Annotated in this window: 114 protein-coding genes, 1 tRNA gene and 1 pseudogene (2 of these 116 only partly in view); 54 read left to right on the top strand and 62 right to left on the bottom strand. The window is 59.8% G+C overall.

From position 1 onward, the window contains the following. On the top strand, positions 1–500 hold the 3' portion of the coding sequence (locus tag RS75_RS02690; RefSeq protein ID WP_045017326.1) for a DMT family transporter. It extends 439 nt beyond the left edge of the window; the window shows 500 of its 939 coding nt (coding positions 440–939); its start codon lies off the left edge, out of view; its stop codon occupies positions 498–500. Positions 501–686: 186 nt separating this feature from the next. Here the strand turns inward: RS75_RS02690 and RS75_RS02685 are convergent, their stop codons facing one another. From RS75_RS02685 to RS75_RS02675, 3 genes are all read right to left on the bottom strand, one after another. Continuing rightward, entirely contained in the window at positions 687–878 is a 192-nt protein-coding gene (locus RS75_RS02685) for a hypothetical protein (RefSeq protein WP_003497027.1), read from the bottom strand. A gap of 151 nt (positions 879–1029) precedes the next feature. Next, positions 1030–1932: a uracil-DNA glycosylase gene (locus tag RS75_RS02680; protein ID WP_045017082.1), complete on the bottom strand. Its 903-nt coding sequence runs from the start codon at positions 1930–1932 to the stop codon at positions 1030–1032. Between the two features lie 43 nt (positions 1933–1975). Continuing rightward, entirely contained in the window at positions 1976–3274 is a 1299-nt protein-coding gene (locus RS75_RS02675) for an Hsp70 family protein (RefSeq protein WP_045017323.1), read from the bottom strand. Between the two features lie 300 nt (positions 3275–3574). Here RS75_RS02675 and RS75_RS02670 point away from each other — a divergent pair, with 300 nt between their 5' ends. Then, positions 3575–4552, top strand: a complete 978-nt coding sequence (locus RS75_RS02670; RefSeq protein ID WP_045017081.1) for a sensor domain-containing diguanylate cyclase — start codon at positions 3575–3577, stop codon at positions 4550–4552. Between the two features lie 13 nt (positions 4553–4565). On the opposite strand, the gene RS75_RS02665 is transcribed toward RS75_RS02670, so the two are convergent. After that, positions 4566–5354, bottom strand: coding sequence for an SDR family oxidoreductase (locus RS75_RS02665; RefSeq protein ID WP_045017080.1), 789 nt, complete (start codon positions 5352–5354; stop codon positions 4566–4568). A 143-nt stretch (positions 5355–5497) separates the two neighbouring features. Between RS75_RS02665 and RS75_RS02660 the strand changes: the two are divergent. The 4 genes and pseudogenes from RS75_RS02660 to RS75_RS02645 all read left to right on the top strand — a co-directional run bounded on the left by RS75_RS02660 (position 5498) and on the right by RS75_RS02645 (position 10070). Then, positions 5498–6410 (top strand): annotated as a pseudogene (locus RS75_RS02660) (cation diffusion facilitator family transporter). 121 nt (positions 6411–6531) lie between these two features. Continuing rightward, positions 6532–6969: a GNAT family N-acetyltransferase gene (locus tag RS75_RS02655; RefSeq protein ID WP_045017079.1), complete on the top strand. Its 438-nt coding sequence runs from the start codon at positions 6532–6534 to the stop codon at positions 6967–6969. 371 nt (positions 6970–7340) lie between these two features. Beyond that, entirely contained in the window at positions 7341–9005 is a 1665-nt protein-coding gene (locus tag RS75_RS02650) for an electron transfer flavoprotein-ubiquinone oxidoreductase (protein WP_045017078.1), read from the top strand. A 324-nt stretch (positions 9006–9329) separates the two neighbouring features. After that, on the top strand, positions 9330–10070 hold the full coding sequence (locus tag RS75_RS02645; protein WP_045017076.1) for a pentapeptide repeat-containing protein: 741 nt from the start codon (positions 9330–9332) through the stop codon (positions 10068–10070). Positions 10071–10167: 97 nt separating this feature from the next. Here the strand turns inward: RS75_RS02645 and RS75_RS02640 are convergent, their stop codons facing one another. Further along, positions 10168–11184: a zinc-binding alcohol dehydrogenase family protein gene (locus RS75_RS02640; RefSeq protein ID WP_045017075.1), complete on the bottom strand. Its 1017-nt coding sequence runs from the start codon at positions 11182–11184 to the stop codon at positions 10168–10170. Between the two features lie 103 nt (positions 11185–11287). On the opposite strand from RS75_RS02640, the gene RS75_RS02635 reads away from it, so the two are divergent. Further along, a complete protein-coding gene (locus RS75_RS02635; protein WP_045017074.1) occupies positions 11288–11677 on the top strand; it encodes a winged helix-turn-helix transcriptional regulator in 390 nt (129 codons plus the stop codon). A gap of 120 nt (positions 11678–11797) precedes the next feature. Then, positions 11798–12634 carry an undecaprenyl-diphosphate phosphatase gene (locus RS75_RS02630; RefSeq protein WP_045017073.1) on the top strand — a complete coding sequence of 279 codons (837 nt, stop codon included), beginning with the start codon at positions 11798–11800 and terminating at the stop codon, positions 12632–12634. A gap of 68 nt (positions 12635–12702) precedes the next feature. On the opposite strand, the gene mgtE is transcribed toward RS75_RS02630, so the two are convergent. Both mgtE and RS75_RS02620 read right to left on the bottom strand, forming a co-directional pair. Beyond that, a complete protein-coding gene (mgtE, locus tag RS75_RS02625) occupies positions 12703–14076 on the bottom strand; it encodes a magnesium transporter (RefSeq protein ID WP_045017072.1) in 1374 nt (457 codons plus the stop codon). Between the two features lie 286 nt (positions 14077–14362). Further along, positions 14363–15607 (bottom strand): MFS transporter, encoded by a 1245-nt coding sequence (locus RS75_RS02620; protein ID WP_045017070.1) that lies wholly within the window; start codon positions 15605–15607, stop codon positions 14363–14365. A 234-nt stretch (positions 15608–15841) separates the two neighbouring features. On the opposite strand from RS75_RS02620, the gene RS75_RS02615 reads away from it, so the two are divergent. From RS75_RS02615 to RS75_RS02605, 3 genes are all read left to right on the top strand, one after another. Next, complete coding sequence (locus tag RS75_RS02615; protein ID WP_045017320.1) at positions 15842–16750, top strand: diacylglycerol/lipid kinase family protein; 909 nt, start codon at positions 15842–15844, stop codon at positions 16748–16750. 116 nt (positions 16751–16866) lie between these two features. After that, entirely contained in the window at positions 16867–18240 is a 1374-nt protein-coding gene (locus RS75_RS02610) for an aspartate aminotransferase family protein (RefSeq protein ID WP_045017069.1), read from the top strand. 59 nt (positions 18241–18299) lie between these two features. Further along, entirely contained in the window at positions 18300–18770 is a 471-nt protein-coding gene (locus tag RS75_RS02605) for an OsmC family protein (protein ID WP_045017068.1), read from the top strand. A gap of 394 nt (positions 18771–19164) precedes the next feature. Here RS75_RS02605 and RS75_RS02600 read toward each other — a convergent pair whose 3' ends face one another. From RS75_RS02600 to RS75_RS02580, 6 genes are all read right to left on the bottom strand, one after another. Further along, positions 19165–19329, bottom strand: coding sequence for a type II toxin-antitoxin system VapB family antitoxin (locus tag RS75_RS02600; RefSeq protein WP_407691499.1), 165 nt, complete (start codon positions 19327–19329; stop codon positions 19165–19167). A 103-nt stretch (positions 19330–19432) separates the two neighbouring features. Then, entirely contained in the window at positions 19433–20938 is a 1506-nt protein-coding gene (amn, locus tag RS75_RS02595; protein ID WP_045017059.1) for an AMP nucleosidase, read from the bottom strand. A gap of 91 nt (positions 20939–21029) precedes the next feature. Further along, on the bottom strand, positions 21030–21203 hold the full coding sequence (locus tag RS75_RS26830) for a hypothetical protein (RefSeq protein WP_167341579.1): 174 nt from the start codon (positions 21201–21203) through the stop codon (positions 21030–21032). A 10-nt stretch (positions 21204–21213) separates the two neighbouring features. Beyond that, entirely contained in the window at positions 21214–21396 is a 183-nt protein-coding gene (locus tag RS75_RS26730; RefSeq protein WP_045017057.1) for a hypothetical protein, read from the bottom strand. Between the two features lie 158 nt (positions 21397–21554). Continuing rightward, the gene (locus RS75_RS02585) at positions 21555–22151 is read right to left on the bottom strand and encodes a P-loop NTPase family protein (RefSeq protein WP_045017055.1); all 597 of its coding nucleotides are present in this window, start codon (positions 22149–22151) and stop codon (positions 21555–21557) included. 119 nt (positions 22152–22270) lie between these two features. Continuing rightward, complete coding sequence (locus tag RS75_RS02580) at positions 22271–22609, bottom strand: DUF2147 domain-containing protein (protein ID WP_045017054.1); 339 nt, start codon at positions 22607–22609, stop codon at positions 22271–22273. A gap of 482 nt (positions 22610–23091) precedes the next feature. Here RS75_RS02580 and RS75_RS02575 point away from each other — a divergent pair, with 482 nt between their 5' ends. Further along, a complete protein-coding gene (locus tag RS75_RS02575) occupies positions 23092–23358 on the top strand; it encodes a sel1 repeat family protein (protein ID WP_045017053.1) in 267 nt (88 codons plus the stop codon). Between the two features lie 125 nt (positions 23359–23483). Here the strand turns inward: RS75_RS02575 and RS75_RS26135 are convergent, their stop codons facing one another. Beyond that, positions 23484–23663 carry a hypothetical protein gene (locus RS75_RS26135; protein ID WP_152643101.1) on the bottom strand — a complete coding sequence of 60 codons (180 nt, stop codon included), beginning with the start codon at positions 23661–23663 and terminating at the stop codon, positions 23484–23486. Positions 23664–23788: 125 nt separating this feature from the next. Next, a complete protein-coding gene (locus RS75_RS02570) occupies positions 23789–24901 on the bottom strand; it encodes a pyridoxal phosphate-dependent aminotransferase (protein WP_045017051.1) in 1113 nt (370 codons plus the stop codon). A 356-nt stretch (positions 24902–25257) separates the two neighbouring features. Here RS75_RS02570 and RS75_RS02565 point away from each other — a divergent pair, with 356 nt between their 5' ends. Together RS75_RS02565 and RS75_RS02560 are read left to right on the top strand one after the other, a co-directional pair. Then, positions 25258–26400, top strand: a complete 1143-nt coding sequence (locus RS75_RS02565) for a multicopper oxidase domain-containing protein (protein ID WP_045017050.1) — start codon at positions 25258–25260, stop codon at positions 26398–26400. Next, positions 26397–27590 (top strand): ZIP family metal transporter, encoded by a 1194-nt coding sequence (locus RS75_RS02560; RefSeq protein WP_084686351.1) that lies wholly within the window; start codon positions 26397–26399, stop codon positions 27588–27590. Before RS75_RS02565 ends, RS75_RS02560 begins: the two co-directional genes overlap by 4 nt. A 150-nt stretch (positions 27591–27740) precedes the next feature. Here RS75_RS02560 and RS75_RS02555 read toward each other — a convergent pair whose 3' ends face one another. Further along, entirely contained in the window at positions 27741–28088 is a 348-nt protein-coding gene (locus tag RS75_RS02555) for a hypothetical protein (protein WP_045017048.1), read from the bottom strand. Between the two features lie 330 nt (positions 28089–28418). On the opposite strand from RS75_RS02555, the gene RS75_RS02550 reads away from it, so the two are divergent. Together RS75_RS02550 and RS75_RS02545 are read left to right on the top strand one after the other, a co-directional pair. Further along, on the top strand, positions 28419–29636 hold the full coding sequence (locus tag RS75_RS02550; RefSeq protein ID WP_045017047.1) for an NAD(P)/FAD-dependent oxidoreductase: 1218 nt from the start codon (positions 28419–28421) through the stop codon (positions 29634–29636). A gap of 7 nt (positions 29637–29643) precedes the next feature. Next, positions 29644–30444 carry an aldolase/citrate lyase family protein gene (locus RS75_RS02545; protein ID WP_045017045.1) on the top strand — a complete coding sequence of 267 codons (801 nt, stop codon included), beginning with the start codon at positions 29644–29646 and terminating at the stop codon, positions 30442–30444. 2 nt (positions 30445–30446) lie between these two features. Here RS75_RS02545 and RS75_RS26825 read toward each other — a convergent pair whose 3' ends face one another. Both RS75_RS26825 and RS75_RS02540 read right to left on the bottom strand, forming a co-directional pair. Next, positions 30447–30623: a hypothetical protein gene (locus RS75_RS26825; RefSeq protein ID WP_167341578.1), complete on the bottom strand. Its 177-nt coding sequence runs from the start codon at positions 30621–30623 to the stop codon at positions 30447–30449. A 93-nt stretch (positions 30624–30716) separates the two neighbouring features. Further along, entirely contained in the window at positions 30717–31058 is a 342-nt protein-coding gene (locus RS75_RS02540) for a hypothetical protein (protein WP_045017043.1), read from the bottom strand. 163 nt (positions 31059–31221) lie between these two features. On the opposite strand from RS75_RS02540, the gene RS75_RS02535 reads away from it, so the two are divergent. The 3 genes from RS75_RS02535 (at position 31222) to RS75_RS02525 (ending at position 34922) form a co-directional block, all read left to right on the top strand. Further along, a tRNA-Ser gene (locus tag RS75_RS02535) sits at positions 31222–31312 on the top strand. A gap of 873 nt (positions 31313–32185) precedes the next feature. Further along, positions 32186–33253, top strand: coding sequence for a porin (locus RS75_RS02530; protein WP_045017042.1), 1068 nt, complete (start codon positions 32186–32188; stop codon positions 33251–33253). Positions 33254–33857: 604 nt separating this feature from the next. Next, positions 33858–34922 carry a porin gene (locus tag RS75_RS02525; protein WP_045017041.1) on the top strand — a complete coding sequence of 355 codons (1065 nt, stop codon included), beginning with the start codon at positions 33858–33860 and terminating at the stop codon, positions 34920–34922. Positions 34923–35095: 173 nt separating this feature from the next. On the opposite strand, the gene RS75_RS02520 is transcribed toward RS75_RS02525, so the two are convergent. Further along, positions 35096–37168: a lytic transglycosylase domain-containing protein gene (locus tag RS75_RS02520; protein WP_045017039.1), complete on the bottom strand. Its 2073-nt coding sequence runs from the start codon at positions 37166–37168 to the stop codon at positions 35096–35098. Between the two features lie 377 nt (positions 37169–37545). On the opposite strand from RS75_RS02520, the gene dapA reads away from it, so the two are divergent. Both dapA and smpB read left to right on the top strand, forming a co-directional pair. Continuing rightward, complete coding sequence (gene dapA, locus RS75_RS02515) at positions 37546–38430, top strand: 4-hydroxy-tetrahydrodipicolinate synthase (RefSeq protein WP_045017315.1); 885 nt, start codon at positions 37546–37548, stop codon at positions 38428–38430. Positions 38431–38591: 161 nt separating this feature from the next. Next, positions 38592–39074, top strand: coding sequence for an SsrA-binding protein SmpB (gene smpB, locus RS75_RS02510; protein WP_045017037.1), 483 nt, complete (start codon positions 38592–38594; stop codon positions 39072–39074). 152 nt (positions 39075–39226) lie between these two features. Here smpB and RS75_RS02505 read toward each other — a convergent pair whose 3' ends face one another. Further along, positions 39227–40726 (bottom strand): globin-coupled sensor protein, encoded by a 1500-nt coding sequence (locus RS75_RS02505; protein ID WP_045017035.1) that lies wholly within the window; start codon positions 40724–40726, stop codon positions 39227–39229. Positions 40727–40953: 227 nt separating this feature from the next. Then, the gene (locus tag RS75_RS02500) at positions 40954–41523 is read right to left on the bottom strand and encodes a LabA-like NYN domain-containing protein (protein WP_045017313.1); all 570 of its coding nucleotides are present in this window, start codon (positions 41521–41523) and stop codon (positions 40954–40956) included. A 390-nt stretch (positions 41524–41913) separates the two neighbouring features. Here RS75_RS02500 and rpoZ point away from each other — a divergent pair, with 390 nt between their 5' ends. From rpoZ to recO, 11 genes are all read left to right on the top strand, one after another. Beyond that, complete coding sequence (rpoZ, locus tag RS75_RS02495; protein ID WP_045017311.1) at positions 41914–42306, top strand: DNA-directed RNA polymerase subunit omega; 393 nt, start codon at positions 41914–41916, stop codon at positions 42304–42306. A gap of 131 nt (positions 42307–42437) precedes the next feature. Then, complete coding sequence (locus RS75_RS02490; RefSeq protein ID WP_045017308.1) at positions 42438–44672, top strand: RelA/SpoT family protein; 2235 nt, start codon at positions 42438–42440, stop codon at positions 44670–44672. A 196-nt stretch (positions 44673–44868) separates the two neighbouring features. Next, the gene (locus RS75_RS02485) at positions 44869–45015 is read left to right on the top strand and encodes a hypothetical protein (RefSeq protein WP_052679647.1); all 147 of its coding nucleotides are present in this window, start codon (positions 44869–44871) and stop codon (positions 45013–45015) included. Between the two features lie 446 nt (positions 45016–45461). After that, positions 45462–46040: a DUF2062 domain-containing protein gene (locus RS75_RS02480; RefSeq protein WP_045017032.1), complete on the top strand. Its 579-nt coding sequence runs from the start codon at positions 45462–45464 to the stop codon at positions 46038–46040. Continuing rightward, positions 46037–46441 carry a holo-ACP synthase gene (gene acpS / locus RS75_RS02475; protein ID WP_045017029.1) on the top strand — a complete coding sequence of 135 codons (405 nt, stop codon included), beginning with the start codon at positions 46037–46039 and terminating at the stop codon, positions 46439–46441. The genes RS75_RS02480 and acpS overlap by 4 nt, the downstream gene beginning before the upstream one ends. Positions 46442–46651: 210 nt before the next feature. Next, on the top strand, positions 46652–47398 hold the full coding sequence (lepB, locus tag RS75_RS02470) for a signal peptidase I (RefSeq protein ID WP_045017028.1): 747 nt from the start codon (positions 46652–46654) through the stop codon (positions 47396–47398). Next, positions 47395–48114 (top strand): ribonuclease III, encoded by a 720-nt coding sequence (rnc, locus tag RS75_RS02465; protein WP_045017024.1) that lies wholly within the window; start codon positions 47395–47397, stop codon positions 48112–48114. The genes lepB and rnc overlap by 4 nt, the downstream gene beginning before the upstream one ends. Before the next feature lie 77 nt (positions 48115–48191). Then, positions 48192–49142 (top strand): GTPase Era, encoded by a 951-nt coding sequence (gene era / locus RS75_RS02460; RefSeq protein ID WP_045017023.1) that lies wholly within the window; start codon positions 48192–48194, stop codon positions 49140–49142. An 88-nt stretch (positions 49143–49230) separates the two neighbouring features. After that, positions 49231–49983, top strand: coding sequence for a Crp/Fnr family transcriptional regulator (locus tag RS75_RS02455; RefSeq protein WP_045017022.1), 753 nt, complete (start codon positions 49231–49233; stop codon positions 49981–49983). Between the two features lie 135 nt (positions 49984–50118). Beyond that, entirely contained in the window at positions 50119–50496 is a 378-nt protein-coding gene (locus RS75_RS02450; RefSeq protein ID WP_045017021.1) for a response regulator, read from the top strand. Between the two features lie 56 nt (positions 50497–50552). Beyond that, on the top strand, positions 50553–51317 hold the full coding sequence (gene recO / locus RS75_RS02445; protein WP_045017020.1) for a DNA repair protein RecO: 765 nt from the start codon (positions 50553–50555) through the stop codon (positions 51315–51317). 6 nt (positions 51318–51323) lie between these two features. Here the strand turns inward: recO and RS75_RS02440 are convergent, their stop codons facing one another. After that, positions 51324–52538 (bottom strand): MFS transporter, encoded by a 1215-nt coding sequence (locus RS75_RS02440; RefSeq protein WP_045017018.1) that lies wholly within the window; start codon positions 52536–52538, stop codon positions 51324–51326. Positions 52539–52710: 172 nt separating this feature from the next. Between RS75_RS02440 and RS75_RS02435 the strand changes: the two genes are divergently transcribed. Then, complete coding sequence (locus RS75_RS02435; protein WP_045017016.1) at positions 52711–53445, top strand: class I SAM-dependent methyltransferase; 735 nt, start codon at positions 52711–52713, stop codon at positions 53443–53445. Positions 53446–53675: 230 nt separating this feature from the next. On the opposite strand, the gene RS75_RS02430 is transcribed toward RS75_RS02435, so the two are convergent. The 4 genes from RS75_RS02430 to RS75_RS02415 form a co-directional block, all read right to left on the bottom strand. Next, on the bottom strand, positions 53676–54518 hold the full coding sequence (locus RS75_RS02430; protein ID WP_045017014.1) for an MOSC domain-containing protein: 843 nt from the start codon (positions 54516–54518) through the stop codon (positions 53676–53678). An 11-nt stretch (positions 54519–54529) separates the two neighbouring features. Further along, positions 54530–55174 (bottom strand): HD domain-containing protein, encoded by a 645-nt coding sequence (locus tag RS75_RS02425; protein ID WP_045017012.1) that lies wholly within the window; start codon positions 55172–55174, stop codon positions 54530–54532. Then, on the bottom strand, positions 55171–57945 hold the full coding sequence (locus RS75_RS02420; protein WP_045017010.1) for a DUF2339 domain-containing protein: 2775 nt from the start codon (positions 57943–57945) through the stop codon (positions 55171–55173). The genes RS75_RS02425 and RS75_RS02420 overlap by 4 nt, the downstream gene beginning before the upstream one ends. Before the next feature lie 146 nt (positions 57946–58091). Next, positions 58092–59651, bottom strand: coding sequence for a VOC family protein (locus tag RS75_RS02415; protein WP_045017008.1), 1560 nt, complete (start codon positions 59649–59651; stop codon positions 58092–58094). A gap of 292 nt (positions 59652–59943) precedes the next feature. Between RS75_RS02415 and RS75_RS02410 the strand changes: the two genes are divergently transcribed. The 3 genes from RS75_RS02410 to RS75_RS02400 all read left to right on the top strand — a co-directional run bounded on the left by RS75_RS02410 (position 59944) and on the right by RS75_RS02400 (position 62840). Beyond that, positions 59944–60987, top strand: a complete 1044-nt coding sequence (locus RS75_RS02410) for an ABC transporter substrate-binding protein (RefSeq protein ID WP_045017007.1) — start codon at positions 59944–59946, stop codon at positions 60985–60987. Between the two features lie 249 nt (positions 60988–61236). Further along, complete coding sequence (locus tag RS75_RS02405; protein ID WP_045017306.1) at positions 61237–62025, top strand: ABC transporter ATP-binding protein; 789 nt, start codon at positions 61237–61239, stop codon at positions 62023–62025. Continuing rightward, on the top strand, positions 62022–62840 hold the full coding sequence (locus RS75_RS02400) for an ABC transporter permease (protein WP_045017005.1): 819 nt from the start codon (positions 62022–62024) through the stop codon (positions 62838–62840). The genes RS75_RS02405 and RS75_RS02400 overlap by 4 nt, the downstream gene beginning before the upstream one ends. A gap of 196 nt (positions 62841–63036) precedes the next feature. Here RS75_RS02400 and RS75_RS02395 read toward each other — a convergent pair whose 3' ends face one another. The 9 genes from RS75_RS02395 to RS75_RS02350 form a co-directional block, all read right to left on the bottom strand. After that, positions 63037–63714, bottom strand: coding sequence for a ZinT family metal-binding protein (locus RS75_RS02395; protein ID WP_045017003.1), 678 nt, complete (start codon positions 63712–63714; stop codon positions 63037–63039). A gap of 201 nt (positions 63715–63915) precedes the next feature. Next, positions 63916–64737, bottom strand: coding sequence for a mechanosensitive ion channel family protein (locus RS75_RS02390; protein ID WP_045017001.1), 822 nt, complete (start codon positions 64735–64737; stop codon positions 63916–63918). A 77-nt stretch (positions 64738–64814) separates the two neighbouring features. Continuing rightward, positions 64815–65333, bottom strand: coding sequence for a tyrosine phosphatase family protein (locus RS75_RS02385; protein WP_045016999.1), 519 nt, complete (start codon positions 65331–65333; stop codon positions 64815–64817). Then, complete coding sequence (locus RS75_RS02380; RefSeq protein ID WP_045016997.1) at positions 65330–65953, bottom strand: YfbR-like 5'-deoxynucleotidase; 624 nt, start codon at positions 65951–65953, stop codon at positions 65330–65332. Before RS75_RS02380 ends, RS75_RS02385 begins: the two co-directional genes overlap by 4 nt. A gap of 2 nt (positions 65954–65955) precedes the next feature. Then, a complete protein-coding gene (ygfZ, locus tag RS75_RS02375) occupies positions 65956–66801 on the bottom strand; it encodes a CAF17-like 4Fe-4S cluster assembly/insertion protein YgfZ (RefSeq protein ID WP_045016994.1) in 846 nt (281 codons plus the stop codon). 435 nt (positions 66802–67236) lie between these two features. Beyond that, positions 67237–68004 carry a hypothetical protein gene (locus RS75_RS02365; RefSeq protein ID WP_045016990.1) on the bottom strand — a complete coding sequence of 256 codons (768 nt, stop codon included), beginning with the start codon at positions 68002–68004 and terminating at the stop codon, positions 67237–67239. Between the two features lie 14 nt (positions 68005–68018). Further along, complete coding sequence (locus RS75_RS02360; RefSeq protein ID WP_003496894.1) at positions 68019–68276, bottom strand: hypothetical protein; 258 nt, start codon at positions 68274–68276, stop codon at positions 68019–68021. Between the two features lie 105 nt (positions 68277–68381). Then, positions 68382–68822 carry a TIGR02301 family protein gene (locus RS75_RS02355; protein ID WP_045016988.1) on the bottom strand — a complete coding sequence of 147 codons (441 nt, stop codon included), beginning with the start codon at positions 68820–68822 and terminating at the stop codon, positions 68382–68384. Positions 68823–68905: 83 nt separating this feature from the next. Then, positions 68906–69322, bottom strand: coding sequence for an NUDIX hydrolase (locus RS75_RS02350; RefSeq protein WP_045016985.1), 417 nt, complete (start codon positions 69320–69322; stop codon positions 68906–68908). A 106-nt stretch (positions 69323–69428) separates the two neighbouring features. Between RS75_RS02350 and RS75_RS02345 the strand changes: the two genes are divergently transcribed. Beyond that, entirely contained in the window at positions 69429–69752 is a 324-nt protein-coding gene (locus RS75_RS02345) for a YnfA family protein (RefSeq protein WP_045016983.1), read from the top strand. A gap of 25 nt (positions 69753–69777) precedes the next feature. Then, on the top strand, positions 69778–70539 hold the full coding sequence (locus RS75_RS02340) for an SOS response-associated peptidase (RefSeq protein ID WP_045016981.1): 762 nt from the start codon (positions 69778–69780) through the stop codon (positions 70537–70539). A gap of 33 nt (positions 70540–70572) precedes the next feature. On the opposite strand, the gene RS75_RS02335 is transcribed toward RS75_RS02340, so the two are convergent. The 6 genes from RS75_RS02335 to RS75_RS02315 form a co-directional block, all read right to left on the bottom strand. Then, positions 70573–71865, bottom strand: a complete 1293-nt coding sequence (locus RS75_RS02335; protein ID WP_045016979.1) for a GGDEF domain-containing response regulator — start codon at positions 71863–71865, stop codon at positions 70573–70575. Positions 71866–72375: 510 nt separating this feature from the next. Then, positions 72376–72507: a hypothetical protein gene (locus tag RS75_RS27285; protein ID WP_003496883.1), complete on the bottom strand. Its 132-nt coding sequence runs from the start codon at positions 72505–72507 to the stop codon at positions 72376–72378. A gap of 172 nt (positions 72508–72679) precedes the next feature. Further along, on the bottom strand, positions 72680–73549 hold the full coding sequence (gene pssA / locus RS75_RS02330; RefSeq protein WP_045016977.1) for a CDP-diacylglycerol--serine O-phosphatidyltransferase: 870 nt from the start codon (positions 73547–73549) through the stop codon (positions 72680–72682). A 30-nt stretch (positions 73550–73579) separates the two neighbouring features. Beyond that, the gene (locus tag RS75_RS02325; protein ID WP_267884602.1) at positions 73580–74335 is read right to left on the bottom strand and encodes a phosphatidylserine decarboxylase; all 756 of its coding nucleotides are present in this window, start codon (positions 74333–74335) and stop codon (positions 73580–73582) included. Between the two features lie 108 nt (positions 74336–74443). Beyond that, on the bottom strand, positions 74444–76330 hold the full coding sequence (locus RS75_RS02320) for an ABCB family ABC transporter ATP-binding protein/permease (protein ID WP_045016973.1): 1887 nt from the start codon (positions 76328–76330) through the stop codon (positions 74444–74446). 111 nt (positions 76331–76441) lie between these two features. Continuing rightward, positions 76442–78445, bottom strand: coding sequence for a LysM peptidoglycan-binding domain-containing protein (locus tag RS75_RS02315; RefSeq protein ID WP_045016971.1), 2004 nt, complete (start codon positions 78443–78445; stop codon positions 76442–76444). A gap of 156 nt (positions 78446–78601) precedes the next feature. On the opposite strand from RS75_RS02315, the gene RS75_RS02310 reads away from it, so the two are divergent. Both RS75_RS02310 and RS75_RS02305 read left to right on the top strand, forming a co-directional pair. Continuing rightward, a complete protein-coding gene (locus RS75_RS02310; RefSeq protein WP_084686347.1) occupies positions 78602–79222 on the top strand; it encodes an LOG family protein in 621 nt (206 codons plus the stop codon). A 193-nt stretch (positions 79223–79415) separates the two neighbouring features. Further along, entirely contained in the window at positions 79416–81176 is a 1761-nt protein-coding gene (locus RS75_RS02305; protein WP_045016967.1) for a peptidoglycan D,D-transpeptidase FtsI family protein, read from the top strand. Between the two features lie 6 nt (positions 81177–81182). Here the strand turns inward: RS75_RS02305 and rarD are convergent, their stop codons facing one another. Then, positions 81183–82091, bottom strand: a complete 909-nt coding sequence (gene rarD / locus RS75_RS02300) for an EamA family transporter RarD (protein ID WP_045016965.1) — start codon at positions 82089–82091, stop codon at positions 81183–81185. 375 nt (positions 82092–82466) lie between these two features. Between rarD and RS75_RS02295 the strand changes: the two genes are divergently transcribed. Beyond that, positions 82467–82724, top strand: coding sequence for a hypothetical protein (locus RS75_RS02295; RefSeq protein ID WP_045016962.1), 258 nt, complete (start codon positions 82467–82469; stop codon positions 82722–82724). Here RS75_RS02295 and RS75_RS02290 read toward each other — a convergent pair. The 14 genes from RS75_RS02290 to alr all read right to left on the bottom strand — a co-directional run bounded on the left by RS75_RS02290 (position 82705) and on the right by alr (position 95040). Further along, a complete protein-coding gene (locus RS75_RS02290) occupies positions 82705–83793 on the bottom strand; it encodes a helix-turn-helix transcriptional regulator (protein ID WP_045016960.1) in 1089 nt (362 codons plus the stop codon). The genes RS75_RS02295 and RS75_RS02290 overlap by 20 nt on opposite strands. Positions 83794–83884: 91 nt before the next feature. Further along, positions 83885–84841 (bottom strand): prolyl aminopeptidase, encoded by a 957-nt coding sequence (pip, locus tag RS75_RS02285; RefSeq protein WP_045016959.1) that lies wholly within the window; start codon positions 84839–84841, stop codon positions 83885–83887. Continuing rightward, a complete protein-coding gene (locus RS75_RS02280; protein WP_045016957.1) occupies positions 84838–85323 on the bottom strand; it encodes a GFA family protein in 486 nt (161 codons plus the stop codon). The genes pip and RS75_RS02280 overlap by 4 nt, the downstream gene beginning before the upstream one ends. Further along, a complete protein-coding gene (locus RS75_RS02275; protein WP_045016954.1) occupies positions 85320–85784 on the bottom strand; it encodes a GFA family protein in 465 nt (154 codons plus the stop codon). The genes RS75_RS02280 and RS75_RS02275 overlap by 4 nt, the downstream gene beginning before the upstream one ends. Beyond that, positions 85784–86257: a GFA family protein gene (locus RS75_RS02270; protein WP_045016952.1), complete on the bottom strand. Its 474-nt coding sequence runs from the start codon at positions 86255–86257 to the stop codon at positions 85784–85786. The genes RS75_RS02275 and RS75_RS02270 overlap by 1 nt, the downstream gene beginning before the upstream one ends. Next, on the bottom strand, positions 86254–86622 hold the full coding sequence (locus tag RS75_RS02265; protein ID WP_045016950.1) for an endonuclease domain-containing protein: 369 nt from the start codon (positions 86620–86622) through the stop codon (positions 86254–86256). Before RS75_RS02265 ends, RS75_RS02270 begins: the two co-directional genes overlap by 4 nt. Positions 86623–86880: 258 nt before the next feature. Further along, the gene (gene cysS, locus RS75_RS02260) at positions 86881–88266 is read right to left on the bottom strand and encodes a cysteine--tRNA ligase (RefSeq protein ID WP_045016947.1); all 1386 of its coding nucleotides are present in this window, start codon (positions 88264–88266) and stop codon (positions 86881–86883) included. Positions 88267–88477: 211 nt separating this feature from the next. Then, positions 88478–89218: an SDR family NAD(P)-dependent oxidoreductase gene (locus RS75_RS02255; protein WP_045016945.1), complete on the bottom strand. Its 741-nt coding sequence runs from the start codon at positions 89216–89218 to the stop codon at positions 88478–88480. Between the two features lie 148 nt (positions 89219–89366). After that, complete coding sequence (gene purF / locus RS75_RS02250) at positions 89367–90875, bottom strand: amidophosphoribosyltransferase (RefSeq protein ID WP_045016943.1); 1509 nt, start codon at positions 90873–90875, stop codon at positions 89367–89369. Positions 90876–91014: 139 nt separating this feature from the next. Next, a complete protein-coding gene (locus tag RS75_RS02245; protein ID WP_045016928.1) occupies positions 91015–91602 on the bottom strand; it encodes a CvpA family protein in 588 nt (195 codons plus the stop codon). Between the two features lie 89 nt (positions 91603–91691). Then, positions 91692–93098, bottom strand: a complete 1407-nt coding sequence (gene radA / locus RS75_RS02240) for a DNA repair protein RadA (protein WP_045016926.1) — start codon at positions 93096–93098, stop codon at positions 91692–91694. Positions 93099–93104: 6 nt separating this feature from the next. After that, positions 93105–93398 (bottom strand): type II toxin-antitoxin system RelE/ParE family toxin, encoded by a 294-nt coding sequence (locus tag RS75_RS02235; protein WP_045016924.1) that lies wholly within the window; start codon positions 93396–93398, stop codon positions 93105–93107. 13 nt (positions 93399–93411) lie between these two features. Further along, entirely contained in the window at positions 93412–93681 is a 270-nt protein-coding gene (locus RS75_RS02230) for a type II toxin-antitoxin system ParD family antitoxin (RefSeq protein WP_045016922.1), read from the bottom strand. A gap of 165 nt (positions 93682–93846) precedes the next feature. Further along, positions 93847–95040 (bottom strand): alanine racemase, encoded by a 1194-nt coding sequence (alr, locus tag RS75_RS02225; RefSeq protein WP_045016920.1) that lies wholly within the window; start codon positions 95038–95040, stop codon positions 93847–93849. A gap of 102 nt (positions 95041–95142) precedes the next feature. Here alr and RS75_RS02220 point away from each other — a divergent pair, with 102 nt between their 5' ends. The 3 genes from RS75_RS02220 (at position 95143) to RS75_RS02210 (ending at position 97098) form a co-directional block, all read left to right on the top strand. Next, the gene (locus tag RS75_RS02220; RefSeq protein WP_045016919.1) at positions 95143–96000 is read left to right on the top strand and encodes an AraC family transcriptional regulator; all 858 of its coding nucleotides are present in this window, start codon (positions 95143–95145) and stop codon (positions 95998–96000) included. A 94-nt stretch (positions 96001–96094) separates the two neighbouring features. Continuing rightward, positions 96095–96799, top strand: coding sequence for an AzlC family ABC transporter permease (locus RS75_RS02215; RefSeq protein ID WP_045016917.1), 705 nt, complete (start codon positions 96095–96097; stop codon positions 96797–96799). Next, on the top strand, positions 96796–97098 hold the full coding sequence (locus RS75_RS02210) for an AzlD family protein (RefSeq protein ID WP_045016915.1): 303 nt from the start codon (positions 96796–96798) through the stop codon (positions 97096–97098). The genes RS75_RS02215 and RS75_RS02210 overlap by 4 nt, the downstream gene beginning before the upstream one ends. Before the next feature lie 110 nt (positions 97099–97208). On the opposite strand, the gene RS75_RS02205 is transcribed toward RS75_RS02210, so the two are convergent. Continuing rightward, on the bottom strand, positions 97209–98705 hold the full coding sequence (locus tag RS75_RS02205) for a replicative DNA helicase (protein ID WP_045016913.1): 1497 nt from the start codon (positions 98703–98705) through the stop codon (positions 97209–97211). Between the two features lie 324 nt (positions 98706–99029). Here RS75_RS02205 and RS75_RS02200 point away from each other — a divergent pair, with 324 nt between their 5' ends. Genes RS75_RS02200 through RS75_RS02190 form a run of 3 tightly spaced genes read left to right on the top strand, consistent with a single transcriptional unit; the run spans position 99030 to position 102257 of the window. After that, positions 99030–99485 carry a MarR family winged helix-turn-helix transcriptional regulator gene (locus RS75_RS02200; RefSeq protein WP_045016911.1) on the top strand — a complete coding sequence of 152 codons (456 nt, stop codon included), beginning with the start codon at positions 99030–99032 and terminating at the stop codon, positions 99483–99485. Next, entirely contained in the window at positions 99482–101170 is a 1689-nt protein-coding gene (locus tag RS75_RS02195) for an MFS transporter (RefSeq protein WP_045016909.1), read from the top strand. The genes RS75_RS02200 and RS75_RS02195 overlap by 4 nt, the downstream gene beginning before the upstream one ends. Positions 101171–101189: 19 nt before the next feature. Further along, entirely contained in the window at positions 101190–102257 is a 1068-nt protein-coding gene (locus RS75_RS02190) for an HlyD family secretion protein (RefSeq protein ID WP_045016907.1), read from the top strand. A gap of 279 nt (positions 102258–102536) precedes the next feature. Here RS75_RS02190 and rplI read toward each other — a convergent pair whose 3' ends face one another. From rplI to RS75_RS02165, 5 genes are all read right to left on the bottom strand, one after another. Continuing rightward, positions 102537–103112 (bottom strand): 50S ribosomal protein L9, encoded by a 576-nt coding sequence (rplI, locus tag RS75_RS02185; protein ID WP_045016905.1) that lies wholly within the window; start codon positions 103110–103112, stop codon positions 102537–102539. Positions 103113–103126: 14 nt separating this feature from the next. Then, the gene (locus RS75_RS02180) at positions 103127–104101 is read right to left on the bottom strand and encodes a YybS family protein (RefSeq protein ID WP_045016902.1); all 975 of its coding nucleotides are present in this window, start codon (positions 104099–104101) and stop codon (positions 103127–103129) included. A gap of 188 nt (positions 104102–104289) precedes the next feature. Further along, positions 104290–104538 carry a 30S ribosomal protein S18 gene (gene rpsR, locus RS75_RS02175; RefSeq protein WP_003496832.1) on the bottom strand — a complete coding sequence of 83 codons (249 nt, stop codon included), beginning with the start codon at positions 104536–104538 and terminating at the stop codon, positions 104290–104292. Positions 104539–104551: 13 nt separating this feature from the next. Continuing rightward, the gene (rpsF, locus tag RS75_RS02170) at positions 104552–105013 is read right to left on the bottom strand and encodes a 30S ribosomal protein S6 (protein ID WP_045016900.1); all 462 of its coding nucleotides are present in this window, start codon (positions 105011–105013) and stop codon (positions 104552–104554) included. A gap of 291 nt (positions 105014–105304) precedes the next feature. After that, a complete protein-coding gene (locus RS75_RS02165) occupies positions 105305–106348 on the bottom strand; it encodes an aldo/keto reductase (protein WP_045016898.1) in 1044 nt (347 codons plus the stop codon). 223 nt (positions 106349–106571) lie between these two features. Here RS75_RS02165 and fabD point away from each other — a divergent pair, with 223 nt between their 5' ends. The 7 genes from fabD to gmk form a co-directional block, all read left to right on the top strand. After that, positions 106572–107516, top strand: coding sequence for an ACP S-malonyltransferase (gene fabD, locus RS75_RS02160; RefSeq protein WP_045017304.1), 945 nt, complete (start codon positions 106572–106574; stop codon positions 107514–107516). Positions 107517–107678: 162 nt separating this feature from the next. After that, positions 107679–108416, top strand: a complete 738-nt coding sequence (gene fabG / locus RS75_RS02155; RefSeq protein ID WP_045016896.1) for a 3-oxoacyl-[acyl-carrier-protein] reductase — start codon at positions 107679–107681, stop codon at positions 108414–108416. 351 nt (positions 108417–108767) lie between these two features. Beyond that, positions 108768–109004 (top strand): acyl carrier protein, encoded by a 237-nt coding sequence (locus RS75_RS02150; protein ID WP_003502080.1) that lies wholly within the window; start codon positions 108768–108770, stop codon positions 109002–109004. Positions 109005–109169: 165 nt separating this feature from the next. Beyond that, a complete protein-coding gene (gene fabF / locus RS75_RS02145) occupies positions 109170–110432 on the top strand; it encodes a beta-ketoacyl-ACP synthase II (RefSeq protein ID WP_045017301.1) in 1263 nt (420 codons plus the stop codon). Positions 110433–110799: 367 nt separating this feature from the next. Next, entirely contained in the window at positions 110800–112020 is a 1221-nt protein-coding gene (gene mltG / locus RS75_RS02140) for an endolytic transglycosylase MltG (RefSeq protein WP_045016894.1), read from the top strand. A 67-nt stretch (positions 112021–112087) separates the two neighbouring features. Next, a complete protein-coding gene (locus tag RS75_RS02135) occupies positions 112088–112975 on the top strand; it encodes a YicC/YloC family endoribonuclease (protein WP_045016892.1) in 888 nt (295 codons plus the stop codon). Between the two features lie 4 nt (positions 112976–112979). Further along, positions 112980–113079, top strand: the 5' end (the start) of a protein-coding gene (gmk, locus tag RS75_RS02130) for a guanylate kinase (RefSeq protein WP_045016890.1). The gene runs 566 nt beyond the window's last position; only the first 100 of its 666 coding nucleotides appear in the window; it begins with the start codon at positions 112980–112982; its stop codon lies beyond the right edge, outside the window.

The following is a 113079-nucleotide window of genomic DNA, read 5'->3' as shown; positions in this document are numbered from 1 at the left end:
TGACGCTGCTGAGGGAGGGCGGTTTTGCCGCGGGTGAGGGCCTGGGCGCCATTGCTGTGCTTTGCGGCGCGGCACTCGGCGGTCTTGCGATGATCCAGGTGCGGCAACTGGTGGACACGGAAAAAACACCGACCATCGTGCTTTATTTCTCGCTTACCGCCACATTGCTGTCGCTGGTCAGCGTGCCTTTCGGCTGGAGCGACCTGGACGCGAGACAGTCCGTTCTGCTGATCACCAGCGGCATTTGCGGCGGCGTCGCGCAGATCTTCCTGACGGAGAGCTATCGTCATGCGGAGGTCTCCACCATCGCACCCTTCGAATACAGCTCCATCGTGTTTGGGATCGCGGTCGCCTACATCCTGTTCGGAGACATTCCCACTCTCACCATGCTGATCGGTACGGCGATCGTGGTATTCGCAGGCATCTTCATCATTTTCCGTGAACATCAGCTGGGGCTGGCGAGAAGGGCGGCCCGCAAGGCCTCAACGCCGCAGGGGTGATGCTGCGCATGAATGCGCCCAAACGCAACGCGGCATGCGCGGTGTTTGCGGCAAGCCGCGCGGTCTTCGGGCCAAAGCCGCCGTCAAGTCGGCGCATAGCCCTGCAAAAGCAAAAGGCGCCCTCCCGAAGAAAGACGCCAGCGCGCAATCATAGATGTGACCGGTTTTACGCCGGTCTGAGTGTTCTCAGCGCTCGCGGAAATCCGCGAAGACAGCTGCAGGACGTGTGACGCGAACCTGCTGCATGGCAGCGCGTGCGGTCATCTGTTCGTTAGCGGCAGCGCCGAAACGATGGTAACCCTGACTGGAGCGAGGGCCGAGGCCCGCCAGGCGGAGCGTTTCAAAGCCGGAATGTACCGGACGGAAGCGAGTGGTCATTGCCTTGGTTCCTTAAACCGAATTCCTCCCAAGACACGACGGCTTATCGCAGTGCAGCATGGATTCGGCAATGCGGTCAAATGCGGCGCTGTTATGCAAATTGCGCATGGCTTTTTTCATAATTCATTTACACTGAATAAGAATGAGGCAATCAGCCTTCGGACATTTTTGCCCGAAAGGCTAATAAATCCTGCCATGCCAATGACTTGCTGGCAGGTGCGTTCAGAAGTTCCTGCGGATGCAGGCTGGCCAGCGCCGGTAAAACCAGGTGTCCGGCTGCGACATCACGCCACTGTCCACGCAGCGTATGGATCGTTCCGGTGCCGCCGAAGAAGAAACGTGCGGTCAAGTTGCCAAGAAGCAACAGGTGTTTCGGCTCCGCAAGGGCAATCTGCCGCTCAATGAAGGGCCGGCAAATATCCATTTCGGCCTGAGTCGGCGGGCGATTGCCCGGCGGCCGCCAGGGCACGACATTGCCGAGCATGATGCCTGAGCGTTCAAGGCCGATCGCCGCCAGCATACGGTCGAGCAGCAGCCCGGATTTGCCGGCAAAGGGCATGCCCTCGCGGTCGTCATCCGCATCCGGCATGGGGCCGATGACCATGACGGCGGAGGCGGGATCGCCTTCGGTGAATACCGTGTTGCGGGCGCTGTTCTTGAGGTTGCAGCCGCTGAAACCCTCAAGCGCGGTCTTCAGTTCGGAAAGTGACCTCGCGCTCTCTGCCGCAAAACGCGCAGCCGCCACGGCCTGTTCGTCCGGCATGGCGACATTTTGCTGAATTGCGGGGGCAGGCGGCGCGCCTCTCGTCGGCGCAGTGCGGCTTGCCGTCTGCCGCTGGGGAGCATCGGAACGGCGCTCGGGCGCGCCGCCCTCCGTCTGGCGCGCGGGCGCAGAACTTTCCTGTCGCGCTGCGGGCCGGGCCGGGCGGGCGGCGGCAAATTCGGCGAAACGGTCGACCGGTTGCTCTTCCAGCAACCAGTCCACACCCGCATCCGCATGAAAATGCAGAAGCGCGGCGAGTTCGGCCGGGGAAAGGTCGTGAGCGGCGATCATGGGCGGAAATTATCCCATGTTCCCCGCTCGGGGAACCCGTAAATCACGCTGTCCAGCGCTGAATGTCGCCGCTTTCGCCGATCATGGCGAGACCATGGGCAATCGAGAGCAGCTCGCCGCCGGTTTCGATGCGGTCCGCGTCGAAACGGCGGGTGAAAAGCTCCCGCACAGCCGGCACGAAAGAGGTGCCGCCGGTGAGGAACACCTTGTCGATTGCATCAGGTGCGACCTGCGTCTTCTCCAGAACCTCGTCCAGCGCGCCTTCGATCTTGGCAAGGTCATCGGCGATCCAGCTGTTGAAATCGCTGCGCTTGACCATCTTGCGGCCGGCCTTGCCGAGCGGCGCGAAGTTGAATTCCGCCTCCTCAGCCGAAGACAGCGCCATCTTGGTGGCGGAAATCGACTGATAGAGCGGATAACCCTCGTCATGTTCCACCAGATCGATGAAGAGTTCGAGTTTGTCCGGCTCGATCGCCGAGCGCACCAGCGATTTCAGGTCGGTGAATTCCTTGGAGGTCTTGAAGATCGACAGCTGGTTCCAGCGGCCGAAATTCACGTAATAACCGGAAGGCACGTCCAGCACCTTGTCGAAGCTTTTGAACTTGCTGCCCTTGCCGATTTCCGGCGAGACCAGATTGTCGATCATGCGGAAGTCGAAATGATCGCCCGCCACGCCGACGCCGGAATGGCCGATGGGGGTGGCGGAAAGCTTGCCGGCATGGGTCTCGAAGCGGATCAGCGAATAATCGGTGGTGCCGCCGCCGAAATCCGCCACCAGCACGTTGGCGTCCTTTTTCAGGCTCTGGGCGAAATAATAGGCGGCCGCCACCGGCTCGTAGACATAGTGGATGTCCGGAAAACCGGCCCGGGTCAGCGCCTCGTTGTAACGGGCGAGCGCCAGGGTTTCGTTCGGATTGCTGCCGGCGAAACGCACCGGCCGGCCGGCGATGACGGTCGAGACGTCGCTCGGCCATTCCGCGCCCGCATAGGTCTTCAGCTTGCGCAGGAACACGTCCATCAGATCTTCGAAGCTCTGGCGCTTGGCGAAAATCAGCGTGCCCTGAAACAGCGACGAGGCCGCAAAGGTCTTGATCGATTGCAGAAAGCGGCAATCGCCCGCATTGTCGATGAATTGCCGGATGGCGGCGTGGCCCGCTTCCACATGCAGGGCGGCAGCACCGAGGCCGGAATCCTTCATGAAGGAGAGCGCCGTGCGCATGCTGTCATCCGTGCCCGCGCTGCTGGTGAAGCGCATGGAACGGCTGTCGCCGCTGCCGTCGGAAAGAGCCATGACCGTGTTGGTCGTGCCGAAATCGAGGCCCAGTGCCCGCTTTTGCGTCATCGCCATATCCTTGTCGCCGATAGAAATGCTCGCCCGGCCTGAAAAGCGGCCCGGCGTGAAATAAAGGACGCCCTTGGCGTCCCGATGTCAGAGGAGGGCGGTTGATTGCACAAGCCCGATGGAATGGCAAGCGCCGTCTTGAGGTTTATCGTGACATTTGCATGAAGTAATATTCGCAAGGGGATGCAGTCTCGCCGTCCGCATTAAATATTTTTTCGTACACGCTGAGTATAAAGTTGAAATATAGCGCTAAAGAATAGATTTCGTTTTATCGTTTTGCGTTTGTAAACGGAAGCCTCGATGTCCCACAAGCCGGCCCGTTCTGCCCTCGAAGATGCTCCGCCCGAACCAATGGTCCTTGTGCGCGGCGACGCGGATAGCTTCAATCGCCACCTGATGGATCTCATGGAAGCGTCGCAGCAGGGTTATGCCCTTTTCGACGGTGACGACGAGCTGCGTTTCGCCAATACGGCGTTCCGCAACGCGCTCGGCATGGGGCCGGATGACTTTTCAAGCTGGGTGGAACTGATGCGCAGCGGCTACCGCAGCTCCACCGGCACCGCCATCGAAACTTCCGATTTCGAACTATGGCTGCGCTCCGCCAAAACGAGGCGCGGCAAGTTGCCTTTCCGCACCATCGAAACCAGCCTCAATGACGGACGCTGGATATTGACGACGGAAACGACACTGCCGGGCGGCTGGATGTTGTGTGTCATGACCGATATTTCCGAGCTTGGCGTCGAATTGCGCGATCTGCGGCAGGAGCGCGACAGGGCGTTGAAATCGGCGCTGAGCGACGAGCTGACCGGCCTCGGCAACCGCCGTTACGCCATGGATATTCTCAACCAGATGCTTGGACCCAACAAGGCCCAGGCCCTTGCGGTGATCATCATGGATATCGATCACTTCAAGTTGGTGAACGACCGTTTCGGGCATGCGTGCGGCGATCTCGTGCTTAAGGATTTCGCCGCCCGGTTTTCTGCCGCCATCGGCCGCGACGATCTGGCCGGGCGGATCGGCGGCGAGGAGTTCCTGCTGGTGCTCAGTGGTTCGCGAATGCTGAGCGCTGAAAGCGTCGTGCAAAGCCTGCTGTCGTCGCTGACCGAGGCCTCGCCGCTGAAGGATGTGCCCGATTTCCGCTACAGCTGCTCGGCCGGCATCGCCTTCGCAAACCCCGGTGAAAGCGCCAGCGAGGTGCTGCGCCGTGCCGACACGGCGCTTTATGAAGCCAAGAATACCGGCCGAAACCGCTTCGTGATCTACGGAGCGGTCTCTTGATGTCTTTTCGGCGTCAGTTCGATTTTGCCGCGCCGCCATCTACCCTGAGCATCGTGCCGGTGATGTAGCTTGCCGGCACCGAGCAGAGGAAAGCGCCGGCGGCGGCGAATTCTTCAACCGTGCCGAGACGGCCAGCCGGAATGCTCTTGACGGAAGCCTCGCGGATTTCCTCGACGCTTTTACCCAGACGCTTGGCGTTGGCTCCATCCAGCTCGTCGATGCGGTCGGTGTGGATGCGGCCGGGCAGGAGAAGGTTGGAGGTGATGCCGAAACCGGCGACTTCGGAGGACAGCGTCTTGCTCCAGCCGACAAGCGCCCCGCGCAGCGTGTTGGACAGCGCCAGATTGGGGATCGGTTCGAACACGCCGGAGGAGGCGACGGTCAGGATGCGGCCAAAGCCCTGTTCCTTCATCTGCGGCAGCAGCGCGTTGGTAAGCGTGATGACCCGCAGCACCATCGACTGGAAGAAACCCTCCAGCTTCTCCACCGTCATCTCCTGCGCAAGACCCGGTGTCGGGCCGCCGGTATTGTTGACGAGAATATCGATGCCGCCGAGCTTGTCCTTTACGGCCTGAACCATGGCCTCGACGAAATTATCCTCTGCCAGATCACCCCACACCCAGTCGGCCTTGCCTTTGCCGAGTGCGTTGATCGCCTTGCAGTTCGCATCCAGCTTCTCGCCGCTTCTGCCAACGAGAAGGACATGCGCCCCTTCTTTCGCCAGCGCCGTTGCAATGCCCAGCCCAAGGCCGCGTGAAGAGGCGAGAACGAGGGCGCGTTTGCCGGAAATACCGAGATCCATGGGTTTTGTCCTGTCCTGTTTGCACTAGATCGAAGAATGAGAGCGGGATTCCTGGCGAAAATCGCACATATTTTTCGCTATCCCGCTTTGTCTGCCCTGTTTATAGGAAGGTGGCGTCCGCTTTTGAAGGTAAAATACGCGTCATGACGGAACAATCCCTGCTTAAAGTCTCCATCGCCGTTACGGTTCTTCTGGCTGTGGTCGGCATCGGCGCGGGCTTGTTCTCCGGCTCCTTCGCGGTGGTGTTCGATGGCGTTTATGCCCTGACCGACGCTTTCATGACGGTGCTGGCGCTGCTCGTGGCGCGGCTGATCGCCGCCTCTGCGGCGCCCAAGCCCGGCGGCAGGCTGGCGGAACGCTTCACCATGGGTTTCTGGCATCTGGAACCGATGGTGCTCGGCCTCAACGGCACGCTCCTGATGGGAGCTGCGATCTATGCCCTGATCAATGCCATCGACAGCCTGATGGACGGCGGCAGGTCTCGACTACGCCGTCATCGTCACCTTCGTCAGTTTCGCCGTCTCGCTCGCCATGGCATGGTTCGTCAGAGGCCAAAACCGCAGGCTGAAATCCGCCTTCGTGGCGCTGGACGCCAAAAGCTGGCTGATGAGCGCGCTCCTGAGCGTGGCCCTGTTCCTCGCCTTCGCCATCGGTTACGGGCTGACGGGAACGGCGCATCAATGGATCGCTCCCTATATCGACCCCGCCGTGCTGGCGCTGGTCTGCCTCGTCATCATCCCCATGCCGCTCGGCAATGTGAAACAGGCGCTCGGCGACATACTTCTGGTGACGCCGCTGGAGTTCAAACAGCATGTGGATAGTGTGGCGGCGGAAACCGTCGAAAAATTCGGCTTCGCCTCGCATTATTCCTATGTGGCAAGGGTAGGGCGCGGCCGGCAGATCGAACTGTTCTTCATCGTACCAAAGAACTGGCCACCCCGCCGTCTGGAAGAGTGGGACGCCATCCGCGACGAAATCGGCGATGCGCTCGGCGGCGAGGGGACGGATCGGTGGCTGACGATTGTGTTTACGACGGATGAGGAATGGGCGATTTGATGGTGGGGAGAGTGATTGTAGCTAAGTCGGCTTGTGGCCCAGAGCGCACATGCCATGACCCGTCATATTCGTTTCGGATGTAGGTGATATCAGCGACATTCTTAGAAATGCAGGGCACGCAATGACGGTAGAGATTAGGCTTGCTGAACCGGGTGATGTTGCAACCCTATTTCATGTTCGGACCTCGGTGCGGGAGAATCACATCTCCCGAGAGCGTCTTGCCGAGCTTGGCATTAGCGACGATTCAGTCTCTGAGATGATTTCTGCTTCGCCATGCGCTTGGGTTGCTGTAGTGAGCGATGAAATCGTTGGTTTTTCAATGATCGATGTGGCTGACGCTTCTCTTTTTGCCGCGTTCGTTCTCCCTGCGCACGAGGGAAAGGGTTTGGGCACCCAACTCGTGCTAGTCGCGGAAAGCGAGCTATTCAAACGCCATTCCGAGATTTGGCTTGAAACGGACAGGGACAGCCGTGCGGCAGGCTTTTACAGGCATCTCGGTTGGGGCAACGAGCGTGAGGCCAAGAGCAGCCAAATCCGGCTTACCAAGACAAGGCCTTGATGTCGCCTTTTGGCGCAAAACGGAAGCGTCGTCATTGATGAAGCTAGCCGAATGGGCGTTTCAGTTGCGGCGATAAACGCAAGAGCGGCGCAAATGCTGACTACCCTTGACGCCTACACTTCCAGTTCTTATTCTTTGTATTACGTGCACGTAAAAGTAATAAAATACTCATCAGGTTGTCCGACAATTGAGTGGCATGCGACATGTTTTGCCGCTATGGAAGCTCGACAAAGGCGTTTCGCTTTGCGAAGACAGACGATGTGAACGCCTTGTTACAGACGGGCTTTTTGCCCGGTGCGGACAATGCGGCGCGAATGCCGGAAAGCGGATATAACTACAGCCGGAAGGGACCGGCGATGTGAGAGGATAAGATGACGGAAGCGATGGAACTGCCGGAACGCGAAGCGATGGAATTCGACGTTGTTATCGTCGGTGCTGGTCCTGCGGGTCTTGCCGCCGCGATCCGTCTGAAGCAGGTCGAGCCGGAGCTTTCGGTCGTCGTACTCGAAAAAGGTGCCGAAGTCGGCGCGCATATTCTCTCAGGTGCCGTGGTCGATCCCATCGGCATCGACCGGCTGCTGCCGGGCTGGCGTGAGGAGGAGGCGCATCCCTTCAAGACCGAGGTCACGGACGACCAGTTCATGTTCTTGGGCCCTGCCGGCTCCATCCGCCTGCCGAACTTCATGATGCCGCCCTTGATGAACAATCACGGCAATTACATCGTCTCGCTGGGGCTGGTCTGTCGCTGGCTGGCGGAAAAGGCGGAAGCGCTCGGCGTCGAGATCTATCCGGGCTTTGCCGCCACCGAAGTGCTCTATAATGACGAAGGTGCTGTGATCGGCGTCGCCACCGGCGATATGGGCATCGAGAAGAACGGCGAGCCGGGTCCGGCCTTCACCCGCGGCATGGAGCTGCACGGTAAATATGTGCTGATCGGCGAAGGCGTGCGCGGTTCGCTCGCCAAGCAGCTGATCTCCAGATTCGACCTCTCGAAAGATCGCGAGCCGCAGAAATTCGGCATCGGCATCAAGGAACTGTGGCAGGTCAAGCCGGAACACCACAAACAGGGCCTGGTGCAGCACTCCTTCGGCTGGCCGCTCGGCTTCAAGACCGGTGGCGGCTCGTTCCTCTACCATCTGGAGGACAATCTTGTTGCCGTCGGCTTCGTGGTTCACCTCAATTACAAGAACCCCTATCTTTATCCTTTCGAGGAATTCCAGCGCTTCAAGACGCATCCGGCCATCCGCGACACTTTCGAGGGCGGCAAGCGTATCTCCTATGGTGCACGCGCCATCACCGAGGGCGGTTACCAGTCCGTGCCGAAGCTGACCTTCCCCGGTGGGGCGCTGATCGGCTGTTCCGCCGGGCTCGTCAACGTTCCGCGTATCAAGGGCAGCCACAATGCGGTGCTGTCGGGCATGTTGGCGGCGGAAAAGATCGCGGCCGCGATTGCCGCCGGCCGCGCCCATGACGAGGTGGCGGAGATCGAGGCGGAATGGCGCGATGGCGACATCGGCCTCGACCTGAAGCGGGTACGCAACGTCAAACCGCTGTGGTCGAAGTTCGGCACGCTTGTTGGAGTCGGCCTTGGCGGTCTCGACATGTGGACCAACCAACTGTTCGGCTTCTCGTTCTTCGGCACGTTGAAACACGGCAAGACCGATGCGCAGAGCCTCGAACCGGCCTCCAAACACAAGCCGATCGCCTATCCGCGGCCGGACGGTGTTCTGACCTTCGACCGGTTGTCGTCGGTGTTCCTGTCCTCCACCAACCATGAGGAGGACCAGCCGGTACATCTTCAGGTGAAGGATATGGAGTTGCAGAAGCGTTCCGAACACGACGTCTATGCCGGCCCTTCGACGCGTTATTGTCCGGCAGGCGTTTATGAGTGGGTGGAAAAGGACGGCGAGGACGTTTTCGTCATCAACGCGCAGAACTGCGTGCACTGCAAGACCTGCGATATCAAGGACCCCAACCAGAACATCAACTGGGTGCCGCCACAGGGTGGCGAGGGGCCGGTTTACGCCAATATGTGAATTTGGTGCCGCCCGCCGACAACCTTCGCCATGCTCGGGCCTGTCCCGAGCATCTGCAACCGATTGATTTTACGATACGTGGTTGGATCTTCGGGACGGGCCCGAGGATGACGTCGTGTGCGGGAGGCATCGAAAGCCTCTTCCCCCCTGTATTTGTGGATTGCCCTTCGATTTCTTACATATAGGATGTTGGGGTGTTGTACCGTCGCGTGGCCCATGGAGTGTGGGTCAGGGATGCGGTAACGCCTTGAATGTACATATGGTCCCTGGTTCGGCTCAAAAGCTGTTGCGTTTGCGCCGTTGCCCGGCGGCGGGAGTAAGAGAATGTCCGGCTTTCAAAGGCTGAATATACTGTGGAAGACAGGGTTTGCTACCGGTTTGGCGGCAGGTGTGGCAATCGCAGTTTCGCTCAGCGGTGGCCCCGCCATGGCTGCCAGCTGCCGCGCCGATGCCATGGCCGGCATCGACTGGCGCGAATGCAACAAGCGTCTCCTGATGCTGGGCGGCAGCAATCTCGATTCGGCGATGCTTTACGGGACGGATTTCACCTATACCGACTTGCGCGGCTCGTCGCTGAAGGGCGCCAATCTGGAAAAGGCGAAACTCATCCGCTCGGCTCTGGGAGAGGCGAACCTACAGGGCGCCAATCTGACCAAGGTGGAAGCCTATCGCAGCGATTTTTCGGCCGCCGATGCCACCAACGCCAAATTCAACAATGCGGAAATGCAGCGGGCGAAGTTCGAGAACACCAAGCTTGACGGCACGGATTTCACCAAGGCGGAACTGGGGCGCGCCGATTTCGAGGGTGCAACGCTCAATGGCTCGAAGTTCTCCCTGACCAACCTGTCGCGCGCCCGTTTCGGTGGCGCAAAGCTCGGCGGTCCAGTGGATTTCACCAGCGCCTTCCTGCTGTTGACCCGGATCGAAGGGGTGGATCTTTCCGCGGCGACCGGGCTGGAGCAAAGGCAGATCGATATCGCCTGCGGCGACGCCAAGACCAAATTGCCGAACGGCCTGACGACGCCCGCCTCGTGGCCTTGCCCGGAAGACCCGGACGACGATTGATGGGAAGGGAAAGCCACGCGCGATCTTTCGCGCATGGCTGAGGTAAAAAAGCGCAGCATGGCGGCATCCACGCAAATGCGGATGCCCCGAGCGTCGATCAGAAGCCCGAAAGCACGACCTTGCCCCTGGCCTTGTTGCTCTCGATCAGCGCATGCGCCTTGATCAGATTTGCGGCATTGATGGTGCCGAAAACCTCCGTAAGCGTCGTCTTGATCTTGCCGGCGTCGACAAGTTCGGCGACGTGGTTGAGCAGCCTGTGCTGTTCGATCATATCGGGCGTCTGGAAGACGGCGCGGGCGAACATCATTTCCCAATGGATCGAAACGCATTTGCGTTTGAAGGCCATGATGTCGAAACCGCCGACCGGATCGTCGATCAGCGCAAAACGACCCTGCGGCGCGATGGCCGCCACGCTGTCGGCGGCGTGGATGTCGCTATGGGTGGTCGAGAACACGAATGCCGGTGCGCCGAGACCAAGCGCCTCCACCTGCGGGGCAATCGGCTTGCTGTGATCGACGACATGATGCGCGCCCAGTTCCTTCACCCATTGCATCGTTTCCGGCCGCGAAGCCGTGGCGATGACGGTAAGGTCCGTCAGCGCGCGCAGAAGCTGGATGGCGATCGAACCGACGCCGCCAGCACCACCGATCACCAGAACCGCATTCGCGGCACCCGGAACCGGCTCCTTCACCCGCAATCGGTCGAACAACGTCTCGTAAGCGGTGATCGCGGTCAGCGGTAGTGCTGCGGCCTCCTCGAAATTCAGCGATTTCGGCTTTGCACCGACGATGCGCTCGTCGACCAGATGGAACTCGCTATTGGAGCCGGGACGGTTGATGACGCCAGCGTAAAACACTTCGTCGCCGGGCTTGAACAGCGAGACCCTGTCGCCGACGGCCTTGACCACACCAGCCGCATCGAAGCCCAGCACGCGGACAGCGCCGTTTTCCGGCGCCTGGTTGCGTCGCACCTTGGTATCGACAGGATTGACCGAAACGGCCTTCACCTCCACCAGAATGTCGTGCCCTGTGGCTTCCGGCTGCGGCAGGTCGATGTCGACAAGGGCATCCGTCGCGGTGATTGGCTGGCTCGTCTTGTAACCGATGGCGCGCATGAACAGTCTCCTTTGCTTGTTTGCGTGCCTCTTACTTGATACATATGAACATCGATCGCAAGAATGCACATTTTGTGATGATACATACAAAAAGGATACTGTGATGTCGCGACCGCGCGCCAAGCTTACCGGCAATTTTCCCGGCTGCCCGGTGGAGTCTGCCTTGAGTTTTCTCGACGGCAAGTGGAAGGGCGTGATCCTCTATCATCTCGTCAACGAAGGCACGCTGCGCTTCAACGAACTGCGCCGCCACATTCCAAGCGTCACCCAGCGCATGCTGACCAAGCAGCTGCGGGAGCTGGAAGAGGCGGGCTTGATTTCGCGCACCGTCTTCCCGGTGGTGCCGCCGCGCGTGGATTATGCGCTGACGCCGCTCGGCGAGACCATGAAGCCGGTGATCGCGGCGCTGAAAAGCTGGGGCGACGCCCATGTCGTGTGCAAGAACGGCACGAAATACACCCAGCTTTCGGAGGCTGCGGAGAAAGCGGCCTGAAAAATCACGGGTAAAACCATGCCCGCCCCCGGTCTTTTTTCATGGTGCGCCGCAACACGGATTTGCCCCGTTTGATGCATAATGCTGCGAACTCGATTCGCAGCAGGGACATCAAATCACATGAGCATCGGTTGGTTGGAGGCCGCATTTCTCGGCCTTTTGCAAGGACTTACGGAGTTTCTTCCGATTTCTTCAAGCGCGCATCTGAGGATAGCCGGAGAGTTTCTGCCCTCCGGCGCAGATCCGGGCGCCGCCTTTACCGCTATCACGCAAATCGGTACGGAAGCGGCGGTGCTGGTCTATTTCTGGTCGGATATCATGCGGATCGCCACCGCCTGGCTCCGGCAGAACTTTCGCCTCGGCCCCTATGACAAGGCGGATGCGCGGCTTGGTTGGCTGATCATCGTCGGCTCCGTGCCGATCGTGTTGCTTGGCCTGTTCTTCAAGGACGCCATCGAGCATTCGCTGCGTAACCTCTACATCACCGCCGTCATGCTGATCGTCTTCGGCATCGTCCTTGGCATCGCCGACAGGATCGGTGAAAAGCGCTACAAGCTGAACCAGTTGATCTGGCGGGACGGCATCCTGTTCGGTTTCGCGCAGGCCATGGCGCTCATCCCTGGCGTCTCGCGCTCTGGCGGCACCATCAGCGCCGGCCTGCTTTTAGGCTACACGCGTGAGGCGGCCGCACGTTATTCATTCCTGCTCGCCGTTCCCGCCGTCTTCGGCTCGGGTTTTTACCAGCTGTTCAAAAGCATCGGCGAGGACAATCCGGTCGGCTGGGGACCGACGGGACTCGCGACCCTGATCGCCTTCGTGGTCGGTTACGCCGTGATCGTCGTCTTCCTCAAGCTGGTATCCACCAAGAGCTATATGCCCTTCGTCTGGTACCGCGTCGTCATTGGCGTCATTCTTCTGGGGCTGCTGGGCACGGGCGTCATCAACGCCGGCGGTTGAGCAGCGCTTGCCCGCAAGGACACTCCGCAAATGAAAAGGCCCGCTCTTTCGAGCGGGCCTTTGTGTTTTTAGAGCAGCGTGCCGCTCAAGATCATCAGCGCCACCGAGAAGTAGATGACGAGGCCGCTGACATCCACCAGCGTGGCGACGAAGGGTGCGGATGCGCTGGCGGGATCGAGCCGCAGGCGCTGCAACAGGAAAGGCAGCATGGAGCCGGCCAGCGAGCCGAAGGTGACGATGCCGACAAGGGCGGAAAACACGGTGGCGCCGACCAGCAGCCAGTGCTCGCCGTAATCATAGAAGCCCGCCTGCTGCCAGATGGTCAGACGCAGGAAGCCGATGGCGCCCAGAATGCAGCCGAGCGTGAGACCCGTCGGGATTTCCCGCAGCAGCACCCGCCACCAGTCCGAAAGCTTGAGTTCGCCGAGCGCCAGCGCCCGGATGATGAGCGAGGTGGCCTGCGAACCGGAGTTGCCGCCGGATGACATGATGAGCGGAATGAACAGCGTCAGTACGACAGCCTTTTCCAGCTCGCCTTCGAAGTGCTGCATGGCGCTGGCCGTCAGCATTTCGCCGAGGAACAGGGCGGCAAGCCAGCCGGCGCGCTTGCGGACCATGTCCGGAAAGCCCATTGCCATATAGGGCTTGCCGAGCGCTTCCATACCGCCGAACTTGTGGGCGTCTTCCGTGGTGTCGGCGATCATGGTGTCGATCACGTCATCGACGGTGACGATGCCGAGAATGTGCGAGTGGTCGTCAACGACGGGAAGCGCCAGAAGGTCGTGCTTGCGGATCAGCCGGGCGACATCCTCCTGCGACATCAAGGGGCTGGCACAGACGGTGCCTTCCTTCGATGCGACGGAGAGGATGGAGGCGCCGGCCTCGCCGGTCAGCAGGCGACGCAGCGTCACCACGGTCGAGAGCGTTCCGTCCTGCGCCAGCACATAGATGGCATAGACCGTTTCACGCGACCGCTCGACGATGCGGATGTGCGAAAGGGTCTGTTCCACCGTCCACTCATCAGGCACGCTGACGAATTCCGTGGTCATGATCGAGCCGGCGGTGCGCGGCGGGTAACCCATCAGATGCTGGATGGAGAGCGCGGTCGTGCGGTCCAGCCGGGAAAACAGCTTTGCGCGGGGCTCTTCTGCCATTTCCGCCAGAACGTCGGCGACACGGTCGTCGGACATCAGGTTGACGAAGCGGGCGGCCTGTTCGAGAGGAATGCCGGCAATGATGGCGGCTGCGTCATGCAGTTCCGGCCGGTCGAGAATGGCGACGGCCTTTGCCTGCGGCATGGCAAGGAGCGCGGTTAAGGCAGCGTCGGTATCGAGCGTGTTGAGGTGCTCGACGCGTTCTGCAATGGTCGTGGAGCTGGAGTTTCCGCTGCGGAGAAGACGTGCAGCTTTGCTGGCTCTCTGGGAGAGGGTGTGGAAGTTCATGATTGCTCACCTTTCCGTCGATTCGCCGATTACGGCGAACGCGGTGGTGAGCCGACAGGGGTCGGATCAGTTCCCGTTCGCCGCTTTCGGCAAAGGCAATCGACTACTACTGTCGCTAGACATCAAATGATGCTCCGTTAAAATCCGCGCCGTGCCGGGTTACGGCATGCGCGTGAGGCCGTGTTGCGCCTGAAATGAAAAAGAGTCAAGCGAGCCAAATGTGAAATCTGCGTAAGATTTCACGCAGGTGCCGGAAAGGTTTTTCCGATCGCTGAAAAATCGGCATTCAGCCGGCTTTTGCGCGCCGCTCGACGGTGACGGAAACGAGGAAAACGCCAAGCCCGAGAAGCGAAAGAACCGCGCCCACATAACCGGTGGAGGCATATCCATAGCCCATGGCGATGACCATGCCGCCAAGCCATGCGCCGAGCGCGTTGGCGATGTTGAAGGCGGAATGGTTGGAGGCGGCGGCAAGCGTCTGCGCATCCGCAGCCACATCCATCAGCCGTGTCTGCACGGCGGGGCAGGCGGCAAAACCGCAGCCGATCAGGAAGACGCAGAGGCACAGCATGAACGGATCATGCGCTGTCATGCCGAAGACTACCATGACCACCACGTTGAAGGCCAGCATGCCGCCGATCGTGCCGTTGAGCGAGATATCGGCGAGCCGCGAACCGACCACATTGCCGACATTCATTCCGATGCCGAACAACGCCAGCACCATGGAGACGGTGGAAACCGGCATCATCGCCACATCGGTGGTGGTTTTGGCGATATAGCTGAAAACCGAAAACATGCCGCCGAAACCGACCGAGGCGATGGCGAGCGTCAGCCACACCTGCACGCGGCGGAAAGCGCCGAGTTCACGCCACACGCTGGCACCTTCTTCCACCCTGTCACGCGGCTGGAACAGCCACAGGAGGGCGACGGTCAACAGCCCGATGCCGCCGACCAGCATGAAGGCCGCGCGCCAGGAAAGCATCTGGCCGAAGAAGGTGGCGAGCGGGGTGCCGAGCAGGGTGGCGATGGTGAGGCCGAGCATGACGCGGCCGACGGCGCGGGCGCGTTTGTGGATTGGCGCCATGGAGGCGGCCACCAGCGCTGCAACGCCGAAATAGGCGCCGTGCGGCAGGCCGGTGATGAAGCGCAGCACGGTAAAGCTCAGGAAATCAGGTGCGAGCGCGCTCAAGATATTGCCGAGTGCGAAAAGTCCCATAAGGCCGAGAAGCAATGTGCGCCGCGTCATGCGCGCAGCCAGAACAGCGATGATGGGCGCACCGATGACGACACCCAGCGCATAGGCCGTGATGACGTAACCCGCCTGCGGCACCGTCACGCCATAGGTCGTGGCGACATCCGGCAGCAGGCCCATGATGGCGAATTCGCCGGTGCCGATGCCAAAGCCGCCGGCGGCAAGCGCCAGTTCGATCAGAGCGACGGCAAGCGGCGACAGGACCACAGCCGGCGCTGCCGTGTAAACGGTTTCACTCTCCGCCCCAGAGCGGGCTTCCGACATATTCGACTGGCTCATTGCTACCTGAGAAGGGGGAGGACCCCACAGAAAAAAGGGCAAGACCGTATGGGAACGGCCTGCCCTGACTGGAGATGCGCGGTCATGAAAATGACCTTAAGTGATCCCTAACATGAAATGATGCATTGCGGTAGAGCGATTCTCGGCAAAAGACGATCTTCACGCGATGGTGTTCGGAACTCTATGGGGCGCCAGGCATTTACGCGCGGCTGCATCACGGGATCGGGTTGGTATATGAAGCTCATTGCAATTTTCAATCGTGACGGCGGCACCTTTCGCACCACGGATATGGATGCCTATTGCGACCACGTCCGCGAGGTCTTTTCAAACGCCGGCCACGCGATCGATTGCCGCGTCGTTTCCGGCAAGGAAATCGTCGAGGAAATGCAATATGCCGCCGAGGAGCCTGATATCGAAGGCATCATTGCCGGCGGCGGCGACGGCACCATTTCGGTGGCGGCCAGCATCGCCTGGAAACACGGCATCGCACTCGGCGTCGTGCCGGCAGGCACCATGAACCTGTTCGCCCGCTCGCTGAAGCTGCCGCTCGACATTCGCCTGGTGCTGGAGACGCTGGCGAATGGTGAGATCGCCAATGTCGATATCGCCAGCGCCAACGGCCGCCTCTTCGTCCACCAGTTTTCCGCGGGCCTGCATTCGCGCATGGTGCGCTACCGCAACAATCTCGCCTTCGCCTCCCGCCTCGGCAAGATCAAGGCCAGCATCCGCGCCGCCATCAGCGTCATTCTCAATCCGCCGGTGTTCGAGGTGGAGTACACCGTCAACGGCACGATGCAGCACCGCAAGGTCTCGGCCATTTCCGTCTCCAACAACGAATTCGGCCAAAATTCACTTTTGGTGGCGGATAATGTGTCAGGCGGTCATCTCGGTTTTTACCTCACCGATCCGCTTTCTCCTTCAGGCGTCGCAAGGCTCGTTTTCGACATTCTACGCGGCAGGCTAAAGGAAAACGCCGCCGTGACGGCCACGACCGTGACGGATGTGGAACTGCATTTTCCGAAAAGGCGCCACGACCTGCGTTGTGTCATTGATGGCGAATTGCTGCCGATGGAACGCGACGTGGCGCTGAAAGTCCATGCCGGCGAATTGAAGGTGCTGGTGGGGCGAGGGTTCTTAGCGTAGCGCGCCGCTGCTGTCCCCCTGAAAAACGCCAGTCTTGCCAAATCGGAGCCGCCCGGCCATGTTCGGTTGGATGCGGCGGCGTGAGCGCCGTTGCTTTTGCGGGAGTGCGATCTGTCATGAATGAAGTCCCCACGGCGATATCCAATCTGGCCGCCATCGATGCCGCCCATCACCTTCACCCCTTTTCCGATATGGGCAAGCTGAACGCCGCCGGCACCCGCATCATCGAACGGGCGGAAGGGGTTTTCATCTATGACAGCACCGGCAAGAAATATCTCGACGCCTTTGCCGGCTTGTGGTGCGTGAATATCGGTTACGGACGTCGCGAGATCGCCGATGTCGTGCAGCGCCAGATGAACGAGCTGCCCTATTACAACGCTTTTTTCGGCACCACGACCCCGCCCGCGACGCTTCTGGCGCAGAAGATCGCGTCCCGTGCCGGGCCGAAGATGAACCATGTGTTCTTCACCAATTCCGGTTCGGAAGCCACGGACACCTGGTTCCGCATGGCGCGGGTCTACTGGAAGGCGCTCGGCCATCCCGCAAAGATCAAGGTGATCGCAAGGCGCAACGGCTATCACGGCTCGACCGTGGCCGGCGCTTCGCTCGGCGGCATGAAATGGATGCACGAGCAGGGCAATCTGCCGATCGAGGGTATCGCCCATATCGGCCAGCCCTATTGGTACGCCGAGGGCGGCGATCTCTCACCGGCTGAATTTGGTCTCAAGGTCGCCCGCGAACTTGACGCGAAGATCGACGAACTTGGCGAGGAGAATGTCGCCGCTTTCGTGGCGGAACCCATTCAGGGGGCAGGCGGCGTCATCGTGCCACCTGAGACCTACTGGCCGGAAATCGCCCGCATCTGCAAGGCGCGTAATATCCTGCTCGTGTCCGACGAGGTGATCTGCGGTTTCGGCCGTCTCGGCTCATGGTTCGGCTATCAACATTTCGGCGTAGAGCCGGATTTCGCGCCCGTCGCCAAGGGCCTGTCATCCGGTTATCTGCCGATCGGCGGCGTCATCGTTTCCGATCGGGTGGCGGAGGTGATGTTGTCCGAAGTCGGTGATTTCAACCACGGTTTCACCTATTCCGGCCACCCCGTCTGCGCTGCTGCCGCCCTTGAAAACCTCCGAATCATCGAGGATGAGGGGCTGGTGGAGCGGGTGCGCGACGATATCGGCCCTTATTTTTCTGAAGGGTGGAACAGCCTGACCGATCACGAACTGGTGGGCGAGGCGGTGAACGTCGGTCTCATGGGGGGCCTGCAACTGGCGGCGGACAAGGCGACCCGCCGGCGTTTTGCCAAGCCTGATGACATCGGCACCGCCGTGCGCAACCACTGCCTGGCAAACGGCCTCGTGATGCGCGCCACGGGCGACCGTATGCTCGCCTCGCCGGCACTGACGATCAGCCGCTCAGAGGTGGACCAGATCATCGAGACATTGCGCAAGGGGCTCGACCACCTGCGCGATACGCAAGAGCATTTCTAGAAAAGTGGACCCGGTTTTCCGTCCGGAAATGTGACAAAATACTCTAAGGGAGGAGTGATATGGCAGGACAGGAACATCATTACGCCGTTCAGGTGAAGTGGACGGGCAATCGTGGCAAGGGGACTTCCGGCTACCGCGACTATGAGCGCGATCACGTCGTTTCGGCGGAAGGAAAAGCCGATATCGCCGGCTCATCCGACCCCGCCTTCCGCGGCGATCCCTCCCGCTGGAACCCGGAAGACCTGCTGGTTGCCTCGCTCTCGGCCTGCCACAAGCTCTGGTACCTGCATTTCTGCTCGGTCAACGGCATCATCGTCGAAGACTACACCGACAATGCCGAAGGCACGCTGGCGATGGAAAAGGACGGGGCGGGCCATTTCAGCGAAGTGGTGCTGAAACCCGTCATCACCATTTCGAAAGGCGATCCTGCCAGGGCGGATGAATTGCACCACGACGCTCACGAGAAATGTTTCATCGCACGGTCGGTGAATTTTCCCGTGCGTGTGGAGGGTACGGTGAAGGTGGTTTAGGTGGGGCCAACCTTTCATCGCGAGCTGCTGAAAGGCTTACTTCACACTCGATGTCATGCTCGGGCCTGCCCACCGCTGTCCGGTTAGATTTCTGGACAAGGTCCATGGCATTCAGACGTGTCGCGACGCGCCGGAAACGAACGAAGCGTGGCATCGTCAGATGGAATGATGAATCGCGCCAAACACTCTGCCGTCATCCTCGGGCCTGTCCCGAGGATCTGCAACGGATCGACTTTGTTGACGTGTTTAGATCCTTGGGACAAGCCCAAGGATGACGCTGAAAAAATGCGCACTCTTTGCGATTAACTTCAATGCAATGCAGCGTGTTCCGAAAATAAGCCGGGCAGCAAAGGGGGGGAACCGGAAGATGACGGCTTACGTCTATCTTCAACTGCTAGGCTTTATCCGTGCTCCAGCTATCGCGGATTTCCTCGAGATTGCCTTCCCAGCCAATGCCCCGCAGTTCCTCAAGCGCGCGTCGCTGCCGGTGTATCCGGACAAAGTCTCTCAAGGCTTTTTCAACCGCCGCTTCGGCGTTGGATAGCCCGGTAATTTCCATGACCTCCGCGATCAACTCGTCATCAAGGTCGATAGTGACATGCATTTCAACGCCTCAAGGTGTTTGAGACAACATAGAACCTTGAGGGCGAAGATGCGCGATCTTACTGGAACGCCGTCTCGTAGAAGCTTCTGAGCTTGCGCGAATGCAGGGTTTCCGTCGGCATGGCGGCCAGCTTCTGTACGGCGCGGATGCCGATCTGTAGATGCTGGGCGACCTGCGTGCGGTAGAACTCCGTGGCCATGCCGGGCAGTTTCAGTTCGCCATGCAGCGGTTTGTCGGAAACGCAGAGCAGGGTGCCGTAGGGTACGCGGAAGCGGAAGCCGTTGGCGGCGATGGTGGCCGATTCCATGTCGAGCGCGATGGCGCGTGACTGCGACAGGCGCTTGACGGGACCCGCCTGATCGCGAAGCTCCCAGTTGCGGTTGTCGATGGTGGCGACTGTGCCGGTGCGCATGATGCGCTTCAGCTCGAAACCCTCGTAACCGGTGACTTCCGCGACCGCACCTTCCAGCGCCAGCTGCACTTCGGCCAGAGCCGGGATCGGCACCCAGACCGGCAGATCGTCGTCCAGAACGTGGTCTTCGCGCACATAGGCATGCGCCAGAACATAATCGCCCAGCCGCTGGCTGTTGCGCAGGCCGGCGCAATGGCCAACCATCAACCAGGCATGCGGGCGCAGCACGGCGATGTGGTCGGTGATCGTCTTGGCGTTGGAAGGGCCGACGCCGATATTGACGAGCGTGATGCCGGCATGGCCCTTTTTCTTCAGGTGATAGGCGGGCATCTGCGGCAGACGGGCGAGAACGGCGTCCGTTTCCGGCTTGTCGGAGCCGGCGGGGGTGATGATGTTGCCCGGCTCCACGAAGGATGTGTAACCCTCGCCGCCATTCTTCATCAACTGCCGCGCCCATGCGGCGAATTCGTCGATATAGAACTGGTAGTTGGTGAACAGCACGAAATTCTGAAAATGGCTGGCGCTCGTCGCCGTATAGTGACTGAGGCGGGCGAGCGAATAATCGATGCGCTGCGCGGTGAAGGGCGCCAGCGGCGCGGGTTCGCCCGGCACCTGATCATATTCGCCATTGGCGATGAGATCGTCGGTGTTGTTAAGGTCGGGCGTATCGAAAAGATCGCGCAGCGGCACGTCGGAAAGCGAGGATGCCGCCGCCGCCTCGACATAAGCACCTTCGCCAAAGGCGAAATGCAAGGGAATGGGCGTGGCCGATTCAGCAACCGTCACCGGAACGCCGTGGTTCTTGATCAGAAGCCCCAGCTGCTCTTTCAGGTAATGGCGGAAAAGCTCCGGCCGGGTGATCGTCGTCGTATAGACGCCGGGGGCGGAGACATGGCCATAGGAAAGGCGCGAATCGACATGGCCGAAGGTGGCGGTCTCGAGGCTGACCTGCGGATAGCAGGCGCGGTAACGACCGGTGATCGGTGCGCCCTTGGCAAGTTCAGTGAAGGAATTGATGAGGAACGCCGTATTGCGTTCGTAAAGCGCGGTCAAAGCCTCGACTGCTTCTTTCGGGTCCGTGAATGTCTGCGGCGCGAAAGGCTCGGGGCTGATGAAGGCAAAGGGCGGAATCGTTCGTTTTGCTATTGTCATGGCCCATTATAAGAGGCCTATTTCGACAGGCAAGCGACAGAAATACGAAGAAACTGAAAAGAAACGGAAAAAGCGACGGGGCGGCGAAATCTCAGCCAAGCGCGCCGCGTTGCAGGCTCATCAAAAGCACGAAACCGGCGCCTTTCGATGCGGTGCGGGGATCGGCCTTGTAGACAGCAAGTCCCGCCACCGGGCCGAGAAAGATCGAGGCCATCAACACCAGTCTCAGTGCGGAAAACAGGCCGTTGGAAAAGTTGCGGGTCATTGGTCGATCCTCAAAGCGCGACGGGGCAATTGGCGCTGGTCGTCGGGCTATGCTGGCAGGCAATGGCCGCACCGGCATTCACCCGCTGAAAGCTGCGGTTGGGATTAACGACGAGCGAGGCGAAGGACATGGCGAAGATCGCCATGAGAAACGCGAAGATTGCCAGCCGGCTGATCAACTTTGTCATGTCCATTCCCCTTTATTGGAGTTCATGGACAGAGTTTTGCCACACTCGGACTGAACGGACCCTGAGACCCCGGTTCATATGGTGTTCAGGGAGATTAACGGGATCGTTGCGGCAGAAATTGAAACTTTCGACGGCGCGAGGAGCGCGGACGCCCGCCTTTCGCATCATATAGGAGATGCTGCGGCGCGCTCGGCAAGTTCAATGACAAGCCTCTCGAGCGCTGTGGGTTTCGCAACATCGACAAGTTGCATACCGTGTTGCCGCGCCGATGCCAGCATTTCGGTATTTTCACGCAGCGACCGCTCGATGAAGGCGTCCATGATCCGGCGCTGGTGGGCCGCCGCATCTTCGTATCGTGCCTCCGAGCGCATTCTCTCAAGAAGAAAATCATTCTCGGCATGCAAGAAGACACCGGCGGTGGTGTCTTCCAAAAGCGGCGCTATGAGTTCCGGCCGCAGAGCAGCGCCCTCGAAAACGGTGAGCTTGCCGGTGCCGGATCGGCTGTCGATCCGCGCGCGGATAAGCGGCCAGATGTTCTGGTGATGGACCTTCAGAAACCAATGGATCGTGTCTGCCGACAGCTGCCTGTAATACTCCTCCACAGGCGCCGGTATGCCGGGCCAGGGCCGTCCCGGATGGCGTGCGAGACCGTCGGTCGATATCGCCTCGCAACCAAGCTTTGCGCTCAACAGAGCGGCAAGGGTGCTTTTACCGACATGCGAGGTGCCCGAAATCAGGATTGTCGAAAGGGTGGGGCGCATGCGTCGCTCTCGATGGTGTTCGGCTGGCCGCAACGATACATCAACGGATACATGTGTTCCACACGGCATGCGCTTGCGAGGGCGGACAAGCGGTCAAAGGCCTGTCCGCCGCGCCTATCTTATAGCCGTGTCCAGGTCTGCGATTTGCACAGGATCTTCAGCACGCAGCCCTTCATGCTGAGCGAGTTGCCGGAAACGGTGCCGGAGCCGCTATAGGTCTTGTCGTTGGCGGGATCGGTGATATCGCCGGCATAGCTGTTTCCCTTGCCGGAAAGCTTGCCGATCTGTTTTCCGGCATGTTTGCCGGTCTTCAGCGTCACGCAAAAGGCCGTGCCGCAGGGGCCGATTACGGCTGTCTCGCCGCTTGCCGTCTTCCAGTTGCCTTCAATCGGCTCGGCGGCAAAAGCAAGGTTGCCGCCCAGCATGAGGGCGGCGGCAATCATCATCACACGCTTCATAAAAACTCCTCCCGTCCATGTCGCGCTGTTCTTTGCCCGTTTCATCCTCCTCACGGGCAGGCGGATACTATTTGACGTTCACGTAAAAGGAAATAGAAAATTGCGGCTACGAGCCCGCATTTGAGCGGGTTGCGAGAGTGCAGGAACGGGAAATTCGAAAATCGTTGTTTGGATCGTGGTGAATGAAGGGTTGAAATCCAATTCTAAAGTTTTCGTAAAATTCGCTCCAAAGTCCTTAATTTCCGCACCTTGTGATATTTAACAAAAACCCAATTTTACCAATCGTTTGCAGTTTGTTTGCCTCACATTAATCATGCCTTTTAAGCGCCCGTTGAAAGCCTCATGGCATATTGGGCTCATCAAAAGCGCAGGGAAAACCTGCCGGCCGGAAGAACAAAAAAGCCGCAAAAGACGGCAGTTCCAAAGGTTAGCCTCGGCAGAAGGCACTTGATGAAACAGGCGAGAAGACAGGGATTAAAACAATGGCACGCTTTGAAATTCGCGATATCGAAATGGCAGTTGCCGGTAGCGAAACCCGCGCCGACACCCTTTGCAATCTCGGCCTGGTCTATGCGACCGGCCGGGGATGCGAGGTGGATCTGGTCGCGGCTCACAAATGGCTCAACATCGCCGCGATCCGTGGATCGGAAAGAGCCGCCTCGCTGCGCGCCGATCTCGCCCGCAACATGACCAAGGCTGAACTGGCCGAAGCGCTGCGTGCCGCACGCGACTGGATGACGATGCACTAAAGCACCGCATCCGCGATAGAATTTCCGGTCCGGTTCCCTCCAGTCCCGAAGACCGGTGCAAACGAAAGTAAACCCGAAGGGGAATGCGGCGAGGGTTTCTGAAAAGAAGCTTTTGCGCTGACACATCAAACCGCGACCGGCAGGAACAAGGCCGGCGCGGTTTTCTTATGTTTGGCGATATCGGTTGCTGGAAAACGATTCGCGAACAGTGGTTTGCGGGAGGGCGTTGAATCATCTTTACAGCACCCGACGTTCAGCTTGAACTGATGCCACAGACTCATCGGAGTACTGTTGTTCTCCGTCATGCCGGACCTGATCCGGCATCCAGCCACGGCGCGTCTACGCCGTGAAAGAGTCTTTCGTGATCAAGGACTTGATCACGCTGGATTCCGGTTCGAGGCCGGAATGACGGAACGGGAGGTACTAAACTTCACCCAAGCGCCTTGATGACCTTCGGCAGAGCCTGCTCGAAAAGATCGAGCTTGTCCTCCGGTCCCACACTCACGCGAACACAGCGGTTGAGCGGGGCAATGCCCGGCATGCGGATGAACACGCCATGGTCCATCAATCCGTCGACGATGGCGCGGGCATAGGTGCCGTCGCGATGGCAATCGATGGTGACGAAGTTGGTGGCGGAGGGCAGGGGTGAGAAGCCGTTGTCGCGGGCGATTGCGGAAATACGCTCGCGCGCGTCTGAAATTTTCCCGACGACCTCATGCAGATAGGCCTGATCCCTAAGTGCGGCCAAGGCGCCGGCGACCGAAATGCGCGCCATGCCGAAATGATTGCGGATCTTGTCGAAGGCTTCGACATTGCCAAGCGTGCCGATGGCATAACCCACGCGGGCGCCGGCAAGCCCGTAGGCTTTCGAGAAGGTGCGCATGCGCAGGATGTTCGGCTGGCCGACGAGCGCATCGATGACTGGCACGGCGCTGGCGGGCGCGGTTTCGCAATAGGCCTCGTCCAGAATGAGCAGGCAGGTTTCCGGCAGCGCGCGGGCAAAAGCCACGACCTCGCTTGCCTCCCACCAGCTTCCCATCGGGTTGTCTGGATTGGCGAAATAAACGAGCGGCGCATTTTCCCGGATAACCAGATCGAGAAGCCCGTCGAGATCCTCGTGATCGTCGACATAGGGCGTGGTCACGAGTTTTCCGCCAAAACCGTTCACATGGTAATTGAAGGTGGGATAACCGCCGAGCGACGTGACCACCGGCGTACCCGGCTCGACGATCAACCTTGCGATTTCGCCCAGCAACCCGTCCACACCGCAGCCGATGGCAATATTGTCGCGCGAGACGCCATGGTGGATGGCGAGCGCTTCCTTCAGCTCGAAATTCTCCGGATCGCTATACATCCATGTCTCGGCCGCCGCATCCCGCATGGCCAGAAGCACGGAGGGGGCGGGGCCGAAGCCGCTTTCATTGGCGCCTATCCGCGCTTGCACCTTCAGGCCACGGTTGCGCTCGATGGCTTCCGGGCCGACGAAAGGAACGGTTGAAGGAAGAGAGACGGCAAGCGGCGTAAGGCGTGAAAAGGATGACATTGTTGAATCCGATATGCAGTTGGGAAGGCTCGTTCTGACAAAGCGCAGTTTGCCACAATGAGTCAGATTTCCAACGGTTTGGAAACCCCCTCATGCCGGAATTTGCGCTCCTGTTGTAATGACGCTTGGTAGAAAATCGAGATGCCCGGCCGGAAGCCGCTGGGGCGAGACGATCGACTGCCATTATATTGTGCCCCACGCGCAAAAGCTTGTTGCAATTAATTCCTAATTGCAGAATATGGATGGAATAGTGAGTATAGTTATATTCTGCAAATAATTCTTAATTGCAATAATGCGCGCAAGGTCGGTGGTTTTCACGACAACAGCCGCTGCAAAAAATGGAAAGAAAGTCTCAAATGGAGAAAAAGGCACCGACGCGGCCTGCGAGCGAACTGGTCAGTCGTAGAGGATTACTCGCCGGGGGGCTGGTCGCTGCGGGCGGAGGTGCGCTTCTGGCAACGAACGCCTCCGGCCAGACCGCGCATTCAGACCACGGGGCAAAGCCGGCCGCCGCTCCGGGCGATAGCGCCACTATATCCCACGGCGCGCATGGATCGATGATGACGGTCGGCGAGGTTAACTCCGAAACCAACGGCTTCGATCCCCACGAGATGCTGACGGATTGGGAGACCGGCACGGTGGAGCGCACCGCTGACGGGCGCACCCTTCGCACTTTCGAGATTACCGCCGAGGACAAGGACATCGAGATCGCTCCCGGCGTCATGTTTCCGGCCTGGACCTATAATGGCCGCGTACCGGGGCCGGCGCTGCGCGCCAAGGAAGGCGACCGTATCCGGGTAAACTTCAAGAATTACGGTTCCCACCCGCATTCCCTGCATTTCCACGGCATCCATTCGGCGCGGATGGACGGCATTCCCGGCACGCCGGGCATGGTCGATCCGGGCGGCGAATTCACCTACGAATTCGACGCCAAGCCTTTCGGCTGCCACCTGTATCATTGCCACAACGTGCCGCTGCGCCGGCACATGCACAAGGGCATGTATGGCGCCTTCATCATCGATCCCGATCCGGACCGGCATCCCGAACACGCCGATGTCGCGCGCTCGCGCCTGCTCGGCACACCGGAAAACGCGGGCTGGCAGGAAATGGTGATGGTATCGAACGCCTTCGACACCAATTTCGACGAGGACAACGAGTTCTACGCCGTTAACACCGTCGCGCATGCCTTCGCCAAAAAGCCGATCAAAATTCTCCGCTCGAAGCCGGTGCGCATCTATCTCGTCAACGTGCTGGAGTTCGATCCGATCAACTCGTTCCACCTGCATGCGAATTTCTTCAACTACTTCAATCAGGGCACGACGTTGACGCCGACATTGCAGACTGTCGACCTCATTACCCAGTGCCAGGCGGAACGCGGCATTCTGGAATTCACCTTCGCCGAGCACGAACCCGGGCTCTATATGTTCCACCCCCACCAGACCGAATTCACCGAACTCGGCTGGATGGGCATGTTCGACGTCGTGGAGAAGCTGTCATGAATGTCATGGAAACGAAAACAACCGCACCCGCCCGTTCCGGCATTACCCTGGTCTGGATCGCCCTGCCGCTTCTGGTGCTCGCCGCCGCCATCGCCTGGATTTTCGTCGCCGATCCGCTCGGACGGCTCGACAACGGCGCGCCGCCCGTCGAGAACCTGACCTTCGAGCGTACGATCCTCAACGACAAGGGCCTGCAATTGCTGGTTCGGGCCGGTGGTTCGGAACCGATGACGATCGCCCAGGTGCAGGTGGATGCCGCCTACTGGACATTCACCCAATCACCTCCGGGCGAAATTCCAAGGGGTTCGTCCGCCTGGCTCAATGTCGATTTTCCGTGGAATCTCGCCGATGCCCACGCCGTTCGCGTCGTGACCAATTCCGGCACCAGTTTCGATCATAAAATCGCCGTGGCGGTGCCGACCCCCACCGCGACATCGGGGCAACTCTGGACCCAGACGCTGATCGGCATCATCGTCGGGGTCATGCCGGTCGCGATCGGCCTGATGTTCTATCCTGCCCTGCGCAATGTCGGCCAGGGCGGCATGAATTTCCTTCTGGCGCTGACGATCGGCCTGCTGCTCTATCTTCTCGTCGATATGACGGAAGAGGCGTTGGAAATCGCCGGTGAGACGGCCGCGCTTTTCCAGGGTCGGGTTGTGGTCGTGCTCGGCGCTTTTGCGGCCTTCCTGGTCCTGATGGCGGTCGGCCGCCGGCATGGCACGCCCACCGGGCTGGCGCTCGCCACCTATATCGCGCTCGGCATCGGCCTGCACAATTTCGGCGAAGGGCTGGCGATCGGCGCGGCCTTTGCGGCAGGCTCTGCGGGGCTGGGCGCTTTCCTCGTGCTGGGCTTTGCGATCCACAACGTCACCGAAGGCATCGGCATTGCCGCGCCGATTCTCAAAAAGCGGCCGTCATTGTGGGTCTTCGCCGGACTGACCCTGCTGGCCGGCGGCCCGGCTGTGTTCGGCATGTGGCTCGGCAGCCTCGCTTATGCGCCGCATTGGACAGCCTTCGCGCTTGCCATCGGGGCGGGAGCCATCCTGCAGGTTATCGTCGAGGTCGCAGCCTATATGGCCCGCACCAACGGCCGGGACGTTGCTTCGCTGTCGTTGTCTCCAGCCGTCCTTAGCGGCCTCGCGGCAGGCGTATTGTTCATGTACGTCACGGCGGCGGTCGTGAAGATATGATAACGGCCGCCCTGACTTTCGACCTCCGGCTACGATTGCAGTCAGTCGAAAGAGCAGGGCGGCAGATCCAAACGTCTGGACTGTCATAAGGCGTTGTGGCGGCCTCCCGCCACTGCGCAGCCGCATTCTCTGAGCTGGATTTCGTAGGCGTCAGACGCTGGTCTCGAAGCTCAGCCGGCGCACATGGTGCAGGAACTCCGCATCGATCAGCATGTTAAAGCCGATGGTGACCTTTTCTTCCTCCCGGCGGATCAGCGTGCAGCCGATCTCGTCGCGGATGCCGAGAATTTCCAGATAGAAATTGACGGGCATCTCCAGATGCGGGCTGACCTCAAGCTCCGCGCCATAAAGGGAGATGGTTCGCACGAGGCAGCGCATGGTGTCCTTCGCGCTGAGATGATGCCCGATGAAGGTGATCTTGCCGGGCCGGTCGATCTGAAATTTCTCATACTGCTCGCCCTCAGGGACGCTTTGATGGGGATTCATATGTAAAGCCATGACAACCTCCCGGATTGCCTTTTCCTAGTGCCGATTTTAACGCCGCTTCCTTGCCGATGGGTGAAGGAAATCCGCGCAATTGTCTGTTGTCCGTCTCGACATGGGCCAGATCGCCTTTCGCAAGCCGATGTTTCCCTTCAGGGAAATGCGCTCGGCTCCGTCCGGTTGCAGGGGTGTCGCAGTCTGTGCTGATAATGTGTCATGCTTGCACCGGGCTGGCGTCGCTGCGCGGTTGACGCGGGCCGTACTTGGCGTTACGCCTGATCCTGCAATATGGCTTCGCGAGGTGCGGCAGGATCGGCCGCTTGGCGATTGTTCTGGGAGTGGACTGTGACGGGAAGGCTGGTAATCGTCGGGGCGGGGCAGGCCGCTTTCGCGCTGGCGGCAAAGCTCAGGGCGCTGAAGGACGAACGCGCCATCACCATCATCGGCTCCGAGGACGCCTATCCCTATCAGCGGCCGCCGCTCTCGAAAAAATACCTTCTCGGCGAGATGACATTCGACCGGCTGATGTTCCGGCCGGAGGAATGGTACGCGGAAAACAATGTCGATATCCGGCTCTCCACCTGGGTTGAGGAGATCGACCGCGCCGCCAAATCCGTGCGCATGCAGGATGGCAGCACCCTTTCCTACGACAAGCTGGTGCTGGCGACCGGGGCAGCGCCCCGCCTTCTGCCCGCCAGCATTGGCGGCGATCTCGAAGGGGTTTTGACCGTTCGCGACAAGCGCGATGCCGACCTGCTGATCGAGGAGATGAAACCCGGCCGCAGGCTGCTGGTGATCGGCGGCGGTTATATCGGCCTGGAAGCGGCCGCCGTCGCCCGCAAGCTCGGTCTCGAGGTCACGCTCATCGAAATGGCTGACCGCATTCTCCAGCGCGTCGCGGCGAAGGAAACCGCCGATATCATGCGCGATATCCATCAGGCGCACGGCGTCTCCATCCGCGAAAAGACCGGCCTCGTGCGGCTTGTCGGCATGGAAGGCCGGGTGGCCGCCGCCGAGCTTTCGGACGGTTCGGTGCTCAATATCGATTTTGCCATCGTCGGCATTGGCGTAACCCCGAACGACCGCCTTGCCCGCGAATCGGGCCTCGATGTCGGCAATGGCATCGTGGTGGATGGCTATACCCGCAGTTCCGACAAGGACATTCATGCGGTGGGCGATTGCGCGCTGCTGCCGTGGCGGGGCGAACATGTGCGCCTCGAATCGGTGCAGAACGCGGTCGATCAGGCCGAGGCCGCCGCTCTGGTTCTCGCTGGCGCCGATGTCGCCTATGACGCCAAGCCATGGTTCTGGTCGGATCAATACGAGGTGAAGCTGCAGATCGCCGGTTTCAATCTCGGTTACGACGAGACGGTTCTTAGATCCGGCCCGCGCGAAGGCAGCTGGTCGGTCTGGTATTTCCGCGACGGGCGCTTCGTGGCCGTCGACGCCGTCAACGACGCCAAGGCCTATGTTGCCGGCAAGAAGCTGCTCGATACCGGCGCCGAGCCGGATCGCGCCATCCTGGCGGACCTGTCCGCCGATCTGAAATTACTGCTCTCCTGAGGAAAACATGCCCGCTCCCGAAAACCGTTTCAAAACCGCCATTCACGCGGGTAAGCCGCAAATTGGCCTCTGGCTGGATATGGGCGAGGCCATCACGGCGGAAATCGCCGGAACGGCCGGGTTCGACTGGCTGGTGATAGATGGCGAGCACGGGCCGAACGATCTGCGCAGCATCATCGACCAGTTGCGGGCGCTTGCCACCTCACCGGCGGAACCGGTGGTGCGCGTGCCTGTCGGCGAAAGCTGGATGATCAAGCAACTGCTGGACGCGGGCGCGCGCACGCTTCTGGTGCCGATGGTCGATTCGGCTGATCAGGCTGAAGGTTTGGTCAGCGCAATGCATTATCCGCCACGCGGCATTCGTGGCATGGGGGCGGCCGTTGCCCGCGCGTCAGCCTTCAACACCATCTCGGATTATGCGGAAAGCGCCTCCGACAGCGTGTGTCTGCTGGTGCAGGCCGAAACGCGGGCCGCAATCGACGATCTCGACAATATCCTGGCGGTGGAGGGCGTGGATGGCGTCTTTATCGGCCCGGCCGATCTGGCGGCGGATATGGGCTATCTCGGCAGGCTGGATGAGCCGGAAGTGCAGGCGGTGATCGAAGCCGCTATCGTCAAGATCGTCGCAGCCGGCAAGGCCGCCGGTATCCTGACCTTCAACGAGACCTTCAATCGCCGTTATCTGGAACTCGGCGCGTCTTTCGTTGCGGTCGGCGCGGATGTGACGGAGTTCGCCAACACGCTGCGTTCTCTCTCCGCCCGCTACAAGGGTGGGGCAGCGCCCGCACCGGCGAAATCCGGCTATTAAACTCAATCGTCGTTGCTGGCGTTCAGCTTTTCCGGCGGAATGCCTTCTTCGCCGGAGGCGAGATAACCCGTATTTATAAGGGCGGCGCGGATGATGCGCTGGATGGCCTCATCCCTGTCGATGCCGTGATCTCTCGCAAAATCCGACAATGCCTCTTCAAGATCGTCACTGAACAGCATTCCGCCCCCCGTTTTCGTGTCCTTGAAATCAATGCGAACAGGCAAGGCGGAATGCGTCCCGCCTTGCCTGGATACGGTCTTTATAAGCGGCGATCAACGCCAGCGATAAAGGCTGCTATTCGAGGAGCTTTGCTGCGAACCGGAGCCGATCGCATAACCGATCGCGAAACCGAGTGCGCCGACGATCGTCAGCAGCGAGGTTGCGGTGCCTGGGTTTTCCTTGACCGCCTCCACGACATTCTGGCCCTGGGCGCGGACATTATGCGCTGCCTTGCGAACGCGGCCACGCGCCTCATCCAGAAATTCCGACGCATCCTCACCGACACCCTCCGCGCGGGCGGAAACGGATTTGGAGAGAGACGAAATTTGCGAGCGCAACTCGGCAATCTGGTTTTCGATCGAATCTTCGACAACATTCAGTTTTGTCTGAGCCATTAGAACACCTCTTTTGTTACCGAAGCGAGAACGTGCCGGCAGACAAGAAGTTCCCGAATGGCCCCGCAAAGTTTCGCCGGACGATCTTCGACCAACAGGTTTTTCGGCTTCTTTTCGAAAAAGCCTTGCATTCATTTTTTTTACGCAATAATCAGGCCGCACCGGAGAGGTGGCCGAGTGGTCGAAGGCGCTCCCCTGCTAAGGGAGTATACGTCAAAAGCGTATCGTGGGTTCGAATCCCATCCTCTCCGCCATCCCTTGTCGATACCGGATATCGCCCAGAACGGCACTTCATCAAATTCAGCCAAACGGTTTGACGAACGTCCTTTTAACATCCCCGTCGCGGATGTTTACGACGAACCCCCGTTCTCCAGAAGAATCCTTGTCAGCGCTTCGGGAGCAATCCTCGGGATGTCATGCGCACAATCAAGCTGATGGGTGTTCCAATTTGGGTCGTGCCTGAGCCGTTGGTAAAGATCATCGAATGGACTTCCCTCCCAGCGCGCGGCAACGAAGGTCTTGCGGGGAACGCCCCGCCATCAAACGCGATGCGCCATCGCCCCATATAATCACCTCACCAAATCACCGGGCCTTCATTGTTCCGCGCAATGTCTTGCGACGGCATAGCGGACGCTAATCGGCGCGCCGGATGACGTGTCGGAGCCCGCCAGCCGAATCGTTGATCGATGAATCGGCGGCGAGTCGCAGGTGTTTCACCATGCGCAGCGTTGGATAATGCCAAGGACAGGGCCGGAAGGAGGCGAAAGTTCCGGCTATCCCAGCCCTGCGGGGCAAGGGATCACCGAAAAGGCCGATAGTTTAGAAAGACCTTGTTAACCGCGCTAACTAACGGATTCTCAAGCAATTTCTTAACGTAAGGTAAAGCTGTCCCCGGGTTGGGTGCACGCTGTGTGTTGTTTCCGCAACAAACCGAAATGAAGCATATACGCAAATGCTCTTAATCGGGGTTTGGCGATTGCATGCGGTGAAACCTTTTGTATTTTCACGACCAGAAGCGAGGCGGTGGATCGTTTGGCTTCTAAGAACACGGGAATGGGGCAGGGAATGCTGTCCTTCGGCAAAAAAAGTACCCAAACCCACTTAAAAACTTTGACTGGAGGTCAATCATGAACATCAAGAGCCTTCTCATCGGCTCCGCTGCGGCTCTCGCAGCAGTATCCGGCGCTCACGCTGCCGACGCTATCGTCGCTGCTGAGCCTGAGCCCCTGGAATACGTTCGCGTTTGCGACGCTTTCGGCACCGGCTTCTTCTACATCCCCGGCACCGAAACCTGCCTGAAGTTCGACGGTTACATCCGTTTCCAGACCGACTTCGGCCGTAACAAGTCCGGCACGTCTGACTGGGATTCGTTCACACGCGCTCAGTTCAACATCGACACCCGCACCGACACCGAACTCGGCGCTCTGCGTGGCTACATCGGCTTCCGCGGCCAGGCTGACAACGACAGCAACCGTGGCGTTGTTGTCGACCAGGCGTTCATCGAACTCGGCGGCCTCAAGGTCGGTTACTACTACAACTGGTGGGATGATGGTCTCTCCGGCGAAGTCGATAGCCTTTCTTCGAACGCTACCCGTCTGAACGCCATCCGTTACACCTACGACGCTGGCTCCTTCTACGCTGGTGTTGCTGTTGAAGAACTGGAAGGCCTGCGTTCGGGCTCCAACATCTCCAACGACATCGTTAAGGGCGGTTCGTTCGAAAACCCGAACAACGTTGGTATCTCCGCTATCGTTGGCGCCAAGTTCGGTGCTGTAAGCGCGAACGTTCTCGGCGGCTACGACACCGATCAGGAAGAAGGCGCAATCCGCGCTATCGTAACGGCTGACATCGGCCCCGGCACCCTCGGCCTCTCTGGCGTTTGGGCTTCTGGCGCGAACAGCTACTACGAAGAGTCCGAGTGGACCGTTGCTGCTGAATACGCCATCAAGGCAACTGACAAGCTGACCATCACCCCCGGCTTCCAGTACTTCAACACCATCGACCTCGGCGCCAACAACGACTGGGTTGGCGATCGCGATGCATGGCGCGCTGGTGTAGCTGTTGGCTACAAGATCACCCAGGGCCTCTCCACGCTCGTTTCGGTTAACTACCAGGACGTAGACGGCACCGAAGGTGTTGACTCCGGCGCTGGCGACAGCTGGGTTGGTTTCGTTCGCCTTCAGCGCACGTTCTAATCTGATCTGACATTGTCAGTGATGGAAAGCCCGGCTCTCGAGCCGGGCTTTTTTGTTTGAATGCATGTTAACCCAAGCCGGGCTACCTAAATGTCGATCGCCGTGGTGTTTGGACGCTCCGGCGACTTCGCTTCATAAAATAAAATGGACGATTCGCATCGATGCTGATTCGCTCGGCATTCAAGCATTTGCAGCCTATCGAACGGGGAGGCTGGGAGGGCTTACGTTCTCGACTGATTCTCACTCCCGAATAGAAGTCCTGATTTCCATCAATGGAAGCGCGTTTTTGACGATTTTCCGTGGTTCGACGATGTCAAAATTCTGGCGATTGATGAGCTTCGCTCCGGCGGTGTTCCCGCAATTTCTGTTAAGTCGCTGAAAATCATGAATTATTAACGATTTGTTAGGAAAGGCGGTCCGTCGGTTAGAATTGTAGCTATTTCGCAACAATGCAAAACTAAGGACACCTTACTGTCTTCCTTTCGTCATGATTACGATTGCCTGTCCGGCCGGTTTTGGCTCTAATCATCTCCATAAGCGGCACGCATTTACTTGTGTATCCCACCCGTCGCTTAGAAAATTAGCGTTTGACTGGAGGTCAACCATGAACATCAAGAGCCTTTTGATCGGCTCCGCTGCCGCTCTCGCAGCAGTATCCGGCGCTCACGCTGCCGACGCTATCGTCGCTGCTGAGCCTGAGCCCCTGGAATACGTTCGCGTTTGCGACGCTTTCGGCACCGGCTTCTTCTACATCCCCGGCACCGAAACCTGCCTGAAGTTCGGCGGTTACATCCGTTTCCAGACCGACTTCGGTCGTAACCAGTCTGGCACGTCTGACTGGGATTCGTTCACGCGCGCTCAGTTTGAAATTGACACCCGCACCGACACCGAACTCGGCGCTCTGCGCGGTTTCATCGGTCTGCGCGGTCAGGCTGACAACGACAGCAACCGTGGCGTCAATGTCGACCAGGCATTCATCGAACTCGGCGGCCTGAAGGTCGGTTACATGTACACCTGGTGGGATGACGATCTCTCCGGCGAAACCGATATCCTGTCTTCGAACTCGACCCGTTCGAACGCTCTGCGTTACACCTACGATGCCGGTTCCTTCTATGCAGGCATTTCGGTTGAAGAACTGGAAACCGCACTTGACACCGTTTCGAACCTCGGCATTGCCAAGGGTGGCTTCATCGAAGGCCCGAACAACGTTGGCGTAAGCGGTATCATCGGTGCCAAGTTTGGCGCAGTTAGCGCAAACCTGCTCGGCAGCTATGACACAGACCAGGAAAACGGTGCAATCCGTGCAATCCTCACGGCTGACGTCGGTCCGGGCACATTTGGCCTCTCCGGCGCATGGGCTTCCGGTGCAAACTCTTACTACGAAGAGTCTGAGTGGACGGTTGCTGCTGAATACGCCATCAAGGCAACTGACAAGCTGACGATCACCCCCGGCGCACAGTACTTCGGTACGGTTGACATCGGTGCTGACAACGACTTCGTTGGTGACCGCGATGCATGGCGCGCTGGCGTAACGCTGGACTACCAGATCACGCAGGGCCTCGCTACCAAGGTTGCTGTTAACTACCAGGACGTTGACGGCACCGAAGGTGTTGACACCGGTGCTGGCGACCAGTGGACCGGTTTCGTTCGCCTTCAGCGCACGTTCTAATCTGATCTGACATTGTCAGTGATGGAAAGCCCGGCTCTCGAGCCGGGCTTTTTGTTTGAACATCTTCAAAAAAAAGCCTAAACGCCTGTCGGCAGCAGACCGAAAAACAAAAAAAAGCACCGGGCCAGCCGGTGCTTCGATGTTCCTGGAGCGATCAGCCGATGATCTGGCTGTTACCCCGCCCGTCCGTGGCGCAGGTCGTCGACGATATCGGCGTTTTGCCCGAGGCGGGTCTTGTAGACCTGATAATTCTCCATCACCCGCTGCACGTAGTTGCGCGTTTCGGGGAAGGGGATGCGCTCGATCCAGTCCACTACTTCGTCGATAGGTTTGCCGCGCGGATCGCCATAACGGGTGATCCATTCCGGCACGCGCTTCGGCCCGGCATTATAGGCGATGAAGGTGAGGATATAGGAGCCGCCGAAACTGTCGATCTGCTCGCCGAGATAATGGGCGCCGAGCGTGGCGTTATATCCGGCATCGCTGGTCAGCATCGCTGGCGTGTAAGGCAGGCCGTGGCGTCCGGCCACGCCCTTGGCGGTTCCCGGCAGCAATTGCAGCAGCCCGCGGGCATTGGCGGCGGAGACGGCGGCCGGGTTGAAGGCGCTTTCCTGCCGGGCGATGGCATAGGCGAGCGCCTTGCCGGAACCGGCAATATTGGCGCTGGCGGGAATGACGCCGAGCGGATAGGCGAGGGCTGCCGCATCGATGCCACGGCTGAAGGCCGTCTTGCCGATTTGCAGCGAGACCTGATGGTTGCCGTTGCTCTCCGCCCGCGCCGAGAGAATTGCGAGTTCGCCGGGGCTGTCGAGCTGTTCCGCCAATGACCGGTAAAGGCTGTCGGCCCGCCAGCCATAACCGGCCGCTTCCAGCCGGTCGATGGCGCGCACCGCTTCGCGGCCGATAAAACGTTCGCGATCGGTGCCGCTCGGGCTGGGATAGGTGACGTTCAGCGTCTTTGCGCCGATCCGTGCGGCGGCAAGCTGGCCGTAAAAGGTACCGGGATGGGCGGCGGCCCTGGTGAAGAAATCGCGGGCATCGCCCGGTCCACCCGCTTCCGCCGCCCGCCCGAGCCAATAATAGGCGCGCGAGGCCGAAAGCGGCCGGTTCGAGGTCTGCAAAAGCGTATTGAAATGACGCGAAGCCGTCGCGGGATCGCGTAGCGCCCGCAGCGCATACCAGCCGGCATGAAATTCCGCATCGGCAATATCGACGGCGGAGGTGGCCGAATGATTGGCGACGATGCGATAGGCTTCGGAAAAATCGCCGAGATCGGCAAGGCCGCGTGCGATGATGCGCCGCTCATTCCACCATTCGCCGGGATTGACGAGCTTTGCCGCTTCCTTCGGGGCCTGCTTCAGAAGTGCTGCGGCTTCGGGATATTTCTGCTGGTTGCGGAAATTCTCGATGCGGGCGAAGAGAAAGGTGGGGTCGCCGCGCCAGTTGGCGTCGACCTTGCCCAAAAGGGCCGTGGCATTGCCCGATCGCTGCAACACGGCGGCCCAGGCATTGTAGAGCGACTGCGCCTTGCCCAGATCGCCGAAACGCTTCGCCTGGCCGATGCGGCTGCGATACATCAGGTAATCCATGCGCGCCTTGTGATCGGCGGGCGTCAGATAGGTGGGGAACTCGGCAAGAACACGGTCTTCCATGTCCTTGTCCATGCCTTCGCTGACCCAGAGCTGGCGGATGAGGCTTTGTGATTCGGCAACCTTGCCGGAAGAAGCGAGAGCCCTTGCCAGCACCACGCTGCCCTCGGCGGTTTCCGGCCGGCCGCTGGCGAAGGCGGCCAGCACCTGGGGTGCCGGCGGATCTTCACGGTAAAGCGCTTTTTCGGAATTGGCCCGTAGCGTTGCCGCACCCGGCCAGCCGGTCAGCTCGCGCTCAGCTGCGGCGATCTCGGCGGAAGGCACATCCTTCTGGCCGGAAACGGCAATCGCCCAGGACAGAATATGCCGGTCGAGGCTTCCCGACGGCATGGCGTTGCGAAGAGTGATGGCTCGAGCCGCGTCGCGACCTGAAAGGGCGTCCAGTCCGGCTTTGAGCTGGCCGGCGTCATCGGGACGGCTGAGGCGCGGTATTGCGCCCGTGATTTCGGGCGAGGCGGGCATGAAGGCCGGAACGGCAGGCGCATCCGGCTTCACATAGGGAAGCGGCACGACGCCTTCCGGCGCCGGCTGTGCCAATGCGCTCCAAACGCTTGCGGTAAGACCCGCCGCTATCAAACCCAGAACTGTGTTCTTCATACCGCTCTTCATGACCAGACGGAAACAATCGACCCTGTTGTATTGTCGTTTCATTGCAGCGGGATTGTGAAATTCGCCTCAAGGCGTTTCGCTTGATATCCCGCTCTGGAATCTACGGAATTTGTGCTTAACGAAATCTTACTTTCCGCCGCGCGACCCAATCAACTTTTATTCACCGGTCCGCGAGCGGAGCGGAATGCCGCCGCGTGGTTTTTGGCCCGCCGCGTGAGGCTCCCCGACTGTCACACTTCCGACAATTTCGGACAAAATAGGCTGCCTTTGCGCTTGTCGGCGCAAGGGGCTGGCACTAATGTGTGCCGGTTTTAACCATCGAATGCGGCCGAAGCGTGAACCGGCTCGGCAGCCAGGAGCTTTGCATGTTCAAGGGATCAATTCCCGCCCTCATTACCCCGTTCACGGACAATGGCGCCGTGGACGAACAGGCGTTTGCCGCCCATGTGGAATGGCAGATCGCCGAAGGCAGCAACGGTCTTGTGCCCGTGGGCACGACGGGGGAGTCTCCAACCCTCTCCCATGACGAGCACAAACGTGTCGTCGAGCTGTGCATCGAGGTAGCGGCGAAACGGGTTCCTGTCATCGCGGGCGCTGGCTCCAACAATACCGATGAGGCGATCGAGCTTGCCCTACACGCGCAGGATGCCGGTGCGGATGCGCTGCTGGTGGTCACACCTTATTACAACAGGCCGACGCAGAAGGGGCTTTTCGCCCATTTTTCCGCGGTTGCCGAAGCGGTGAAACTGCCGATCGTCATCTACAATATCCCGCCGCGCTCGGTGGTGGACATGTCGCCGGAAACCATGGGCGCGCTGGTCAAGGCGCATAAGAACATCGTCGGCGTCAAGGATGCGACGGGCAAGCTCGACCGCGTTTCCGAACAGCGCATTTCCTGCGGCAAGGATTTCATCCAGCTGTCAGGTGAGGATGGCACTGCGCTCGGCTTCAACGCCCATGGCGGCGTCGGCTGCATTTCCGTCAGCGCCAATGTCGCGCCGCGCCTCTGTGCCGAATTCCAGGCGGCGATGCTTGCGGGCGACTATGCCAAGGCGCTGGAGTACCAGGATCGCCTGATGCCGCTGCACAGGGCCATCTTCATGGAGCCGGGTGTCTGCGGCACAAAGTATGCGCTGTCGAAAACGCGTGGCGGCAACCGCAAGGTTCGCTCGCCGTTGATGAGCACGCTGGAACCGGCGACGGAAGCGGCGATCGACGCGGCGCTGAAGCATGCCGGCCTGACCAACTAAGGGAAGCGGCAAACATTTTAAGGCGCGCGGAACGGCTTTGCGAAACGAAGCCGTTCCGCGCGCCTTTCCTTTTTGCCGTGACGATACTAAATAGAGGTCTGAAAACCGTCCTTGGTGGATAAGCCACAGGCGCAATAAGAAAAATCAGGGATTGAAATATCATGGCCCCCAGAGGCAGCCAGCGCGTTGTAAACAAGATCGTTGCGGAAAATCGCAAGGCCCGTTTCAACTACGAAATCATGGATACCTATGAGGCAGGCATTGTGCTGACCGGCACCGAGGTCAAGTCGCTGCGTGAAGGCAAGGCGAACATTGCCGAGTCCTATGCATCGGACGAGGGTGAGGAAATCTGGCTCATCAATTCCCACTTGCCGGAATATCTGCAGGCCAACCGGTTCAACCATGAGCCGCGCCGCCGTCGCAAGCTGCTTTTGAACAAGCGCGAGATCAACCGGCTGCGCGTCGGTATCAACCGCGAGGGCATGACGCTGGTGCCGCTCAAGATCTATTTCAACGAAAAAGGCCGTGCGAAGCTGGAACTGGCGCTGGCCAAGGGCAAGAAGCTGCACGACAAGCGCGAGACGGAAAAAGAACGCGACTGGAACAGGCAGAAATCGCGGCTGCTGAAGGGGAACAACGCCTAAAGCCTACTCCCTCATTCCTGTGCTTGTCACAGGAATCCAGCAGCCGCGCGTCTGCGCGGCGAGAGAGTTCTTTTCAGCCCAAGGACTTGGGCTGGCTGGATCCCGGCTCAAGGCCGGGATGACGGGCGTGTGTTTCCGCCAGTGGCGACCCCTTACGCCGCCCGATAAGTCCGCTCCACATAAGACGTCGATGCCGAAACGCTGAATCTGCTGACAAGTGCGGCAAGATTGGCGCTGACGTCGCTGAGATTATGCGTGGCCGCATTGGTTTCTTCCACCATGGCGGCGTTCTTCTGGGTCAGATTGTCCATGCTGTTGATGGCGGCGCTGATTTCCTGAATGCCGATGGACTGTTCCTGCGCCGCCTTGGTCAGCGAGGCGATATGGTCCTGAATATGATCCACCTTGTTGCCGATCGTATTTAAGGATTCGCCGGTTTTGTTGACCAGTGTGACGCCCTTCATCACATCCTCGGAGGATTTGGTGATGAGGGTCTTGATTTCCTTGGCGGCATTGGCCGAACGCTGCGCAAGCTCGCGCACTTCCTGTGCGACGACGGCAAAACCCTTGCCCGCTTCGCCGGCGCGCGCGGCTTCCACGCCGGCATTCAGCGCCAGAAGATTGGTCTGGAACGAAATCTCGTCGATGACGGAAATGATCTGGGTAATCTTCTGCGATGATTCCTCGATGGCGCCCATCGCTTTCACCGCTTCCGTCACCACATCCCGCGACCGCGCCGCCTCGACAGCCGAGCTTTCGACGATGGCCTTGGCCTCTTCGGAGCGCTGCGCCGAGAGTTTGGAAATGGTGGTGATTTCCTCCACGGCGGCGGCGGTTTGCTCAAGGGCGGCCGCCTGCTGCTCCGTCCTGCGCGCCATGTCGTCGGTTGCCGATGTCAGTTCGCGCGTATTGCCGGAAATCTTGTCGGCTTCCTCGACGATCTGCGAAAACGCACTCGAGAGATTACCGACCGCAGCGTTGAAATTGGCGATCAGCCCTTCGAATTGCGGTGCGGTCTTTTCCTTGATGCTGGAGGTGAGGTCGCCATTCGCCAGCTTGTTGAGGGCGTTGTTGAGCAATTCGAGAACCTGCTCCTGCTCTTTCTTCATCTGCGCCTGCTGTTCCTCGACCTTCAGCCGCTCGGCGGCAAGCACGTCGAGGTAAACAGAAATTGAATAGTCCATGTCGAGAAGGGCGGCCTTGATGGTCACCGTCAGGGCGTCCTTCAGCTTCCGGGCCTTCTTTTCCATGAAAAGGCCCTTCAGCTCCGAATCGATGACAGCCTTGACGATGCCATCAAGCATCAGCGCATAACCGCCAATATACCATCTCGGCTCCAGACCCAGTCTTGCATGGGTACGGCCGATCGCTGTCACGGCGTCGGTATAGTCCTCGTTGAAGGTGCCTGAGGTGATTCTCGTCCAGTGTTTCAGCTGCATGCCCTTGGCGTGCTGGATATGGGCGTCGTTCGTGAAGAACTTTGCCGTCTCGGGCACCGTGCGAACCTTCGCATAAAAACGATCGAGGGAGGCGTCGAGAGAACCGGTGATGACACCCTTGATGTCGGAAAGTTTTTGCCGTTGCTCGTGGCCAAGCCCCAGAAAATTCAGTCTTTCGTCGAGTTGTCGATTGGTTTTCACTTGGCCATGCATGTCTGAACATCCTGATTTGACACCGAAAATCACATCGTTGGTGTCGTTGGGTGATTTAGACACGTCTAAAATTAACCAAGATATAATTTTGACCGGCCGAATTTGACGCTTGCTAATTTCAAGGGGAATTTTTCCGGCTGCGACACAGGGTCATGACGCCCAAACGAAAACGCGCCCGTCTTTTCAGACGGACGCGTTCTCATTGTGTGAGCCTCGTAAAGACCGGATCAGATCGCTTCCGGGCTTTCGACGTGGCGGGCAGGGCGCTCGTTCGGGTCACGCCCGATTTCGGCCTTCAAGGTCATGAGATCAATGAAGTGATCGGCCTGCCTGCGCAGATCGTCGGCAATCATTGCGGGCTGCGTTGCCATGGTGGAAACCACGGAAACCTTGCGGCCCTTGCGCTGAATGGCGTCCACCAGCTTGGTGAAATCGCCGTCGCCGGAAAACAGAACCAGATGATCGACGGTCTCGGACTGTTCCATGGCATCGACAGCGAGTTCGATATCCATGTTGCCCTTGATCTTGCGGCGGCCGAGCGCGTCGGTGAATTCCTTCGCCGGCTTCGTCACGACCTTGTAGCCGTTATAATCCAGCCAGTCGATCAAAGGACGGATCGAGGAATATTCCTGATCCTCGATCAAGGCGGTGTAATAATAGGCGCGCAGCAGGTATCCGCGCTTCTGAAACGCCTTTAGAAGCTTGCGATAGTCAATATCGAACCCTAGGCTTTTAGATGCTGCATAAAGATTGGCTCCGTCTATAAAGAGCGCAATTTTCTCCCGTGGATCGAACATTCCATCCCATTCCTTTTTTGGAAAGGCCATTGCCTGGCTTTTATTTCCGGTCGAAAGCGAAAAAATATGTCGTATTCAACGAGTTTCGCGCATCGCCGTTGCGTTTTAAGTAAGCTACCTTCCCGCGTATTCCAAGACAAATCTGCTAGACATTTTGTTCCCGAGCCGCCAAACTTGGCGAATAAGGTGCCAAAAGACGCCAAACACAGGAAAAACTTGAATTCCGCGGCCAATGGCTGTATCGGAAGCCGGACAGCACCGTCGCGAGAGATCATTAGTGTTTTTCGCAAATCACGAGGCGCAGATTCAATAGGTTAGAGTGGCCCTTGTGCATCCGCAAGAACGCACGGCGCTTTGATCGGCGACATCACGACCCATAAAGGACAGGCAATGGCCCGCGTCACAGTAGAAGATTGCATTGATAAAGTAGACAACCGTTTCGAGCTGGTCCTTCTCGCCAGCCACCGTGCGCGCCAGATTTCCCAGGGCTCGTCCATCACGATTGACCGCGATAACGACAAGAACCCGGTCGTGGCGCTGCGCGAAATCGCCGATGAGACGCTTTCGCCTGACGATCTGAAGGAAGACCTCATCCATTCGCTGCAGAAGCATGTGGAAGTGGACGAACCGGAGCCCGATCCGGTCACGCTCGCAGCCTCGGCCTCTACCGATGGCGAAGACGACGACCAGCCGGAAACCGTCACTTTCGACCAGATGTCGGAAGAAGAACTGCTGGCCGGTATCGAAGGCCTTGTGCCGCCGGAAAAAAATGACGACTATTGATTAACTTTATGACGCCATTGGCGGGCGGTGGTTACCGTCTGTCAATATATGCCGTCATAATCTGATCCTTATTGATGCAGCATTGTGCGCCGACCCTCGGGTTGGCGCGCTTTCTTTTTGTGGAATATCGCATGATGCGGCAATACGAACTCGTCGAGCGAGTTCAAAAATATAAACCGGATGCGAATGAGGCCCTGCTGAACAAGGCCTATGTTTATGCCATGCAGAAACACGGCCAGCAAAAGCGGGCCAATGGCGACCCCTATATCTCGCATCCGCTGGAAGTTGCCGCCATCCTGACGGAAATGCATCTCGACGAATCGACCATCGCGGTGGCGCTGCTGCACGATACGATCGAGGACACCACCGCCACCCGCGCTGAGATCGACGAGCTTTTCGGCGAGGATATTGGCCGGCTGGTGGAAGGGCTGACCAAGCTCAAGAAGCTCGATCTCGTGACCCGCAAGGCCAAGCAGGCCGAAAACCTGCGCAAGCTGCTGCTGGCCATTTCCGACGACGTGCGCGTTCTTCTGGTCAAGCTCGCCGACCGCCTGCACAATATGCGCACCATGGAATATATGCCGGCCGACAAGCGCAGCCGCATTTCCGAAGAGACCATGGAAATCTATGCGCCGCTTGCCGGCCGCATGGGCATGCAGGACATGCGCGACGAGCTGGAGGACCTGTCCTTCCGTTATCTCAACCCGGAAGCCTATGAGACGGTGACCAACCGCCTGCAGGAACTGGAGACGCGCAACGAGGGGCTGATCAAGAAGATCGAGGACGAGTTGCGCGAGCTTCTTGTCGCGAACGGCCTGATCGGGGCAAACGTCAAGGGGCGTCAGAAGAAGCCCCATTCGGTGTTCCGCAAGATGCAGTCGAAGTCGCTTTCCTTCGAGCAGCTTTCCGATGTCTACGGTTTCCGCATTCTGGTGGATGATATTCCCGCCTGCTACCGGGCGCTGGGCATCGTGCATACCCGCTGGCGCGTGGTGCCGGGCCGCTTCAAGGATTACATCTCCACGCCGAAGCAGAACGACTATCGCTCCATTCACACCACCATCGTCGGCCCCTCGCGCCAGCGTATCGAGTTGCAGATCCGCACCAAGCGCATGCACGAGATCGCCGAATTCGGTATTGCCGCCCATGCGCTCTATAAGGACGGCGAAAACGGGGAGGGCGATCTGCTCTCACGGGAAAGCAACGCCTATTCCTGGCTGCGCCACACCATCGAATCGCTGGCCGAAGGCGACAGCCCGGAAGAGTTCCTCGAACATACCAAGCTGGAACTGTTTCAGGATCAGGTGTTCTGCTTCACGCCCAAGGGCAAGCTGATCGCGCTGCCGCGCGGCGCGACACCCATCGACTTCGCTTACGCGGTGCACACCAATATCGGCGACACCACCGTTGGCGCCAAGATCAACGGGCGGATCATGCCGCTCGTGACCCGGCTTAACAACGGCGACGAGGTGGAGATCATCCGCTCGGGCGTGCAGGTGCCGCCTGCCGCATGGGAAGAGGTGGTTGTGACGGGCAAGGCCCGCTCGGCCATCCGCCGCGCCACCCGCATGGCCATCCGCAAGCAATATTCCGGCCTCGGCTATCGTATTCTGGAACGCACCTTCGAGCGTGCCGGCAAAGCCTTCTCGCGTGACGCGCTGAAGCCCGTGCTGCATCGCCTGGCGCAGAAGGATGTGGAAGACGCGATCGCCGCTGTCGGGCGCGGCGAGGTCTCCTCGCTCGATGTGTTGCGTGCGGTCTATCCTGATTACCAGGACGAGCGCGTGACGGTGAAGATGACCGGCGACGACGGCTGGTTCAACATGCGCAGCGCTTCCGGCATGGTGTTCAAGATCCCCGGAAAATCGCGCTCCGTTCTGGAGGACGATGGCGCGACTGAAATGCTTGATGGACCCGATCCGCTGCCCATCCGTGGCCTTTCCGGCAATGTCGACGTGCATTTCGGTGCCGCCGGCGCCGTTCCCGGTGACCGCATCGTCGGCATCATGGAAAAAGGCAAGGGCATCACCATCTATCCCATTCAGGCGCCGGCGTTGCAGCGTTTCGACGATGAGCCTGAGCGCTGGATCGATGTCCGCTGGGATCTGGATGAGGCGAACAAGTCGCGTTTCATGGCGCGGGTGATGATCAATGCGCTGAACGAGCCGGGCACGCTCGCCTCCGTCGCACAATCGATCGCGACGCTGGACGTCAATATACGTGGCCTCAACATGGTCCGCATCGGCACGGATTTCTCCGAACTGGCGCTGGATGTCGAAGTCTGGGATTTGCGGCAATTGAACCAGCTATTGTCGCAGCTCAAGGATCTCGATTGCGTATCGACTGTCACGCGTGCCTTCGATTGAGGCATTTTTGATCATTCTGATGTCATCGAAGGCTGCTGTTATGCGCTGAACGCATGGCAGCGGCCTTTTCCTGTCTCTGGTCGCAGGTGTGGTTTACGACTATCTTCCTTTCAGAAATTGAAAACGGAAAACGCGGCGTGCCGGTGGTTCTTCACCGATGAGAAACGCCACTTCCAAACTGAAAGGACATGAAACCATGTTTACTCCCCTTCGCAAGATCGCCCGTGCTGTTCGTGGCAAGACCACTCAGGAACGCGAATTCGAATATCTCAGCGGCTCCGTGTCGAATGTCGACCTCGAATTCCGTCAGCGCGAAATCGACCGCGGCATGTTCCGCCGGTAATGCACTCAGCGCATGGCAGCCTTTCGCCATGCGTATGCGATAAGCCGGTGCAGCCGTTATCGGCCAGTGCATCCTGCGTTTCGCAAATCTATCTGAATGCACGCTACAAACGGGTGTTCATTGCTGTCCGGTCTAAATGACAGGGCGTGCTGCTTTTGCAACGAATTTGACGGCGAGAGGGTGCTTGTTTCCTCGACGTCATCCTTGGGCTTGTCCCAAGGATCTAATCACGTTGAATTAAATCAATCGGTTGCAGATCCTCGGGACAAGCCCGAGGATGACGTCAGAGTGTTCTGCAAGGTTCGTATTCATCTGGTGACGCCGCGCGGTGTCGGCGGAATTCCAGCTAAAGGCCTGGAATGACGGAAGAAAATACGCCTGCAAAAGATCCCTGTGTCCTATACGATGCTCTTGGCTCAGCCGGGACGATGAAATAGACTGCCCCCATGCCGTTTCGCCGCCGTGAACCCGTTGGTTTTTTAGAGAAGATTCGTGACCTCTTCTGGCCGCGCGCGGGTTTTACCCGTTCGCTGCGCTATATGAAGCTGCGTCTCCTGCGGTTGTCCGCCTCTCCACATTCGATTGCCGCCGGCGTTGCGCTTGGTATCGGCGTGGCGTGGACGCCGTTTCTCGGCGTTCACATCATCATCGCCTTAGCGCTCGGTTTCCTCATGCGCGTCAACCTCGTGGCGGCAGCGCTCGGCACCACCTTTGCAAATCCCCTGACATTTCCGTTCATATGGGCCTCCACCTGGGAGCTGGGACATTTCCTCCTCGGCCGGCAGAAGGAGGCAGGTGCGGCGCATGTGGACTTCGTCGCGCTGTTCAGCCATCTCGAATTCCGGCAGATATGGACGCCGGTGCTGGAACCCATGGTCATCGGTGCTCTTCTTCCCGCCGCCGTCAGCGCGGTGATCGCCTATTTTGCCGTCTACAACCTCATCAGCGGTTTTCAGCGCCGCAAGATGGAAGGTCTCGCGCAACGCGCCGCCAATAAAAATGCGTCTCTGGAGATGTTGAAATGATCATTGGATTGGGCAGCGACCTGATCGATATCCGCCGCGTTGAACATTCGCTCACCCGTTTCGGCGAACGTTTCACGCATCGCTGTTTTACCGATATCGAGCGTGCCAAATCCGATGGCCGCAAGAACCGCGCGGCATCCTATGCTAAACGTTTCGCCGCCAAGGAAGCCTGTTCCAAGGCGCTTGGAACCGGTCTCGCGAACGGTGTTTTCTGGAGGGACATGGGGGTCGTCAATCTGCCGGGCGGCAAGCCGACCATGATGCTCACCAACGGTGCTGCGGAAAGGCTGGCCGCCATGCTGCCCGCCGGTCATCGCGCCAATATTCACCTGACGATCACGGACGATTTCCCCTACGCTCAGGCGTTTGTGATTATCGAGGCGCTCGCCGTGAGCGACTGATGCCCGTGCCCGCCGTATTGGCGGCCTATTTGCAGGCGTATGACAGAAGCGCTTCCCTTCGGGCTGGAAAGGTTCTAGAGAAGTCGCAGAAATATGAAAGCGTTGCCGGCTGCGTGAAAAACGCGTCATCCTCCGCAAACGCGCCCAGACAACGGCCCGGATGCCTTCGTAAAATCGGAGGAACCGGTAAACAATCAGGCAGGTCTTTAAGTGTCCGAAAAAGCTGAGAAGAAGCAGAACGCCCTTTGGGAAAACGTCAAGGTCATCATTCAGGCGCTCCTGCTGGCGATGGTCATCCGCACTGTTCTGTTTCAGCCCTTCACGATCCCATCAGGCTCGATGATGCCGACATTGCTGGTGGGTGACTATCTGTTCGTCAACAAGTTCTCCTACGGATATTCGAAATATTCGCTGCCCTTTTCGCCGAACCTGTTTTCCGGTCGTATCTTCGAATTCAGCAAGCCCAAGCGCGGCGATGTGGTTGTGTTCCGCCTGCCGCCCAATCCTGAAGTCGATTATATCAAGCGTCTCGTCGGCTTGCCCGGTGATCGCATCCAGGTGACGAACGGCGTGCTGTTCATCAACGGCCAGCCGGTGCCGAAGCAGCCCGACGGCACCTTCACCTCCGATTACCGTGCCGATCCGGGCGCCAATGTGCCGGTTTTCCGCGAAACGCTGGATAATGGCGTCACCTTCGACACGCTCGACCAGTCGCCCGATTCGCGCGGCGACAACACGCGTGAATTCGTGGTGCCGGAAGGCCATTATTTCATGATGGGCGATAACCGCGACAATTCGCTCGACAGCCGTTTCGACGTCGGCTTCGTGCCGGAAGAAAACCTGATCGGCCGCGCCAGCGTCATCTTCTTCTCGCTGGGCAACGACACGGCGTTCAGCCGCATTTGGGAATGGCCGTCCAACATGCGTTGGGACCGCCTCTTCAAGGTTGTGGGATGAGCAAGACCAAGCCGCTTTCGATTGCGGAAATTTCCCGTCTCGAAGCGTTGATCGGATATGAATTCAAGGAAAAGGCCCGGCTCGACCGGGCCTTGACCCATGCCAGCGCCCGCTCTGCCGCGGCCGGCAATTACGAGCGGCTGGAGTTTCTGGGTGACCGTGTGCTCGGCCTTTGCGTTGCCGAAATGCTGTTTTCCACCTTCCGCAACGCCAGCGAAGGCGAACTTTCCGTTCGCCTGAACCAGCTTGTCAGCGCTGAGTCCTGCGCTGCGATCGGCGATGAGATGGGCCTGCATAATTTCATCCGCACCGGATCGGATGTGAAGAAGCTGACCGGCAAGGCGATGCTGAACGTGCGCGCCGATGTGGTCGAAAGCCTGATCGCCACCATCTATCTGGATGGCGGGCTGGAAGCGTCCCGCAAGTTCGTTCTGAAATACTGGCAAGGCCGCGCGACGAGCGTGGATGCCGGACGGCGTGACGCCAAGACCGAATTGCAGGAATGGGCGCATGCCAGATTTGCGACCACCCCCTCTTATCGGGTTGACGATCGCTCCGGACCGGATCACGATCCCAGCTTCACCGTGACGGTGGAAATTCCCGGCGTGAAGCCGGAAACCGGTGTCGAGCGCTCCAAGCGCGCGGCCGAGCAGGTGGCGGCAACCAGATTGCTGGAACGCGAAGGCGTCTGGCAGAAGAGCACCACCCAGAACTGAGCGGCCCCCGACGATGGGGCGCTAAAATCGAGCGCATAGCGAGCCTTGTGGCCGCATGTTGAATACCTCTGACCTTGATGGATATCATGACCGATCACGAAAATCCCGCCGTTGCCGGCGAAGACATCGCCCTTCCGACCCGTTCCGGTTTCGTCGCCCTCATCGGCCCGACCAATGCCGGCAAGTCGACGCTGGTGAACAGGCTGGTGGGCGCAAAAGTCTCGATCGTCAGCCACAAGGTGCAGACGACGCGCGCGGTGATGCGCGGCATCGCCATTCACAAAAATGCGCAGATCGTTTTCATGGATACGCCCGGCATCTTCAAGCCACGGCGCCGTCTCGACCGCGCCATGGTCACCTCGGCCTGGGGTGGGGCAAAGGATGCCGATCTCATCCTGCTTCTGATCGACAGCGAACGCGGCCTGAAGGGTGATGCGGAAGCGATCCTAGAGGGGCTGAAGGATGTTCCGCAGAAGAAAATCCTCTGCCTCAACAAGATCGACCAGGTGAAGCGCGAAGACCTTCTGAAGCTTGCCGCCGCCGCCAACGAGAACGTGACCTTCGACCGCACCTTCATGATTTCGGCCACCAACGGTTCGGGCTGTGAAGACCTGATGGATTATCTGGTCGACACCCTGCCGGAAGGCCCGTGGTATTATCCGGAAGACCAGATTTCCGATCTGCCGATGCGCCAGCTCGCCGCCGAAATCACCCGTGAGAAGCTGTTCCTGCGGCTGCATCAGGAACTTCCCTACGCCTCGCATGTCGAGACGGAGAAGTGGGAAGAGCGCAAGGACGGCTCCGTGCGCATCGAGCAGGTGATCTATGTCGAGCGCGACAGCCAGAAGAAGATCGCTCTGGGCAAGAACGGTGATGCGATCAAGGCGATCTCCACCGCCTCGCGCAAGGAGCTGTCTGCAATCCTCGAGCAGCCGGTCCACCTCTTCCTGTTCGTCAAGGTGCGCGAGAACTGGGGCGACGATCCCGAGCGCTTCCGCGAAATGGGCCTGGAATTTCCGCGAAACTGAATATCTTCAACGTTTTATCGGGAACCGAACACGTTCGGGCGGGTTGTTCAATGAATTGAGCGCAACCTTTTTTCGATAACGGATATTCATGTCGTCAAAAAAACAGAATGGAATTTCCACCACGCCGTGCCAGCAATGTCCCTTGCGGGACTTGCCGCATTTCAGGGATTTCTCCTCTTCCGAACTCGATTTCGTCTCCCGTTTCAAGACGGGGGAACTTGCGGTCGAAAGCGGCTCCCTGATCCTGATGGAAGGCTCGCACAGCGCCCATCTTTATACGGTGCTGCACGGCTGGGCTTTCCGTTACAAGACGCTGGAGGACGGCAGGCGGCAGATCCTCAACTATGTCATGCCGGGCGATCTCGTCGGCCTGCAGGGCACGGTGATGGGGGAGATGCAGCATTCGGTGGAGGCGTTGTCGCCGGTCACCCTGTGCGTCTTCGAGCGGTCGCGCCTCAACAACCTCTTCACCGATCATCCGACCCTTGCCTATGACCTGACGTGGATCGCGGCGAGCGAGGAGCGGATGCTCGACAACCATCTCCTCAGCATCGGCCGGCGCACCGCGCTGGAACGCGCCGCCTACCTCATCGCGTTTCTCTACAGCAGGGCGAAGGCGGCCCGTCTCATGCAGGGCGAAACACCGATCCCGGTGACCCAGCAGCACGTTGCCGATACGCTCGGCCTTTCCATCGTCCACACCAACAAAACCCTGAGAAAGCTCGTCGATCGCGGTCTGATCCGCTGGACCGACAAGGGCTGTCTGGTGCTGGACGCTGCGGGGCTGGCCCATGTGGCTGGCTGGCAAAGCGACGAACAGCGACAAAGACCCTTCATCTGATCTCCAATCCATATGTCTTTTTTAAATGACGGTCGGGCGATAATTTGCGATTGCTGCCCCATGGCGCTCGAAAATCATTTTGGAGGCAGCGACATGCAATTCGCTGGTTTCGCTCACATTGAAAGAAGAACACATATGGTGCCGCAACGGGTGATCATCGTTGAGGATGAATATCTGGTGGCGCTCGATGTCGAATCGGTCCTCCACTCGATGGGCGTCGAAACCGTCGTCATCGCCACGACGCTCGCGCAGGCGAGGCAGGCTGTCGATGAGGATGGCGCCGATTGCGTGCTTCTCGATGTCAGCCTGTCCGACGGCACGAGCTATGATTTCGCGCGCCTCCTGGGCGAGGCGGGCGTTCCCTTCGGTTTCGTCAGCGGTTACGGCGACACGACGGGTTTTCCCGACGATCTTTCGGACGCCCCCTTGCTCGGCAAACCCTTCGGGGAAAATGAAATCGTCGATTTCGTCCTCAGGCTCGTCGGCGTGGGCGATGGCGCGGTAAAAGAATAACGTTTCGCCGCCAGATCGGGTATGATCGGGCCTGAATCGGAATTCGGACACGTTTCATGCAGTGGCAGGACGAGGCAATCATTCTTGGCGTAAAACGCCACGGCGAGACAAGCGTCATCGCCGAGGTGATGACCCGTTCGCGCGGCCGCCATCTGGGGATGGTGCGCTCCGGGCGCTCCCGCAGCATGCAGCCGGTGCTGCAGGCGGGAAACCGGGTGGATGTCATCTGGCGCGCGCGTCTTCATGATCATCTCGGCGAATACCGCATCGAGCCGTTGCAATTGCGGGCAGCACAGCTGATGGAAACGGCGACCGCCGTTTACGGCGTGCAGGCCATGGGCGCGCTGCTCAGGCTTCTGCCGGAGCGTGATCCGCATCCGCATCTCTATCAGGCGCTCGACGTCATTCTCGACAATCTCCACGATCCTGTTGATGCCGGAGAACTGTTCGTTCGTTTCGAGCTGGCGGTGCTGAACGATCTCGGTTTCGGTCTCGATCTTACCGAATGCGCGGCGACGGGGCTGCGCACCGATCTCGTTTACGTATCGCCGAAAACGGGCAGGGCGGTCTGCCGCACGGCGGGCGCGCCCTATGCGGAGCGGATGCTTTCGCTTCCGGCCTTTCTCGGTGAGGGCCAGTCGAAGGCGGCCGATCGCGACAGCCTCGCGGCTGCGTTTCGCCTCACCGGCCATTTCCTCAATCGCCACGTCTATGATCCGCGCGGCCTCAATGAAAATACCGCCCGCGACGGTTTCGTGCACGCGGCGCTGAAGGCGCTGGAGCGCAAGGCGATGCCGCCTGCGCTCGATAAGGCGGTTTGATCCCGATCAGGCCATTGCCGGGCGCGGCGCCGGGCGCTCCTGAATGGGCCAATGCACGATAGCCGCAAAAATCCCCATACCGACGCCGAGCCACCAGACGAGATCGTAGGAGCCGAGCCGGTCGTAAAGAAAACCGCCCAGCCAGACGCCGAGAAACGAGCCGATCTGGTGCGACAGGAACACGACGCCGCCCAGCATGCCGAGATGGCGCGTGCCGAACATGATCGCCACCAGCGCATTGGTCGGCGGCACGGTGGAAAGCCAGAGGATGCCCATCACCGCCGCGAAGATTATGACGGAAAGCGGCGTTTGCGGCAGAAGCAGAAACGCGGTAACGGCAATCGAGCGGACAATATAGATATAGGCCAGCAGATAGGGCTTCGAGTAACGCTGGGCGATGACGCCTGCGGCAAGCGATCCAATGATGTTGAAGAAACCGATCAGCGCCATGGCTATCACCGCATAGCGCGGTTCGATGCCGATATCGCCGAGATAGGCGGGGAAATGCGCGGTGATGAAGGCCACCTGAAAACCGCAGACAAAAAAGCCGGTGGTCAATAGCAGATAACTTTTGTGACTGAGCGCCTCCCTCAGCGCTTCGCCCGCCGTCTGCTTGAATTGCGTTTGTGACTGGCTGCCGGAAGAGGAGTTGCCGCGCATCGGATAGGCCAGCAGCGGCACCAGTATCATCATAACGGCAAGCCAGACTAGGCTGTCCGACCAGCCATAGGTGGAAATCAGGCCCTGGCTGATCGGCGCGAACAGGAACATGCCCGCCGATCCCGCTGCCGTGCCGATGCCGAAGGCAAACGACCGCTGCTGCGGTGTGACATGGCGCGCGAAGGCCGACAGGATGACGCTGAAGGAACCGGCCGCGATGCCAAGCCCGACAAGAACGCCGCCGCCGAAATGCAGCCAGAAGGGCGAGGTGCCGAAGGACATGCAGATGAGGCCGGCCGCATAAAGAAAGCCTGACAGCACGAGCACGCGACCCGTGCCGAACTTGTCGGCGATGGCGCCGAAGAAGGGCTGGCCGAGACCCCAGAACAGGTTCTGCAATGCCATGGCGAGACCGAAGGTGGAACGGTCCCAGCCGGTATCGGCGAGCATGGGCAGCTGGAAAAAGCCCATGGCCGATCGTGGCCCGAAGGTCATGACCGCAATCAGCGACCCGGCGGCGATAATGACCCATGGCATGGTCTGGCGTGTGGCTTGCGACATGAAAAGCTCTCCCGCTGCAGCCTACGCCCTTGGGACAATGTGCTGCAGAATTCCCCTTTGATGGGAGGAACATTATCTTTTGTCATGCCTTCCCACTAGCGACTTTTCTTGACGGCCATTATTCATGCGATTGATGGGATGCCCGCATGGCAGCCGGGGCCGGAGAACGATGATGAAGCAGAATATTTACGACGACCCGCAGTTTTTCGAGCGCTACAGCGCCATGCCGCGCTCGCTGGAGGGGTTGAGGCAGGCGGGTGAATGGCACGAGCTGCGCGCCATGCTGCCTGCTTTGAGAGACAAGACCATTCTCGATCTCGGCTGTGGTTTCGGCTGGCATTGCCGTCATGCGGCGGAGCAGGGCGCGGCGCATGTCGTCGGCGTCGATCTTTCGGAGAAGATGCTGCGCCGCGCCGCCGAGATAAACGGCGGACCAGGCATCGAATATCGCCGCGCCGCGATCGAGGACATCGATTTTGCACCGGGAAGCTTCGATCTGGTGCTGAGTTCTCTCGCTTTGCATTACGTCCGCGATCTCGACGTCGCATTCGCCAAGGTTTTCAGTGTGCTGAAATCCGGGGGTGATTTCGTCTTCTCCATCGAGCATCCGGTTTTCACGGCGTTGGAGAAACAGGACTGGTTTTATGGCGAGGATGGCGAAATCCTGCACTGGCCGCTCGACAACTACCAGAACGAGGGCGTGCGCCATTCCAACTGGATGGCCGACGACGTCGTCAAATATCACCGCACGGTCTCAGGTATTCTGAACGCCCTGCTGGCCGCCGGCTTTGCCATAACGCGGCTGGCGGAGCCGAGGCCCGATCCAGCCCTGCTGGCAGAGCGGCCGGAAATGAAACACGAAGACCGCCGTCCGATTTTCCTGATCGTCGGTGCGCGTAAGGCGTGACATTGCGCCGTGCGTTGCATTGCCGGCGTGGCTCTATGATTGAGATGGGTGCGTCATTCTCGAAGCTTGCCGTTATCCATAGTGCTCCGTGCTCTCCTCATCCCTGTGCCTGTCACAGGGATCCAGCCAGCCCAAGTCCTTGGGTTGAAAGGAGTTATTTCGCCGCGCAGACGCGCGTCGGCTGGATTCCTGTGACAAGCACAGGAATGAGGGAGAGAGGTCGGACCGGCTTAGCGCCTCTTGATCGCCCAGCCGTCAGCGCGTTCCTCAACCACCTTTGCCACGTCGCCAATCGCAAGCCTGCCTTCGCCGCGCGGCGTGACGTTCCAGCCGAATAGCGGGCCGGGCACGCGCCGGTCGCCGGACATGCGGATGCGGCCCATGGCTTTCATCGGGGAGGGCACATCGCGGGAGCCGGTTGTCTGGTCCTGCGTGGTCATGATGCAGCGGGCGCAGGGTTTGACGAGATCGAAGCGAATGCCGCCGATCTCGATGGCTGCCCAGCGATCCTCCGCCCATGATTCGTCCGTCTCCAGCACGATATTGGGCCGGAACCGCTCCATGCCGACTGCGTCCTCGCCATTGGCGCGCATATTGTCGTTAAGGGCGGCCAGCGAGGCGGTGGTGGTGACGAGGATCTGATACCCGTCGGCGAAGGTGACGGGCGTTTCGTTGCCGGTCCATTCGAGGCTCGCAATCCGCTTTGAGGCATCGTCGAAGAACACCAGCCTGACCTCGCGCCCGAGCCATGCGGAAAGCGTGTCGTTGGTCTCGCCATCGGCAAGGTTGGCGCTGACGATCGATTTCCACACCGCCACATCCATGCGCTGTCCGGATGGTCTGGCGAAAATTTCGCCGTTCTTATCCCGCGAAAGCGCCATGCCGCCATCTTCATGCCGCGCCAGTATCGTGGCGATTTCAGGCAATTCGCGCTGGGTGATGAAATGGCCGGAAGGGTCGGTAAGCATGGCGCGCCGGTCGCCGGGCAGGCCTTCCGGCGTGACATCACTTTGCGAGAGGACAATGCCGCGCGCACTTTTCAGCGGGTAGATATTGAGTTCGGTCACACGCATTCCTGGTCCCCTCAGATTTCGTCGAGAAACAGGTCCAGCACCTGTTTCAGCCGCTCATGGCGGGCCTTTGCCAGTTCTCGTCCTGTTTTGGTGCGGAAACCGTCCGCGAGCTTGAACAGCTTGGTTTCGAAATGGTCGATGGCAAAGGCGCGGTCGTCAAGTGGCCGGTCCTTCGCCAGCGGATCGGCCGGGTCGTAAAGCTTCGAGCCCAGTCGCCCGGCAATATAAAAGCAGCGCGCCGCCCCCACCATGCCGATGGCGTCCAGCCGGTCGGCATCCTGAAGGATTTTTGCCTCCAGCGTCTGCGGCTCGATATTGGCGGAAAAACTGTGGGTGGTGATGGCGTGCGCGGCAGCGTCGATGTCGGCTTGCCGCCAGCCAAGCCCGGCCAGAATGCCGGACGCCTTTTCCGCCGCAAGGCGAGAGGCCTCAGCGCGAAGCGGCGAGTTCTTCTCCACCGCCACGCAATCATGCAAAAGCACGCTGGCCGCCAGCACCGTGCCATCGCCGCCTTCGCCCGCATGGATGCGCATGGCGTTGCGGAAAACGCGGTGGATATGGGCGAGGTCGTGCGAGCCGTCGCCCGCATCGGCGGCGTGCGGGATCAGTTCCTGCGCAAGCGCCTCGAAGGGCGCAAAAGCCTCAGCCGCGATCATGCCTGCGGCTTCCGGGTGAGGATTTTCTGATAGAACAGGCCGATACCGATCAGCACTGCGCCAAGCCCGATGAAGGACAGCGCCCGCAGCACGCCTTCAAGGTTGCTCATGTCGATCAGGAAGGCCTTGGCGACGGAGATCAGCACGAAGGCAGCGGATGCCAGACGCAGGCTGCGGGCGTTGAAGCGCGAGCCGACGACGAGCAGCAGCACGCCGATCAACAGCCAGACCACCGAATAGCTGTAGGTCTCGCCCTGCAGGAAGCCCTTCCAGTCGGCGATGTTTTCGCCCTGCCAGAACCGGCGGACCGAAAGCGTGGCCCAGGCAAAACCGAGTGCGGCACCCGCCACCGCCAGCAGGTTGACATAGGCGGCGGGCCGTTTGCCGCGCGCATACCAGGCAAGGCCGCCATAGGCAAGCGCCGGCAGCAGATAACCGATCAGCAGCAGATTGAGGAACGGGATGCGGCCGGTGTTCTCGCCGGTGAAATAGGGGTTCAGCGTGAAGAAATGCATCGTCAGCACGTTGATGACGGCGATCACGCCGGCAATCATCGAGCCGTAACGGAAGACGGGGCTGGGGCTTTTGAGGTCGAGCGTCATCAGCACGCCGGAAAAACCGATGGTCAGCAGCGTATAGATCGACTGTTCGCCAAGCGTCGGCACGCTGTTATCCAGGGTGCCGCCATTCATCGCATGGCGGATGAGGATGGCGACCGCCAGCAGTCCCATCAGGCTGGCGATGGCCTGCAGGAAGTTCTTCGCCCTAAAGCCCGGCCAGTCGCGCAGCAACCAGGCCGAGACGATGGCGAGCAGCGCCGGAATGCCGTAACCCGGCAGAAGCGCGTTGAAGACCGGCGTGGTGCCGAGATTTTGCGGCCCGACGAGGGTCGGTTCCCAGGCGATGCGGCCAAGAACGGCGACGCTTGCCACCGCCATGACCCACGGCAGCACATCCCAGTTGCGATGGCGGGTTGCCAGTACGTAACCGAAGCCGATGACGGAGAGCAGCACGGTCGTTACCAGCCCTTCCGTCAGCGTGTGCAGGCAGAGCGCAAAGGCGGCGAAGGAGCCGAGCACGAGGATGTTGAGCGGCTTGCGATAGGCTTCGTTGTTTTGCCGGTGCAGCCATTCGGCGGCCGCAATGAGTGCGAGGCCGAGGCCGAGACCATAGGCCGCGTGCAGCCAGTCGCGGCCGAGATTGCCATATTCGACGAAGCTCGCCGTGCCGAGCCAGACCGGGAACAGCGCTGCGATCCCCGCCCAGAGCTGGGCGAAATCCGGATCGTTCGCGCCCTTGCGTTTCAGGAATGAGAAACCGCAGAGGAGAAGGATGGCGCCAAGGCAAAGCGCCATGGCGATTGCTGCGGTATAGCCCGTTCCAACAGGGGGAAGCGCGATCGGGGTATCGTTGATGACGCCGATGAGATCGAGCGCCTGCTGCGACATCAGCGAGACCGCAGCCTGCGCGCCGAATGCGGCGATAATGGCGGGCCATACGGCGTAGTGGCGGGAAGCACCAAGGGCCGCAAGCGATGCGATGAGTGCTGAAACGATCAGCGCCGGATGCGTGTCGATACTGCCCTCGGTATAGAGGAAGCCGATTGCGGGCAGGATCACGGCCATCGATACGGTGAGATTGATGGCCAGCGACGGGCGCAGCAAAAGCCGCATGGCGCGAACGGCGCGCCGCTCGGACGTGGCGGTTTCGTCGGCCTCGACGGGCGACGTATCGAGATGTTTTCCGGGCCATAGGAAAATGGTGCCGGCCAGCATGATGAGCAGGGCAAGCGTCGGCGGAGCCGCCAGAAGCGTTTCCGCGATGGCGATATAGCCGAGCGCCCAGAGGCCGAGGCCGGCGCTGGCGAGCGACGGAACTACGGTCCAGCGCTGTCTGCGCGCTGCCACGGCGGTCGCCAGCCAGGAGATGGTCAGGAAGATGAAAAGCGCCCAGATATTCGGGGTTTCGGAGGAAACCAGCGCGGGCGTCAGCATCGAACCCAAAAGACCGAGACCGGCAAGCGCCTGTCCGTGCAGAAGCGACAGGCCAATGGTGGCGAAGGCGACAAGCCCGAGCAGGATGAAAGCCGTGCCGCTGCCGATATAATCGTAAATGCCATAGGCCGCATAAATCACGCCGAACAGGGTCAGCGCGCCGGCCGCCGTCAGCACACCCGGTATCATGGCGTTGGAGTAAGTCGTGGCGATGCCCGGCACGGCCTTGCGGCGGATCGCTTCTCCCGCAAAACCGAGAACGAGGCCGAAAATGGCGGCGAGCGAAAGCCGCACGGCCGGGCTGAGCAGCCCCGCCTCGATCGAATATTTGACGAGGAAAATGCCGCCGAGCGCCAGCGCCAGTCCGCCCGCCCAGACGGCCCAGCGCGCGCCGAGCAGGCTTTCGAAGCTCTCCTTCGCAGCCGGCGCGGAGGTTGCCTCGCTGGAAAGCGCAAGGGCCTCTTTCTCGCTGGCAAGGTCTTCCTCCTCCTCCTCCGTCGCGGTGGCCACTTCGGTTTCGGGTGGATATTCCGTTTCGACGAACTCGTCTTCCGGCAACGCCCGGTTTTCCTCTTCCGCCTTGAAATCCGGATTATCCACGGATGCCGTCGTCTCCGCCTGTGCGGCAAGAGCAGAGGTCACCCCTGTCGCCATCAGGCGCTTCAGGTCGTGAACCTCACGCTCCAGAGACTTGATTCGGCTTGAATTGCGGATGCTCGCGACCAGAGTGTAGATAAAGGCCGCGATGAGGGCGAGGATGAGAAACGGGATTTCCAAACAGACTCTCCATTTACGAAGCTGTTTTTAAAGCCCTTTTGGCGAATTTATGCAAGGCCCGGTTGATCGGTGCGCGGTGTTGCGGCTTCTTTCTTCTGGAGAGGAAAGAAGCCGCACTCGCTCGGTCCATATGCAATTGCTCTGGATCAGGACGCCGCCGCCAGCCAGCGCCGTGCCGCTTCGATATCGGCAAGCCCGAGATCGTGCCCGTCCTCGACTGTCTCCACCTGCGCCTCCGCGCCGCCTTCCGCAAGCCTGCTCCGCAAGTCGTCCGCCCTGTCGCGATATTTGTCGCGTTCTCCGGCGACAAGCAGGAAATTGCGGCCAGTAAGATCGGTGTCCGGCCATGCATCGAGAACCGGCATCGGGCGGTAGAGCAGCGCATCGCCGGCGAATTCCGGATGAAGCGCCGCAAAGGCCGCGTAGAAATTCGCGCCGTTGGAATGGCCGATGAAGCGCAGTTTCGAACGGTCGAGACCATAGGAGCTGATAGCGCTGTCGACAAAGGCGGCAAAGGCTTCCGCCTCTGAGACGATATCCTTCTGGTCGAAGCTGAAATCGGGGAAGCGCCGGAACCAGCGGGCGACGTCTTCTTCCGTGCTGCGGCCGCGAACGCCGAGAAGCGTAGCGCCCGGAGCCGCCCGGTGTGCCAGCGGCATCAGGCTCGTTTCGCTGCCGCCGGAACCGTGCAGCAGAATGATGGTGCTGCCATCCGGCTTTTCGGGCGTATAGAAGCGGTGCACGAAGGGCAGGTCACGATAGACGATGCGCTCTTCACCCGGCATCGAGAACTGCGGCAGCGCGACGCGCACATCCGCCTCGTCCTTCATGAAGAGTGGGGGAATGAACAGTTTTTCGCCGAGCGCTTCCAACGGCTCGTCAATTGTCATGCCGGGGCCATCGGTCGCCATTTCGATCAGCACTCCGCCCGGTTCGCGGACATAAAGCGAGTGGAAATATTTGCGGTCATGGGCGTTTGTGGGGCTGGAATTCAGCGATTTCAGCCCGGTCAGAACCGCATTCAGCTCATCCATATCCTTTGCGCGGAAAGCGATGTGATCGACGGTGCCGGTGCCGGGTGCGCTGGACCAGAAACCGGTGGCGTCACGCACTTCGATAATATCGCCGCTTTGCGAAACGAGCCGGCGGATCGCGCCAGTCTGACTTTCCTGCCGATAGTCGAAATGTCTGGTGAGGAAAGCCACCGTTTCTTCCGGCACCTCGCTCAGCATCGTTGCGCCATAGATACGACGAATGGCGTCTTCTGCGGGAATGTCGTCCGTTTCGTGCGGCGTGGCGTCGGGAAAAGCGTGAGTGCCGACCAGCTTGACGATCAAGCCATCAGGATCTTTCAGCCGAATGACCGGAGCGCCGAATTCATCGGACGGTCCCTCAGTGCGGATGCCGAATTTCAGCGCCCGCGTCAGCCAGAAGCCGATGCTGGCGGGATCGATCGCCAGCGAGACTTCCAGCGTCTGGCCATAACCGACGCGGCCCTGACCGCCATCTTCCCAGACGAGAAATGTCAGAAGGGAGCCGGGCGAGGCGATGTCATCGCCATAGAGCAGGTGAAGCTGCATGGCGTCCTCAAAGCCCGCGGTGCGCTTGGCCAACCGCAGGCCGAGGAAGCCGGCGTAAAAATCGACATTCGCCTGCACCTTCCGGGTGATCATCGTGATGTGGTGTATGCCCAGTGCAGAATTCATCTTGCCGCCCCGCCCGTTTCGCCTGCTGTTCGTAGCTCTATTTGTCTCACGCTGCCCCTGATCCGCAACCCCGACAAATGAGAACGCTGTGTTCTCTGCGTGAACGGTATGCCCGTGGCTTCGTTGCATGCGGGATGCGCAGAAATCGGGCTTTCTGCCTTTGCATCGATCATTTATGACTATAAAATAAGCATACAGATTTACGGCTATTTTGTATGCAATTTTGTCTTGCCTTGATGGTTGGAATTGGGTCTTATGCAACCAAACCAAACAGAACCATCAGGGGGAATAGATGATATTAACGCGTAGGTTGTTGTCCAGAGCTTTAGCTATCGCCGTTGTTGGCGTCGCCGCCGGTATTTCGCTGCCCGCGACTGGCGCGCATGCCGAAACGCCGGTGAAATTCACGCTCGACTGGAAATTCGAAGGTCCCGCCGCCGGTTTCTTGCTTGCGCTGGACAAGGGATACTTCAAAGCCGAAGGCCTCGACGTGACGATCGACAGCGGCAATGGTTCGGTGGAAGCCATTCCGCGCGTGGCGACAGGCGCTTACCAGATGGGTTTCGGCGATATCAACTCGGTGATGAAATTCCTCGATGAAGACCCGAGCCAGAAGGTTAAGGCCGTTTACATGGTCTATGAACGCCCGACATTTGCCATCGTCGGCCGTAAGTCGCTGGGTGTCACCGGCGATCCGAAATCGCTGGAGGGCAAGAAACTCGGTGCGCCGCCGCCGGATGGCGCTTTTGCGCAATGGCCGGCCTTCAAGCAGGTCGCCGGTCTTGATGACAGCAAGATCAAGATCGAATCGATCGGTTTTCCGGTGCGTGAACCGATGCTCGCCAAGGGTGATGTCGACGGCGTCTTCGGTTTCGCCTTCTCGGTGATCCTCAATCTCAAGAAGCAGGGCATTGCCGACGACGATATCTCAACCATACTGATGGCCGAGCACGGCTTGAATCTCTATGGCAACGCGGTGCTGATAAACACTGATTTCGCTGAGAAAAACCCTGAAGCCGTCAAGGGGTTCATCAAGGCGCTGGCCAAGGGCTTCGCCGATTCCGTCAAGACCCCGGAAGAGGGTGTGGCGGCCGTGCTCAAGCGCAACGAGACGCTCGACAGCGCCATCGAGCTTGAACGCCTCAACATGGCCAACAGCATGAACATCAAGACACCCTACGTGGTGGAAAACGGCATGGGCGGCGTCGATGCGGCCCGGCTTGCAGCCTCCCTCGAGACCTTGAAAGTTTCCATGGGTCTGAAGGGCAACGTCAAGGCGGATCAGGTCTTCGACGCAACCTACCTGCCGCCCAAGGAAGAGCGCATGCTTCCCTGATGGGAGGAAACGATGACGCGAGCGAGCGCCACTCGCTTCTTCTCCCCGAGGGGGAGAAGGTCGCGGCAGCGGGATGAGGGGGCGAGGTCGGTGATAGATCGAGAGGGTGCCCCCTCATCCGACCCTTCGGGCCACCTTCTCCCCGGCGGGGAGAAGATACCTGCCGCGACGCCGGGCGTTTGCGATTGCTTCGAAATTGAGGCGAGGATGATGGTGCCGCCTGCGCGCGCCAAAAAATTGGGGACTGCGATGGCACATCTCGTGGAAATAGACAATGTCGACATGCGTTACGGCGGGGCGGATGGAACGCTGGCCGTCTCCGGTCTTAACCTGACGGTCGACAAGGGTGAGTTCGCGGCGGTCGTCGGCCCGTCCGGTTGCGGCAAATCGACGTTGATGAAGCTGGTGACGGGACTGCATATTCCGCAGAGGGGCAATGTCATCGTCGCCGGGCGGCAGGTCACGGAGCCGGTCTCGATTGTCGGTATGGCCTTTCAGAACCCGACGATGTTGCCCTGGCGCACGACGCTCGAAAATATCCTGCTACCGCTGGAGATCGTCGAGAAACATCGCCGACGCCTGCGCGCTCACAAGGCTGAATATGTTGCGAAAGCAGAGCGGCTGCTCGAGATCGTCGGCCTGAAAGGCTTCGGATCGAAATATCCCTGGCAACTTTCCGGCGGCATGCAGCAGCGCGCCAATCTTTGCCGCGCATTGATCCATGAGCCGGATCTTCTGATGCTGGATGAGCCTTTCGGCGCGCTCGACGCCTTCACCCGCGAGGAACTGTGGTGCGTCATGCGCGATCTGCATACGGCGCAGCGCGTCACCATCATTCTTGTAACGCATGATCTGCGCGAAGCGACATTTCTGGCCGACAAGATTTTCGTGATGAGCGCAAGGCCGGGCCGCGTGCTGGCGGAACACCGTGTGCCTTTCGCACGGCCGCGCCAGCTCGATATCATGTATGACAAGGGCTTCAACGACATGGTGCAGGAACTGCATGGCGAAATAGCGCAGGCGAGGGTGGCGGCATGAGCGCGATTGTTGAAAGCAACGTGGCGGTCGCGCCGTCAAAGCCGCTGATCGACCGGGTCAACTGGGTGAAAGCCGCGCCCTGGCTCTATACGCTGGCGCTCTTTGTCCTGTGGGAATTGCTGGTTTACGCGCTGAAAATGCCGCCGACCATTCTGCCGTCGCCGGTCAGGGTCGGGCAGGCCATCGTGCAATATTGGTCGCCGATCTGGAAGAATTCGCTGCAGACGCTTTATACGACGACGCTCGGCTTCGCCATTGCGGTCGCCGCCGGTCTCGCCATCGGCCTCTTTATCGGCTGGTCGAAAACCATTTATGCCGGGCTTTATCCGCTGATGATCGGCTTCAATGCCATCCCGAAAGTGGCGCTGGTTCCAATTCTCGTCATCTGGTTCGGCATCGGCACCGTGCCCGCCGTCTTGACCGCCTTCCTGATCTCCTTCTTCCCCATCGTCGTCAATGTCGCGACCGGCCTTGCCACCATCGAGCCGGAAACGGAGGACGTGCTGCGCGCACTCGGCGCGAAGAAGATGGACATCATGCTGAAGGTCGGCATTCCGCGTTCCATGCCCTATTTTTTCGGCTCGCTGAAAATCGCCATCACGCTTGCCTTCGTCGGTTCGGTCGTATCGGAAACCGTCGCCTCCAATTACGGCCTCGGTAACATGATGAGTTCGGCCCAGAGCCAGTTCAATGTGCCGCTGGTCTTTGCCGGCCTGCTGATGCTCGCCGTGGAAGGCATCGTCATGTACGCGATCATGGCCTGGCTAGAAAGGCGCATGACCGGCTGGGCGCATCGCTCGACCATGGGGCAGTGAAGACGGTTACGGCTCGTTTCTTCTCCCCGGCCGGGGAGAAGGTGGCCCGAAGGGTCGGATGAGGGGACAACGTCAGCGACAAGCCGAGGGCTTGCCCCCTCAACCCGCTGCCGCGACCTTCTCCCTCGGGGAGAAGGCGAAAACCGCAGCCGGTCAATCCATCATCAATGCTGCGGAAGGCCGCGAGCCCGCGCTCTTAATGCGCCGACATTTCCTTCACGATCTCGGGGCCGTCCATCATAAACGGATAATAGGTCGGCCAATTGGTCACTTCATCGAGCAGCGCCTTGCGGTCGTTGCCCCAGTAGAGGTGGTAGTGGCCGGCCTTGGCAGGCTCGATGGTGTGATCGCTGAACTGGACGAATTGCGGGGCTGCCTCGTCCCCACCGGTTTTCTTGAAAACGTACCTGACGCCCCTGTTGCCCTTTTTATAGGTGAGGATTTCATAGCCATCGTCGGCATAGGTTGCCTCGATTGGCTTGGCTTCGCGATAGAAGGAGAAGCTGTTGCCCTTGATGACGATGCGGTTGACGTCCGTCTTATAGCCGATGGCATAATAGGCGCGGTATTCTTCGGCGCTCTTGTCGCCATGGGCGGCCTTTTCCGCCATGACGGGGTCGAGAGAGCCGTTCAGCAGATAGGGATAGACCGATTGCCAGTCGCCTTCCCAGTCGGAAAGCGTGCGCGGCTTCACCTGGGCGTCCTCGAAATAACCCTTGTAGATCTGCTTCTCGGCCTCGGTCTGACCGTGGCTGTGGTCATGGCTATGCGCGGAGGCGGCCTTGTCGTTTCCGGCTGCCAGTGCCGAGGCTGTCATCAGCAGCATGGAACCGATGGCAAGCGCGCCGGTGACGCGGGTGATGGTTTTTTGCATTGTTCTGCCCCTTTGTATGTTCCAAAATCGAAAGATTAGTAATGTAATAACATTACGAATAGGTCGTATAAACACGTCTTTCGCCAGACGCAAGAGCGCCTGTCGCCACCCTTGCGCGAAAAATGGCGAAAGCCGGCACTGGGCCGGCTTTCGTATGAAACAGAATGGATGGAGAAGGGAGCGGTCGGGCGCGCGCTCAGCTCACGCGGTCTGCGCGTTTAATTCCGCCTTGCGCTCATCGAAAGCGAGCTTCATCGCCTTCGTCACGTCACGCGTGGTCGCGAAATAATTGTCGCTGCGGGCCCAGTAGCGCAATTTGACGGTGGCGCTGTCGGCGCTGACCGAATCGACGAAGGTGATGGGGGCGGGGTCCAGCAGCACCCTGCTTTCCGAGCGCACCACGCGCATCAGCATGTCCTGCGCCGCCGTCAGATCCTCGTCGTTGGCAACGGTCAGGCTCAATTCATGGCGGCGTGAGGGGAAGCGGCTGTAATTGGTGATCGGCACGTTCCACAGCGTGGAATTGGGCGCGAGGCGGTAAAGCCCGTCGCTGGTTTTCAGCTCGGTCGCAAACAGGCCTATTTCGATAACCGTCCCGGTGACCGTGCTGGTCTCGATATATTCACCGACCCGGAAGGGACGCAGCACCAGAAGCATGATGCCGGCGGCGATGTTCTGCAGCGTGCCCTGAAGTGCCAGACCGATGGCGAGACCGGCGGCGCCAAGTGCGGCAAGAATGGAGGCCGTCTGCACCCCGAACTGGCCGAGCACCATGACCAGCACCAGAATAAGCACCACATAACGGACGGCGCCCGCGAAGAAACCGGCGAGCGTCGCATCGAAGCCGCGAATGCGCGACAGGCCCTGAAAAGCCCAGCGTTGCAGGAAAGTCGCGGCCAGCCAGCCGATGATCAGGAGCAGAAGCGCGCCGACGATCGAGAAGGAATATTGCACCGCAAGCGCGCTCGCCTGTCTCACCGCAGCCTGTGATGCGACGATGATATCCGTTGCCTGTTGTTCCATGAATTGTCCCGTGATTCTTATTGCTGTTCAGGTTGGGTAACGAACGGACGCCGCCGGGGTTCCGCCAGGCGGAGACGTCAGTTGCCGAGCGGCAGCACGAAGGGCACATTGCCATCCGTATCCGCACCCCGGCCGATTGCCTTGATTGCTGCCACCAGTCTGCCATCGCGGCCAAGCAGCCGGTCGCCGATGGCGATGATGCGCGTATTCGGCGTGGCATAGGGCGAGGCGGCGCGCAGGCTGAGCGCAAGCGCCATGTCGTCCTGATCCGGATAGAGGCAAAGCGCCGCGATGACGGCTGCGGCCGGCGAGCGCGACACGCCCATCCAGCAATGGACGAGAAGCGGCGCGGATTGATCCCATTCGCGGGCGAAATCGATCAGCCGCAGCACATGCGCATCATCAGGAGCGATGAGATCGCCTGTGCCCTTGAAGGTGATGTCGTTCATGGCAAGCGTCAGATGACGATCAGCGGCAATCACGGCCGGGCGGTGAAAGGTCTGCTCCCTGGCGATCAGCGTCACCATTTCGCGGGCCTTGTGCTTCACGGCCATTTCCGCGATCCGCGACAGTGGCGATACGACGATGGCAGTCATTTCACGTCCCCGATTTTTACGGCACGCATCGCCTCGATCGCTTCGAAACGTTCGATGAACAACCTCTGCGCCTCGGTCGAGGGAAGCGGGATGATGTCGAACATGTCGCGGGTGATGCCACGCGGCAGGCCGAAGAATTTTTGCGCTTCGGTGATGGAAAAGCCGGCAAGCTCCGTCGCCTCGAAAAAGGCGGCAACCGTATCCGCCTTCTTGATGCGGTCCTTCAATTCCCGCGAGGCATGCGGCGGCAGGCCGAAGCGCAGATGCACGGCGGCTTCCAGCCGTTTCTCCACGGTTTTATAACCGCCGCCGACCACGGATTTGAACGGCGAGATCATGTCGCCGATGACATATTCGGGCGCGTCGTGCAAAAGCGCCATCTGCATGTCGTCGGGCGTCGCATTCGTGCACATACGGCAAAAGATGGTTTCGACGATGAGGCAATGCTGGGCGACGGAAAAGGCGTGATCGCCGCGCGTCTGGCCGTTCCAGCGGGCAACGCGGGCAAGACCATGGGCGATATCGGCGATTTCAACGTCGAGCGGCGAGGGGTCGAGCAGATCGAGCCGCCGTCCGGAAAGCATGCGCTGCCAGGCGCGCGGGCTTTTTGCGGGCGCCACGCTTATTCCTCCGCCTGTGCGGGATCGACTGTTGGGAAGGAAATGCCGCTCCAGGCCGGCAATGCTACGGTCACGGTGATATTTTCCACAAGCAGCGGTGTAGCGGATGCGAGCGCGTCGGCAACACGGTCGATCCGCACGATGGCAAGCGCTTTGTTGCCGTAAACGGTTCCCAGCGTGCCGACCGGTTTGCCATTGGCGGTGATGTCTGTTCCCGTAGTGGGAAGCGTGCTTTCAGCCGAAACGGTGACGATGCGCCGTCTTGCGGTGCCGCGATGCTTCATGCGCGAGACGACTTCCTGGCCAACGAAGCAGCCTTTTTTGAAGGAGATGCCGTCATTCACATCCATCAGCACATCGTGGGGGAAGGCGTCCTGCAACGCATAATCCCGACCGGAGTCGGCAATGCCGTGTTCGATGCGCAAGGCGTCGTAGGCCGCCACGTCGCCTGAGGCCGAAGCATCAGGCACACGGAACAGATCGATGCCGGCCATGGCGAAACGGCCATCCTTCACGCCAGCCTCTGGCGCGCCCTCATTCCAGAAAACGCTGACGCCTTCGACAGGCTCTAGCTTGAGATCGACGGGTGCGCGCAGTCTGTACATGGTCAGGCGACGTAGCAGCGCATCCTGTTCGGTAGCGCCGGTCTCGATCACATAAGCCGGCCCGTCGCGAGCGATCAGAAAATCGAACAGGATCTTGCCCTGCGGCGTCAGAAGTGCTGAGGCGCGCGCTTCGCCTTCCGGCAGGTTTTCAACATCGGCCGTGATCAGATTGTTCAGAAATTCTTCGGCACCCGTACCGGAAACTCTGATCAGGCGGCGGTCGGCAAGAAAGGCGGAAGGCATGGCGTCACCATTCGGTTCATTGAGGGCATTTGGCCGAAACCGTTCACAGCATACGACGCACGGGCCGGGATTGATGAGGCAGGCTTGATGCTTGCCGTCGTTGGGGCTTTCTTCTTCCGTCGTTCCGGCCCTGAGCAGGAATCCCGTCGACGCGCGTCGGCGCGGCGGGAAAACCCTTTTCAGCCCAAGGACTTGGGCTGGCTGGATCCCGGCTCAAGACCGGGATGACGGGAGTAGGGAGCGTTACGAACCACAGCAAGTTTCAAACCTGCCGCACCAATCTTAATCCTCGTATCGTTCACTTTGAAACCGAATCGTAGAAATGCTCCCTCGATTGTTTCGCACATCATGGCAACAGCGCGACCGCGCTTTTGCCAAATGCTCATTCCGCACAGTTAGGATTTTTGCAAAAGAACGGCAAGCACCACGATGCGATCAATCGCCGGCGGTGAAGAACTTCCACTTGCCGTCAGGCGAAATGCCGATGCGGTAAAAGCTGTAATTGCCGAATTCCTGCATGTCGGCCAGATCGCCCGCCGTGATGATGCGCAAGAGCTCCACCTTCTCTGGCGCAGTCAGCGTATTGAGCGGCTTTCCGGCGAAATAGGGGAAGACATAGGCTTCATCGGGCGTGCCGGCGTCAATATGGGCATAACCCGTCGAAAGCAGGTCGATGATGATCGCCAGCACTTCAAGACCGTCGGGATCGCCGGAATAGCTTTTCAGCGCCGCAATCGGGTCGTCGCTGTCAGTGCCGTCGATACGGAACTGCTTGTCGCTGGCGGCGATGAACGGCCGCAGTTTCTCGATATCGCCAGATGCGGCAGCGTCAATGATCTGTTGGCGAAGCTTGCGCACGGCTTCCGGCGCCTTGGAAAAGTCATGCTCGATAACGACCGACATTTCAGGCGTATTGTCCGGCTTGGCGGGCTGCTGGGTCGATTGACCGGCGGAACGGTCGACCAGAGGGTCGGGCAGGGGAATGCCGTCCGAATCACCTTCGATCTCGTCAGGCTCCGGCGGCTGGGGCCGTTGCGGTTGCTCGCCATTTTGGGCTTGCGGTTCGCTTTCGGTATTTTGTGCCGGTTTCAGCTCGGAAAGCGCAAAGGCACGGTTGGGCAAGCCAACGGACCCGGCGGTCAGGGCAAGCAGAATGGACAGCATGGCGGAAGAGCGCAAAAGCCCCTTGCTCAGGCAAGACATGATAGACCCCGACTTTACTGTATCACCCGCTGCGGAGAAAATTCGCCTTCCAGCATGCGCTGGCGCAGCGATTCCAGCATTGCTTCAGCGCCGGCTTCACCGTGCATACGGATGGTTTCGCGCATGGCCAGAGCGATTGCGGCATCGGCGATGATCTCAGGCTCGATGCCGTCGGCCATGCCGTCAGCCCATGCCTCGTTCTGGTGTTCCAGAGCGACCTGCATCTTTTCATGCACGATCATGTCGTCGATTTCGTTACGGCTCGTCTGCATTTTTCATCCTCGACAGGGCGGGCAAGTCCTTACCACCCTGTTAACAACACTAGCAGCCTTTTATCAAAACGGCACGGGCTGCGGCGAAAAGAGGTTAACAATCCGCTAATTTCCGAACCTGGAAGCTATTTCCTGAGCAAGTGTTGCCCCTTCGTTACGGTAGCTCTCTTCTGCCATGACGGCGGCGCGTGTGCAACTGGTGTGGATGGCCGCAAAGGAACGATATCCACGGTTGAATGCAGCCGTCATGCGCTGACGCCTCTCAGCTTCGTTGGCCGTGTCGGCAGCCAGAAGATCGCTCATCGATTTGCGCCAGTCCTCTGGCCCTGAAGAGGGGCACAGCGTTCTCAGATATTGCACCGCGCCCAATATCTCCGAAAGCCTTGCCAGCCTGTCGTCATAGGGTGCTGGCTTGGGCGGTTGTGCTTCCGGCGGGCGGGCCTCTTTGGAAGCAGCCTTTGAAGGCTGCGCATAGGCAATGCCGTCTTGCCCGGCAGGAGCCAGCATGATCAGGAAAAGAGACAGGAAAATGGTTGGTCGTATCAAAATTCTATTCAGCCCCACACATACTCGTGAACACCCGGCGGGCGGATAGACCGTAGATAATAGCGATTCTGGCCGGCTGGCAATCATGCAAGCAGACGCTCGGCGCATTCGATGACGCTTTCAGGCGCCGGCAACCGCTTGATTTCGGAAAGCGTGAACCAGCCCGCATCCGCCGCGTCGTCAGCCGCCGTCACCGCCGGGTCCGTATCCGTCTCCACGGTGAAGACGGAGAGGAAATAGTGGCTCGTCAGCACACCTTCCGCGTCATGCGACGGCAAATCGTAGGTCGCGAACAATTGCGGTTTGCGGGCGATAATGCCGGTTTCTTCCTGTAATTCGCGAAGCGCGGTCTCCGCTGGCGTTTCGCCTTCCTCACCGCGCCCGCCCGGAAAGGCGAACATGTCCTTCGACGGCGGGTTGATGCGGCGCACGAGAAGCAGCCGGTCTCCATTCCTGACGATGGCGGAGGAGGCGGGGCGGGGTTTGATACGAAGGGTCATCAATAGTTTCGCTTGTTTAAGCCGTCTTGGGCCTGTCTATATTGGTCCCAGAATACCAATGTTATATTCGGGAATCGGATCGATTGTGCACGCAGAAGACGGTGGAATGAAGGTCTATCTCATTTATGCATTGGCCGCTGTCGCGGAAATCGCCGGTTGTTTTGCCTTCTGGGCCTGGCTGAAGCTCGGCAAGACGGGCTGGATATTGCTGCCGGGCATGCTGGCTCTGGCGGTTTTTGCCTGGGCTTTGACGCTGGTTCCGACCGAGTCGGCGGGCAGGGCCTATGCCGCCTATGGCGGGATTTACATTGCCGCATCGCTTCTCTGGCTCTGGGGCGTAGAAGGGCAGATGCCGGATAAATGGGATATCGCCGGCGGCGCCGTCTGCCTTGCCGGCACGGCCATTATTCTGTTTGGCCCGCGCGCCTGAAAACGACGGCATCGGGGAGAAGACAATGTGCGGACGTTTCGTCCTGAAAGCGACACCGGAAGAGATTGCCGATTATCTCGATCTGATCGGCCTTGAGGATTTTCCCGCCCGTTTCAACATCGCGCCCACCCAGCCCATTCTGATCGTGCTGGAAGGTGAGCGGCAGGAGCGTGGCAGTAACCTGCCCAATCGCCGGGCCATGCTGGTGCGCTGGGGTTTTATGCCCGGCTGGGTCAAGGACCCCAAGGATTTTCCGCTGCTCATCAATGCCCGCTCGGAAACGGCCATCGGCAAGGCGTCGTTTCGGGCGGCCATGCGCCATCGCCGCGTGCTGGTGCCGGCAACCGGCTTTTACGAATGGCGGCGTCCACCCAAGGAGGAGGGCGGCAAGCCCCAGCCCTATTTCATTCGCCCGAAAAACGGTGGCATCGTCGCTTTTGCCGGTCTTATGGAAACCTGGTCCTCCGCTGACGGATCCGAGGTCGATACCGGCGCGATCCTCACTACCGCCGCCAATGCCGCGATCGGTCGCATTCACGACCGCATGCCGGTGGTGATCGCGCCCGAGGATTTCAGCCGCTGGCTGGATTGCAAGACGCAGGAGCCGCGCGAAGTGGCCGATCTGATGCGGCCGGCTCAGGATGATTTTTTCGAGATGATCCCTGTGTCCGATAAGGTCAACAAGGTCGCCAATGTCGGCGCTGATCTCATCGAGCCGGTGCCGGAAAGCGCGCCGCTTGCGAAAATCAGGTCGCCTAAAGATGATGGCCAGATGTCGTTGTTCTGACGGGCCGATCGGACATATCTCGGGCGGAAGATATCAGCCGTTTCGGCCCATTTTCAGCAGGCCTTCCTGGATCATGACGTCGGAATAGACGCGATTGCGGCCATTCGCCTTGGCGAGATAGAGCAGCTGGTCTGCGGCATTCAGCTGGTTGTCGAAGGGCTCGCCCTTTTCGATTTCCACGACGCCAAGCGAAATCGTCAGCGCCAGGCTGCTGCCGCTCAGCTGACGGCCGTTCTTTTCCACCTTCTCACGCAGGTTTTCGCAGAATTGATAGGCCGCATGCGCATCCAGCCCGCGCAGGAACACGGCGAATTCTTCGCCGCCGAGGCGTGCGGGAATATGGCGTTGCTCGGCACACATGTCCTGCAACAGTTCGGCAAGCTTTTTCAGGGCCCTGTCACCGGCGTCGTGCCCCAGCGTATCGTTGATCTTCTTGAAATGGTCGATGTCGAGAATGGCGACCGCGCCGCTCTCGGCATCGTCGTTGATGACCTCCATCAGCGCCCGCGTGCGCTCGAAGAAGGAGCGGCGGTTCGGCAACCCGGTCAGATGGTCGCGTTCGGCCAGTTCCCGCAGTCGCTTGAGCTGTTTCAGCGTCTCGATATTGTTGTCGATGCGGCATTGCAACTCTTCCGGCACGAAAGGACGATAGACGAAATCCGACGCCCCGGCCTTGAGGAAGCTCGCCGAAAGCAGCCGGTCGGTGGAGGACGATATGCCGATGACCCGCAGATCCTCCGACGAGCGGCTGTCGCAGATGCGGCGCGTCAGCTCATAGCCGTCCATGTCGGGCATATGATAATCGGTGATGACAAGCTGGATCGACGGGTCCTGCGACAGGATTTCCAGCGCCCGATTGCCCGAATGCGCTTCGCTGACCCTGAAGTTCTGCCGCTCCAGAATTTCCACGAGGCCGGAACGCGCCGTGCGCGCATCATCGACCACGAGAACGGAGAACAGCCTGTTGGTCAAAATCCGGTCGACCGTCTTGATCACCGCATCGACGGTGCGATGACCGTCCTTGACGATGTAGTCGATGATCTTCTTCTCGGCGTAACGCTTGCGCGCCTCGTCATCCACCGTGGCGGTGAAAACGATCGCCGGCACCTTGCGTTCCGAAAGAAGTGTAAGAATTTCACCCTTCGGCGCATCGGGCAGATTGAGCCCCGTGAGCGCCAGTGTGAAATCATGGGCCCGCAACAGGGCATCGGCCTGCGCCATGCTGTCACAATGGACGACCTCGGCTTGCGTTTCCTCCGAGAGCCGCGTCGTCAGCAATATGGAAAGAGCAACGGAATCTTCAATCAGAAGGATTTTGTCCTGCATGCGGTCCCAAGCCCCCAATGGCCCATTTCGACGGTTTCCCGAAACGTCAGACTTTCCGTCGCCGTATGCCTACGGATCCGAAAATCGGGCTTGCGCATTGTTGCGGGAAGAATCGTGAAAGTAGAAAACTCTTTGATGTTCAGTAGTATATTCGAAACTATCCGTACAGCTAAACTGCAGAAGTGGAGCGTTCTACACCTGTTTCGTTGCAACTTGGTTACGGAAAACGGCGGGATTTATGAAAATGTCGTATCATTTGTATGACTTTTGAAGCTGTGGCCCATAAAAGCTGCGGCGCCAGTGACGGCGCCGCGCGATCGCCAAAAAATCTTCCGGCAAGATGTTCGTGAACGGAAAGGCCCGCAGCTACTTCGCCGGCGACAGTAAAAGCCGGAAATACTTTTAGGCTGTTCCTGAAGGAAGCCGTCGCGGCTTCGGGACACTATTGTGCGAAAACAAGGTGTTGCAGAGCTTTCCTCTTTCCGGTCTGGCCGGAAGGAGTGAATGCATTCAGGCGGTTTTGGCGGCAGGCTTGCGCTTCAGCATCAGGGCTGCGGCCGCAACGGCCTTCAGTCCGAGCGGGCGGTAGTGGCTGTTGAGGTCAGGCTTGGCCTGCGGCTGCGCCTTCGTCTCGTTCGTCATTTTTCTCTCTCCACAATTCACGCCAATCGCCTGTGCGAAGCGTGTGAGCGACTTCTTTCGAGGGAAATCTTGACGGATTCGAGGCGAAAAAAACGAAACCGTTTTTTTGAGACTGCGACATTTCGCGCCACATCCCACTTCGGCCCGGAAGAGAAAAATAAAGCCTCAGGTTTTAAATACCGCGATCAAGGCCATCGCCGCCATCCGCGTCGCCATGCGCATCTTCATCGATTGTCAGCGTGCCATAACGGCGGTGCCACAGGCGGGCGCTGAGGGGAATGAAGAGGAGATAGGCGGCAACGGTCAGGACCAGCACTTCCCAGGTGAAGCTCATCAGCATCGCCACGTAAAGCACGACAACGAGGATCATCGGCAACACCAGATCGCGGCGGATGCGGCTGGTGCCGGATTTTCCCGACCAGACCGGCAGGCGGCTGATGAGAAGATAGCCGATCAGCACGGTATAGGCGGCGGCGACGTAAGCGAAGGGTTTGCCCGGTTCCACACCGAGGAAGCCGAGATAGACGGGCAGGAGCACCAGCATGGCGCCCATCGGGGCCGGAACGCCGACGAAAAATTCGTTCTGCCACGGCGCTTTCACCGGCCGCTCGATCATGACGTTGAAGCGCGCCAGGCGCAGGCCGGCGGCGATGACGTAGATGAGGGCGGCGATCCAGCCGATCGAACGGACCTGATCGAGCAGATAGATATAGACGACGAGGGCAGGGGCGACACCGAAATTGACGATATCGGCCAGACTATCCATCTGTTCGCCGAATTTGGAAGTCGCCTTCATCATGCGGGCGATGCGCCCGTCGATACCGTCGAGGAAGGCGGCGAGCAGCACCATGCCGACGGCCAGTTCGAATCGGCCCTCGATGGCAAGGCGCACGCCGCTGAGGCCCGCGCAGATGGCCAGAACGGTGATGAGATTGGGAATCACGAGGCGAAAGGGGATTTCCCTCAGGCGTGGCCCACGGCCGCTATCGTTGCGGCCCTCAGTCTTTCCGTTCTGTTGCGGCTCCGAAATCGGCGTTTCCATGGCTCATGCCCTTCCTGTTTCCGTTTTCCGTCAGCCGCGGCGGCTGACGACCGGACCCTTGGCGGAGCCGAACTCGGCAAGCACGGTTTCACCGGCAATCGCCGTCTGACCCACCGAAACGCGCGGCTGAAAACCTTCCGGCAGGAAGATATCGAGGCGCGAGCCGAACCGGATAAGACCGAAACGCTCGCCGGCATCAACCGGTTCATTCGGCTTGACCCAGCAGACGATACGGCGGGCGACCATGCCGGCGATCTGCACCACGCCGACCTTGCCATGCGCGGTCTCGATCACGAGGCCGTTGCGCTCGTTGTCTTCGGAGGCCTTGTCCACTTCCGCATTGAGGAAGAGGCCGGGGCGGTAGGCGACATTGACGATGCGGCCGCGCACCGGTGCACGGTTCACATGGCAGTTGAACACGTTCATGAACACCGAGATGCGCACCATCGGCTCCTTGCCGAGTTCCAGCTCCAGCGGCGGAACGACGGTCTGGACGGCGGAAACCTTGCCATCGGCAGGGCTGATGATCAGATCGTCATCCTGCGGCGTCACGCGTTCGGGATCGCGGAAGAAGTAGGCGCACCAGGCGGTCAAAACGAGACCGACCCAGAAAAGCGGTTCGGATATCCAGCCGAGCACCAGCGATGCGACGAAGAAGGCGGCTACGAAGACGTAACCTTCCTTGTGGATCGGTACGATGGTGTTGCGAATGGTGTCGAACAGATTCATAAGTTTCCTTGCTCCGGTTTTCGCCTGCCGCGTCTGTATATTGTCGTGATACGACATGATCCATACGGGCATGCGACAAAGTTCGCCTAGCTGGTTACAGCCAAACTTCCCGCCCGGCAATGGTCCGGTTGGTGTGCAGCCCCTGTTCCCTAAGGTTTATGCCCGTCAATGCGCGGGTTCGCCGCGGTCCACCACACCGAGATCGTCGGTTTCACGAACATGGCGCAACATTTCCTCTGCCCTGATTGCCTCGCGCTGGCGGCTCCACATCGAGGCATAGAGACCGTTTTGCGCCATCAGCGAGCCGTGCGTTCCGCGCTCGGCGATCAGACCTTCCTTCAACACGATGATTTCATCGGCGCTGATCACGGTGGAAAGGCGGTGGGCGATGACCAGCGTCGTGCGGTTTTTCGAAACGATATCGAGCGCGCTCTGGATTTCCTGTTCGGTATGGGTGTCGAGTGCCGAGGTCGCTTCGTCGAGAATGAGGATCGGCGGCGCCTTCAGAATGGTTCTGGCGATTGCCACGCGCTGCTTTTCGCCGCCGGAAAGTTTCAGACCCCGTTCGCCGACCATGGTCGCGTAGCCCTCCGGCAGTTTGCCGATGAAGGCGCTGATCTGCGCAGCATCCGCCGCCGCCGTGACCTCCTCGGTCGTCGCCGAAGGGCGGCCGTAACGGATGTTGTAGGCGAGCGTGTCGTTGAACAGCACCGTATCCTGCGGGACCATGCCGATCACCGAGCGCAGGCTCTTTTGCGTTACGTCGCGTATGTCCTGTCCGTCTATGGTGACGGAACCTTCCTGAATATCGTAGAAACGATAGAGCAGCCGCGAGATGGTGGATTTCCCCGCACCCGAAGGCCCGACGATCGCCACCGTCTTGCCCGCCGGCACGTCGAAGGAAACGCCCTTCAAAATCGGCCGTTCGGGATCGTAGGCGAAATGCACGTCGCGGAAGGAGATGGCGCCCGGCCCGGCTGCAAGAGGTTTCGCGTCCGCTTTGTCGGTGACCTCGGCTTCGACCTCGAGAAGCTCGAACATCTGTTCGATATCGGTCAGTCCCTGGCGGATTTCGCGGTAGACGAAACCGATGAAGTTCAGCGGCACCGAAAGTTGCAGCAAAAGCGCATTGACGAACACGAAGTCGCCGATGGTCTGTTCGCCGCGCTGCACGGCCAGCGCCGACATCACCATCATGACAGTGGAACCGATGCCGAAGATCACGCCCTGACCGAAGTTCAGCCAGCCGAGCGACGTCCAGATCGAGATCGCCGATTTTTCGTAACGCTCCATGGCGACGTCGAAGCGCTGCGCCTCCATCTCCTCGTTGCCGAAATATTTGACGGTCTCGAAATTCAGCAGCGAGTCGATCGCCTTGGTATTGGCGTCGGTGTCGCTGTCGTTCATGGCGCGGCGAATGCCGATACGCCAGTTGCTGGCCCGGACGGTGAACCAGATATAGGCCCAGACGGTGACAACAGTGACCAGCACATAGGAAAAGCCGTAGGACGCCCAGAAGATAATCGCCGTCAGCAGGAATTCGATGAAGGTCGGCGCAGTGTTGAGGATGGTGAAGCGGACGATGGTTTCGATGCCCTTGGTGCCGCGTTCGATAACCCGCGAAAGCCCGCCGGTCTTGCGCTCCAGATGGAAGCGCAGGGAAAGCCGGTGCATGTGCACGAAGGTCCGGTAGGCGAGCTGGCGCACGGCATGCTGGCCGACGCTGGCGAAAAGCGAATCGCGCAGCTGGTTGAGCCCGACCTGTATCAGCCGCGTCAGATTATAGGCGATGACAAGCGCGACTGCGCCGAGCAGGAAGGCCGGAACCAGCCCGGCCATGTCCATTTTGCCATTCAGCGCATCCGTCGCCCATTTGAAGAAATAGGGAACGAGGATCAGCACCAGCTTGGCGACAACAAGGAACACTGTCGCCCAGATCACCCGCATCTTCAGGTCAAGCCGGCCTTCCGGCCACATATAGGGCCAGAGATTGATCAGGGTCTGTGTGGGATTGCTGGAATCCGCCGAAATGGTTTTTTTCTTCGTGGCCATCATTCGCTCCGGTCACTGCCGGAAGCCGACAGCAGGGCGGCGGCTTTGATAAAGCCGCCGTGCTTGTCACAGATAGGATTGTCGCGGGTTCACCGCAACGTCTTCACGCGATCAGGAACCGCTCTTCAGACGCTTGCGGTGAAGTTCTTCCGAATTCGGCAGGGCCTTTTCCGGCACGCCGAAAATCTGGCCGGGCTCGATCAGATCAGGGTTTTTGATCTGATCCTCGTTGGCGAGGTAGATCGTCGTGTAACGCACGCCCTGTCCGTAAACGCGCCGGGAAATCTGCCACAGCGTATCGCCGCGGCGGATGATGACGCTGTTCTGGCTCTCGGCAAGCGGCGGCTGCTCGAATGTCTGCGGACCGGCGGGCGCCTGCGGTGCAGGTGCGGGCGGTGCGATGATATGGAGTTCGGCAAGACGGCTTGCGAGCGTCGCGATGCCCTTGCCAATCCCCGCCACGTCGTTCGGCCATGCCTCTACCGATGTCAGCAGCTGACGCGCCTTGGCGGTGATGTCGCCTGCAAAGGCGGTGAAGGACGGCTCGGTACCTGCGGCGGTGCGGAACTCGGAGAGCGACTTGAGGCCGATCACCACGGCGGAGCGGCCGGCAATGGCCTGATCGAGCGCAGGTGTCGCCTGATCCTTGTAGAGATTGGAAAGAATACCGAAGGCCTTGGCGACATCCGTGCGCAGTTTTTCGAAAGCGGCGCGGTCGCTTGCCGTGCTCTGGTTCTCAGCGGGCGCGGCGGTCGTTGCGGCAGAAGGCGAGGCGGTGGCCGGGGCCTGCATGGCGACGGTTGCCTGATCGGTCTGCGGACGCTCGAAAGGAACGCGCACGCGCAGCTTCACCGTGCCGTCGGCACTCAGTTCCTCGACAGTGATGATATGGCTGCCGACGGAAAGTTCGACATTGCCCTCAATGACGAAATGGCCGGAGGCTTCCGTGGTGCTTTTGCCGATTTCCTTGTCGTCGACCAGCGCCCGCACCGTCGAAGCGGCGGGTGCGGAACCCGCGACGAAAATCTTCGATCCTTCGAATTCGACGGCGGTGACCTGAACGGTTGCGGTCAACGGGGCAGCGGGGGCCACACCGGCTGCGGACGGAGCCGTCGTGCCGGCGGCGGGCGCGGTCGTGTTGTTGGCCGTTGTCGTTGCAGGCTGTTGCGGGGGTTGGAGCGCGGAGGGTGCAGCCTCCGGCATGGCGAGCACGCGGCTCGCTTTGCCGGGCTTGGAAACCATGGCCAGAAGTTCGCCCGCCTTGCCATCAGGCACGGACACGGTCGCCACTTCTTCGGATTGCGTCGCCTTGCCGCTGGTGTCGGTCGAGCGCAGCACCAGCTCATGGTCGCCGGGCGGCAGGGGATTGTCGAAAACGGCAGCGAAATCGCCCGAACCGTCGATTGTCGTCTGGGCGACCACCTTGCCGTTGCTGAGAATTTCCAGCTTGGAGCCGGGCTGTGCCTTGCCTGCAATCACGGCCGAGCCATCCGGTTCGACGCGCAGCACGTCGAAGGTTGGCGCACCGGAAGAGGTCTGCGCAGCATCGGTCGGTGCTGCGGCGGGCTTTGCCGGTACGGGCGCACCATCGTCAGTGCCGGTGAAGACGCCCGCGAGACGGCGAACCTGTGCGGCGGCAGCGGCCGCATTTTCGGGCAGTCCGCGCAGGAAGACGGTGGTGCGTTCGGCCGCTGTGCGCGCTGTGGTGATGAGCCGCGATGTCGTTTCGTCCAGCGTCTCGGGAATTTCGATATTGGTGAGTTCCTTGAGCGATGCCTCGACATTTTTGCGTGCCGTCGCGAAATCGGCGTCGGAGGGAACCTTGCTATCGGCGAAAAGCGTGGTCAGATCCTTGATCGACTGGGTGGCGGAGGCTGCCAAGCGTCCCACCTTGTCGGCGATATTGGCGGTTTCCTCCGCGGCGTCGGACAGAATGTCGCCCGCCTTGTCGCCGCCCATTTCAACGCTGTTCTTCACCGCGTTGCCCGCCTCGTTGATGGCGTCGCCGATCGGTTTGCCGTCATTGGAGATCCTCGGCAGGACGAAAAAGATCATGAGCAGGGACGCAACGCCCAGCACGATCAGCGCCAGCAAACCGGCTTTATTGTTTTTCATCCTGGAATCTCCGGGTATTGTAAGCTTTTTACACGAGTTGAGATTGCTAGCGTCTTACCTTGCCCCAGACAAGCGGCGTGGCCGTAAAAGGCCATATTTGCAAGGGATTTCCCAAATTTTCTTGACGTGCCGCATCCAGCATAGTTCCTTCACTTGATGACGGACAAAAATACAGCGATTCGATCCATCTGCGTTTATTGCGGCTCCCAGCCCGGACGTGATCCCGCCCACATGGAAGCAGGCCGCGCGCTTGGGAAATCCATTGCCGAAAACGGCATTCGCCTCGTTTACGGCGGCGGCACCAAGGGCATCATGGGCGCGGTTGCCAGCGGCGTTCTGTCCAACGGCGGCGAAGTAACCGGCATCATACCGGAATTTCTGGTCGATATGGAGGCGACGCGCCATTCTCTCGGACAATTGAACGAGCTTGTCGTCACCAAGGACATGCACGAGCGCAAACATATGATGTTTGAGCGCTCAGATGCCTTCGTGACGCTGCCGGGCGGCGTCGGTACGCTGGAAGAGATCGTCGAGATCATGACCTGGGCCCAGCTCGGCCGTCACGCCAAGCCGATTGTTTTTGCCAATATCAACGGCTTCTGGAACCCGATGCTGGAACTCGTGCAGCATATGCGCGATCAGGGTTTTATCCATCGCGCCCATCTTCTCAACCCGCTGGTCATCGACGAGGTCAAGGACATCGTGCCCACCATCATCGACCGGGCGCTTGCGCAACAGAACCCGGAAGGCGATCCTTCGGTGATCTCCCGTCTCTAGGCCTCGGATAAATGTTAACGAGCCGCCATGCGGTTCGTTACAATTTTAAGTGTATATTAATAGAGATTTGACTGCGGCGTCGCCTCGCCCGCGCTTTTCATGGCTCCACGCCCGATCCTGTGCCAGCGTCAACAAGGTGTTGGCTGATTGCGGAATTTGATTTCGCTGCCATGAGATCGGGGTTCATTCCGGAATGATTGCTTTTGTGGTGCGGCTGAAAAGCCGGGCGCATTTTATTATTCAGAGAAGCCCGTTTGAGGGCAGGGGCGCAGTCCTCGGTTCCGCCGCCCGCCGTCGGGTCGAGGCGAAAAAGAGGCTCGGGCTCCTGATTGCGGGCTTCGCCGTCATCTTTGGCGTCGTCGCGGCACGTCTCGTCCAATACGGCCTTGCCGAACCCATCGCGACCGCATGGGTCAACACCGGCTCCATCGCAGTCGCTTCCAGACCCGATATTGTCGACCGCAACGGCACGCTGCTCGCGACCGATCTCAACATGGTGTCGCTTTATGCGGATCCGCGCAGGATCGTGGACGCGGATGAAGTTGTTGAGAAGCTCGCAACCGTCATCCCCAATCTCGACTGGCGCGAAACGCACCGCAGATTGCGTTCGGATACCGGTTTTCAATGGTTGCGGCGTCAGCTGACGCCGCGCCAGCAGGCGGATATCCTCGACCTCGGCATACCCGGCGTCGGTTTCCGGCCGGAAAAACGGCGCTTTTATCCGGGTGGCCCCACCGCCTCGCATATCATCGGCCACGTCAATGTCGACAATCAGGGCCTTGCCGGCATGGAGCGTTATCTCGACCAGCAGGGGCTGGCCGATCTGCGCGCCGTGGGCCTCGCCAGCGGCGCCCCGCTGGAGCCGGTGAGACTGTCGATCGATCTGCGGGTGCAGAACATCGTCCGCGAGGTCGTCTTGAAGGCGAAAAGCGCCTATCAGGCGGAAGCGGCCGGTTCGGTGATACTGGATGTGGAGACGGGCGAGGTGCTGGCCATGGCATCGGTGCCCGATTACGATCCGAACGAACCTTCCCGCACCCTTGCCGATGGCAGCATCGACAGGGAGTATGAAAAAGGCTGGTTCAACCGCATGAGCAACGCCACCTTCGAGATGGGCTCCACCTTCAAGAGCTTCACGCTCGCCATGGGGCTGGATGCCGGTGCGATCACGCTAGGTTCGGTGGTCGATGCCTCGCGGCCCATCCGCATGGGCGGCTTCACCATCAAGGATTTCAGGGGCAGGAACCGCCCGCTTTCAATCCCGGAAGTGTTTCAATATTCATCGAATATCGGCACGGCGGCAGTCGCCGACAAGGTCGGGATCGAAGGCCATCAGCAGTTCCTGACGAAACTGGGGCTTCTCTCCAGAATGGACACGGAAATGCCGGGCGTTGCCACGCCCACCCAGCCGCGCACATGGAAGAAGATCAATTCCGTCACCATCTCCTTCGGCCACGGCGTCGCCACCACCCCGTTGCAGACGGCGGTGGCGGCTGCAGCGCTCATCAATGGCGGCAACCTGATTTCGCCGACCTTCCTGCCGCGCTCCAGAGAGGACGCGGTGGGGCTTTCCCGCGGCGTCATCAACGGGAAGACGAGTGCGGATATGCGCTATCTCTTCAACTGGAACGGCATCAAGGGGTCCGGCCGGGGCGCGCAGGTGGAGGGATTTCATGTGGGCGGCAAGACCGGCACCGCCGACAAGGTCATCAATGGCCGTTATGCCAAGGATATCAATTTCAACGCCTTCGTTGCCGGTTTTCCGATGCACAAGCCGAAATATGTCGTGCTGACGATGATCGACGCCCCGAGGACCGGCGTGAACGGAGGGCGCACGGCGGCCTCGACCGCAGCACCCATGACCCGCGAAATCATCGCCCAGACGGCCGCCCTTCTCGGCGTCAAACCACGTTTCGGTTATGACGCGACACCGCAATTACTGGTCGATTATTGACGGTTGTTATCGCTTGAGCCGCAGCAGGCTTGAGCCAGTATAGATCGCCAGCGCCACCCAGATCATCGCAAACGCCGCCATCCGCACCATGTCGAAGGGCTCCTTGAAAATGAAGATGGCGATCAGGAAGATCATCGTCGGCGCGATATATTGCATGATGCCGATGGTCGACAGCCGCAAAAGTTTTGCGCCGTTGCCGTAAAGAATGAGCGGAACGGCGGTGATGAGGCCACTTGCGACCAGAAGCCAGGTGTCAGTCGTGTTGCCTGCCATGAAATGCGCCTGTCCACTGAAGCCCAGCCATGCCATCACCAGCACGGCGGGAACGGAGAGAAGCATGACTTCAAGCAGAAAGCCCTGTGTGGCGCCGATAGGCAACGTCTTGCGGAAGAAGGCGTAGAAGCCCCAGGACACGGTGAGTGCAATGGAAACCCACGGCAGGCTGCCCGCATGCCAGGTGAGGATCGCGACCGCGAGCGCCACCAGAACGATGGCGGCGATCTGTGCGGGATAGAGTTTTTCCTTCAAAAGTACAGCACCGAGGAAGATGCTGAACAGCGGATTGATGAAATAGCCCAGTGCCGCATCGAGCGCGCGGCCCGCGCCGATCGACCAGATATAGACGCCCCAATTAATACTGATAAGAGCGGCCGTGAGGCTCGCCATCGCGAGCATTTTCGGATTTTTCAGCGCCGTTCTGATTTCCGCTGTCCGCCCGATCGCGATCAACACCGCAGCGGCGATCGGTACCGACCAGATCACGCGATGTACGATGACCTCGATCGGCGAAATATGCGCGACCGCCTTCATGTAGAAGGGAAGGAACCCCCACAGCAGATATGCGGAAAGCGCGAAAGCAAAACCGCGCGCGCTATCGCCGCCCTCTTGGGCCGGAAGCGTTTTATCGAGTGCCATGGGAGTACCGCCAATTATTAGGGATGGCCCTTCATAGCGGATCGGCGTGGCGGCGGCCAATTCATTTCCGTGAAGCGTTCATGAGAAAAACTGCACGGATAAGAGGCGCGTTGCTCTTGAAACAGACCGTTTTCGCAAAAAATGGCGGATGTTGATAATTTCATATGACCACGTCCGGACACTTCGTGTCCCCGAGCAAGGCTGCTCTACTCTTGGCCTCGCTGTTGTCGTTGCCACTGAAAGCAGGTACGTCGCTCCTCCAGCATGCAATCGTAATTTGAATTTTGTTTCCCGTATGTCCCCCGAATTGGGGACGAAGAAGCTGCATGGTTGTGCAATTTCTGCCGCAGTTCCAGGCAGGAAGATGAAAACTCCATGTTCGACTTTGAAATTTCGGCAAAAATCTCCGGTGCTGTCGGCTATACGCTCGTGGCATTGTTTTTTGCTTTTGAAACACTTCTTGAACAAAAACGGAGCGGAAAAGCGGTGACGTTTGCCGGGTTGTTTGGTTTTGTTCTATGCATTCTCTGGCCCGCCGCCATCATTCTGGTGCTGATCTGGGTGCTTTATAGCTATCTTGCGAGAACAGGATTTTCCAACTGGTGCCGGTCGATCATTTTTCGATGGTTCTGATGCTCGCAATCGCAGCTACGAAGTCCGCCTGACGCGACATTCCTGTTTTGGAGAGGATCGCCTTCACGTGCGACCTCACAGTCTCTCTGCCAACCGATAGCTGGTGTGCCACCGAAGCAACGTCGCTGCCTGTTGCCAATTCACGCGCCACTTTTGCTTCCGCCGGCGTGAGATCGAAAAGGCCCTTGATGACTTCCGCCGAAGGCACGCGTTGGCGGTCGATGGGGGTGACGATCATAAACAATGCCGCATTGGTGAAGATATCGCGCGCGCCACCCTCCACGGGCATCACGTGGACGACGGCAGGAGCGTGATCTTCCATCGTCGGCAGCGGAAAAGAACCGCTTGCGCCGCTTTGTGCCATGCGTCGTTGCTCGAGCAGGCTAGTCAGAAAGGCGTTGGCAGGCGTGTGAAGAAACCGAATTCGCCCGAAGGCAGCCGTCATGATACGCGGCGACATTTGCTCCAGGAGATGGTTCACGGCAATCGCCACGCCATCGGCGCGAAGAACGGCGGCAGGAAGGCCGGCTATCTGCAAAGCCTCTACGGCGGCCCTGACCCGTTCGAATTCCAGTCTGCTGGCCATCGTCGCCGCCCTTGCGAGATGCGGACGAAGGCGATCGAGATATGCGATGGCCTCGGCGGTGACGGGCCCTGTCGCCGCCTTTTTCTCCACCGCGAAGATCATTCGGTCCCCGCTTGGCGATGTAATGAAGGTGGAGGTTCCGAAGCCGTAACCGAGAGGCTGCATGACCTGCGTAAAAATAGGCTGCGAATTGTAGTCTTGCTCGCTGAAATGATCAGCTTCGTCAATGAAGCCCTCATGCTCGATTGTCAGCAGCTTGGCGGCGCGCGAGTTCCGGTTGAGCCAGCCTTCATCCACCATTTTCTGGGTGAGATCGGCAAGAGAGTCCGAGGCGATCGATCGCGCTGTCGTCGTGCTGGTACTGAATAGTGCCGTACCGTGGGCAGACGCGCCGTGAGCCATGATATCCAGCACTTCCTGCCATTTGTCCGGCAGGAATGCTGCTTCGTATATAAGGTCGAGTGTCTTATTGATATCGGTCACGCCATGCCCCGGAATGCGCTGCTTTTACAAAGGTCAACACAGGATACGGGATGTTTGCCAACGACCGGTAAATCCGGTCGATCTGAACGGGCTATTTTCCGGCAAAGCCATCGGTTGCGCGGATCAGCCGATCGAGAATGCCGGGTTCGCTCAACGCGTGTCCGGCCGCCTCGACAATATGGAAATCCGCCTTCGGCCACGCCTTGGCAAGCTGCCAGGCATATTTCAGCGGGCATGGCATGTCATAACGCCCATGCACGATGACACCAGGAATATCGCTGAGCTTGCCGGCATCGCGCAGCAATTGCCCTTCTTCCAGCCAGCAGCCATTGACGAAGAAGTGGTTCTCGATCCGCGCAAACGCGATGGCATATTTGTCCTCGCCGAAATCCTCGACGCGATCGGGATCGGTAACGAGAGCGATGGTTGCGCCTTCCCACTGGCTCCATGCCTTGGCGCATTCGAGCTTCTTCGCCTTGTCCGTGCCGGTGAGGTAGCGGTTATAGGCCTGCATCATCGCGCCGCGTTCCGCTTCCGGAATGGGCGCGATGAAGTTTTCCCAGCGATCGGGATACATTTCCGAGACGCCGAACTGGTAATACCAGTCCAGTTCCGGCTTGGTAACGGTGTAGATACCGCGCAGGACCAGTTCGCTGATGCGGTCCGGATGCGTCTCGGCATAGGCGAGCGCCAGAGTGGAACCCCAGGAACCGCCGAAAACCAGCCATTTTTCGAAGCCGCAGAGCCTGCGCAGTTTTTCGATGTCGGAGACAAGATGCCAGGTGGTGTTGGCTTCAAGTTCCGCATGCGGCGTGGAGAGGCCGCAGCCGCGCTGATCGAACAGGATGACGTCGTAAAGTGCGGGATCGAAGACGCGCCGATGTGTGGGGTTCACCCCGCCGCCCGGGCCGCCATGCAGAAAAACCGCCGGTTTTGCACCGCGTGTGCCAACCCGTTCCCAATAGATCGTGTGCCCGTCGCCGACATCGAGCATACCGCTCTCGAAGGGTTCAATCTCGGGATAATAGCTGCGCAATTCTTGCCTCATATCTCACTTTCCTTCGGTGGCCATTCGGCCGTGTCGTGGTCCGGGTGCTGACGGTTGTTCACCGGCACTCGGTTCTCATCCGACGCAGGCTCCGGCTCGACCGGCAAGCCGTCGAGGTCCGCGAACCAGTGCATCTTGTCTACGAGGTTGGACTGCGCGTCGGGTATTACTCGCTCCGGCTCGTCCAGCGAACCAAGGGTGATGTTGATGAAATCGGCATCCGGCAGATCGTAGAAAAGCGGTGTGCCGCACCGTCCGCAAAAGCCACGGCGCACCTGATCGGACGACTGGAACCACGAAACCTCGCCACGGGTCAATTCAAACTGCGCACGGCTGCTTGCGGCAAGCGGCATGAAATAATTGCCCGATGCCTTCTGGCACATGCGGCAATGGCACACATGCGGATAACGCAGGCCGCCATCGATCCGGTAACGAACCGCGCCGCATTGGCATCCACCACTGAAGTTTTCGGTCGCGCTCATGCGCGCTCGTCTTCCGGTGGCCATTCGGCCGTGTCGTGGTCCGGGTGCTGGTAGGAGGTGATATCAGCCTCATCGACGCTCTGTTCAATTGCCGGTTTGGTAAACAGCTGCTCGATCCACGGCATGCGCTTGTGGATATTGACCTGCACCTGCGGCTCGATCAGCGTGGGTTCATCGAATGCGCCGATGGCGATCTCCACGCCACCAGGATAATGATAGGTCAGCGGCGTGCCGCATTTGTTGCAGAAGCCGCGATGGATTTTTTTGGACGAGCGGAAGAGGGAAGGCTGGCCGCGCGTCCAGGTCAGATGCGCCTGATCGGCGGTCACCAGCGCGCCGAAGAAATTGCCGAAATGTTTCTGGCACATACGGCAATGGCAAATGGAAGGCCGGCCGATCTTGCCCGCGTGGAAACGCACGGCGCCGCATTGGCAGCCGCCCGAAAAGCCCATTTCGCTCATTATCTGTTCTCCGGTGGCCAAGTCTTGGTGTCGTGGTCGGGATGCTGGTAGGAAACCAGATCCGTGAGATAGCTGACCGAAGTCAGATCATCTTCCGTGGGGACCGCTGGCAGCGTGTGGATGCTGTCGACGAAATCGATCTTGCGTTCCACCCCCCACTGAATGGTGGGCGGCAGGGCAGCGGGGTCGTCGAAAGCACCGGCGGCAACCGCGATGCCATCCGGCGCCTCATAGGTCAGCGGCGTGCCGCATTCGGCGCAAAAACCGCGTTTGACGACGCTGGAGGACTGAAACCGTTTCGGCTCGCCACGCGTCCATTCAAATTCGACCTCGCGCACCGAAACCAGCGGCGCATAATAGGCGCCGAAAGCTTTCTGGCACATGCGGCAATGGCAGATCGAACTGTCTTTGAGATCGCCGCTTGCGCGGAAGCGGATCGCGCCGCACTGGCATCCGCCTGTGTAAGTCGTCATGCTTGGCTCTCCTTTCCCGTTCGAAGAATGTGGAGACAGACATTGTCGATGTCCTTCATAATATCATCATTCCAGAACCGCAGGACGGTCCAGCCGTCTTTCTGCAGCCGAGCAGTTCTTTCGCGATCGTATTGTAACGCTGCCTCGGATGTGTGCTGAGAACCATCGACCTCGACAATGAGGCGATGATCCGAACAAGCGAAATCGACGATAAAACCGGCGATCGGCATTTGTCTGCGGAAACTTAAGCCTTCAAGGCGATGAGCGCGAATGGCGTTCCAGAGTTTTAGCTCGGCATCTGTCATCGTTTTCCGCATCTGCTTTGCGTACTTGCGATGCATTGGGTCTACGTCTGCGTGCGGCATGATTGGGTCCGCCATTTAGCTGCTTTACCCCAGATTGGTTGAGGTAATTCAAAACCGCAAGCGGATTGTGGTGACTGTCAGGCCCCCCTCTGCCCTGCCGGGCATCTCCCCCACAGGTGGGGAGATCGACTGGAAGCACACTCCCGCTCCATATTCAGCGTTGAAGATGGGCGAGCGATAACCGCAATTGATCTCCCCACCTGTGGGGGAGATGCCCGGCAGGGCAGAGGGGGGTAAGCCTCCAGCCGCAGCGGCGACCTACCGCTTCAATTCCCAAGTCGTCGTCCGCTCACCCGTTTCCCTGTCCTTGCCATCCTTCAGCTGAATACCCTTTTCAGAAAGCTCGTCGCGCAAACGATCCGCCTCCGCAAAGTTCTTCGCCTTCAGCATTTCAAGGCGCAGCTGCACCAGGGCATCCACGGCCGAAACGATGGCCTCGTCCATTTCCGCCTTCTTCGGCAAAACACCGAGCAGGGCGGCGCTGGCCGCAAAGGCGGGCAGGCGGGTGGGATCGGTGTTGGCGGCATGCGCCAGCGCGTGCAGCGCCTGCACGGCAGCAACCGTGTTCAGGTCGTCGGCAAGCGCATCAAGCACGGCTTCGTCCGGTGCGGCGTCGGTGGTTTCGGCCGCAGGCCACTTGGCCAGCAGGCGTTCAGCCTCTTCCAGACGCTTCACCGAAAAATCGATCGGCTCGCGATAATGCGTCATCAGCATCGCAAGGCGAAGAACCTCGCCCGGCCATTGGCGGCCGCCGAATTTTTCCGTGTGCAGCAATTCGTAGATGGTCACGAAGTTGCCCTCGGACTTCGACATCTTGCGGCCTTCCACCTGTACGAAGCCGTTATGCATCCACAGATTGGCCATGACATGCGTGCCATGGGCGCAACGCGATTGCGCGATTTCGTTCTCGTGGTGCGGGAAGATGAGATCGAGCCCGCCGCCGTGAATGTCGAACACTTCGCCGAGGTAGCGACCGGCCATAGCCGAGCATTCGATATGCCAGCCCGGACGGCCGCGGCCCCAAGGGCTTTCCCAACCGGGTTCGTTTTGCGAGGAAAGCTTCCACAGCACGAAATCGCCGGGCGTTTTCTTGTGGGCCTCCACCGCCACGCGCGCGCCCGCCTGCTGCTCGTCCAGCGGGCGTTTGGAAAGCTGGCCGTAGTCCGCCATCGAGCGGGTGTCGAACAGCACTTCGCCGCCCGCCGTATAGGCATGGCCGCGCGCGATGAGCTTCTCGACGAGCCCGATCATTTCAGCGATATAGTCCGTGGCGCGCGGTTCGACAGTCGGCTGAAGGCAGCCGAGCGCGGCCACATCCTCATGGAACTGGTCGGCGGTCTTTTTGGTCACCGCATGGATGGCGTCGTTCAGCGGCAGATGCGGATAGTCCCGCAGCGCCCGCGCGTTGATCTTGTCATCGAGATCGGTGATGTTGCGGGCATAGGTCACATGGCTCTCGCCATAGACGTGGCGCAGCAGCCGGTAGAGAACATCGAAAACGATGACCGGGCGCGCATTGCCGATATGCGCGAAATCGTAAACCGTCGGGCCGCAGACATACATGCGCACGTTTTCAGCGTCGATCGGCGCAAATTCCGTCTTTTCGCGGGTCAGTGTATTGTGAAATTTCAGGCGCAAGGACATGCGGCAGTTCCCTAAAGGCAGAATATTGTCCTGGCCGGAACGTTTGTCTTTGCGACTTTGCGGGAGACGAAAACGATCTGGCCGGTGGTAAACCAGCAAAATTTATTCAGCAGCAGGTGCAGATCGTTGTTTTCATGTCTTGCCTTATGGCGCGCCCGTCTTTTGCGGTCAAGCGTTTCTCTCTTCGCCAGACCGGTCGTCGGCCAAAAGCTTATTCCGGCAGACGGTAGTCCACGAATTTCCGGTCTCGCACCACGAAGAGCTTGCCGGTTTCGGTAAGTTCGGGGGAGGCAAGCGGCAGAATGGCAGCGGCAACCTCGGAAGGGTGCGGTACGGTCGCCGGGTCTTCGCCGGGCATTGCCTGGGCGCGCATCGCCGTGCGTGTCGCGCCGGGATTGATGCTGTTGATGCGCAGCGGCGTCTTTTGCGTCTCCGCAGCCCAGGTGCGGGCAAGCGCCTCCACGGCGGCCTTGGAGGTGGAGTAGACACCCCAGAAGGGACGACAGCTATGGGCGACGCCCGAAGACAGGATCAGCGCGCGGCCGGCATCCGATTTCAGAAGCAGCGGCTCGACCGAACGGATCAGCCGCCATGTGGCGGTGACATTGATGGTCATGACCCTTTCGAAGACCTTCGCCTCGATATGGCCGACCGGCGAGATGACGCCGAGAACGCCGGCATTGGCGACCAGAATATCGAGCTTGCCCCAGCGCTCGAAGATATTGGCGCCCAGCGCATCGATGGCGTTCATGTCGGAGAGATCGAAGGGAACCAGCGTCGCCGTACCGCCGACAGCCTTGATGGCGTCATCCAGATCCTCGAGGCCGCCGACCGTGCGGGCGCAGGCGATGACATGCGCGCCGGCCCTGGCGAGTTCCAGCGCCGTGAAATAACCGATGCCGCGCGAAGCGCCGGTGACGAGCGCAATCCGGCCCTTGAGATTGATGGTCATGTTTCCCCCTCCGAAATTCATTCCGCTTCTTTTATGAAGCGACTGACGCCAATCGCAAGCGATCAAAATGCCGCAGCGGGCAAGGCTCAATCGCGCGCAATAAAAAAGCGGCCACCGGAAGCCGGTGGCCGCTTGTTCGTCCGGACTGTCAGCCGTTGCTGGCCAGCATGGAAATCTTGCTGCCCATCGCCTCGCCATTCTGGTCGAGAAGGCGGGTGGGATAATCGCCAGTGAAATAATGGTCCGTGAATTGCGGGCGCGCATTGTTGCGGTTCTCGCCGCCGACGGCGCGGTAAAGCCCGTCGATGGACAGGAAGGCCAGCGAATCGGCGCCGATGAATTTCGCCATGTCGTTGACGTCAGCAAATTGGTTAGCCAGAAGCTTGTCGGCGTCCGGCGTGTCGATGCCGTAGAAATCCGGATGGAAGATCATCGGGCTGGCGACGCGGATATGCACTTCCTTTGCACCCGCTTCGCGGATCATCTGCACGATTTTCACCGAGGTCGTGCCGCGCACGATGGAATCATCCACCAGCACCACACGCTTGCCTTCGATCATCGCCCGGTTGGCAGAATGCTTGAGCTTGACGCCGAAAGCGCGGATCTGCTGCGTTGGCTCGATGAAGGTGCGGCCGACATAATGGTTGCGGATGATGCCGTATTCGAAGGGGATACCGCTTTGCTGCGCAAAACCGAGGGCTGCCGGCGTGCCGCCATCGGGAACCGGGACAACGACATCGGCTTCGAGCGGCGCTTCCTTGGCAAGGTTCATGCCCATGTTCTTGCGCGTCGTATAGACGTTGCGGCCGCCGACGACGGAATCGGGACGGGCGAAATAGACATATTCGAACAGGCAGAGACGCTCCGGTTGCGGCTTCGAGGGCTTGCGCGCATCGATGCTGATCGAGCCATCAGGCTGGATTTCGCAGATGATGACTTCGCCGTTTTCAACGTCGCGCACGAATTTCGCGCCGATGATGTCGAGAGCGCAGGTCTCCGAGCAGAAGATCGGCTTTCCATCAAGCTCGCCCATGACCAGCGGGCGGATGCCTATCGGGTCGCGGGCTGCAATCAGCTTGGTGCGGGTCATGGCCAGCATCGAATAACCGCCTTCCATCTGGCGGATGGCGTCGATGAAGCGGTCGGCGGTGGAGCTGTGGCGCGAACGGGCGATGAGGTGCAGCACGACTTCGGTATCCGATGTCGACTGACAGATGGCGCCGGTGGCGATAATCTGGCGGCGAAGCGTCAGGCCATTGGTGAAATTGCCGTTATGGGCAATCGAAATGCCGCCTTCTTCCAGCTCGGCAAACAGCGGCTGCACGTTGCGCATCGCCACTTCGCCTGTCGTGGAATAACGGGTGTGGCCAATCGCGATGGAGCCGGGCAGGCGGGCAAGCGTTGCCGGATCGGTATAGTGATCGCCGACGAGGCCCATATGCCGTTCCTGATGGAAGCGCTTGCCGTCGAAGGAGACGATGCCCGCTGCCTCCTGGCCGCGATGCTGAAGCGCATGCAGGCCGAGAGCGGTCAGGGCGGAGGCGTCGGCATGGCCGAGAATGCCGAAGACGCCGCACTCTTCGTGCAGCGTGTCGCCGTCGATCTCTTCATTGAACGTGGCCTCATGGAACTTGGAATGCGAAAGCGGCTCAATCATCCGGCTTGCCCTTGCTCTCTAACGAGAAAAAACGAAAGACCTCCCCGGTGAGTTTGTCTCCCGGTCGGCCTGTCTGTGTCGTGCTTGATATTTAGCACAAATAGCGCGCCTTGCATGCATTGCAAGGCGCGACACTGTGTCAATTATTCGTTGCCGGCGGATTTGTTGCCGGTACATCTTCCGCAGGCGCCTGGGTTGCTGCCGGTTCCTGCTGTTTTCCGAGAATGCGGGCGCGGATCTGCGGCTCGATATCATCGGGTAGGACCGCCTCCAGCTTACCCACCAGCCCGTCGAGGAAGGGCTTGGACTTGGCCTGGGTTACCCATTGCGGCTGCGTCTTCACATCCACCAGCCAGTTCCAGAAGGCGACTGCGACGACCAGCAGCAGAATGCCGCGCGCCGCGCCGAACAGGAAGCCGAGCGTGCGATCCAGCGCACCGATGCGGCTGTCGATGATGAAATCGGCAATGCGCGAGGTGATGAAGGAAATGACGACGAGGGAGATGAGGAAGACGACACCGGCCGAACCGGCAATGGCGATCTTGTCGTCATCGGTATAGTTGCGCGCATAGGGCAGCAGGATCGGATAAAGATAGTAGGCGGCGGCGACCGAACCCGCCCAGCTCGCGATCGACAATATCTCACGGGAAAAACCGCGTACCATCGCGAGAATGGCGGAGAAAAGAACAACGGCGATGACGATGCCGTCGAAAATTGTAATGGGCATATACCAACTCCGGAGGTGCGACGCCTTGTCAGACGCTGCCTTGCCAATTGTGCGATCCTCTTACACCACTGTTTCCCTTGGCGAAAGGATCAATATTCGTCGTCCTCAACCTGTTTGAACCGGTTGCCGGAGCCTGCGATGCGGGCGACAAGGTCCGGCAGGCTCTCGATTTCCGTCCAGCGACCCTTGCCCGCTTTCGGCAATTCAGCCGAAGCAGACGGCAGAAGTGCGGCGGAGAAGCCGAGTTTTTCGGCTTCTTTCAACCGCTGGGCCGTGTGGGAGACGGGCCGTACCGCGCCCGACAGGCTGATCTCGCCGAAATAGACGCAATCGGCGGGCAGGGCAAGACCGGCAAGCGAGGAAACCAGTGCGGACGCGATCGCCATATCCGCCGCCGGTTCGGAAATGCGGTATCCGCCGGCGACGTTCAGATAAACGTCGTGCTGGCCGAGCTTCACGCCGCAATGGGCCTCGAGCACGGCAAGGATCATGGCGAGCCGTGAACTATCCCAACCGACCACCGCGCGGCGCGGCGTGCCGAGCGAGGTGGCCGCGACCAGCGCCTGCACCTCGACCAGAATGGGGCGGGTGCCCTCCATGCCGGCGAAGACGGCAGCACCAGGAGACTTGTCGTTACGCTCGCCGAGGAACAATTCGGACGGGTTGGAGACCTCGCGCAATCCCCGGTCGGACATTTCGAACACGCCGATCTCGTCGGTCGGCCCGAAGCGGTTTTTGACGGTGCGAAGAATGCGGTAATGGTGGCCGCGATCGCCTTCGAAATAAAGCACGGCGTCTACCATATGCTCCACCACGCGCGGGCCGGCGATCTGGCCTTCCTTGGTGACATGGCCGACAAGCACCATGGTCGCGCCGGTCTGCTTGGCATAGCGGATCATCGCCTGCACGCCGGTGCGCACCTGCGTTACCGTGCCGGGAGCGGAATCGGCCGTGTCGCTCCACAGCGTCTGGATGGAATCGATGATGACCAGATCGGGTCGCTTGCCCTCGGAAACCGTTGCCAGAATATCCTCGACATTGGTTTCGGCCGCCAGCAGCACATCGGTATCCGCCGCACCGAGACGCTGGGCGCGCAGGCGCACCTGCGCCACCGCCTCTTCACCCGATACGTAGATGACACGGTTACCCCGCCGCGAAAGGGCTGCCGCTGCCTGCATCAGCAGGGTGGATTTGCCGATACCCGGATCGCCGCCGATCAAAACCGCCGAACCACGCACGAAGCCGCCGCCGGTCGCCCGGTCCAGTTCGCTGATGCCGGTCGGAATACGCGGCGCTTCCTCTATTTCGCCGGATAGCGAGGTGAGCGTGACGGGCCGGCCCTTTTTCGGCGTCTTGCCGGGGCCGGAGCCGATGCCGCCCATCGGGTCTTCCTCGACGATGGTATTCCACTCGCCGCAGCCTTCGCATTTTCCCGCCCAGCGGTTGTGTATCGTGCCGCAGTTCTGGCACACGAATTGGGTCTTGGCTTTGGCCATGTTATGTCAGTTTTCTTCTTGTTTGAAATCGCTGGCGGAAATATCCTGGTGGCCGTGCAGCACGCGCAGAACGGTTAGATCAGCCTCATCGATGCGGAAAAAGATCACACGCTCACGATAGCTGATGCTACGCAATCCCACTCCATATCCGCTTCTTGAAACACCGGACAGGCCGAGTGCCGCTACCGATTCGATCTTGGAGAAAATATCGAGAACAAGGCGATCCGCAGCAACGGGATTTTCAGTCTCGATATAGGCATGGTCCTCGGCAACATCGAGCCTTGCCCGCGTGGTCCAGATAGGGGTCCGGAGTTTAATGATCAGTCCCCATTTTTTGCTGTGAGGAAATGCGCTTTATATCGCTGAGGAATTCTTCTCCTGATGCATAGCGATGAACCCGGCCCGCATCGGCATCGTCAAGCCCTTCCTGTATCAGCAACTGAAGTGCGGCCCTCTTGCCCTCATCGCTACTCAGCAATTGCAGGCTCGCATGAATAACCGCGTCCGCATCACTATAGACGCCCGCCGCTACCTGCTCTTCGATGAACTTTTCATCTTGCTCGCTCAAATGGATTTCGGGCATTTCGATCTCCTTTTGTTCTCTTGTAGCACAGGTCGCTTCCGCTTTCCAAGGGCCAACGGCGTGGCCCGGAGTTTGTCAGGGAAAAGTGGAACCCGGTTTTCCCGAAAGACAAACGAAAATAGAGGAATCTAGAATCGGTCTGGCTCAGGATGAGCCTGACCTATTCTAGTCGTCAGCCATCAGATATTGCCGCTCATAACGCAGGCCTAGCCCCGTCAGCATCTCGTAACCGATTGTGCCGGCCGCCCGCGCTACCTCGTCGAGCGGTACGTTAGGGCCGAAAAGCTCGATATAATCGCCGGTGCGAACGGCATTTGCCGGTATGTCAGTCACATCGAAAATGGTGAGGTCCATGGTCACGCGGCCGGCCACCGGCGCCTTGTGCCCGTTGATGATGCCATAGGCGCCGCCATGGCCCATTTCGCGCAACGGAATGCCGGAGCCGGACAGAGAACGCTGATATCCGTCCGCATAACCGACGGAAGCGATGGCAAGGCGGCTTGCCCTTTTGAGCAGGAAGGTGCCGCCATAGCTGACGGTCTGGCCTTCGCCCGCTTCGCGAATCTGGATGATCCGTGCTTCGGCCCTGGCGACGGGCCGCATCGGATTTGCAACGTCGTTGACAGCCTCGCCGCCATAAAGCGCGATGCCGGGGCGGGTGAGGTCGAAGTGATAGTCAGCACCCAGAAATATCCCGGCCGAGGCCGAAAGGCTTGATTCGATACCTTCGAAAGCGGCGCCAACCTTCCGGAATGATTCGAGCTGGACCTTGTTCATGGGCGAAGACGGCGTGTCGGCGCAGGCGAGATGCGACAGTACCAGAACCGGGTCGAAACTCGCCGGCCGGGTCACGTCGTCGGCCAGAAATAGTGCATCGTCGAGCGGCAGGCCGAGCCGGTTGAAGCCGGTATCCACATGCAGCGCGCAGGGGTGGTCGCCGCGCTCGGCAACTGTCGCCATCCAGAAGGAAAGCTGCTCTTCCGAGGCCAGAACCGGCACGAGATCATTGTCGAAGACCTGACGTTCCTGGCCCTGCCAGATGCCTGATAGCACGAAGATGCGCGCTTCCGGGGCATAGGACCGCAAGGTCGCACCTTCAGCCGCCGTCGCCACGAAGAAATCCCGCGCGCCGGCGTGATAGAGCGTCGCGCCGCAATCCTCGATGCCAAGCCCATAGGCGTCCGCCTTGACGACAGCCGCCGTCCGCGCATTGCCGGAACGCTTCTTCATGTCCCGCCAATTATCGGCCAAGGCACCGAGATCGACGGTGAGCCTCAACGGCGCATGTTCGAAAGCATCGATTTCGTTTTCGGGGCCAGTTTCGTTTTCGGGGAATGTGTCTTCAAAGTCGTCTGTCATGCCATGCGTCCGGTTGATTTGGCGTCCGGTTGATTTGGAACCGGGTGGGAGCCTAGCACTTTTGTTCAAGACGGTAATGACCGATTGATTTAAACTCGCTCTATGCACAATGTTTCGCAGGAACAGGCCTTAGATTTCATGCCCGTCGCGGCGACGGAAACGACGCGTTTCTGGCGCGATCGGCGTTTCGGTGGCATGGAATGTCTGAGCGCGACGTTCCTGACACATGAATATTCGCCGCATGCGCATGACACCTTTTCGATCGGCGCGATCGAGAGCGGCTCGCAGATTTCCACCATTCAGGGGACCACAGAGCAGACGGGGCCGGGGCATCTCTATCTCATCAATCCGGGCGAGATTCACGACGGCGCGCCCGGTGGCGGCGGCTATCGCTACCGGATGATCTATCCCGATGCGGCGCTTCTGCGCGATATCATCGAGGATGTGACGGGTAGAGCTTTCCGTGGCACACCGTCCTTTCCGCGATTTCTGCCGCGCGATCCGCAGATGGCGGCGGCCTTCCAGATGGCGCATCGGCGGCTGGAGACCGGATCCGGCGCTCTGGAGGCGGATGAGGGCATGTTTTCGGTTCTCGCCACACTGTTCGGCAGGCACGGCAGCGCCATCATCCTGCCCGCCGAAACCCGCGAGAAAACGGCGGTCCATATCGCCCGGGACTATCTTTCCGACAATTACGAGACAGATATCGGCCTTGAGGAACTGGCGTCAATAGCCGGCCTCAGCCGCGCCCACCTCATTCGCGCTTTCCGTAAGGAATTTCATATAACGCCGCACGCATATCTGACCGATATACGCATCCGGCAGGCGCGCCGTCTTCTGCGCGCCGGCGAGATGCCGGCCGAGGTTGCGGCGCTGTGCGGCTTTGCCGATCAGGCGCATTTCACCCGGCATTTCAAGGCGCGCACCGGCGTCACGCCGGGGCAATTCCGGGTGGCGTAAACCCAACTTGGCGTTTCCGCCGTGCAATGTCACTTTCCTTCAAGACCGTGAGGTTTGCCGGGCGTAATCGCACTCTTCTGAAAAGGAGAATGCGATGTCCCACTTGGAAAAGCGCGCGGAATTCGGCGCGGGGTTGAGGGCCGCCGCCCCGCTGCTGGTCGCGATGGTGCCGATCGGCGTGGTGTTCGGTGCGGTCGCCATCGGCAGGGGCCTGTCGCCGCTGGAAGCTTCGCTGATGTCGCTGCTGGTTTTTGCCGGCGGCTCGCAATTCGTGGCCATGGATCTGTGGACGCATCCGGCAAGCTGGAGCGCTCTCGGTTTCGCCGCACTGCTGGTCAATCTGCGCCATGTATTGATGAGCGCCTCCATCGCCGGCAAGCTGGAGGACTTCAGCGGTTGGCGAAAATATGCGGCCATGCTGCTGCTGACCGACGAATCCTGGGCGCTGTCGGAGTTCCGCGTCATCACGAGCAGACTGACTGCGGCCTTTTTCACGGGCGCTGCGCTGTCGATTTATCTCGTCTGGAACCTTGCCACTCTGGCAGGCGCATTGCTCGGTTCCGTCATGGGAGACATGTCGGTCATCGGTCTGGATTTTGCATTTCCGGCCGTGTTCATCGTGCTGCTGATGGGGTTCTGGAAGGGCAGGGAAACGGGCCTCGTGCTTTTGGCGAGTGCCAGTGCCGCTTATCTCACCCATGCGCTGTTGCCAGGCGCCTGGTATATCGCCGCCGGTGCCCTGACGGGGCTTGCCGTTGCCGCCTTCGGTCAGGGTGAAGAGTTGGAGCAGCCGGCATGACGCTTGATGCAAACACGCTGCTCACGATCCTCGCCATGATGGCGGCAACCGTCGCCACGCGCCTGGGCGGTCTGCTGCTGGTCGATCATTTCACTCTGACGCCACGTCTGAAAAAAGCGCTCGGCGCAGTTCCGCCCGCTGTTCTGATGGCCGTGGTCACGCCGACAGCGCTTGCAAGCGGGCTGGCGGAAACCATCGCCTGTGCGGTGACGGCGATTGCTGCACTCCGCCTCAGCCTCCTGCCGGCCGCAACCTTCGGCGTCGTCACCGTGGCGCTGCTGCGCGGAATCGGATTGTGAGGCGATCCTGCCAAAGCCTTGAAAAGACTCTGTGCATTCGATTGTGAAGGCGCATCAGAATACCGAGGGCGACAGGCTGAAGCCGGTCCGCCCTCGTTGTTCAATTCGGATCAATGCTCTTCGTACTGGCTGAAGGACGGGTCGGCCAGATCGGCAAAGCGGGTGAATTCGGCCTGGAAGGCGAGCTTCACCGTGCCGGTCGGTCCGTGACGCTGCTTGGCGATGATGACGTCGGCCGTGCCCTTCACCCGGTCGAAATGCGTTTCCCATTCGGTGTATTTCGGGTCGGCGGGATCGCGCGGCTCCATGTTCTTGACGTAATATTCCTCGCGGAACACGAACAGCACCACGTCGGCGTCCTGCTCGATGGAGCCCGATTCACGCAGGTCGGAGAGCTGGGGACGCTTGTCCTCGCGGCTTTCCACCGCACGGGAGAGCTGTGAAAGCGCGATGATCGGAACGTTGAGTTCCTTGCCCAGCGCTTTGAGGCCCGTGGTGATCTGGGTGATTTCCTGCACGCGGTTTTCGCCGCTTTTGCCAGCCCCGGTCATCAGCTGAATATAGTCCACCACCAGAACGTCGAGGCCACGCTGGCGCTTCAGGCGGCGGGCGCGGGCGGAAAGCTGGGCGATGGAGATACCACCGGTCTGGTCGATATAGAGCGGCACTTTCTGCATCATCTGGGAGCAGGCGACGAGCTTTTCGAAATCGGCCTCGGTGATCTCGCCGCGGCGGATTTTCGAGGATGAGACTTCGGTCTGCTCGGAAATGATACGGGTCGCCAGCTGTTCGGACGACATTTCGAGCGAATAAAAGCCGACAACGCCGCCGTTCTTCGCCTTGAACGAACCATCTGGCTGGACTTCCTGATCATAGGACGCCGCGATGTTATAGGCGATGTTGGTGGCAAGCGAGGTTTTACCCATGCCCGGACGACCGGCAAGAACGATAAGGTCGGACCGCTGCAGGCCGCCCATGCGGGCGTCGAGCGAATGAATGCCGGTGGAAATGCCAGAAAGATTGCCGTCACGCTCGAAGGCAGCACCCGCCATGTCGATGGCCAGCGCCACCGCATCGTTGAACGACTGGAAGCCGCCGTCGTAACGGCCGGTTTCCGCCAGTTCGAACAGGCGGCGTTCGGTATCTTCGATCTGCGTCTGCGGCGGCATGTCCAGCGGCGCGTCATAGGCGATATTGACGACATCTTCGCCGATCTGGATCAGCGCGCGGCGCAGCGCCAGATCGTAGATCGCCCGGCCGTAATCTTCCGCATTGATGATCGACACGGCTTCGGCGGCCAGACGCGCGAGATATTGCGCCACCGTCAGGTCGCCGATCTTGTCGTCGGCCGGCAGGAAGGTCTTGATCGTTACCGGATTGGCGGTCTTGCCCATGCGGATGATATCGCCCGCCACCTCGAAAATCTTGCGGTGCAGGGGTTCGTAGAGGTGCACGGGCTTCAAAAAATCCGACACGCGGTAATAGGCGTCATTGTTGACGAGAATGGCGCCAAGCAGCGCCTGTTCCGCCTCGATATTGTTCGGGGCCTCGCGATAGTGCGGTTCCGCCGGTTGCGCGGGGGTGATCTTTCTCACAGCGTCGTTCATGGTTTGCGCGATCTCCCTTTGCCTTTGTGCTTAAACCTTGGGTTTGGCGTTCTGGGGCATGGCAGTCAATGATATTGTTGCAACACTACACCGCAGGCTGACGTCCGCTCTGCAAAGCTGGATCACATCTTCAGTTGTCCCCAGCAATCCACAGGCGGGTGAGGGACGGACCCGGTTTGAGGGCCCCGGAATTTCATGGCAATGTGATTCGCTGCCATGAGTTTACCGCATGGCAGACCCGGCATGAAAGAAACTTGAAAATCGTCAGGTCTCCGAATAAATAGGCAGTAAATAAGTAGTGTGCTAATTATAAGGCTTACTGATATGTCCCGCGAAACCGACAAGGAACAGCTTCTGGACGAGGTTTCCGCCTTCACCCGCAAGCTGCGCGCATTTTTCGACGCGCGGGTAGGGGAAAGCGGTCTGACGCTTGCGCGTGCGCGTGCGCTTTTCGCCCTGTCGCGGCGCGGGCCGCTGACCCAGACGGAACTCGCCGAGGAAATGGAAATAGAAACGCCGACACTGGTGCGTGTGCTTGATGGCATGGAGAAACAGAACCTCATCGAGCGCCGCTCCGATGAGACCGACCGCCGTGCCAAACGCATCCACATGACGGCGGAAGGGGAGAAAACCTCCGAGACGGTGCAGGCGGTGGCAAAGGCGCTGCGTTCGGAAATCGCCGCCGATGTTTCCTCGCAGGATCTGGCGATGGCGCTGGATGTCATGCGCAGGCTTTCGGCCAATCTGCAAAACCTCGCGGCCGGGAGGGTGCAATCGTGAGAACGGTCATCCCGCAAACAGCCGATCAGGGCGTTTCCGAAAATGCCGACGCTGGCGAGACCGCGCCGGAACCCGGCGCTGCCGCCGCGCCGCAACCGGTGGAGCGTCCGGTATGGCTGCGGCTGTGCTTCATCTTCGCGGGCCTGTCGTTCTTCATCACTCAAGGGCTGGGCATGAACCTCCTCATGGCCAATCTCTATCAGTTGCAGGGCGAGTTTTCCGCCACGGTGGCCGAGGTCGCCTGGCTCTCCGCCGCCTATATGGCGCCCTATGCCACGTTTTCCGTCGCGCTGTTCAAGGTGCGAACGCAATATGGATTGCGGCCCTTTGCCGAACTTTCGATTATCGTCTTCGTGGTCGCTTCCTGTCTCAACCTGTTCGTAACGGACCTGCATTCGGCGATCGTTATTCGTTTTGTCAGCGGCATGGCTGCCGCGCCGATTTCGTCGCTCGGCTTTCTTTATATTCTGGAAGCCTTTCCGCCCGCGCGGAAATTTTCGCTCGGTTTCAGCATAGCGCTCACCGGCACCTTGCTGTCGGCACCGCTGGCGCGCATCGTCTCACCCTCCTTGCTGGAAATCGGCGGCTGGAACGCGCTTTATTCCATGGAAGTGGGATTTGCGCTGATTTCGTTCGCCATGATCTACGTGCTCAAGGTCACGCCGCCGCCGCGTGCGAAAGTCATCGAGCGCATGGATATTCTGAGCTATCTTCTGCTTGCGGGTGGTCTTGGCTGCCTCGCGGTCATGCTGACGCTCGGCCGGTTCTACTGGTGGTTCGAAACATGGTGGCTGGGCGTGCTTCTGGCGATATCGATCACGCTTCTGACGCTGATGGCCTTCATCGAATTGCCGCGCAAAAACCCGCTGCTCGACCTGCGCTGGATTTTCTCGAAAACCAACCTGCATGTCATAGCGGTCTTGCTCATCTACCGTGCGGTTTCCTCGGAGCAATCCTCGACGGCGGTGAGCTTTTACCAGCAGCTTGGCCTTTTGAACGACCAGACGATCACGCTTTATGCCCTGGTGCTTCTGGCGACGGTGCTTGGCGGTGCGGCATGCGCATGGCTGATGCTGACGAAATACGTCGATACGGCCCACGTGATTGCGCTGACGCTGATTGCCGCCGGATCGTTCATGGACAGCCAGTCCACCAATCTCACGCGGCCGAGTGAAATGTATCTCAGCCAGATGATGATCGCGTTTGGCGCCGCCATGTTCCTGCCGCCTGTGATGGCCAAGGGATTTGCCGCCGCACTGGCGCGCGGCGCGCCCTATCTGGTGAATTTCATCACCATCTTCCTGTTCACCCAGATCACCGGATCGATGCTGATGACCGGGCTGCTTGGCAGTTTCGTGACGCTGCGCGAAAAATTCCACTCCAATATCCTGGTGGAGAATATCCTGCTCACCAACCCCGTTGTCGCCCAGCGTGTGTCGCAGCTTTCCGGCGCTTACAGCCACGTCATCACCGATCCGGCGCTGCTGAAGGCCGAGGGACTTTCCCTTCTTGGCCAGCAGGTCAGCAAGGAGGCCTATGTGCTCGCCTATAACGACACGTTCCTGCTGATATCAGTTGTTTCGGCGCTGGCGCTCATCGCGCTTTTGATCCACCTTGCATGGCTGCGCATCCGCCCGTTCCTTTTGGGGAACAGTGTCGATGTGGCACCGGCACAACAGTCTTGAACCCTCCAAGAGTGATAAAATGCTGAAGAAGTTTTTTACCCCCGTTTCCATTCTCGTGCTGCTCGGCGGCCTGGCCGGTGTCGCGCTCGTGCTTTACGCCTGGCGCCTGCCGCCGTTCCTCTCCACCGTCGAAATGACCGACAACGCCTTCGTGCGGGGTTACGTCACGACGATGAGCCCGCAGGTGAGCGGCTATGTCGTGGACGTGCCGGTCAAGGATTATCAGGAGGTCAGCCAAGGCACGTTGCTGGCGAAGATCGACGACCGCATCTACCGCCAGAAACTGGCGCAGGCGGAAGCCACGCTCGACACCCATAAGGCCGCGCTCGACAATTCCCGTCAGCAGGAAAACGCCGCCAACGCCAATATCCGGTCCAGCGATGCTGCGGTCGATAGCGCCGAGGCATCGTTGAAGCAGGCGCAGCTTGCCTCCGACCGTCAGGATAACCTCATCAGGAGCGGTGCCGGTACCTCCAGCCTGCAGGAAGAGGCGCATGCCGGACTGGAAAAGGCGCGGGCGTCGCTGTCGCAGGCGAAAGCAGCACTCGAGGTCTCGCGGCAGGATTTGCAGACGATCATCGTCAACCGCAGCTCCCTGCAAGCCGCCGTCGCCAATGCCGAGGCCGCTGTCGAACTCGCAAAAATCGACCTCGACAATACCGAAATTCACGCGCCGGTGGATGGCAGGCTCGGTGAAGTCGGCGTGCGCACCGGCCAATATGTTACGGCCGGAACGCAATTGATGGCCGTCGTGCCGCATGACGTCTGGGTCATCGCCAACTTCAAGGAAACTCAGCTTGCGGGCATGCAGGTCGGCCAGCCGGTGACGATCTCGGTGGATGCCCTGCATCGCCGCAAGCTCAACGGCCGCGTCGAGCGGTTCTCGCCCGCCACGGGATCGGAATTCGCCGTCATCAAACCCGACAATGCGACCGGCAACTTCGTGAAGATCGCCCAGCGTCTCGGCGTTCGCATCGCAATCGATGCCGATCAGCCGCTGGCAGCGGATCTGTCGCCGGGCATGTCGGTGGTTGTACATGTGGACAAGAGCACGTCGCCCGAGGGGGCGGAGACGGCGGCGAAGTAGCAGCGCGTACCTTGAGCGTGCGGCGAGGGAGGCACCCCCCTCTGTCCTGCCGGACATCTCCCCCTCAAGGGGGGAGATCGACCCGAGGCGAGGTCTCGCCCATCTCACAGTCAGGGAATGAAGTTGAGGTAGCGCGTCTAGCTGATCTCCCCCCTTGAGGGGGAGATGCCCGGCAGGGCAGAGGGGGGTATCTCGCGGCATACTCCACGTCACCGCCAAAAACCAAAAAACCCCGGATGTCACCATCCGGGGTTTTCCTCTGGCCGCTAAGCCAAAATCTTATTCGTCGTCGCCGTTGCCGTCAGCTTCCGGATCGAAGAAGTCTTCCGGACGCAGTGCGTCTTCGTCAACGCCGTAGATGGCGTCGGCCGAGGTGAGGCTTTCGCCCTTGGATTGACGTTCAGCTTCTTCGGCAGAACGGGCAACGTTCAGTTCGACCTGAAGCTCGACTTCGGCGTGCAGGTGCAGGGTAACGTCGTGCAGGCCGATGGTCTTGATCGGCGTGTTCAGTTCAACCTGGTTGCGGCCGATGTTGAAGCCTTCGGCAGCCAGGATATCGACGACGTCGCGAGCAGCGACAGAGCCGTAAAGCTGGCCGGTTTCGCCAGCCGAACGGACGACGATGAAGGATTTGCCTGCAAGCGCTTCGGCAACCGTCTGGGCTTCCGACTTGCGCTCGAGGTTACGGGCTTCAAGCGTTGCGCGCTCGGTTTCGAAACGGGTCTTGTTGGCGGCGTTGGCGCGCAGCGCCTTGCCCTGCGGCAGCAGGAAGTTACGTGCGTAACCGTCGCGAACCTTTACGGTTTCGCCCATCTGGCCGAGCTTGTTGATGCGTTCGAGAAGAATAACGTCCATCTTCTTGATCCTTTCTATGTGTTGGTTTCGTTCGTATTGTCAGTTTTCCGCGTCGGGGTGAGGGAGATCGTGCTGCGCACGTCGCTCAATCCCAATACGAGAATGATAAGCAGCGGAAAGACGAAGACCGCCGAGAGATAGGCGAGGATGAGGACCGGCAGACGCCAGTCCTTGCCGCGCGCGCGTTTGTGCAGCGAGGCGTAGCCTGCCATCAGGAAGCCTGCGCCGAATGTGCCGCAGACGACCGCGCCGATCATGGCCGCGACGCCTCCGAAGAACATGGCGACGATGCCGCCGAGGAAAACGAAGATCGCGTTGCGGTGCATGCGCAGCGCGGAAGGAATGTCTTCGCGTGGGCGGAGGCCCTTGCCGAAGGAACCGACCAGCCGGGTCGCGAAATAATAGGCCGCAAACAAAAGGATGACCCAGAGCCCGCCCTGAACGATCGGCAGCATCAGAACCAGCAGCGACTTCGTCTGCGCCAGCGCCTCGGCATTAGGCTCGAACAGCGGTTCGCGGCTCTGCACGGAGGTCATCATCAGATCGACCATGCGGGAGACGAGATCGGGACCGTAACCGATCATCCAGCCGAGAATGACGACGGCAATCGCAACCAGAAGGCAAAGATGCAGGGCGATGCCGGACAGCGGATACCAGGCGAGCAGATCATCCGGGCCGCCGAGTTCGGAGGCCGGGCGCGCCAGATTGGCAAGATGCGAAAGCCAGCCCGCCGGGATCAGCGTGAAGATCGCGATGGTCAGCGAGAAAAGCGGCGATATGACGAGTGCGCCGATGATGGCGGTGGTGATGATCGCAACAACGGCGGCGCGGTTGCCCCAGCCCATGCCGGCGATGAAGATGGGCATGGCCGATGCGGCATAGAGCAGGAAGGAAAAGGACGACTGTGCCGTTGCGCCAAGCGTTAGAAACGCGGCGCATATTCCGGCGAGAACGCCTGATATCAGCACTGTCTGGTTCAACTTTTGCACTTCGCTGTCCTGCTGGAACTTGAGCAGTTAGAGGACCGGTCCAATCAGGATCGTCGTCCCCAACATGGGATTTATGGTATCGATCCGCGCCCAACGCGGAAGGATCAGTAATTTTCGACCCGCTGATTAAGAGTCAGTGGATTGAGAAAAACGAGGCCGCGTGCAAAACGCAGCCTCGCTTCAAATCATTACGCTACGACGTAAGGCAGCAGGCCGAGGAAACGCGCGCGCTTGATCGCCTGGGCGAGTTCGCGCTGCTTCTTCTGGGAAACGGCCGTGATGCGGGAAGGAACGATCTTGCCGCGCTCGGAAATGTAGCGCTGCAGAAGACGAACGTCCTTGTAGTCGATCTTCGGAGCGTTTGCGCCGGAGAAGGGGCACGTCTTGCGACGGCGGTGGAACGGGCGGCGTGCCTGGGAAGAGGATGTATCAGCCATTGGTCAATTCTCCTTATGCACGGTCTTCGCGCGGACGGCGCGGACGGTCTTCGCGGTCGCCGAAGCCACCTTCGCGCGGCGGACGGGGACCACGATCTTCACGCGGGCCACGGTCCGGACGGTCGCCATCGCGGCGCGGACGGTCGTCACGGTCGCGCTTCTGCATCATCGCGGACGGGCCTTCTTCGTGGGCTTCGACGGCGATGGTCATGTAGCGAAGAACGTCTTCGTTGATGCGCATCTGGCGCTCGATTTCATGGATGGCAGGCGCCGGAGCGTCGATGTCCATGAGAGCGTAGTGAGCCTTGCGGTTCTTCTTGATGCGGTAGGTAAGGGACTTCAGACCCCAGTTCTCGACGCGTCCGACTTTACCGCCGAACGATTCGATAACGCCCTTGTACTGCTCGACAAGTGCGTCAACCTGCTGGGCAGAAATATCCTGCCGGGCAAGGAAGATGTGTTCGTAAAGAGCCATTTAAGCTTTGCCTTTCTTGCGTTTCGTCCTTCACCCGGCAACGGCGCTAAGCCTCAACGACTGCTCTTGGATGGGCGGTAAAGCCCTAAAGCAAGAAAAGCGTTGTTCGAGACGGTCGAGAGCGGAGACACGGGAGGCCGGAAAAACCTTATGGTTCCTGCTGTTTCGTTACCGAAACCAGCCCTCCGTTCAGCCACCAGCCAATTGGACCGGGTGTTGTGAACAGCGCGCTTATACCCATTTCTGCCTGGAATGCAAGGACCGGGGGCGAAAAAGCGCGCCGTGATGGTGTCAGATCGGCATCGGATACTGACGATGGATCGCCGCGATGCTTGTCAGCACCTCGTCGGACAAGCTCACATCGGCTGCCGCGATATCCACCTTCAACTGTTCCATTGTCGTTGCACCTATGATGACCGAAGCCATGAAGGGGCGGGTCAGGCAGAAGGCGATCGCGAGGTGCGCCGGATCGATCTCGTATTTGTAGGCCAATTCAAGATAGGCCTTGACCGGCGCTTCCTGAAGCGGCTGCAGGCGGCCGCCGAGATCCTGATTGATGGTTGCGCGTGATCCCGCTGGGCGTGCGCCGTTCTGGTACTTGCCGGTGAGCAGCCCCGCCGCCAGCGGCGAATAGGCGAGCAGGCCGACATCTTCGTGATGGGCGACTTCCGCCATGTCGAGATCGAAGGTGCGGTAGAGCAGGCTATATTCGTTCTGGATGGTGGCGACGCGCGGCAGGCCGCGGGCCTCGGCGATATCGATATATTTCTGGGTGCCCCAGGCGCTCTCGTTGGAAAGGCCGATGGCGCGGATCTTGCCGGCTTTCACCAGTTCGCCGAGCGTATCGAGCTTCTCGGTGATTTCGGCAAGCGTGCGTTCTTTTTCCTGACCGAAAGCATCGAAGCTCCAGGCGCCGCGGAAATGGTAGGTGCCACGGTTCGGCCAATGGATCTGGTAGAGGTCGATATAATCCGTCTTCAGGCGCGCGAGGCTGGTATCCACTGCCTCGCGGATGGCGCTCGCATCGATATCGCGTCCGCCGCGAATATAGTCGCGACCGGAACCGGCGACCTTGGTGGCGAGCACGACCTGATCGCGCTTGCCGGTTTTTTCGAACCATGTGCCGATATAGTCTTCCGTCCGTCCCTGCGTTTCGGCGGAAACCGGGGTGGTAGGGTAAAGTTCGGCCGTATCGAAGAAATTGACGCCATTTTCGACGGCGTAATCCATCTGCGCATGCGCTTCGGCTTCAGTGTTCTGCGTGCCCCACGTCATCGTGCCAAGGCAAATTTCGGACACGGAAATACCCGTGCGGCCCAATAGTCTCTGTTTCATGAAAATGTCCCGATGCTTGGCGAGATGGTTTGAAAGGTGGCATGAAAGTAGTCGGGAATTGCCGCAGTGCAAGAAAAAATATGATTAAAGATTAAGGGGAAAATAGGCAGGCAATGCCTCGTGGAAGGGCCGCCGGGGCGCTCAAGCCTTGACTCCGCAGGCCGGAATGTGAATGGAAGTCGAAAAGAATAAAGGCAAGGCCAGAAAAGAAGGACCACATCCCATGGGTATTGCATTCACATTTCCCGGTCAGGGAAGCCAGGCCGTCGGCATGGGCAAGGAACTCGCCGACACCTATGTCGAGGCGCGCGCGGTTTTCGAAGAAGTCGATGAGGCGCTTGGCCAGAAACTTTCCGATATCATGTGGAACGGCCCGGAAGAAACGCTGACGCTGACGGCAAACGCCCAGCCAGCCCTTATGGCGGTGTCCATGGCGGTCATGCGGGTTCTCGAAGCGCGCGGTCTCAAGCTCTCCGATGCCGTCTCCTATGTCGCAGGCCATTCGCTCGGCGAATATTCGGCACTCTGTGCCGCCGGCACTTTCTCTATTGCCGATACCGCCCGGCTTCTCCGCATCCGTGGCAATGCCATGCAGGCCGCCGTACCTGTGGGCGAGGGCGCCATGGCGGCGATCATCGGGCTGGAGCATGATGTGGTTTCCAGCATTTGCGAAGAAGCCGGCATTCTCGGCGTCTGCCAGATCGCCAATGACAATGGCGGCGGCCAGCTGGTTATCTCCGGTGGCAAGGCGGCTGTCGAAAAGGCTGCGGCGATCGCTTCCGAAAAGGGCGCCAAGCGCGCCATCATGCTGCCGGTTTCCGCGCCCTTCCACTCCGCACTGATGGCGCCTGCCGCAGAAGCGATGCGCGAAGCGCTGGCGGCTGTCGAAAAGAAGAACCCGATCGTGCCTGTTATCGCCAATGTGCGCGCCGTTCCCGTTTCCGATGCCAACGAGATTGCCGCCCTGCTGGTCGAGCAGGTGACCGGCCAGGTGCGCTGGCGCGAGACGGTGGAATGGTTCGCCGCCAACAATGTGACGCAGCTTTACGAGATCGGTTCCGGCAAGGTGCTGACGGGCCTTGCCCGCCGCATCGACAAGACGGTGAACGGCGTTGCCGTCAACGGCGCTGCCGATATCGACCAGCTTCTGGCAACCCTGATAGGCTGAGAGCGGACTTTCCCCGTAACGGCCTTTTGTTTTACGGTAATTCCCGAAGCAATTCCGCTAAAAGGCTTTTGCGGAATTACTTTGAATTTTGTTTTTACGCATGTCTTTGTCCCAAAACCGCTGCACATTTTTGGGAGACATGCTTCGGAGAAGGAACGGACCATGTTTGATCTGACAGGCCGCAAGGCTCTCGTAACCGGCGCGACCGGCGGCATCGGCGAGGAAATCGCCCGCCTCCTGCACAGCCGGGGCGCCACCGTCGGCCTGCACGGCACGCGCGTTGAAAAGCTCGAGGCGCTGGCGGCGGAACTTGGCGATCGCGTCAAGATTTTCCCGGCCAACCTTGCCGATCGCGCCGAGGTCAAGGCGCTCGGCGAAAAGGCCGAGGCCGAGCTGGAAGGCGTCGATATTCTCGTCAACAATGCCGGCATCACCAAGGATGGCCTCTTCGTGCGCATGAGCGACGAGGACTGGGACAATGTCATCGAAGTGAACCTGACTGCGATGTTCCGCCTGACGCGCGAGCTGACGCATCCGATGATGCGCCGCCGCTTCGGCCGCATCATCAACATCACCTCCATCGTCGGCGTCACCGGCAATCCCGGCCAGGCCAACTACTGCGCCTCCAAGGCCGGCATGATCGGTTTTTCGAAGTCGCTGGCGCAGGAAATCGCCACCCGTAACGTCACCGTCAACTGCGTGGCGCCCGGCTTCATCGAAAGCGCCATGACCGGCAAGCTGAACGACAAGCAGAAAGAGGCCATCATGGGCGCCATTCCCATGAAGCGTATGGGAACTGGAGCCGAAGTCGCTTCGGCCGTTCTTTATCTGGCCTCCAATGAAGCGGCCTACATGACCGGGCAGACCCTGCACGTCAATGGCGGCATGGCGATGATCTGACGCCGGCTCAAAGACGTCTTGAAAAGATTGCGGCGCTATTTCAGCACCTTCTTGGGTAGCCCGGCGCTGCAAGACCCTCCATGCCGGTTTCCGGCGAAATTGCCTGTCATACGTTGTGCTTAGCGCGTTTTCAGGCTTTTCGACCGATTGAAACCGTGTTAATCGGGCCAAGACTGTGAACAGTCGTCCCGGAGAGACAGGAAGCCGTTGCGATTTTGCGCGACGATGTCTAGCTTGGACCGGGTTGAACGGGTTTGCCAGCGGTGCCGGATTTGAACGGCGCATGAGGGCTTCTAACAGGGCAGGGTGCCGTAAGGCATTCCCTTCAAAATAAAGGTCGAGGAAACCGACATGAGCGATATCGCAGAACGCGTAAAGAAAATTGTAATTGATCATCTGGGCGTCGACGCCGACAAAGTTGTTGAAGGCGCAAGCTTCATTGACGATCTGGGCGCTGATTCGCTCGACACCGTTGAACTCGTCATGGCTTTCGAAGAAGAGTTCGGCGTCGAGATTCCCGACGACGCAGCTGACTCGATCCTGACTGTCGGCGACGCCGTCAAGTTCATCGAGAAGGCCCAGGCCTGATCGACCTGTATCGGGGAGGTGTCATAACCTCCCGTCTTGGCCCGGCTTGTCCGGGCCAATATTTTATCGTGAGACCGACAATATTGCAGCGCTTGTCCTCGCCGTTTCGTGGTGCGCGGTGCTGCAAAGAAGACTGATGATTTGGATAAGGGCGGAGCGTTGACGATGAGGCGTGTCGTTATCACCGGTACCGGCATGGTATCTCCTCTTGGATGCGGAACGGAAGTGACCTGGGAGCGGCTGTTGGCCGGCCAGAACGGCGCCCGTCTCGTGACCGAGTTCGAAGTCGAAGACTTGCCCGCAAAGATCGCTTGCCGCATTCCCGTCGGCGATGGCTCCAACGGCACCTTCAATGCCGATGACTGGATGGAAGTCAAAGAGCAGCGCAAGATTGATCCGTTCATCCTTTATGGTGTGGCCGCTGCCGACATGGCGCTTGCCGACGCCGGCTGGCATCCTGAAACGGACGAGGACCAGATCGCCACCGGCGTTCTGATCGGCTCCGGCATTGGCGGTCTGGAAGGTATTGTCGAGGCGGGTTACACGCTGCGCGACAAGGGCCCGCGCCGCATCTCTCCATTTTTCATTCCCGGCCGTCTGATCAACCTTGTTTCCGGCCATGTTTCCATCCGCCACAAGCTGCGCGGGCCGAACCATGCCGTGGTGACGGCCTGCTCGACCGGTGCGCATGCCATTGGCGATGCCGCCCGGATGATCTCGTTCGGTGACGCCGACGTCATGGTTGCGGGCGGTGCCGAATCGCCGGTCTGCCGCATTGCGCTTGCCGGCTTTGCCGCCTGCAAGGCGCTTTCCACCCAGCATAATGACGATCCGCAAAAGGCGTCCCGCCCCTATGACCGCGACCGTGACGGTTTCGTCATGGGCGAAGGCGCCGGCATCGTCGTTCTGGAAGAACTGGAACATGCCAAGGCGCGCGGCGCGAAGATCTATGCCGAAGTCGTCGGTTACGGCCTTTCCGGCGATGCCTACCACATCACGGCTCCGTCCGAGGATGGCGATGGCGCATATCGCTGCATGGTGATGGCGCTGAAGCGCGCCGGCCTGACGCCTGCTGATATCGACTACATCAACGCCCACGGCACCTCCACCATGGCCGACACGATCGAGCTTGGCGCGGTCGAGCGGCTTGTCGGTGATTCGGCTTCGAAAATCTCGATGTCCTCGACCAAATCGGCCACGGGCCACCTTCTCGGTGCAGCCGGTGCGATCGAGGCGATTTTCGCAGCACTTGCGATCCGCGACAACATCGTTCCGCCGACGCTGAACCTCGACAATCCCGACGTGGAGACGAAGATCGATCTGGTGCCGCACAAGGCGCGCAAGAGGCAGGTCGACGTCGCCCTGTCGAACTCCTTCGGTTTCGGCGGCACCAACGCCTCCCTCGTGCTGCGCCGTTACGAAGCTTAAATCGCAAAGACTACCCGGCGCCGCAAACTGCCTGAGGCGAATGCGGCTCCCTCCTGCCGGGTGCTGAAGGCACGCTCTTCTTTTGAAGAACGTATTGCGGCTTGCGAAAGCCATTTTGATTTTCGCGCCGATATTGTAGTCGTTTACAGGAGACGGTTTGCCGGTTTCGGAATGGTTTCCTGCTGCGGGCGGATCTCCCGCCGCAGACGGCTTCCCCGACCGGCTTTGCCGGAAACGACGATTCGTGAAGGAAGACAATGAGGTCTTCACGATGTCTCTATGTGGTGCAGGAAGATATTCCGAACCTGTTTTTGCCGCATTACCTGCGCAAAAAGCGCTGACAACGCCGAACTGAAAAGGACCGACGGTGAGCGACACGAACCAGAACAGCCAGGGATCATACGGACGAGACGGTGCGGGCGAGGGCAATCGCGGCCCGATCATCCCGAAATCTCCGACCGAGGCGCTGCGCCCGGAAAAAGTGCCGGCTCCGCCCAAGCGCTCCCGCAAGGCCCATGGCCAGCTGGTGATCTTCCTGAATTTTCTGATGACGCTTGCGGTTGCCGTCTGCGTGCTTGCAGTTGCGGCTTTCTATTACATGATCAACGCGTTCCAGGAGCCCGGTCCGCTTCAGACGAATACGCATTTCACGGTACGCAATGGCGCAGGCCTGATTGAGATCGCCAATAATCTCGAGCGCAACGACGTCGTCTCCAATGCCCGTGTCTTCCGCCTGATGACGGGCAGCTACCTGCAAAAAGACCAGACGCTGAAGGCGGGTGAATACGAGATCAAGGCCGGCGCATCGATGAAGGACATCATGATGCTGCTGGAATCCGGCAAGTCGATCCTTTATTCCGTGTCGCTGCCCGAAGGTCTGACCGTCAAGCAGATGTTCGCGCGCCTTGGCGCAGACGAGATACTGGATGGCGAACTGCCCGCAGCCCTACCGCCGGAAGGCAGCCTTCGTCCCGATACCTACCGCTTTACCCGTGGTACGAAGCGCGAGGAAATCATCAACCAGATGAGTGCGGCGCAGGACAAGCTCATCGACATGATCTGGGAACGACGTGATCCCGACCTGCCGATCAAGACGGTCGAGGAATTCGTGACGCTCGCCTCGATCGTCGAAAAGGAAACCGGCAAGGACGACGAACGCGCCCATGTCGCCTCGGTCTTCTACAATCGCCTGAAGAAGGGCATGCGCCTGCAATCCGATCCGACGATCATCTACGGTCTGTTCGGCGGCGACGGCAAGCCTTCCGACAGGCCGATCTATCAGTCGGACCTGCAAAAGCAGACGCCGTTCAACACCTATGTCATCAAGGGCCTGCCGCCGTCTCCCATTGCCAATCCGGGCCGGGCCGCGCTCGAGGCAGTTGCCAATCCGTGGCGCACCGACGACATATATTTCGTCGCCGATGGCACCGGCGGCCACGTATTTGCAAAGACGCTGGACGAGCACAACGCCAATGTGCGCCGCTGGCGCAAGATAGAGGCGGAAAAGGCGGCTTCAGGCGCCAATCCCGATGTCGTCGTGGATGGTCAACCCGGCGGCGCGGAAGCGGAAAAACCGGCCAATAACTGATAATCCTGACCGGGCCTTGTCATCACAAGGCCCGGTTTTTTGCACGGCATGAGGGGGCTTTCTGAATATGACATTGCAATCGATGACCGGGTTCGCGCGCAGCGAGGGAACGTCCGGCCGTTACCGCTGGGCGTGGGAATTACGCTCGGTGAACGGCAAGGGGCTCGATGTGCGCCTGCGTCTGCCCACCGGTCTGGAAGCGCTGGAGACGGGCCTGCGGGAAATCGCGGGCGGACATTTTTCCCGCGGCAATGTTCAGGCGGGCTTGACGCTGGCGATTGCGGAAAACCGGTTGGAGGCGGTGATCAACCGCGATGCTCTCGCCGCTGTTCTGGCTCTCAAGCAAGAACTTGTCGGCGTCGTCGACGACAAGCCACTGAGCTTCGATACGCTGCTGTCGCTGCGTGGGCTGGTCGATTTTCGCGAGGCGGAAGATGATGCGCAGGCACAGGCCGCACGCAACGCCGATGTGCTTGCCGGCTTTGCCGTCGCCGTCGAGAAGCTGAAGGACATGCGCGAGCGGGAAGGGGCTTCGCTGTTTGCCATCCTGTCCGGCCAGATCGACAGGATCGAGCAACTTGCTGGCCTTATCGAGAGCGATCCCTCCCGCCAGCCGGAACAGATTGCCGCAAGGCTTGCCCAGCAGATCGCCCTCATCGGTGAGGGCATGCACGGGCTGGATCGTGACCGTCTTCACGCCGAGGCGGCGCTGATCGCCACCAAGGCGGATCTGCGCGAAGAGGTCGACCGGCTGCGCGCCCATGTCGAGGCGTCGCGCGAGCTTTTGGCCAATGGCGGGCCGGTCGGGCGCAAGCTCGATTTTCTTGCACAGGAATTTAACCGCGAGTCGAATACAATCTGTTCCAAATCGAACGCCAGTGCGGTAACCGCAGCAGGCATAGAGCTGAAAGTGGTTATCGACCAGTTCCGCGAGCAGGTCCAAAATCTGGAGTAGACCCATGGCCCCGGTGAACAATTCCCCTGTTACGATTGCCCGCAGAGGGCTGATGCTGGTGATTTCATCGCCATCGGGCGCGGGCAAATCCACGATCGCGCGCA

The sequence above is a fragment of the Rhizobium nepotum 39/7 genome, from assembly GCF_000949865.1.
In the GTDB taxonomy this organism is placed as follows: Bacteria; Pseudomonadota; Alphaproteobacteria; order Rhizobiales; family Rhizobiaceae; genus Agrobacterium; species Agrobacterium nepotum.
Note: the sequence above shows the minus strand (reverse complement) of the source record. Positions and strands in the feature narration are given on the sequence as shown.

Excerpts from the sequence above, each read along its gene's own strand:
- RS75_RS02685 (WP_003497027.1), bottom strand. The coding sequence starts at position 878 with ATGACCACTCGCTTCCGTCCGGTACATTCCGGCTTTGAAACGCTCCGC.
- RS75_RS02680 (WP_045017082.1), bottom strand. The coding sequence starts at position 1,932 with ATGATCGCCGCTCACGACCTTTCCCCGGCCGAACTCGCCGCGCTTCTG.
- RS75_RS02675 (WP_045017323.1), bottom strand. The coding sequence starts at position 3,274 with ATGACGCAAAAGCGGGCACTGGGCCTCGATTTCGGCACGACCAACACG.
- RS75_RS02670 (WP_045017081.1), top strand. The coding sequence starts at position 3,575 with ATGTCCCACAAGCCGGCCCGTTCTGCCCTCGAAGATGCTCCGCCCGAA.
- RS75_RS02665 (WP_045017080.1), bottom strand. The coding sequence starts at position 5,354 with ATGGATCTCGGTATTTCCGGCAAACGCGCCCTCGTTCTCGCCTCTTCA.
- RS75_RS02655 (WP_045017079.1), top strand. The coding sequence starts at position 6,532 with ATGACGGTAGAGATTAGGCTTGCTGAACCGGGTGATGTTGCAACCCTA.
- RS75_RS02650 (WP_045017078.1), top strand. The coding sequence starts at position 7,341 with ATGACGGAAGCGATGGAACTGCCGGAACGCGAAGCGATGGAATTCGAC.
- RS75_RS02645 (WP_045017076.1), top strand. The coding sequence starts at position 9,330 with ATGTCCGGCTTTCAAAGGCTGAATATACTGTGGAAGACAGGGTTTGCT.
- RS75_RS02640 (WP_045017075.1), bottom strand. The coding sequence starts at position 11,184 with ATGCGCGCCATCGGTTACAAGACGAGCCAGCCAATCACCGCGACGGAT.
- RS75_RS02635 (WP_045017074.1), top strand. The coding sequence starts at position 11,288 with ATGTCGCGACCGCGCGCCAAGCTTACCGGCAATTTTCCCGGCTGCCCG.
- RS75_RS02630 (WP_045017073.1), top strand. The coding sequence starts at position 11,798 with ATGAGCATCGGTTGGTTGGAGGCCGCATTTCTCGGCCTTTTGCAAGGA.
- mgtE (WP_045017072.1), bottom strand. The coding sequence starts at position 14,076 with ATGAACTTCCACACCCTCTCCCAGAGAGCCAGCAAAGCTGCACGTCTT.
- RS75_RS02620 (WP_045017070.1), bottom strand. The coding sequence starts at position 15,607 with ATGAGCCAGTCGAATATGTCGGAAGCCCGCTCTGGGGCGGAGAGTGAA.
- RS75_RS02615 (WP_045017320.1), top strand. The coding sequence starts at position 15,842 with ATGAAGCTCATTGCAATTTTCAATCGTGACGGCGGCACCTTTCGCACC.
- RS75_RS02610 (WP_045017069.1), top strand. The coding sequence starts at position 16,867 with ATGAATGAAGTCCCCACGGCGATATCCAATCTGGCCGCCATCGATGCC.
- RS75_RS02605 (WP_045017068.1), top strand. The coding sequence starts at position 18,300 with ATGGCAGGACAGGAACATCATTACGCCGTTCAGGTGAAGTGGACGGGC.
- RS75_RS02600 (WP_407691499.1), bottom strand. The coding sequence starts at position 19,329 with ATGGAAATTACCGGGCTATCCAACGCCGAAGCGGCGGTTGAAAAAGCC.
- amn (WP_045017059.1), bottom strand. The coding sequence starts at position 20,938 with ATGACAATAGCAAAACGAACGATTCCGCCCTTTGCCTTCATCAGCCCC.
- RS75_RS26830 (WP_167341579.1), bottom strand. The coding sequence starts at position 21,203 with ATGACCCGCAACTTTTCCAACGGCCTGTTTTCCGCACTGAGACTGGTG.
- RS75_RS26730 (WP_045017057.1), bottom strand. The coding sequence starts at position 21,396 with ATGGACATGACAAAGTTGATCAGCCGGCTGGCAATCTTCGCGTTTCTC.
- RS75_RS02585 (WP_045017055.1), bottom strand. The coding sequence starts at position 22,151 with ATGCGCCCCACCCTTTCGACAATCCTGATTTCGGGCACCTCGCATGTC.
- RS75_RS02580 (WP_045017054.1), bottom strand. The coding sequence starts at position 22,609 with ATGAAGCGTGTGATGATGATTGCCGCCGCCCTCATGCTGGGCGGCAAC.
- RS75_RS02575 (WP_045017053.1), top strand. The coding sequence starts at position 23,092 with ATGGCACGCTTTGAAATTCGCGATATCGAAATGGCAGTTGCCGGTAGC.
- RS75_RS26135 (WP_152643101.1), bottom strand. The coding sequence starts at position 23,663 with ATGACGGAGAACAACAGTACTCCGATGAGTCTGTGGCATCAGTTCAAG.
- RS75_RS02570 (WP_045017051.1), bottom strand. The coding sequence starts at position 24,901 with ATGTCATCCTTTTCACGCCTTACGCCGCTTGCCGTCTCTCTTCCTTCA.
- RS75_RS02565 (WP_045017050.1), top strand. The coding sequence starts at position 25,258 with ATGGAGAAAAAGGCACCGACGCGGCCTGCGAGCGAACTGGTCAGTCGT.
- RS75_RS02560 (WP_084686351.1), top strand. The coding sequence starts at position 26,397 with ATGAATGTCATGGAAACGAAAACAACCGCACCCGCCCGTTCCGGCATT.
- RS75_RS02555 (WP_045017048.1), bottom strand. The coding sequence starts at position 28,088 with ATGGCTTTACATATGAATCCCCATCAAAGCGTCCCTGAGGGCGAGCAG.
- RS75_RS02545 (WP_045017045.1), top strand. The coding sequence starts at position 29,644 with ATGCCCGCTCCCGAAAACCGTTTCAAAACCGCCATTCACGCGGGTAAG.
- RS75_RS26825 (WP_167341578.1), bottom strand. The coding sequence starts at position 30,623 with ATGCTGTTCAGTGACGATCTTGAAGAGGCATTGTCGGATTTTGCGAGA.
- RS75_RS02540 (WP_045017043.1), bottom strand. The coding sequence starts at position 31,058 with ATGGCTCAGACAAAACTGAATGTTGTCGAAGATTCGATCGAAAACCAG.
- RS75_RS02530 (WP_045017042.1), top strand. The coding sequence starts at position 32,186 with ATGAACATCAAGAGCCTTCTCATCGGCTCCGCTGCGGCTCTCGCAGCA.
- RS75_RS02525 (WP_045017041.1), top strand. The coding sequence starts at position 33,858 with ATGAACATCAAGAGCCTTTTGATCGGCTCCGCTGCCGCTCTCGCAGCA.
- RS75_RS02520 (WP_045017039.1), bottom strand. The coding sequence starts at position 37,168 with ATGAAGAACACAGTTCTGGGTTTGATAGCGGCGGGTCTTACCGCAAGC.
- dapA (WP_045017315.1), top strand. The coding sequence starts at position 37,546 with ATGTTCAAGGGATCAATTCCCGCCCTCATTACCCCGTTCACGGACAAT.
- smpB (WP_045017037.1), top strand. The coding sequence starts at position 38,592 with ATGGCCCCCAGAGGCAGCCAGCGCGTTGTAAACAAGATCGTTGCGGAA.
- RS75_RS02505 (WP_045017035.1), bottom strand. The coding sequence starts at position 40,726 with ATGCATGGCCAAGTGAAAACCAATCGACAACTCGACGAAAGACTGAAT.
- RS75_RS02500 (WP_045017313.1), bottom strand. The coding sequence starts at position 41,523 with ATGTTCGATCCACGGGAGAAAATTGCGCTCTTTATAGACGGAGCCAAT.
- rpoZ (WP_045017311.1), top strand. The coding sequence starts at position 41,914 with ATGGCCCGCGTCACAGTAGAAGATTGCATTGATAAAGTAGACAACCGT.
- RS75_RS02490 (WP_045017308.1), top strand. The coding sequence starts at position 42,438 with ATGATGCGGCAATACGAACTCGTCGAGCGAGTTCAAAAATATAAACCG.
- RS75_RS02485 (WP_052679647.1), top strand. The coding sequence starts at position 44,869 with ATGTTTACTCCCCTTCGCAAGATCGCCCGTGCTGTTCGTGGCAAGACC.
- RS75_RS02480 (WP_045017032.1), top strand. The coding sequence starts at position 45,462 with ATGCCGTTTCGCCGCCGTGAACCCGTTGGTTTTTTAGAGAAGATTCGT.
- acpS (WP_045017029.1), top strand. The coding sequence starts at position 46,037 with ATGATCATTGGATTGGGCAGCGACCTGATCGATATCCGCCGCGTTGAA.
- rnc (WP_045017024.1), top strand. The coding sequence starts at position 47,395 with ATGAGCAAGACCAAGCCGCTTTCGATTGCGGAAATTTCCCGTCTCGAA.
- era (WP_045017023.1), top strand. The coding sequence starts at position 48,192 with ATGGATATCATGACCGATCACGAAAATCCCGCCGTTGCCGGCGAAGAC.
- RS75_RS02455 (WP_045017022.1), top strand. The coding sequence starts at position 49,231 with ATGTCGTCAAAAAAACAGAATGGAATTTCCACCACGCCGTGCCAGCAA.
- RS75_RS02450 (WP_045017021.1), top strand. The coding sequence starts at position 50,119 with ATGGTGCCGCAACGGGTGATCATCGTTGAGGATGAATATCTGGTGGCG.
- recO (WP_045017020.1), top strand. The coding sequence starts at position 50,553 with ATGCAGTGGCAGGACGAGGCAATCATTCTTGGCGTAAAACGCCACGGC.
- RS75_RS02440 (WP_045017018.1), bottom strand. The coding sequence starts at position 52,538 with ATGTCGCAAGCCACACGCCAGACCATGCCATGGGTCATTATCGCCGCC.
- RS75_RS02435 (WP_045017016.1), top strand. The coding sequence starts at position 52,711 with ATGAAGCAGAATATTTACGACGACCCGCAGTTTTTCGAGCGCTACAGC.
- RS75_RS02430 (WP_045017014.1), bottom strand. The coding sequence starts at position 54,518 with ATGCGTGTGACCGAACTCAATATCTACCCGCTGAAAAGTGCGCGCGGC.
- RS75_RS02425 (WP_045017012.1), bottom strand. The coding sequence starts at position 55,174 with ATGATCGCGGCTGAGGCTTTTGCGCCCTTCGAGGCGCTTGCGCAGGAA.
- RS75_RS02415 (WP_045017008.1), bottom strand. The coding sequence starts at position 59,651 with ATGAATTCTGCACTGGGCATACACCACATCACGATGATCACCCGGAAG.
- RS75_RS02410 (WP_045017007.1), top strand. The coding sequence starts at position 59,944 with ATGATATTAACGCGTAGGTTGTTGTCCAGAGCTTTAGCTATCGCCGTT.
- RS75_RS02405 (WP_045017306.1), top strand. The coding sequence starts at position 61,237 with ATGGCACATCTCGTGGAAATAGACAATGTCGACATGCGTTACGGCGGG.
- RS75_RS02400 (WP_045017005.1), top strand. The coding sequence starts at position 62,022 with ATGAGCGCGATTGTTGAAAGCAACGTGGCGGTCGCGCCGTCAAAGCCG.
- RS75_RS02395 (WP_045017003.1), bottom strand. The coding sequence starts at position 63,714 with ATGCAAAAAACCATCACCCGCGTCACCGGCGCGCTTGCCATCGGTTCC.
- RS75_RS02390 (WP_045017001.1), bottom strand. The coding sequence starts at position 64,737 with ATGGAACAACAGGCAACGGATATCATCGTCGCATCACAGGCTGCGGTG.
- RS75_RS02385 (WP_045016999.1), bottom strand. The coding sequence starts at position 65,333 with ATGACTGCCATCGTCGTATCGCCACTGTCGCGGATCGCGGAAATGGCC.
- ygfZ (WP_045016994.1), bottom strand. The coding sequence starts at position 66,801 with ATGCCTTCCGCCTTTCTTGCCGACCGCCGCCTGATCAGAGTTTCCGGT.
- RS75_RS02365 (WP_045016990.1), bottom strand. The coding sequence starts at position 68,004 with ATGTCTTGCCTGAGCAAGGGGCTTTTGCGCTCTTCCGCCATGCTGTCC.
- RS75_RS02360 (WP_003496894.1), bottom strand. The coding sequence starts at position 68,276 with ATGCAGACGAGCCGTAACGAAATCGACGACATGATCGTGCATGAAAAG.
- RS75_RS02350 (WP_045016985.1), bottom strand. The coding sequence starts at position 69,322 with ATGACCCTTCGTATCAAACCCCGCCCCGCCTCCTCCGCCATCGTCAGG.
- RS75_RS02345 (WP_045016983.1), top strand. The coding sequence starts at position 69,429 with ATGAAGGTCTATCTCATTTATGCATTGGCCGCTGTCGCGGAAATCGCC.
- RS75_RS02340 (WP_045016981.1), top strand. The coding sequence starts at position 69,778 with ATGTGCGGACGTTTCGTCCTGAAAGCGACACCGGAAGAGATTGCCGAT.
- RS75_RS02335 (WP_045016979.1), bottom strand. The coding sequence starts at position 71,865 with ATGCAGGACAAAATCCTTCTGATTGAAGATTCCGTTGCTCTTTCCATA.
- RS75_RS27285 (WP_003496883.1), bottom strand. The coding sequence starts at position 72,507 with ATGACGAACGAGACGAAGGCGCAGCCGCAGGCCAAGCCTGACCTCAAC.
- pssA (WP_045016977.1), bottom strand. The coding sequence starts at position 73,549 with ATGGAAACGCCGATTTCGGAGCCGCAACAGAACGGAAAGACTGAGGGC.
- RS75_RS02325 (WP_267884602.1), bottom strand. The coding sequence starts at position 74,335 with ATGTCGTATCACGACAATATACAGACGCGGCAGGCGAAAACCGGAGCA.
- RS75_RS02320 (WP_045016973.1), bottom strand. The coding sequence starts at position 76,330 with ATGGCCACGAAGAAAAAAACCATTTCGGCGGATTCCAGCAATCCCACA.
- RS75_RS02315 (WP_045016971.1), bottom strand. The coding sequence starts at position 78,445 with ATGAAAAACAATAAAGCCGGTTTGCTGGCGCTGATCGTGCTGGGCGTT.
- RS75_RS02310 (WP_084686347.1), top strand. The coding sequence starts at position 78,602 with ATGACGGACAAAAATACAGCGATTCGATCCATCTGCGTTTATTGCGGC.
- RS75_RS02305 (WP_045016967.1), top strand. The coding sequence starts at position 79,416 with ATGATTGCTTTTGTGGTGCGGCTGAAAAGCCGGGCGCATTTTATTATT.
- rarD (WP_045016965.1), bottom strand. The coding sequence starts at position 82,091 with ATGGCACTCGATAAAACGCTTCCGGCCCAAGAGGGCGGCGATAGCGCG.
- RS75_RS02295 (WP_045016962.1), top strand. The coding sequence starts at position 82,467 with ATGTTCGACTTTGAAATTTCGGCAAAAATCTCCGGTGCTGTCGGCTAT.
- pip (WP_045016959.1), bottom strand. The coding sequence starts at position 84,841 with ATGAGGCAAGAATTGCGCAGCTATTATCCCGAGATTGAACCCTTCGAG.
- RS75_RS02280 (WP_045016957.1), bottom strand. The coding sequence starts at position 85,323 with ATGAGCGCGACCGAAAACTTCAGTGGTGGATGCCAATGCGGCGCGGTT.
- RS75_RS02275 (WP_045016954.1), bottom strand. The coding sequence starts at position 85,784 with ATGAGCGAAATGGGCTTTTCGGGCGGCTGCCAATGCGGCGCCGTGCGT.
- RS75_RS02270 (WP_045016952.1), bottom strand. The coding sequence starts at position 86,257 with ATGACGACTTACACAGGCGGATGCCAGTGCGGCGCGATCCGCTTCCGC.
- RS75_RS02265 (WP_045016950.1), bottom strand. The coding sequence starts at position 86,622 with ATGCCGCACGCAGACGTAGACCCAATGCATCGCAAGTACGCAAAGCAG.
- cysS (WP_045016947.1), bottom strand. The coding sequence starts at position 88,266 with ATGTCCTTGCGCCTGAAATTTCACAATACACTGACCCGCGAAAAGACG.
- RS75_RS02255 (WP_045016945.1), bottom strand. The coding sequence starts at position 89,218 with ATGACCATCAATCTCAAGGGCCGGATTGCGCTCGTCACCGGCGCTTCG.
- purF (WP_045016943.1), bottom strand. The coding sequence starts at position 90,875 with ATGATTGAGCCGCTTTCGCATTCCAAGTTCCATGAGGCCACGTTCAAT.
- RS75_RS02245 (WP_045016928.1), bottom strand. The coding sequence starts at position 91,602 with ATGCCCATTACAATTTTCGACGGCATCGTCATCGCCGTTGTTCTTTTC.
- radA (WP_045016926.1), bottom strand. The coding sequence starts at position 93,098 with ATGGCCAAAGCCAAGACCCAATTCGTGTGCCAGAACTGCGGCACGATA.
- RS75_RS02230 (WP_045016922.1), bottom strand. The coding sequence starts at position 93,681 with ATGCCCGAAATCCATTTGAGCGAGCAAGATGAAAAGTTCATCGAAGAG.
- alr (WP_045016920.1), bottom strand. The coding sequence starts at position 95,040 with ATGACAGACGACTTTGAAGACACATTCCCCGAAAACGAAACTGGCCCC.
- RS75_RS02220 (WP_045016919.1), top strand. The coding sequence starts at position 95,143 with ATGCACAATGTTTCGCAGGAACAGGCCTTAGATTTCATGCCCGTCGCG.
- RS75_RS02215 (WP_045016917.1), top strand. The coding sequence starts at position 96,095 with ATGTCCCACTTGGAAAAGCGCGCGGAATTCGGCGCGGGGTTGAGGGCC.
- RS75_RS02210 (WP_045016915.1), top strand. The coding sequence starts at position 96,796 with ATGACGCTTGATGCAAACACGCTGCTCACGATCCTCGCCATGATGGCG.
- RS75_RS02205 (WP_045016913.1), bottom strand. The coding sequence starts at position 98,705 with ATGAACGACGCTGTGAGAAAGATCACCCCCGCGCAACCGGCGGAACCG.
- RS75_RS02200 (WP_045016911.1), top strand. The coding sequence starts at position 99,030 with ATGTCCCGCGAAACCGACAAGGAACAGCTTCTGGACGAGGTTTCCGCC.
- RS75_RS02190 (WP_045016907.1), top strand. The coding sequence starts at position 101,190 with ATGCTGAAGAAGTTTTTTACCCCCGTTTCCATTCTCGTGCTGCTCGGC.
- rplI (WP_045016905.1), bottom strand. The coding sequence starts at position 103,112 with ATGGACGTTATTCTTCTCGAACGCATCAACAAGCTCGGCCAGATGGGC.
- rpsR (WP_003496832.1), bottom strand. The coding sequence starts at position 104,538 with ATGGCTGATACATCCTCTTCCCAGGCACGCCGCCCGTTCCACCGCCGT.
- rpsF (WP_045016900.1), bottom strand. The coding sequence starts at position 105,013 with ATGGCTCTTTACGAACACATCTTCCTTGCCCGGCAGGATATTTCTGCC.
- RS75_RS02165 (WP_045016898.1), bottom strand. The coding sequence starts at position 106,348 with ATGAAACAGAGACTATTGGGCCGCACGGGTATTTCCGTGTCCGAAATT.
- fabD (WP_045017304.1), top strand. The coding sequence starts at position 106,572 with ATGGGTATTGCATTCACATTTCCCGGTCAGGGAAGCCAGGCCGTCGGC.
- fabG (WP_045016896.1), top strand. The coding sequence starts at position 107,679 with ATGTTTGATCTGACAGGCCGCAAGGCTCTCGTAACCGGCGCGACCGGC.
- RS75_RS02150 (WP_003502080.1), top strand. The coding sequence starts at position 108,768 with ATGAGCGATATCGCAGAACGCGTAAAGAAAATTGTAATTGATCATCTG.
- fabF (WP_045017301.1), top strand. The coding sequence starts at position 109,170 with ATGAGGCGTGTCGTTATCACCGGTACCGGCATGGTATCTCCTCTTGGA.
- RS75_RS02135 (WP_045016892.1), top strand. The coding sequence starts at position 112,088 with ATGACATTGCAATCGATGACCGGGTTCGCGCGCAGCGAGGGAACGTCC.